At 60.8% G+C, this 106,216-nt stretch carries 89 protein-coding genes and 2 pseudogenes; 29 read left to right on the forward strand and 62 right to left on the reverse strand.

Annotated features, from left to right (window positions below; translation table 11 throughout):
- From GNZ12_RS09080 to GNZ12_RS09095, 4 genes are all read right to left on the reverse strand, one after another.
- Positions 1–252 (reverse strand): helix-turn-helix domain-containing protein (locus GNZ12_RS09080; protein WP_328805971.1); only part of this gene is annotated, 252 nt, incomplete at its 3' end.
- An 81-nt stretch (positions 253–333) separates the two neighbouring features.
- The gene (locus GNZ12_RS09085; protein WP_172310028.1) at positions 334–1,140 is read right to left on the reverse strand and encodes an NAD-dependent epimerase/dehydratase family protein; all 807 of its coding nucleotides are present in this window, start codon (positions 1,138–1,140) and stop codon (positions 334–336) included.
- A complete protein-coding gene (locus GNZ12_RS09090) occupies positions 1,137–1,814 on the reverse strand; it encodes a GntR family transcriptional regulator (protein ID WP_172310105.1) in 678 nt (225 codons plus the stop codon). Before GNZ12_RS09090 ends, GNZ12_RS09085 begins: the two co-directional genes overlap by 4 nt.
- Before the next feature lie 223 nt (positions 1,815–2,037).
- On the reverse strand, positions 2,038–3,786 hold the full coding sequence (locus tag GNZ12_RS09095) for an IlvD/Edd family dehydratase (RefSeq protein ID WP_172310029.1): 1,749 nt from the start codon (positions 3,784–3,786) through the stop codon (positions 2,038–2,040).
- A 141-nt stretch (positions 3,787–3,927) separates the two neighbouring features.
- On the opposite strand from GNZ12_RS09095, the gene GNZ12_RS09100 reads away from it, so the two are divergent.
- Complete coding sequence (locus tag GNZ12_RS09100) at positions 3,928–4,926, forward strand: 2-hydroxyacid dehydrogenase (RefSeq protein ID WP_172310030.1); 999 nt, start codon at positions 3,928–3,930, stop codon at positions 4,924–4,926.
- 35 nt (positions 4,927–4,961) lie between these two features.
- Positions 4,962–5,891, forward strand: a complete 930-nt coding sequence (locus GNZ12_RS09105) for a dihydrodipicolinate synthase family protein (protein WP_172310031.1) — start codon at positions 4,962–4,964, stop codon at positions 5,889–5,891.
- A gap of 179 nt (positions 5,892–6,070) precedes the next feature.
- Here GNZ12_RS09105 and GNZ12_RS09110 read toward each other — a convergent pair whose 3' ends face one another.
- The 3 genes from GNZ12_RS09110 to GNZ12_RS09120 form a co-directional block, all read right to left on the reverse strand.
- Complete coding sequence (locus GNZ12_RS09110; protein ID WP_172310032.1) at positions 6,071–7,363, reverse strand: MFS transporter; 1,293 nt, start codon at positions 7,361–7,363, stop codon at positions 6,071–6,073.
- Positions 7,364–7,489: 126 nt separating this feature from the next.
- The gene (locus GNZ12_RS09115; RefSeq protein ID WP_235993657.1) at positions 7,490–8,800 is read right to left on the reverse strand and encodes an MFS transporter; all 1,311 of its coding nucleotides are present in this window, start codon (positions 8,798–8,800) and stop codon (positions 7,490–7,492) included.
- Positions 8,801–8,938: 138 nt separating this feature from the next.
- On the reverse strand, positions 8,939–10,486 hold the full coding sequence (locus tag GNZ12_RS09120) for a UxaA family hydrolase (protein ID WP_172310033.1): 1,548 nt from the start codon (positions 10,484–10,486) through the stop codon (positions 8,939–8,941).
- Positions 10,487–10,724: 238 nt separating this feature from the next.
- Here GNZ12_RS09120 and GNZ12_RS09125 point away from each other — a divergent pair, with 238 nt between their 5' ends.
- Entirely contained in the window at positions 10,725–11,663 is a 939-nt protein-coding gene (locus GNZ12_RS09125) for an SMP-30/gluconolactonase/LRE family protein (protein ID WP_172310034.1), read from the forward strand.
- 57 nt (positions 11,664–11,720) lie between these two features.
- Here the strand turns inward: GNZ12_RS09125 and GNZ12_RS09130 are convergent, their stop codons facing one another.
- The 6 genes from GNZ12_RS09130 to GNZ12_RS09155 all read right to left on the reverse strand — a co-directional run bounded on the left by GNZ12_RS09130 (position 11,721) and on the right by GNZ12_RS09155 (position 22,262).
- On the reverse strand, positions 11,721–13,745 hold the full coding sequence (locus GNZ12_RS09130; protein ID WP_328805972.1) for a sigma-54-dependent Fis family transcriptional regulator: 2,025 nt from the start codon (positions 13,743–13,745) through the stop codon (positions 11,721–11,723).
- Between the two features lie 341 nt (positions 13,746–14,086).
- Positions 14,087–14,593: an acetone carboxylase subunit gamma gene (locus GNZ12_RS09135; RefSeq protein ID WP_172310035.1), complete on the reverse strand. Its 507-nt coding sequence runs from the start codon at positions 14,591–14,593 to the stop codon at positions 14,087–14,089.
- Between the two features lie 43 nt (positions 14,594–14,636).
- Complete coding sequence (locus GNZ12_RS09140) at positions 14,637–16,961, reverse strand: hydantoinase B/oxoprolinase family protein (RefSeq protein WP_172310036.1); 2,325 nt, start codon at positions 16,959–16,961, stop codon at positions 14,637–14,639.
- Positions 16,962–16,971: 10 nt separating this feature from the next.
- Positions 16,972–19,119 carry a hydantoinase/oxoprolinase family protein gene (locus GNZ12_RS09145; protein ID WP_172310037.1) on the reverse strand — a complete coding sequence of 716 codons (2,148 nt, stop codon included), beginning with the start codon at positions 19,117–19,119 and terminating at the stop codon, positions 16,972–16,974.
- Positions 19,120–19,417: 298 nt separating this feature from the next.
- Positions 19,418–21,457, reverse strand: a complete 2,040-nt coding sequence (locus GNZ12_RS09150; RefSeq protein ID WP_235993658.1) for a sigma-54-dependent Fis family transcriptional regulator — start codon at positions 21,455–21,457, stop codon at positions 19,418–19,420.
- A 595-nt stretch (positions 21,458–22,052) separates the two neighbouring features.
- Positions 22,053–22,262 (reverse strand): hypothetical protein, encoded by a 210-nt coding sequence (locus tag GNZ12_RS09155; RefSeq protein ID WP_172310038.1) that lies wholly within the window; start codon positions 22,260–22,262, stop codon positions 22,053–22,055.
- Between the two features lie 635 nt (positions 22,263–22,897).
- Here GNZ12_RS09155 and GNZ12_RS09160 point away from each other — a divergent pair.
- Positions 22,898–23,206: a hypothetical protein gene (locus tag GNZ12_RS09160; RefSeq protein ID WP_172310039.1), complete on the forward strand. Its 309-nt coding sequence runs from the start codon at positions 22,898–22,900 to the stop codon at positions 23,204–23,206.
- A gap of 46 nt (positions 23,207–23,252) precedes the next feature.
- Here the strand turns inward: GNZ12_RS09160 and GNZ12_RS09165 are convergent, their stop codons facing one another.
- The 3 genes from GNZ12_RS09165 to GNZ12_RS09175 form a co-directional block, all read right to left on the reverse strand.
- Positions 23,253–24,125: a type 2 periplasmic-binding domain-containing protein gene (locus GNZ12_RS09165; protein WP_172310040.1), complete on the reverse strand. Its 873-nt coding sequence runs from the start codon at positions 24,123–24,125 to the stop codon at positions 23,253–23,255.
- A gap of 155 nt (positions 24,126–24,280) precedes the next feature.
- The gene (locus GNZ12_RS09170; protein WP_172310041.1) at positions 24,281–25,228 is read right to left on the reverse strand and encodes a LysR family transcriptional regulator; all 948 of its coding nucleotides are present in this window, start codon (positions 25,226–25,228) and stop codon (positions 24,281–24,283) included.
- 455 nt (positions 25,229–25,683) lie between these two features.
- On the reverse strand, positions 25,684–26,466 hold the full coding sequence (locus GNZ12_RS09175; RefSeq protein WP_172310042.1) for an ABC transporter substrate-binding protein: 783 nt from the start codon (positions 26,464–26,466) through the stop codon (positions 25,684–25,686).
- 452 nt (positions 26,467–26,918) lie between these two features.
- Between GNZ12_RS09175 and GNZ12_RS09180 the strand changes: the two genes are divergently transcribed.
- Positions 26,919–28,067 carry a porin gene (locus GNZ12_RS09180; RefSeq protein ID WP_172310043.1) on the forward strand — a complete coding sequence of 383 codons (1,149 nt, stop codon included), beginning with the start codon at positions 26,919–26,921 and terminating at the stop codon, positions 28,065–28,067.
- 90 nt (positions 28,068–28,157) lie between these two features.
- On the opposite strand, the gene speB is transcribed toward GNZ12_RS09180, so the two are convergent.
- The 15 genes and pseudogenes from speB to GNZ12_RS09255 form a co-directional block, all read right to left on the reverse strand.
- Complete coding sequence (gene speB / locus GNZ12_RS09185) at positions 28,158–29,084, reverse strand: agmatinase (protein ID WP_172310109.1); 927 nt, start codon at positions 29,082–29,084, stop codon at positions 28,158–28,160.
- A 150-nt stretch (positions 29,085–29,234) separates the two neighbouring features.
- Entirely contained in the window at positions 29,235–30,110 is an 876-nt protein-coding gene (locus GNZ12_RS09190) for a LysR substrate-binding domain-containing protein (protein ID WP_172310044.1), read from the reverse strand.
- Positions 30,111–30,276: 166 nt separating this feature from the next.
- Positions 30,277–30,564, reverse strand: a pseudogene (locus tag GNZ12_RS45260) (Tar ligand binding domain-containing protein); the annotation flags it as partial.
- Complete coding sequence (locus GNZ12_RS09200; protein ID WP_172310045.1) at positions 30,540–31,265, reverse strand: amino acid ABC transporter ATP-binding protein; 726 nt, start codon at positions 31,263–31,265, stop codon at positions 30,540–30,542. The gene GNZ12_RS09200 and the pseudogene GNZ12_RS45260, both read right to left, overlap by 25 nt.
- A gap of 78 nt (positions 31,266–31,343) precedes the next feature.
- Positions 31,344–32,000, reverse strand: a complete 657-nt coding sequence (locus GNZ12_RS09205) for an amino acid ABC transporter permease (protein WP_172310046.1) — start codon at positions 31,998–32,000, stop codon at positions 31,344–31,346.
- A gap of 5 nt (positions 32,001–32,005) precedes the next feature.
- A pseudogene (locus tag GNZ12_RS09210) lies at positions 32,006–32,665 on the reverse strand (amino acid ABC transporter permease); the annotation flags it as partial.
- Between the two features lie 7 nt (positions 32,666–32,672).
- Positions 32,673–33,494, reverse strand: a complete 822-nt coding sequence (locus tag GNZ12_RS09215) for a transporter substrate-binding domain-containing protein (RefSeq protein ID WP_172310048.1) — start codon at positions 33,492–33,494, stop codon at positions 32,673–32,675.
- A 34-nt stretch (positions 33,495–33,528) separates the two neighbouring features.
- Positions 33,529–34,602: an ABC transporter ATP-binding protein gene (locus tag GNZ12_RS09220; protein ID WP_172310049.1), complete on the reverse strand. Its 1,074-nt coding sequence runs from the start codon at positions 34,600–34,602 to the stop codon at positions 33,529–33,531.
- A gap of 57 nt (positions 34,603–34,659) precedes the next feature.
- A complete protein-coding gene (locus GNZ12_RS09225) occupies positions 34,660–35,529 on the reverse strand; it encodes an ABC transporter permease (protein ID WP_172310050.1) in 870 nt (289 codons plus the stop codon).
- A complete protein-coding gene (locus GNZ12_RS09230) occupies positions 35,526–36,452 on the reverse strand; it encodes an ABC transporter permease (protein ID WP_172310051.1) in 927 nt (308 codons plus the stop codon). Before GNZ12_RS09230 ends, GNZ12_RS09225 begins: the two co-directional genes overlap by 4 nt.
- Entirely contained in the window at positions 36,449–37,543 is a 1,095-nt protein-coding gene (locus GNZ12_RS09235; protein WP_172310052.1) for an ABC transporter substrate-binding protein, read from the reverse strand. The genes GNZ12_RS09230 and GNZ12_RS09235 overlap by 4 nt, the downstream gene beginning before the upstream one ends.
- Before the next feature lie 140 nt (positions 37,544–37,683).
- Positions 37,684–39,174 carry an aldehyde dehydrogenase family protein gene (locus tag GNZ12_RS09240; RefSeq protein WP_172310053.1) on the reverse strand — a complete coding sequence of 497 codons (1,491 nt, stop codon included), beginning with the start codon at positions 39,172–39,174 and terminating at the stop codon, positions 37,684–37,686.
- Positions 39,171–40,865 (reverse strand): 5-guanidino-2-oxopentanoate decarboxylase, encoded by a 1,695-nt coding sequence (locus GNZ12_RS09245; protein ID WP_172310054.1) that lies wholly within the window; start codon positions 40,863–40,865, stop codon positions 39,171–39,173. The genes GNZ12_RS09240 and GNZ12_RS09245 overlap by 4 nt, the downstream gene beginning before the upstream one ends.
- 519 nt (positions 40,866–41,384) lie before the next feature.
- Positions 41,385–42,347: a substrate-binding domain-containing protein gene (locus tag GNZ12_RS09250; protein ID WP_172310055.1), complete on the reverse strand. Its 963-nt coding sequence runs from the start codon at positions 42,345–42,347 to the stop codon at positions 41,385–41,387.
- A gap of 61 nt (positions 42,348–42,408) precedes the next feature.
- Entirely contained in the window at positions 42,409–43,779 is a 1,371-nt protein-coding gene (locus tag GNZ12_RS09255; protein ID WP_172310056.1) for a leucine-rich repeat-containing protein kinase family protein, read from the reverse strand.
- Positions 43,780–43,992: 213 nt separating this feature from the next.
- On the opposite strand from GNZ12_RS09255, the gene GNZ12_RS09260 reads away from it, so the two are divergent.
- The 6 genes from GNZ12_RS09260 to GNZ12_RS09285 all read left to right on the forward strand — a co-directional run bounded on the left by GNZ12_RS09260 (position 43,993) and on the right by GNZ12_RS09285 (position 47,745).
- On the forward strand, positions 43,993–44,619 hold the full coding sequence (locus tag GNZ12_RS09260; protein WP_328805973.1) for a methylated-DNA--[protein]-cysteine S-methyltransferase: 627 nt from the start codon (positions 43,993–43,995) through the stop codon (positions 44,617–44,619).
- A 178-nt stretch (positions 44,620–44,797) separates the two neighbouring features.
- On the forward strand, positions 44,798–45,124 hold the full coding sequence (locus tag GNZ12_RS09265; protein ID WP_172310057.1) for an ArsR/SmtB family transcription factor: 327 nt from the start codon (positions 44,798–44,800) through the stop codon (positions 45,122–45,124).
- Entirely contained in the window at positions 45,121–46,215 is a 1,095-nt protein-coding gene (gene arsB, locus GNZ12_RS09270) for an ACR3 family arsenite efflux transporter (protein WP_172310058.1), read from the forward strand. The genes GNZ12_RS09265 and arsB overlap by 4 nt, the downstream gene beginning before the upstream one ends.
- Positions 46,212–46,634: an arsenate reductase (glutaredoxin) gene (gene arsC, locus GNZ12_RS09275; RefSeq protein WP_172310059.1), complete on the forward strand. Its 423-nt coding sequence runs from the start codon at positions 46,212–46,214 to the stop codon at positions 46,632–46,634. Before arsB ends, arsC begins: the two co-directional genes overlap by 4 nt.
- Positions 46,634–47,392, forward strand: a complete 759-nt coding sequence (gene arsH, locus GNZ12_RS09280; protein ID WP_172310060.1) for an arsenical resistance protein ArsH — start codon at positions 46,634–46,636, stop codon at positions 47,390–47,392. Before arsC ends, arsH begins: the two co-directional genes overlap by 1 nt.
- Positions 47,393–47,439: 47 nt before the next feature.
- A complete protein-coding gene (locus tag GNZ12_RS09285) occupies positions 47,440–47,745 on the forward strand; it encodes a panthothenate synthetase (RefSeq protein ID WP_172310111.1) in 306 nt (101 codons plus the stop codon).
- Positions 47,746–47,841: 96 nt separating this feature from the next.
- On the opposite strand, the gene GNZ12_RS09290 is transcribed toward GNZ12_RS09285, so the two are convergent.
- A complete protein-coding gene (locus tag GNZ12_RS09290; RefSeq protein ID WP_235993660.1) occupies positions 47,842–48,705 on the reverse strand; it encodes a GNAT family N-acetyltransferase in 864 nt (287 codons plus the stop codon).
- Between the two features lie 312 nt (positions 48,706–49,017).
- Between GNZ12_RS09290 and GNZ12_RS09295 the strand changes: the two genes are divergently transcribed.
- The gene (locus GNZ12_RS09295) at positions 49,018–49,620 is read left to right on the forward strand and encodes a phosphatase PAP2 family protein (RefSeq protein WP_172310061.1); all 603 of its coding nucleotides are present in this window, start codon (positions 49,018–49,020) and stop codon (positions 49,618–49,620) included.
- Positions 49,621–49,695: 75 nt separating this feature from the next.
- Here GNZ12_RS09295 and GNZ12_RS09300 read toward each other — a convergent pair whose 3' ends face one another.
- A complete protein-coding gene (locus GNZ12_RS09300) occupies positions 49,696–50,403 on the reverse strand; it encodes a dienelactone hydrolase family protein (RefSeq protein ID WP_172310062.1) in 708 nt (235 codons plus the stop codon).
- A gap of 260 nt (positions 50,404–50,663) precedes the next feature.
- Between GNZ12_RS09300 and GNZ12_RS09305 the strand changes: the two genes are divergently transcribed.
- From GNZ12_RS09305 to GNZ12_RS09325, 5 genes are all read left to right on the forward strand, one after another.
- Entirely contained in the window at positions 50,664–51,641 is a 978-nt protein-coding gene (locus GNZ12_RS09305) for a hypothetical protein (RefSeq protein ID WP_172310063.1), read from the forward strand.
- Positions 51,642–51,779: 138 nt separating this feature from the next.
- On the forward strand, positions 51,780–52,178 hold the full coding sequence (locus tag GNZ12_RS09310) for a hypothetical protein (RefSeq protein ID WP_172310064.1): 399 nt from the start codon (positions 51,780–51,782) through the stop codon (positions 52,176–52,178).
- Positions 52,179–52,296: 118 nt separating this feature from the next.
- Positions 52,297–54,399, forward strand: coding sequence for an ATP-binding protein (locus GNZ12_RS09315; RefSeq protein ID WP_328805974.1), 2,103 nt, complete (start codon positions 52,297–52,299; stop codon positions 54,397–54,399).
- Positions 54,396–56,408, forward strand: a complete 2,013-nt coding sequence (locus GNZ12_RS09320) for a hybrid sensor histidine kinase/response regulator (protein WP_172310066.1) — start codon at positions 54,396–54,398, stop codon at positions 56,406–56,408. The genes GNZ12_RS09315 and GNZ12_RS09320 overlap by 4 nt, the downstream gene beginning before the upstream one ends.
- Entirely contained in the window at positions 56,405–57,037 is a 633-nt protein-coding gene (locus GNZ12_RS09325) for a response regulator (RefSeq protein WP_172310067.1), read from the forward strand. The genes GNZ12_RS09320 and GNZ12_RS09325 overlap by 4 nt, the downstream gene beginning before the upstream one ends.
- A gap of 374 nt (positions 57,038–57,411) precedes the next feature.
- Here GNZ12_RS09325 and GNZ12_RS09330 read toward each other — a convergent pair whose 3' ends face one another.
- Complete coding sequence (locus GNZ12_RS09330) at positions 57,412–57,612, reverse strand: hypothetical protein (protein ID WP_172310026.1); 201 nt, start codon at positions 57,610–57,612, stop codon at positions 57,412–57,414.
- On the opposite strand from GNZ12_RS09330, the gene GNZ12_RS09335 reads away from it, so the two are divergent.
- Together GNZ12_RS09335 and GNZ12_RS09340 are read left to right on the forward strand one after the other, a co-directional pair.
- A complete protein-coding gene (locus GNZ12_RS09335) occupies positions 57,592–58,002 on the forward strand; it encodes a helix-turn-helix domain-containing protein (RefSeq protein WP_235993664.1) in 411 nt (136 codons plus the stop codon). The genes GNZ12_RS09330 and GNZ12_RS09335 overlap by 21 nt on opposite strands.
- Entirely contained in the window at positions 57,999–58,547 is a 549-nt protein-coding gene (locus GNZ12_RS09340; RefSeq protein ID WP_172310113.1) for an IS630 family transposase, read from the forward strand. The genes GNZ12_RS09335 and GNZ12_RS09340 overlap by 4 nt, the downstream gene beginning before the upstream one ends.
- Positions 58,548–58,609: 62 nt before the next feature.
- Here the strand turns inward: GNZ12_RS09340 and GNZ12_RS09345 are convergent, their stop codons facing one another.
- A complete protein-coding gene (locus GNZ12_RS09345; protein WP_172310069.1) occupies positions 58,610–59,497 on the reverse strand; it encodes a LysR family transcriptional regulator in 888 nt (295 codons plus the stop codon).
- Between the two features lie 138 nt (positions 59,498–59,635).
- Between GNZ12_RS09345 and GNZ12_RS09350 the strand changes: the two genes are divergently transcribed.
- Positions 59,636–60,133, forward strand: a complete 498-nt coding sequence (locus GNZ12_RS09350) for a cupin domain-containing protein (protein WP_172310070.1) — start codon at positions 59,636–59,638, stop codon at positions 60,131–60,133.
- 61 nt (positions 60,134–60,194) lie between these two features.
- Here GNZ12_RS09350 and GNZ12_RS09355 read toward each other — a convergent pair whose 3' ends face one another.
- Positions 60,195–61,436: an NAD(P)/FAD-dependent oxidoreductase gene (locus tag GNZ12_RS09355; protein ID WP_172310071.1), complete on the reverse strand. Its 1,242-nt coding sequence runs from the start codon at positions 61,434–61,436 to the stop codon at positions 60,195–60,197.
- A gap of 3 nt (positions 61,437–61,439) precedes the next feature.
- Positions 61,440–62,228 carry an ABC transporter substrate-binding protein gene (locus GNZ12_RS09360; RefSeq protein WP_172310072.1) on the reverse strand — a complete coding sequence of 263 codons (789 nt, stop codon included), beginning with the start codon at positions 62,226–62,228 and terminating at the stop codon, positions 61,440–61,442.
- Between the two features lie 242 nt (positions 62,229–62,470).
- Here GNZ12_RS09360 and GNZ12_RS09365 point away from each other — a divergent pair, with 242 nt between their 5' ends.
- The gene (locus GNZ12_RS09365) at positions 62,471–63,442 is read left to right on the forward strand and encodes an ornithine cyclodeaminase family protein (RefSeq protein ID WP_172310073.1); all 972 of its coding nucleotides are present in this window, start codon (positions 62,471–62,473) and stop codon (positions 63,440–63,442) included.
- 111 nt (positions 63,443–63,553) lie between these two features.
- Positions 63,554–64,198, forward strand: a complete 645-nt coding sequence (locus tag GNZ12_RS09370) for a helix-turn-helix transcriptional regulator (RefSeq protein WP_172310114.1) — start codon at positions 63,554–63,556, stop codon at positions 64,196–64,198.
- Between the two features lie 161 nt (positions 64,199–64,359).
- On the opposite strand, the gene GNZ12_RS09375 is transcribed toward GNZ12_RS09370, so the two are convergent.
- Positions 64,360–66,081: a hypothetical protein gene (locus tag GNZ12_RS09375; RefSeq protein ID WP_328805975.1), complete on the reverse strand. Its 1,722-nt coding sequence runs from the start codon at positions 66,079–66,081 to the stop codon at positions 64,360–64,362.
- Positions 66,082–66,122: 41 nt separating this feature from the next.
- Here GNZ12_RS09375 and GNZ12_RS44260 point away from each other — a divergent pair, with 41 nt between their 5' ends.
- The gene (locus tag GNZ12_RS44260) at positions 66,123–66,329 is read left to right on the forward strand and encodes a hypothetical protein (RefSeq protein ID WP_235993661.1); all 207 of its coding nucleotides are present in this window, start codon (positions 66,123–66,125) and stop codon (positions 66,327–66,329) included.
- Between the two features lie 1,429 nt (positions 66,330–67,758).
- Here GNZ12_RS44260 and GNZ12_RS09380 read toward each other — a convergent pair.
- Both GNZ12_RS09380 and GNZ12_RS09385 read right to left on the reverse strand, forming a co-directional pair.
- Entirely contained in the window at positions 67,759–69,675 is a 1,917-nt protein-coding gene (locus GNZ12_RS09380) for an NHL repeat-containing protein (RefSeq protein ID WP_172310075.1), read from the reverse strand.
- Positions 69,676–69,872: 197 nt separating this feature from the next.
- Entirely contained in the window at positions 69,873–70,754 is an 882-nt protein-coding gene (locus GNZ12_RS09385; protein WP_172310076.1) for a LysR family transcriptional regulator, read from the reverse strand.
- Positions 70,755–70,869: 115 nt separating this feature from the next.
- On the opposite strand from GNZ12_RS09385, the gene GNZ12_RS09390 reads away from it, so the two are divergent.
- Positions 70,870–71,748, forward strand: a complete 879-nt coding sequence (locus GNZ12_RS09390; protein WP_172310077.1) for an NmrA/HSCARG family protein — start codon at positions 70,870–70,872, stop codon at positions 71,746–71,748.
- A gap of 21 nt (positions 71,749–71,769) precedes the next feature.
- Here GNZ12_RS09390 and GNZ12_RS09395 read toward each other — a convergent pair whose 3' ends face one another.
- The 7 genes from GNZ12_RS09395 to GNZ12_RS09425 all read right to left on the reverse strand — a co-directional run bounded on the left by GNZ12_RS09395 (position 71,770) and on the right by GNZ12_RS09425 (position 80,102).
- Positions 71,770–73,116 carry a serine hydrolase domain-containing protein gene (locus GNZ12_RS09395; protein ID WP_172310078.1) on the reverse strand — a complete coding sequence of 449 codons (1,347 nt, stop codon included), beginning with the start codon at positions 73,114–73,116 and terminating at the stop codon, positions 71,770–71,772.
- A 104-nt stretch (positions 73,117–73,220) separates the two neighbouring features.
- Positions 73,221–73,592, reverse strand: coding sequence for a BON domain-containing protein (locus tag GNZ12_RS09400; protein WP_172310079.1), 372 nt, complete (start codon positions 73,590–73,592; stop codon positions 73,221–73,223).
- Between the two features lie 75 nt (positions 73,593–73,667).
- A complete protein-coding gene (locus tag GNZ12_RS09405) occupies positions 73,668–74,726 on the reverse strand; it encodes a porin (RefSeq protein ID WP_172310080.1) in 1,059 nt (352 codons plus the stop codon).
- 104 nt (positions 74,727–74,830) lie between these two features.
- Positions 74,831–76,135, reverse strand: a complete 1,305-nt coding sequence (locus tag GNZ12_RS09410) for an MFS transporter (protein ID WP_172310081.1) — start codon at positions 76,133–76,135, stop codon at positions 74,831–74,833.
- Between the two features lie 55 nt (positions 76,136–76,190).
- Positions 76,191–77,300: a CaiB/BaiF CoA transferase family protein gene (locus GNZ12_RS09415; RefSeq protein ID WP_172310082.1), complete on the reverse strand. Its 1,110-nt coding sequence runs from the start codon at positions 77,298–77,300 to the stop codon at positions 76,191–76,193.
- Positions 77,301–77,355: 55 nt separating this feature from the next.
- Positions 77,356–78,537 (reverse strand): acyl-CoA dehydrogenase family protein, encoded by a 1,182-nt coding sequence (locus tag GNZ12_RS09420; RefSeq protein ID WP_172310083.1) that lies wholly within the window; start codon positions 78,535–78,537, stop codon positions 77,356–77,358.
- Between the two features lie 11 nt (positions 78,538–78,548).
- On the reverse strand, positions 78,549–80,102 hold the full coding sequence (locus tag GNZ12_RS09425) for an AMP-binding protein (protein ID WP_172310084.1): 1,554 nt from the start codon (positions 80,100–80,102) through the stop codon (positions 78,549–78,551).
- Between the two features lie 98 nt (positions 80,103–80,200).
- Between GNZ12_RS09425 and GNZ12_RS09430 the strand changes: the two genes are divergently transcribed.
- Positions 80,201–81,091, forward strand: a complete 891-nt coding sequence (locus GNZ12_RS09430; protein ID WP_172310085.1) for a LysR family transcriptional regulator — start codon at positions 80,201–80,203, stop codon at positions 81,089–81,091.
- Between the two features lie 21 nt (positions 81,092–81,112).
- Here GNZ12_RS09430 and GNZ12_RS09435 read toward each other — a convergent pair whose 3' ends face one another.
- The 7 genes from GNZ12_RS09435 to GNZ12_RS09465 all read right to left on the reverse strand — a co-directional run bounded on the left by GNZ12_RS09435 (position 81,113) and on the right by GNZ12_RS09465 (position 90,149).
- Entirely contained in the window at positions 81,113–81,559 is a 447-nt protein-coding gene (locus GNZ12_RS09435) for a hypothetical protein (protein ID WP_172310086.1), read from the reverse strand.
- Between the two features lie 247 nt (positions 81,560–81,806).
- Positions 81,807–83,609 carry an NAD(P)/FAD-dependent oxidoreductase gene (locus GNZ12_RS09440; protein WP_172310087.1) on the reverse strand — a complete coding sequence of 601 codons (1,803 nt, stop codon included), beginning with the start codon at positions 83,607–83,609 and terminating at the stop codon, positions 81,807–81,809.
- A gap of 81 nt (positions 83,610–83,690) precedes the next feature.
- Complete coding sequence (locus tag GNZ12_RS09445; RefSeq protein ID WP_172310088.1) at positions 83,691–84,833, reverse strand: sigma-54-dependent Fis family transcriptional regulator; 1,143 nt, start codon at positions 84,831–84,833, stop codon at positions 83,691–83,693.
- Positions 84,834–85,061: 228 nt separating this feature from the next.
- A complete protein-coding gene (locus tag GNZ12_RS09450) occupies positions 85,062–86,300 on the reverse strand; it encodes an MFS transporter (RefSeq protein WP_172310089.1) in 1,239 nt (412 codons plus the stop codon).
- A 15-nt stretch (positions 86,301–86,315) separates the two neighbouring features.
- A complete protein-coding gene (locus GNZ12_RS09455; RefSeq protein WP_172310090.1) occupies positions 86,316–86,870 on the reverse strand; it encodes a GAF domain-containing protein in 555 nt (184 codons plus the stop codon).
- A 33-nt stretch (positions 86,871–86,903) separates the two neighbouring features.
- Positions 86,904–88,316, reverse strand: a complete 1,413-nt coding sequence (locus tag GNZ12_RS09460) for an MFS transporter (RefSeq protein ID WP_172310091.1) — start codon at positions 88,314–88,316, stop codon at positions 86,904–86,906.
- A gap of 48 nt (positions 88,317–88,364) precedes the next feature.
- Positions 88,365–90,149 carry a gamma-glutamyltransferase family protein gene (locus GNZ12_RS09465; protein WP_172310092.1) on the reverse strand — a complete coding sequence of 595 codons (1,785 nt, stop codon included), beginning with the start codon at positions 90,147–90,149 and terminating at the stop codon, positions 88,365–88,367.
- A gap of 225 nt (positions 90,150–90,374) precedes the next feature.
- Between GNZ12_RS09465 and GNZ12_RS09470 the strand changes: the two genes are divergently transcribed.
- Entirely contained in the window at positions 90,375–91,052 is a 678-nt protein-coding gene (locus tag GNZ12_RS09470; protein WP_172310093.1) for a FadR/GntR family transcriptional regulator, read from the forward strand.
- Between the two features lie 33 nt (positions 91,053–91,085).
- Here GNZ12_RS09470 and GNZ12_RS09475 read toward each other — a convergent pair whose 3' ends face one another.
- Together GNZ12_RS09475 and GNZ12_RS09480 are read right to left on the reverse strand one after the other, a co-directional pair.
- Positions 91,086–93,884, reverse strand: a complete 2,799-nt coding sequence (locus tag GNZ12_RS09475; protein ID WP_172310094.1) for a bifunctional diguanylate cyclase/phosphodiesterase — start codon at positions 93,882–93,884, stop codon at positions 91,086–91,088.
- A complete protein-coding gene (locus GNZ12_RS09480) occupies positions 93,881–94,675 on the reverse strand; it encodes a substrate-binding periplasmic protein (RefSeq protein ID WP_172310095.1) in 795 nt (264 codons plus the stop codon). The genes GNZ12_RS09475 and GNZ12_RS09480 overlap by 4 nt, the downstream gene beginning before the upstream one ends.
- A 428-nt stretch (positions 94,676–95,103) precedes the next feature.
- Between GNZ12_RS09480 and GNZ12_RS09485 the strand changes: the two genes are divergently transcribed.
- Positions 95,104–96,612, forward strand: coding sequence for an MFS transporter (locus GNZ12_RS09485; protein WP_172310096.1), 1,509 nt, complete (start codon positions 95,104–95,106; stop codon positions 96,610–96,612).
- Positions 96,613–96,752: 140 nt separating this feature from the next.
- Here GNZ12_RS09485 and kdgD read toward each other — a convergent pair whose 3' ends face one another.
- The 3 genes from kdgD to GNZ12_RS09500 all read right to left on the reverse strand — a co-directional run bounded on the left by kdgD (position 96,753) and on the right by GNZ12_RS09500 (position 100,555).
- Positions 96,753–97,670, reverse strand: coding sequence for a 5-dehydro-4-deoxyglucarate dehydratase (gene kdgD / locus GNZ12_RS09490; protein ID WP_172310097.1), 918 nt, complete (start codon positions 97,668–97,670; stop codon positions 96,753–96,755).
- Between the two features lie 78 nt (positions 97,671–97,748).
- The gene (gudD, locus tag GNZ12_RS09495; RefSeq protein ID WP_172310098.1) at positions 97,749–99,098 is read right to left on the reverse strand and encodes a glucarate dehydratase; all 1,350 of its coding nucleotides are present in this window, start codon (positions 99,096–99,098) and stop codon (positions 97,749–97,751) included.
- Positions 99,099–99,223: 125 nt separating this feature from the next.
- Entirely contained in the window at positions 99,224–100,555 is a 1,332-nt protein-coding gene (locus tag GNZ12_RS09500) for an MFS transporter (protein ID WP_172310099.1), read from the reverse strand.
- A gap of 439 nt (positions 100,556–100,994) precedes the next feature.
- Here GNZ12_RS09500 and GNZ12_RS09505 point away from each other — a divergent pair, with 439 nt between their 5' ends.
- Positions 100,995–101,705 carry a FadR/GntR family transcriptional regulator gene (locus GNZ12_RS09505; RefSeq protein WP_172310100.1) on the forward strand — a complete coding sequence of 237 codons (711 nt, stop codon included), beginning with the start codon at positions 100,995–100,997 and terminating at the stop codon, positions 101,703–101,705.
- 138 nt (positions 101,706–101,843) lie between these two features.
- On the opposite strand, the gene GNZ12_RS09510 is transcribed toward GNZ12_RS09505, so the two are convergent.
- The 3 genes from GNZ12_RS09510 to GNZ12_RS09520 are packed head-to-tail and all read right to left on the reverse strand — an operon-like array spanning position 101,844 to position 104,877.
- On the reverse strand, positions 101,844–102,179 hold the full coding sequence (locus GNZ12_RS09510; protein WP_172310101.1) for an AtuA-related protein: 336 nt from the start codon (positions 102,177–102,179) through the stop codon (positions 101,844–101,846).
- A 1-nt stretch (position 102,180) separates the two neighbouring features.
- The gene (locus GNZ12_RS09515) at positions 102,181–103,539 is read right to left on the reverse strand and encodes an acyclic terpene utilization AtuA family protein (RefSeq protein WP_172310102.1); all 1,359 of its coding nucleotides are present in this window, start codon (positions 103,537–103,539) and stop codon (positions 102,181–102,183) included.
- A gap of 33 nt (positions 103,540–103,572) precedes the next feature.
- Positions 103,573–104,877: a CitMHS family transporter gene (locus GNZ12_RS09520; RefSeq protein ID WP_172310103.1), complete on the reverse strand. Its 1,305-nt coding sequence runs from the start codon at positions 104,875–104,877 to the stop codon at positions 103,573–103,575.
- A 99-nt stretch (positions 104,878–104,976) separates the two neighbouring features.
- On the opposite strand from GNZ12_RS09520, the gene GNZ12_RS09525 reads away from it, so the two are divergent.
- Positions 104,977–105,882, forward strand: coding sequence for a LysR family transcriptional regulator (locus tag GNZ12_RS09525; protein ID WP_172310104.1), 906 nt, complete (start codon positions 104,977–104,979; stop codon positions 105,880–105,882).
- Positions 105,883–106,216: the final 334 nt, after the last annotated feature.

Genomic DNA, 106,216 nt, shown 5'->3' on the forward strand with positions numbered 1-106,216 from the left:
TTCCTGCGTGATGCGCGCCGGCCGGCCGCTACGCTCGCCCTCCCGGATACCTCGTGCACCATGCCGCGCAACGCGCTGGCGCCACAGGCTGACCGTTTGCACGGACACGCCCAGTTCCTGCGCGATTGCTGCGCTTAAGTAGCCCTCATGGGCCATTAGCGCGATGCGCGCCCGCGTCACATCACGCTGTGCCGCCGTCGTGCGCCTGATCAGCGCCTGCAGCTCCTCTCTGTCCTTCCTGGCCAGCTTCACTGGCGTTGCATGACGACCTCGGCTCATGCCGCCAGGATAAACCATGCAACCAATTATTAAAAGTAATTGCGGGATGTCGTACTAGTCGATGACTTCCGTGTTCCCGTCGAACTCCACGAGACAGCCGTAGCCGCCGTGAAAGAGCGCCTCGCGCGGGTCTTCTGTCTGCCCTGTCGCCACAATCTGCGCGGCATATCGTTCGGCGTCGTCCTCCGGCACATAGCCGAGCCACCGCACGTCGGCATTGTCCCAGCGGTTGCGCGCGTTGCCCGACACGCCATAGACGGTCACGAAGTGGTAGTCGGGATGATCGATGCAGCGCTGTGTCAGCTGCACCATGTCGCGATGGCTGATCCATGTGAAGAGGTGCCGCGGCGCCGTCGGCCTGTTGTCGGGACGAAAGGAGCCGATCCGCATACATGCGACCGACATGCCGTGCTTGTCCGCGTACATCCGTCCGAGCGCTTCGCCAAACACCTTCGATACGCCATAGCGGCTGTCCGGCCGCGGCGCGACGGTAGCGTCGATCATCCGGTCGCGTCGATGAAATCCCACCGCGTGATTGGAGCTCGCGAACACCACGCGTTTGACGCCGGCTTGCCGCGCGGCTTCGAAGACGTTGTAGCAACCTTCGATGTTCATGTCGCGGATCTTTTCCCAGCGGTCTTCGTCGGGGATACCGGCGAGATGCACGACCACGTCGACACCCTCCATCACCGCCAACAGATCCGCTAGCCGCGTAATGTCGGCCGTGACGATTTCTTCGCCCTCGCCTGCCTCGGCTTGCGGAGCGATGTCAGCGAGCCGCAACTGGTACTGGCCGCGCAAGCCGGCGCGCAATACCCTGCCGATATGGCCGGCCGCGCCGGTGACCAAAACCCGTTTCATTCGATGTCTCCATTCGATGTCGGTGAACCATACGCCGCGGCCGCCACCGAACGCTGGTGGTACGCATCGAGATAGGCGTCGCGCGACGGCACGAGATGCGCGCGGCACAATGCGATCAGACGGTCGCGGTCGCCACGCCGCAAAGCGTCGATCATCTGATGATGTTCGGCGCGCGCTTTCTCCAGGTACTGCGGGAATACGATCGATACGGAACGGATTGCGTGGGTGCGCCGTTCGTATTCGTGAATCGCGTCGACGAGCACCTGGTTGCCCGACAACGCGAAAAATGCGCGATGAAACGCCATGTTGACGCGAAACACGCGACGCAGATCGCCCGCGAACGCATAGGCGTCGTGTTCGGCCTGAATCCGTTCGAGTTCATCTAGCTTTGCGGCATCGACTGGAAAGACGATCCGATTCGCCGCATCGGTCTCCAGCAGTTCCCGCAACGCGTACAACTCCGTGACTTCGCGCGCGGTGAACGACTTCACCAGCGCGCCGAAGTGTCTGCGGCGTTCAACCAGACCGCGCCGCTCCACTTCCGCCAACACCTGCCGCGCAACGTGGCGCTTCAGGTTGAAACGCTCGCAGAGGTCGTCTTCGACCAGCCGCTCGCGCGGATGCAGCAAGCCGAGCACGATCTGCTCTTCGAGCTGATCCGCGACACGCCGCATCGTTTCGTCGGCGTTGCGGTCGCGCACCGCCGGGGCCGCCGGTGTCGAGCGTTGATTGGGAGCCGCTCGGCCAGCCGGCTCCACGCCGCCCCTTACTGCGCCCCCCGCGCTCGCGTTCGCAGCGCGTTTTTTGGTGTCAGCGTTGCTCATACCGAAAGGGTCCACGAAAATGGTGAAACGGCAGAGCGTAGCGCAAAATGCGCGTCGCGCACTGGCCCTTGCATCAGGATTTGTCCCCCGGCACGACGGCGACGGTTCGGGTTGCCTGCAGGAAATCGAAGTCGCAGCCTTCGTCGGCCTGAGTGATCGTCGTCAAAAAGAGCTTTCGATAACCCCGTACATCCGGCTCGGCTTCGCGCGGCGGTAATGCCGCGAGACGTGCGGCGATTTCGGCATCGCTTAGCAGCAGTTCGATCGACCGCTTCGCGACGCTCAGGCGAATCCGGTCGCCCGTGTGCACGATCGCGAGTGGCCCGCCGATCGCCGCTTCCGGTGTCACGTGCAGCACGACGGTGCCCGCCGCCGTCCCGCTCATCCGGCCGTCGGAGATGCGCACCATGTCCTTCACGCCTTGCCGTCCGAGCTTGCGCGGAATCGGTATGTAGCCCGCCTCGGGCATGCCCGGCGCACCCACCGGACCGATCTGCTTGAGCACCAGCACGTCGTGCGCCTCGACATCCAGGTCCGGATCGTCGATTCGCCGCGCGAGGTCTTCGGCATTCTCGAACACGACGGCGCGACCTTCGTGCTCCATCAATTCCGGATTCGCTGCGGACTGCTTGATGATCGCACCGCCCGGCGCCAGATTGCCATGCAGCACAGCGATGCCCCCTTGCGGGAAAACCGGCTGGCTGAATGGCCGCACGACGTCCTGCGCGAAGCTCGACGGTGCAGCATCGAGTTCTTCGCCCAGCGTGCGGCCAGTGACCGTCAACGCATCGAGATGCAGGAGCGCCTTCATTTCGCGCATAACGGTAGTCAGTCCGCCCGCGCGATGCAGATCTTCCATGTAGTGCCGCCCCGACGGTTTCAGATCGACCAGCACCGGTGTCTCGCGCGCCATCCGGTCGAGCGCATCGAGGTCGATCTTGATGCCCAGGCGCCCGGCGATGGCCGTCAGATGGATGATGCCGTTGGTCGAGCCGCCGATCGCCAGCAACACGCGCAGCGCATTCTCGATTGCCTTCGGCGTGAGGATTTTCGCAGGCGTCAGATTCGCACCGATCATTGCAACCGCCTGGGCGCCGGTGCGCTCGGCGATGCGGATGCGATCGGCGCTGACCGCCGGCGGCGATGCACCGCCCGGCAGCATGATGCCCATTGCCTCGGCGATGCAAGCCATCGTGCTCGCGGTGCCCATCACCGAACAGGTGCCGACGGTCGCCACCAGTTGGTTGTTCACCGCATCGATTTCATCTGCGTCGATCTGGTCGCCGCGGAAGCTCGCCCAGAAACGCCGGCAGTCCGTGCACGCGCCGACGCGCTCGCCGCGATGCGAACCTGTCAGCATCGCGCCGGTCACGAGCTGGATCGCCGGAACGCCGGCAGCCGCGGCGCCCATCAGTTGCGCCGGCACGGTCTTGTCGCAGCCGCCGATCAGCACGACCGCGTCCATCGGCTGCGCACGGATCATCTCCTCGGTGTCCATCGACATGAGGTTGCGCAGATACATGCTGGTGGGATGCGAAAAGCTTTCCGCGATCGAAATCGTCGGGAATTCGACCGGCAGGCCACCCGCCAGCATCACGCCGCGCTTGATGGCTTCGACGAGCTGCGGCGCGTTGCCGTGGCACGGGTTGTACGCGCTCCCCGTATTCGCGATGGCGACGATCGGACGCGACAGTGCGTCATCGGTATAGCCGGCGCCCTTGATGAACGCCTTGCGCAGAAACAGCGAAAAGCCCTCGTCACCGTAATTGGTCAATCCTTTGCGCAACCCGCGCGGCTGGCCGTCATCAAGCGTATCTGTCATCGAAATGTCCTCAAATAGATTATCGATAATCTTGACGATGATTCTATCGAGACTTATAGTGCAACGCAAGTAAGCGCTTTCTCAAAGTTGGAAAGCCCTGCGCCAAGTGACCACCTTTCCGCTCTTGAACCGGATGTCCCGATGAAACAACGCGTTGTTGCCTATCGCAAGCTGCCTGCCGCCGTTCTCCAACTCCTCGAAGCCCGGTGCGACGTTACGTTCGCGGACGCCGATTCCCAACGGGCCGCGTTCCTCGATGCGCTCGCGAGCGCCCACGGCGCGATCGGCAACAAGTTGAAGCTGAGCGCCGAACTGCTCGACGCCGCGCCGCTGCTCGAAGCGGTGTCGACCGTCTCTGCGGGATACGACGATTTCGATGTCCCTGAACTCACCCGCCGCGGCATCGTCCTGTGCAATACGCCCGATGAAGTGACCGAGACGACCGCTGACCTGGCGTTCGCGTTGATCCTCGCGGCAGCGCGCCGCATCGCGGAACTGGATGCGGCGACGCGGCGCGGCGAATGGCTCGCTTCGTCGGGCCCGGCGCAGTTCGGGGTCGATGTGCACAACAAGACACTCGGCATCGTCGGGTTGGGCCGCATCGGCGGTGCGCTGGCGCGCCGCGCGGCGCACGGCTTCGGGATGAACGTGCTGTATGCGAACCGCTCGCGCAACCCGGTGGCAGAAGAGGTTTACGGTGCGCAATGGCGGACGCTGCCGGACCTGCTGGCCGAAGCCGACTTCGTGTGCCTGCTGGTGCCGCTTTCCGCCGCGACCCATCAGCTGATCGGCGCGGCCGAGCTGCGTCTGATGAAGTCCAGTGCGATTCTCATCAACTGCGCGCGGGGTCAGGTGCTCGACGAAGCCGCGCTGATCGACGCGTTGCGAGAGGGCCGCATTCTGGGCGCGGGCCTCGACGTGTTCGAGCGCGAACCGCTTCCCGCCGGTTCGCCGCTTTTCGCGTTGCCGAACGTCGTGATCGCTCCGCACATCGGCTCAGCCACCGCGCAGACGCGCGAAGCGATGGCCCGCCGCGCCGCGCTGAATCTGCTCGATGCGCTCGAGGGCCGCTTTTCCGCGACCTGCGTCAATCCCGCCGCGCTCGAATCCCGTCAGTTGCCCCACCATCGCGCGCGCTGATGAGCCGCGCATGACCCGTTCAGGAGGATCATCAGATGAATCCAGCCAGCCGCCCGCGCGGCGTCTATTCGCCCGTCGTCACGCCGTTTAGCGACGACCTGCAGCCAGACCACAATCGCTTTCTACGCCATTGCCGATGGCTTATCGAACAGGACGTAGGGCTTGCCGTTTTCGGCACGAACTCCGAAGCAAACTCGCTTGCCGTTGACGAAAAAAAACGTCTGCTCGATACGCTCGTGTCCGCGGGTCTGCCGGTTGACCGGATGATGCCGGGCACCGGCTGCTCGGCGTTGACCGATACGGTCGAACTGACGCGGCACGCGATAGCGTCAGGCTGCCGTCACGTGCTGATGTTGCCGCCGTTCTACTACAAGGGTGTCAGCGACGAGGGCCTGTTTCGCAGCTACGCTGAGGTCATCGAACGGGTCGGCTCGGACGAATTGCGCATCTACGTCTATCACATCCCGCATGTGTCGCAAGTACCACTCGGGCTTGCACTGATCGAACGTCTGCTAACGGCCTATCCGGACATCATTGCCGGCGTGAAGGACAGTTCAGGGGACTGGAGTCATACGCAGGCCATGCTCGAACGCTTTCAGCCGCAGGGCTTCGATGTATTCGCCGGCAGCGAGACCTTCCTGCTCGCGACGTTGCGTGGCGGCGGCGCCGGTTGCATCACGGCGACCGGCAATGTGAATCCGGCCGCGATCGTCAATCTGTACCGGAACTGGCAATCCACCGACGCGGACGCGCGCCAACAGGCGCTCGACGATATCCGCGCAGTGTTCGCACGGTTTCCGATGATCCCGGCGCTGAAGTCGGCGATTGGCATCTATTCGCATGACGACGACTGGCGCACCGTCAGGCCGCCGCTCGTTGCCCTCACCATCGCGCAGCGCGCCGCACTGAAAGGGGTGCTTGCGCAAGCCCGCTTCGAGATGCCGGGGATCGAAGCGCTGGCTTGAGATGGCTTGAGATGGCTTGAGATGGCTTGAGATGGCCTGGTGGGCGAAAGCGAATCGGGCCTGTCATGCGCGGCCCGATTCGTGCCTATCGACGAGACGCCGGAAATTCAACACCTGCCCGTCGGGTAGAACTCGACATAGCGGGCATTCGTGGTCGACGCGAAAGGAACGTCGCCCGTTCAATTCGACGATTGCGCGGCCACCGGCGCCGTTACCGCCGGCCGGCTCTGGATGAACAGCAGCATCGCGAGCACGCCGGCAAAATCGATCATTGCGCCGAACATGAACGCGCTGTGATAACCGCCGAAGTACTGGATCAGGAAGCCAGTCAGCGCCGGTCCGATGATCCCTGACAGGTTGCTCAGGAAGTGGATGAAACCGCCCACGCCGCCTTGCCGGTGCAGCGGCAGGATCTCGTGCTGGATCGCCCAGATCGACTGGCACGAGCCGGTCAGGAACAGCAGCGCCGCAGCGATCAATGCGACAGCTGCCGTCAGCGAACCGGCTGACGTGATGCACAGCACTGCGACACCCGACAGCGCAAGCGGAATCGTCGCCACCAGCTTGCGCGCCTTGATCGGGTCGTCCAGGCGCTTGTACACGAAGTCGCCGAGCAGGCCGCCGCCGAAATAGCCGATCGCGCCGCAGATCCACGGAATCGACGTGATGATGCTCATGGACTTCAAGTCGAGGTGCATCACGTTGGTCAGATAGCTCGGCAGCCACGAAATGAACACGTATTGCGTGTAGTTCACGGCGAAGAGCCCGGCGCCGAGCGCGAGCGTGCTCGGGCGGCGCAGATACGCGCCGAGCGTCATGCCGTCGTCCTCGACATTGCGCGCTTCCGCCACCGCACGGCTGTCGTTGATCAGCTTCGTTTCACCCGCACCGACGCGGTGGTTCTCGCCAGGCTTATCGGTGACGAACATACGCCAGCACATCAGCCACAGAAAGCCCAGTACCGCGATCACGACAAACGACGCACGCCAGCCGAAGCCGACGGCAATCAGTCCGACGACCGGCCCCGCGATTGCGTTGCCGAGCGTCTGGCCGGAGAAGGTGAAGCCGATCATCGTCGCGGTTTCATGACGGGGAAACCAGTTCGAAATCGTGCGATTGGTGTTGGAGCTCATCGGCCCCTCGCCGATGCCGAAGAACACCCGGCACAGCAACAGCGATATGAAGCCAGTCGCTGCGGCAGTCAGCCCGCAAAACAGCGACCAGAACCCCATCGCCCACGTAAATACCCGCAGCGTGCCCCACTTGTCGGAAAAATAGCCGCCGAGGAACGAGAAGATCGAATAGCCGATAAAGAAGCTGCTGAAGATGAGGCCGAGTTGCGACGGCGACAACGCCAGCGTCTTGCCGACAATCGGCGCGACGATGCCGAGCGCTGCCCGGTCCATGTAATTGATCGCGCCAGCGGCGAATAACAGCCCGGCTACGACATAGCGATATTTTCCGGTGTTCATGTGTCTCCAACCATGGATGCATGCTGCTGCGATGAGAGGGCCGCGCCTCTTGCGGGTGCGTGCGTCGAAAGATCCGGTCCTGCGTTGCTGCCTGGTTACCTTGCTTGCTTGAACATGCTATTGCGCTTACTTGTTGACCAGCTTCGCTGGCATCTGCGTCAGAATCAGCAGCGCGGACACGATCAGCGATGCGGCGATCAGGAACAGGCTGGAGTCGAGCGAATGCGTCAGCGTCTTCAACCAGCCTACTAGCGCCGGGCTCACGAAACCGGCAAGGTTGCCGGTCGAGTTGATCAGCGCAATGCCAGCCGCGGCGCCGGCTCCGCCGAGAAACGACGTAGGCAGCGCCCAGAACATCGGCAGCGCGGTGATGACGCCGGAGGCGGCGAGCGTCAGACCGAGCAGCGCGAGCCATGTGTTGTGCCCCGCATACGCACACAGCACGAAGCCGCTTGCCGCCACAATCTGCGGCACAACGACGTGCCAGCGGCGCTCACGTGTCCTGTCGGCATGGCGACCGACGGCAATCATCGCAATGAGCGCGCTCGCATAAGGAACGACGGTGAGAAGACCGATCGTGAACGGATCGGTGATGCCCGAGCCTTTGATGATCGTCGGTTGCCAGAAGCCGACCGCGTACGAGCCCATGACGATGCCGAACAGGATCCCGCACAAGGTCCACACCTTCAGCGACGTAAACGTCTGCCGTACCGTCGCGTGGCTCTTCGTACGCGCTTCCGCATCGATTTCCGACTGGATGAAGTCTCGCTCGTGCTGCGGCAGCCACTTCGCGTCCTTCACTCTGTCATCGAGGAAGAAGTAGATCACCGCGCCGAGCGCCAGCGCGGGCAATGCTTCGAGAACGAACAGCCACTGCCAGCCGGCAAAGCCGCCGTGACCCGCCAGCCGTTCCATGATGAAACCCGACAGCGGTCCGCCGACGATGCCCGCAACCGGGTTGCCGGCCATCAGGAATGCGATCATCCTGCCGCGGCGCTGCGCCGGATACCAATAGGTCAGATACAACACGAGGCCCGGGAAAAAGCCGGCCTCGGCAATGCCGAGTACGAAGCGCAGCACGTAGAACATCGTTGGCGAGCTCACCCAGGCAGTCGCTGCGGAGATGACAGCCCACGTCACCATGATCCGCGCGATCCAGCGGCGCGCGCCAAGCCGGTGGAGCAGCAGGTTGCTCGGCACCTCGAAGAAGAAATAGCCGATAAAGAAAATGCCGGCCCCAAAGCCGTACATCGTCTCGCTGAAATGCAGATCGTTGAGCATCTGCAACTTCGCGAAGCCGACGTTCACGCGATCCAGATACGCGACCACGTAGGAAATGAACAGCAGCGGCATGAAGCGCCACGTTACCCGTGTATAGATCGAATCGACTGATGCCGCGCTTTCGCGCGCCGCTACCGCTACGCCATTGGTGATCAAAGCCGTCTCCGTATCTACGTATGGACCTTCTGCAACGGGCGGCGGCGCCACGGGCTCCCGTGACCGCGCCGCGCGCCCGGCAGGCGTTCGGTTGCTTCTGTGTTGCGATCCTGCGGTCCGCGCTTGAAGCGGTCTGGTTCAACTCATGATGCCGATTTGCCACGGTACGAATTCATGGTCGCCAAGCCCGAGCAGTTCGCTTTTCGTGCGCTCGCCCGATGCGACTCTCAGCAGCGCCTCGAATATCTCCTCGCCGGTGCTTTCGATCGATGCGACGCCGTCCAGAATGCCTCCGCAGTTCAGGTCCATGTCTTCGCTCAGACGCTGATACATCGGGGTGTTCGTCGCGAGCTTTAGTGACGGCACCGGCTTCGCGCCGAACATCGACCCGCGTCCGGTCGTGAAGGCGATCAGATTCGCGCCGCCGGCGATCTGACCGGTCGCGGAGACGGGATCGAAGCCGGGTGTATCCATGAACACGAGACCACTCGCACGCACCGGTTCGGCATACCGATAGACTTCCATCAGCGGACCGGTGCCGCCTTTCATGGAAGAACCGATCGACTTCTCGAAGATGTTTGCAAGGCCGCCCATCTGATTGCCAGGACTCACCTTGCCGTTGATCTGCACGTCCCGATTGCCGGAGTACTCGTCCTTCCACCAACGGATGCGCTCGATCAGCTTCTCGCCGACCAGGCGAGTCACCGCGCGACGCGTCAAGGTATGTTCCACGCCGTAGATTTCGGGCGTCTCCGACAGGATCGCTGTTCCGCCGTGCCGGACGAGCCGATCCATCGCCGCGCCAAGCGAAGGATTCGCCGTGATCGACGAGAACCCATCGGATCCGCCGCATTGCAGCCCGACCTTCAGATGACTCGCGTCCACCGTCGTGCGCTGTACGCGATTGGCCTCCGGCAGCAGCGCCTTGACGGCCTCGATGCCCGCCTCGATGGTTTTCCTCGTGCCGCCGCTCTGTTGCATCGTGAATGTATGTAGCCGCGCATTGGGCGCCAGACCTTCTTCGTCAAGCAGTTCTTGCAACTGATTGCGCTCGCAGCCGAGCCCGACGATCAGCGCCGCAGCCAGATTCGGATGCCGCGCGTAACCGGCCATCGTACGGCGCAGCAGCGCCATGGGTTCACCACTCATCTCCATGCCGCAGCCGATCGAATGGCTGAACGCGGCCACACCGTCCACGTTGGGATAGTCGGCAAGCCGTTCGGGTGTGAACCACTCGGCGATCTTGTGGACGACCGTGGCGGAACAGTTCACGGTCGACAGCACGCCGATGTAGTTGCGCGTGCCGACCTCGCCGTTGCTGCGCGCGATGCCGCGGAACGTCGCGCGTAGCGCCGGCGGCAACATCTCGACCGGTTTGTAGTCGGCGCCGAACGCATAGTCGCGGTCGAACTCGCGAAATTCGACGTTATGGTCGTGAACCAGCGTGCCCGCCGCAATGTCGGTCGCGGCAAAACCGATGACCACGTTGTATTTGCGGATCGCTTCACCCTGCACGATGCGGCGCGCCGCGATCTTGTAGCCCGCCGGCACCTGGCTGCGGCTGCGGACATCTTCCGAAGTAAGCGGCGTGCCGATCGGAATGTCGACGCGCGCAATGACCACGTTGTCGGCGGGATGCAGCCGGATTACCGGCCCACTCATGGTCTTGCTGGACAACTCAATCATGAATTCACAGCCTCGGAGATTTCGGGGCGCACCCAGCGAGCACTCGCTCAATCAGGCACTTTTTTAAGTAATCGCTTTCTTTTACGCATCAAAACGGGGATGTCACTCAGTCAACTCGGCCTTGTTTTGAGGCACTTTAGGGGAAAATCTTCGTGAATTCAAGAGAAAGCGCTTACTCATTTGATCTATACTTGGACCTCACAACACGTCCACGCACCCCGCAAACGGAGGCAAACCCATGTGGCAGCAGGCTGAGCGCTATCCCGACCCACGCGTCATTTCCCTCGATCCGTCGTTCGATCAATACCGGGTGGCCTTCTCGGCAGTCGAGCGGCTAGCGACCGGCTATCGCTGGACCGAAGGGCCTGTATGGTTCGGCGACGGCCGCTACCTGGTCTGGAGCGACATTCCGAACAATCAGATGCTGAAGTGGGATGAAGAGACCGGTATCGTCAGCGTGTTTCGCAAACCGTCCAACTTCGCGAACGGCAACACGCGCGACCGCCAGGGGCGCCTCGTCACCTGCGAACACGGCCGGCGCGTCACGCGCACCGAGTACGACGGCAGCATCACCGTGCTCATGGATTCGTTCGACGGCAAACGCCTCAACTCGCCGAACGACGTCGTCGTCAAGTCAGACGGCTCGATCTGGTTCACTGACCCGCCGATGGGCATTGCGGGACACTACGAAGGCATCAAGGCTGAACAGGAATTACCGCACTGTGTGTACCGGATCGACGGGGTCACGGGCGAAGCGTCGGTCGTGACGCGCGATCTGAAGGGGCCCAACGGCCTGTGCTTTTCACCGGATGAGCGGTTGCTGTACGTCATCGAGTCGCGCGCGGTGCCTGAGCGGCTCATCCATGTCTACGAGATGCAACCGGACGGCCGCCGCATCGGCGCGGGCCGGGTCTTCCTGAACGCGGGTGCAGGCACCATTGACGGGATGCGCGCCGATATCGACGGCAACCTTTGGTGCGGCTGGGGCATGGGGAGCGACGAACTGGACGGTGTCATGATTATTTCGCCGGCAGGCAAACTGATCGGCCGTATTGCACTGCCCGAACGCTGTGCGAACCTGTGTTTTGGCGGCCGCGCTCGTAACCGCCTTTTCATGGCCGCGTCGCAATCAATCTACGCGGTGCATGTGAACACCCAGGGCGCCGCAGGCGGATGAAGTTTCACAACCAGCAGGATTCGACAAGGGCTGACGAAGAAAACGTGGCCAGACCTCCTAACGGCCCTGGTCCCGGATTTCAACCAACGTTCGATCCAGGCCATATTTCCTGAGCTTCTGATAGAGCGTGCTCTTCGCAATACCCAGATGCCTTGCCGCCGAGGTCAGGTTCCCGCGAGAGATGGCGATCGCGCTGCGAATCGCTCCCTGCTCCGACGCTTCCATCGTGCCCCGGCCGTCGAGGGAAAATGGTTCGTCGCATCCGGCGCGGATCGGCTCATCGCTCGCGCGCAACTCCGGTGGCAGATCAGCGAGCGTAAGGATCTCTGAGCCTGCCGTAAGAAGCATACTTTCCACCACGTTATGAAGCTCCCGGACGTTCCCCGGCCATGAATACGCGCAGAGCGCCGCAACCACTTCGTCGTCCACCGTGGGGCAAGCCCCGCCAAGTTCCGTCGCAAACTTCTGGACCAGATATTCCGTGAGGCGGCGAATGTCCCCCGGCCGGTCGCGCAGCGGCGGAATACGGATACTGGTCACCGCGACGCGATAGAAGAAGTCCATTCGAAAGCGCCCTTCTGAGACCTCCTTTCTCAAGTCGCGATTGGTCGCCGCGACCAGACGAAAGGTCACCTTCCTCGGGACGTTTTCGCCGAGCCGATAGATTTCCCCCTGTTCCAGCACGCGCAGGAAATGCGGCTGCAGATCGACCGGCATTTCACCGATTTCGTCGAGAAACAAGGTCCCGCCATTGGCTGCTTCGATCTTGCCAAGCGCGCCCCCTCGGCGCGCACCGGTGAAGGCGCCATCTCCATAGCCGAATAGTTCGCTGGCGAGTAGTTCACGTGACAGGCCGCCGCAGTTGAGCGCAATAAAAGGCCCCTCCTTCGCCTGGCTCGCGTGGTGGATTCCCTTGGCAAACAATTCCTTACCCACGCCCGTCTCACCGAGCAACACAACTGGCGCACGTGAACGTGCGATCTGCCGGGCCTTGTCCACGGCATCGAGCAATGCCGGCGCTTCGCCCTGGATGCGTTCGAAGCCGGCCGTCGATCCACCCTCGGCGCCGCGACCGGACGCATTGCTGACCCTGCGCGAAGCGCTGTGACGTTGCGCGAACGGCACGATCAGCAAGCTACCGATGCGCCTGCCATCGTCGATCACCGGCTCGATCCAGTCAGGCTGGATCCAGTGGGGGAGATCCGTAGGGATCACACTGGCGAGCGCGGAATCGGTGGCGAGCGCCAGAATCCGTTTGGGCCGGGCGAGCGAAAGATCACCGCCGGCTGCCGCGATCGCGGCTTCGGCATGCTCATTGACCTTGATCGGATAGCCGCCATGGTCGAACACCACGGCGCCGTCGGACGCAAGCATCGCGAGGCGCGCCATGCAGCGATCCAGCAGCCGATAGCGAAGCTCCATAGTCCGCGCAGCAAGACGGCTCTCGATCCGGCTGGCTGCCGTGACGACCAGCGCCAGGCTGTGACGATTGTAGGACTCGGACAGGCCGGACACGTCGATGACACCGATAATCGAACCGTCGCGCGGGTCGCGGATCGCATTGGCGGAGCAGGTCCAGCGCTTGATGCCGGCGCAGAAGTGTTCGGCAGAATGGATCTGCACGGGCTGGCCGACCTCGATCGCCGTGCCGATCGCATTGGTACCGCAAATCATCTCGTTCCAGGACGCGCCAGGCAGGAGCTGAATCCCGTGCGCGGAAGCAATGGTTGCAGGGTCCCCCTCAAGATTCAGGATGGTGCCGGCCGGCTCGGCAAGCGCCATGACCGTTTCGGTTTGCGCAAGAAAGTCGCGTGCATGCGCCATCACTGGAGCACTCGCCTCGACCAGATCGCGGTGACTGCGTTGCAACGAATACAGAAGATGCTCATCGAGCGGCGCTGGCGCGTGGCCCAGCGTGGGATCCACCTGCCAATCGAGGCAGCGCTGCCACGATGTGTCAACGAGGTGCCGCACGACACTGTGCGGCGCTTCTCCGCCGCTCAGGAATCGTTCCCAGGCAGCCATGACGACCGCTTCATCGCCAGGGTTCGGGAACATCTGGGTGGCATCCGGCCTATCCATGACTTGTCTCCTTCTTTGTGCCGTCTTATACCGCACCGCAACATGACGGATGCAGCCGGCTCGTGCGAGAAGAGGGGCAAGATCGATGCCACCGCGAGGACGCTGGAAGCGGAAGCTCAGCGCACTATCGAACGTTTGATTTCCGGACGATGGCCGCACGGGCTGCGTCCGATTTTCGAACGGTCCGGATGCACGGCTCGCCGACGCGGACAACCCGCTCGTTGCGGCGCATCAAACGACGTGCAGGGCCGCGATTAAGCCGCACTGCGGCGGCGCCAACAACGGATTGGCGCCGCCGCGGGGAGAACCGGGCGCGAGACAACCGCGCCCTGAGCCATGCGTTAGTCGGCGCGCTCGGGCACCGGCAACTGCAACCATTCCTTGTAGAACGCTTCGATGTCCGGCTCGAAATCGTGAATCACCGGATACCACGGCGTCGGTGCTTCGACGTCGTGCATGGTCCCGCAATTCGGGCAGTAATACTCGCGGTAGACCTGCCACTGGGTGTCGGGCGCCATGAGCTTTGGATAGACCTCGAGCATGGCCTCTTCTGTGTCGCGCACATAGACGTTGGCGTACAGTTTCCAGTTTTCGCGGTAGTCGCAGAACTCATGGCCGCAGTCGCATTTGACGAGCCAGTGTTTGCTTTTCGCGGCCTGCACGATATGCAGGTGCGGTCCAAGCGGCAAGACTATCTTGTCGGGCCACGCGACTTTCCCCTGCAACACTTCGAGATACTGGCTAAAGCGTTCATGATCCTTCGGCATGGACAACATGCGTACGGTCGTATCCCAGTCGAGTCGTCCATCGACCAGATTGCCGACCTGTTCCTTCGTGTAAGCAGACATTTCGCTACTCCTTGATTCGCTTCGATATCGATATCGGGACGGATTACTCTTCGACCTGAACCACCGTGGTCACGTCGGGCAGCAACGAAAGATCCATCCTGTACTTCGAGCCGTAGGACGGCACGTCCAGTTCTGCCTCGGTCATGTTCCAGTCGGCAGGCAGGTCCCAGAACTTCCGGAAGTCGTTGAGGAATTTCTGCGACAGCCCGAAGCTGGTCGCGAACATGTGACGCACCGGGCGCGACGCGTGTTTGGTGAGGACGCGCTCGCGCTCCTCCTTCATCCATTCTCGCGTCGGCAACGAACGGGCAAGCCGTTCCTTGCGAATTTCGCCCCGACGCTTCACGGTCTTCTTCGCATCGACCGTCCAGATACCCGCAGCGTCCTGCGCCAACACCGCGCCATACACCTTCTCGGCAAACTCAGGGAGCAGAAACCCGTTGTTGAGATCCTTCGCAATCGCTTCCGTTTCCCGATCGAGCGGGTCACCAAAGCCCGGACCTCCGCGCAGGTAATTGAGGTACAGGTCATGGTTGTCGTAGCAATCCTCCGTCGTCATGCATTGCTTGTCGCGCTTGACCTTGGAAGTCGCATCGATGTGCCGCTCGTAGTCCGGCGCGTCGGGATTCGTGTCGCCACCGAGCGGCAACGAGAGCCCCTGCGCGATGCGCTCCTTCAGGCCCGTCTTGTGCGCTTCGAACCGGTAGCCAGTGGCAGACGGATAGCCGCCCATGAACCCCCAGTCGCTGTTCATATAGCCATTGCCCATGAAGAACATGGTCCAGTCCTGCGCTTTCCAGACCATGCGCAGGGTTTCGAACCCGCACCCGCCGCGATACTTGCCATAGCCGCCGGAATTGGCTTTGACGTTGCGCCCGAGATAGAGCAACGGCTCGGCCATCTCCCAGATCTCGATGTCCCCCATATCGCCTTCCGGGTTCCAGATCGCCGCGGCGTGATTGAGACCGTCCTTGATAGCGCCGGCACCCGTGCCGCAGGACGAGGCCTCGAAGCTGTTGACCGCGTGCACCTCGCCGTCCTGGTTGATGCCGCCGCCTTGCAGCCAGTTCGACGTATTGGCATTGCCCGCGTTGACTTCTTCCAGATAGCCACGGCTGAAGTACGCCTGGCCGAGCCCCCGCCACATGGCGCTCCACCCCGATACCAGGAAGTGCCATGCATAGGCGTGCCCGGTTCGGCGATCGTCCGGATTCATCCATGTGCCCTTGGGCAAGCGGAACTCCGTGCCGAAGTAGGCGCCGTCGTTGATGCGCTGGGTCGGCACCAGGGTCTGGGTCATCATGACCCAGATGCCGCTCGTAAAGGCGACATGGTGGGCGTTATAGGTGTGCCATCCCCAGCGGCTCGCGCCTTCGAAATCCAGCCGCCATGTGGCGTCGGGCCGGATCGTCATTTCCACCGGCGAGTGCATGATGGTGTCGATCTTGGCAAAGGCCGAGGGCGTCTGGATATCCTCGTGCGCATAGGGCACATCGACAAAGGCAACCTTGCGGTACTTGCCGGGCAGCGTCATTGCCTTGATGCGGCTTTGCAAACCACGACGGCCCTCTTCGATGACCTCATAGCTGAACTTCTCGTAGGCTTCCAGCCCCTCCGTGGCGATGATCTCTTCGACCATGTCGCGGATCATGTGGCAACCCGCGATCCGGGTGCGCTCGTCCAGAATCCAGTATTTCGGCGTGCGTACCGAGCGCTGGCTTTCATGAAGCCAGTCGCGCAGCGGCTGGTCGTTCACGCCGGTCTTGCGGCAGGTGATCTGATAGCCGTCGCCGAAGCGCTGGACCTGGCCCGTCGACATGGAGCCCGGCGTCACCGCACCGGTGTCGATCACGTGCGTCACGCCGCCCACCCAGCCGATCAGTTTTCCAGCCCAGAAGATCGGCACGATCGTCGCGATGTCGCAAGGGTGAACGTTGCCGATCGAGCAGTCGTTATTGGTGAACATGTCCCCAGGATTGATGCCGGGGTTGTCCTCCCAATTGTTCTCGATCATGTACTTGATCGCGGCGCCCATCGTGCCGACGTGAATGATGATGCCGGTGGAGGTCAGCACGCAGTCGCCCACCGCGTTATACAGCGTGAAGCACAGTTCCCCTTCCTGCTCCACGATCGGCGACGCGGCGATCTTCTTTGCGGTTTCGCGAGCGTGCACGAGACCGCCGCGTATCTTGGAGAACAGCTTCTCGTAGCCGATCGGATCCTTCTCGCGCAACTCGAGCCGGGCGAGCCCGTTGTAGTGACCCGTCTTGCTGGTGCGTTCCATGATCTCGGCGCGGAACGCTTTCAGGGTCTTGCCGTCGGCAAGCAGATCGGCCTGGCCCACTTCCTTGGATGACATGAGATTCATTTTCGTCTCCTTACTTCACTTCTTGCAGATGGAACAGACGATGCTTGTCGAGCGTGGTTTCGAAGCCATCGGGCACGACAAAGGTAGTGGATGCAGACTCGATGATGGCCGGCCCTACGATGTGGTTACCCGCCATGAGCGACTCCATCTGCCAGATATCGGCCTCGACCCAGGTCTTGTGGCGATAGAACGGGCGCTTGCCCAGATACGCGGACTTGGGCGGCGTTTCCCCCGCCTCCGGGTCCTCCGGCAGCACGGGCTTCTGCGTGGCGACAAGACCGCGCATGATCGCGCCCGTGGCGCTGAAACCCAGTTCCGGCGACCGGGCAGAACTCGCGTACACCCGTGAGTAGGTCTCCTCGAACGCATCGGTGATCTTCTTCCAGTCCGCCGCAGTGGCAGCGCCGCTGATCGGCGAAGTAATCTCCAGATCGTTCAGTTGTCCCATGTACTGCATCCGGTAGCCGGGCAGCAGCGTGATGTCTTCCAGCTTGAAGCCGTTGATGACGAACTCCTCGACGACCTTGTCGGCCAGTTCCTTCCACGCTTCCTGGACGACCGCGCAGGCCGCCGCTTTCTGTTCGTCGGGCGCGTCTGGCGCGACCGCGATATCCACGCTCTTGTCGTAGCGGTACTCGAAATCGGCGCAGGCGCAACCGAACGCAGAAAATCCGGCTGCCCATGCCGGGACGATTACGTCCTTGAAGCCGAGGCCTTCCGTATATCCGTAGGTATGCACCGGCCCTGCGCCGCCGTACGAGAAGCACACAAAGTCTGTGGGGTTGTAGCCCTTCGCGCTGATGTTGGCCCGAAGGTACTCGTGCAGACTCAGATCGAGCAGTTCGATCACGCCCGCCGCGGCATCTTCCACGGAGAGGCCAAGCGGATCGGCGATCTGAGCCTTGATGTGTTGCCGTGCACGTTCGACATCGAGCTTGATGGCGCCGCCGAGAAAGTTGTGGGGATTGAGATAACCCAGCACCACATGGCAATCGGACACTGACACCGTATCAAGGCCGCTTTCGGGCCAGCACGTACCGACGCGATAGCCCGCACTGTCCGGCCCGAGCTTGATGGAACCGCTATAGGGATCGAGCCGTACAAAGCTGCCGGCGCCCGCGCCTACCGAATCCATCGCCACTAGTGGCAGCGACAGCACGAGCCGGGCCATGTCCGGATCGGAGGCGATTGCAAAGTTGCCCTTGGTGATCAGCGCCATGTCGAAACTGGTGCCACCGATATCGCTGCATGCGATGTTCTCGTAGCCCAGTTTTTCGCCGAGCAACCGCGAACCGATGACGCCCCCGATCGGACCGGAGACGATCGTGCGAGCGAGTTCTTTGGCCTTCCAGCTGATCGTCCCACCGTGCGTGGCCATCACCCGCAGGTCGAACCGGGCACCGTGCTTCCTGAAGCGGTCGCTGACCTTCTGCAGCGTCTGCCGTGACGGTTCGGCCGCGTACGCTTCGAGAATGGTCGTATTCGTGCGATGGCTTTCCTTGCGCGACGGGTAGTAGTCGACTGAGGCAAAGACCGGGATGTCCGAGCCGATTTTCTTCAGTTCGTCACGACAGATATCGCGAGCGCGTTTTTCACTCGACTCATTCTTGTGTGACTGCAGCAGACAAATGGCAATCGCCTTCGATCCGGCGGTCACGAGTTCCCGTGTTGCCTTGCGCACTTCATCTTCGCGCAGGGGAATCACGATTTCGCCCTGAACATCGGTGCGTTCCGTCACGCCCCGGGTGCGCGAAAGCGGGACAAGCGGTTCGTCGTAGCGGTGCGTGTTGAGGTGGATGCGTTCTTCCAGCGCGTAGCCGAGATAACTCTGGATGGCCCGCCCCATCGAGTGAATCTGTTCGAAGCCGCGATTGCAGATAAGTCCCACATCCAGGCCCTTGCGCTGAACGACGCGATTGAGCATCGCCGTGCCGGAATAGACGCAGGTCACCAGTTCGGGATACACCTCATCGACCTCACGGTTCCACTGGGCCAGTGCATCATGCGACGACTCCAGAATCGCCAGCGATTCATCCGCCGGATTGCTTTGCGCTTTGCCGACAACGAAACGCCCATCCGAGCGCACGAAGAAGGTATCGGTCATCGTGCCGCCGGCATCGATGCCCAGTACCTGGACGTGTGAAAGTTGCTGTTCCATTAGTGTCTCCAGCTCTCCTTGATTGAACATCGCCTCAACGGGGAGGCGCGATGTGAAGCGAGTCTTGCGATTCGCTTCGGGAGAACTAAAGGCAAGGGATATGCCACTGACGGCCGAATCGGCGTCTTATCGGCAAACTACTGAATGGATTGGCTTTTCGGAGAACGACCGGCGCGTTCACGGTGAACGGGACGTTCGCGCATCGACCGGTTCCTGAACGGTCGGCCGTTTGGAGCACGGAATTCGAACGCAGGTCTGGCGGGGAGCATGACGTGCGGGACGTCGACCCGCTTCAACGTTACCGGCTGACACGCCGGGTGATCCCAAGGTCGTGCGCCAGCGCGTACTTCCTGATCTTCTGATAGAGCGTGCTTTTCGCTATGCCAAGCTGCGCAGCCGCCTGGGTCAGGTTGCCCTGGCTTTGCTGGATCGCAAAACGGATCGACTCTGCTTCTGCCATTTCCAGCGAGCGGACTTTTTGGCGCGCCAGTGCGGACAGCCCAGAGGACGCCGACTCTCGAACGCCCCCAGGCGAAACCGCCGAGGCGGCGATTTCTGGCGGCAGCTCGGCGACTGTCATGATTCCGTCGCGCGCCATGAGTACCGCGCCCTCGATCGCATTTCGCAGCTCGCGAACGTTACCGGGCCACGTGTAGTTCAGCAGGCACTCATACGCCACGTCGTCAAAAACGGCATGGCTTACGCCATACCGATCGCGCGAGACACTCAACCAGTGCTCGATCATCTCGGGCACATCCGTCTTGCGTTCGCGCAGCGGCGGTATCGAGATGTTCGTGACGGCCAGCCGGTAATACAGATCCATGCGGAATTTACCGTCAGCGACGTCCGCACGCAGGTCACGATGCGTGGCGGCGATCAGGCGCAAGCTGACCTTGCGAGGCGCATTCTCGCCCAACCGGTATATCTCTCCTTCTTCCAATACACGCAGTAAATGCGGCTGGATGTCGAGTGGCATTTCGCCGATCTCGTCGAGGAACAGCGTGCCGTGATTCGCCGCTTCGATTTTCCCTGTCATGCCTGACCTGCGTGCGCCGGTAAACGCGCCTTCGGCATAACCAAACAGCTCACTGCTCAACAAATCGCGGGGCAAGCCACCGCAGTTCAGCGCGACAAAGGGACCGTCTGCCCTCGCGCTGGCCTGGTGAATGCCTCGCGCGAACAACTCCTTGCCAACGCCGGTTTCGCCGAGCAGCAGTACCGGGACGGAGGCTTTGGCCAGCTGCTGCGCCTTCTGGATAGCCATCCGCAGTGCAGGGCTCGTGCCGACAATGCGAGAGAACGCCGCGGCAGGCGTGGGCTCGGCGACCGGCATCGCCTCAGGTACCGCATCAGACAACGAACCGGCGCGCCGACTGGCAGCCGGCGCAATCAACATGAAGCCGAGCGTGTCGGCGCCTTCGCCGACGCGCTCAATTCGTGCGAGGCGCAACCACGCCGGTGATTGCGGCGGCATGGAGCCACCGGCAATCCTGGCGATGTCGGGGATCGGAAAAGCGTTGTCCAGTGCGCCTGATACGCCAAGCCGCGCAAAGGCGGCTGACGCCTGCGGGTTGGCTCTGACGAGACGTCCGGACTCGTCCACCACGACGACGCCGTCCGTACGACCGGAACAGTAAGCCATGCAACGCTCCATCAGGCGCAGACGGCGCTCCATGGCGAACTTCCCGAGCCGGCTCTCGATACGTCCGGCCATCGAGACGATAAACGCCAGGCTATGCTGGCTGTAGGTTTGCGCAAGCCCCGAGACATCGAGTACGCCGAGTACGGTGCCGTCGAGCGGATCGCGGATCACCGTAGCGGAGCATGTCCACTGCTTGATACCCGCGCAGAAATGCTCCGAGCCATGGATCTGGACCGGTTGCTGTAAAGCGAGGGCGGTGCCGATCGCGTTGGTGCCGCAACTGAGCTCGGTCCAGTTACAACCCGGTATCAACCGGACCTCGCCGGCGGGTTCAACGATGCGCGAGTCGCCGGCCAGTTCGAGGATCATGCCGTCCGGATCCGCGAGCAGCAGAATGGTCCCCGTCTGCGAAAGGAACTCATGTGTCTGCTGGATAAGCGGCACGCTGGCATGCATCAGGCGGTCGTTCCTGACGCGCAAGTCGAACAGCGCCCCTTCTTCCAACGGCAGTGGGGCGCCTGGCGTATCGGGAGCCACCCGGCCATCAAGGCAGCGATGCCAGGAAGCGTCAACGACCCCACGCAGCGCACCAAAGGGCGGCTTGTCACCTTGAATCAAACGCTCCCACGCCGACATGACGCTGGCGTCCCGGTCGGGACTGGAAAACCAGTCCATTGGCGTACCTGTCTCTTTCATGCTGTCTCCGTGTGAGCAGGAGTACCTCACCCGATCAGCGGATTCGCCTTGCTCAGCGCGCTTGCCATAGAGGCGCGGACCTCCGTCTAAATTCTATGCCCGAAATAGAGCACCGTCCGGAAATCGAACGCTTTGCGCAACCGGCGCCCGTTCAGGCACCATAAAGCACACATAAATCTCCATAAAATCAACGACTTGATATCAGGGCAGCGAGGTTGGCATGACCCATGCATTTAACTGGGCGAAGGCGAGCCGCAAGATTGTTTCCGCGCTCGGTCTCGTAGCAGAAAAGCGCTCGCCATTGCGCGACAGGAAAGAGGTCAAAGGAGAAGACGATGAACACCGGTCAGCGGTCCCTGCGTTTGCTGGTCGAAAAGTGGCTGGCGCCCACTCCGGCGATGCCGGCTCACGTCACGCGGTTTAGTCGCATGGGTACGAATCAGAGGCGCTATGTGCGCGTCGAAGCGTTACATTCGACCGGCCTGCTGGCGATTTTTTTCTTCAGACACGATGACGGATCGTGGTGTGTATTCCCACCCGGCACTGAAAGGCCAACCATGAGAGTGTGATCGGCTTCAGGAATTCATGGCCGAAATCAATGCGCGACGCCAAAAAATGCTTCCGCGCCTTCGACGGGCGTAAGTCCCACTCTGAAATAGCCCTCGAGCCGTTCAGCCGTCACGTCGTTCAGAAGGAATGGCGGGCGGATGAAACCGACCGAAACGGCATGGTCGTACCATGCCAACATCCACGCATGCAGACCTGAATCGTCCTGCGAATGTTCATTCGACATGTCTTCAGCCATCCGCGGTCTCCTTCGCCATGATCTCGCCGTTCTGCGGCAATGCGGCGGAGCGCATCGAAGGGCGAGCGTCTCCGGGCGGAAACACATGCCAGACTCCATCGCCGTGGCGAAAGAAAAACAGGGCGAGCGAACCACCCGGCCGTTGCACTTCAAGGCATACGCGGCGAGTCCGGCCAGATCGCGAACGGTGTATCGACAGGACGCGGACCGAATGGCAGCTTTGCGTACCCAGCAGCTTTCCAACCATTCCACGCAATGATTTTTCGGCCACGATTTCCCGCCCTCCACGATGCAAGTGGAGCCATCGTAAGGCGCCCTTAGCGGCGGTTCCGTCGGGAGCAACGGATAGTTCCTTAAGGGAAAGCTGATTCTTATGTCAGGATTTCCCTAACCCAACCTCTACGCCGACCAATACAGCGTCAGATATTCGGCGGCGAGGCCCTGTCTGATCGCATAGCGGGTCAGTTCAGACTAGCTTGAGCCGAGCCAACAGAGAAAACACAAGCAGAACATAAGGATTTCCTGACATGAAGTTCAGCATCGACCGGCCTGTTTTTCTTGATGCCCTGACAGCGGCGCGATAACTGTCCACATAGCATGAACAGACTTAAATCGTCCTGTTCCTGAGCGTCGCCATGGTTCCGTATCTGTCTGAGCGAGAAAATGCGGTTGAGCATATCAACGCGATGTGCATGCACCTGTTCGATCTGTGGTGCGAAAGCAGAAGCGTTGTGCCACTGGCGTATTTGTTAAAAGGCTGGCCGCTGACGAACAGTGATCCCGAGGCCATCCGGCGCCTCGGCAACACGCTACGCGATCTCAGACGACATCATCTGCATGACGCCAACGGCGCGTCATTTCAGGAACTCTGCGAGTTATCGGATTGCGTCGAGGACCTCCTTGTCCTGTCGTCCATGGCAACCTGGGCGACGAACGGCAGGTAGATTCGCCATGGATGGGCCGAGATCATGCCAACAGTCCGTGACGGCGTCAGCTCATCCAGTACTCGCGCGGAATTCTGCGGTCCGTTTCGGAAAGGTAGGGATTGTCCAGCAGGAAGGTCTTCCGGGACGCGGGCTTTGTGCGAACCAAGGCATTCTGAATGTAGGGGTGGGAGTTGAACAGTTTCAGATAAGTACCATTGCGATACGCCTGCACGAATCCCTTCTCAATCGTCCCTGCCAAGGCTTCGTGCCCCGTCGCGACATAAAAAATAAAATCGGATCGATACTTCAGCATCAGACGGTTCTCGACCACCAGATCAGGCTCACGGTGCTGGCGCCCCTCGAGTTCGGCGAACGCTTCGACAACACCTCGCGGAAAATAGTCGACCCGCCCGCTTTGTGTCATCTCGAACATGGTCTCGTAAGTCGAGGTCTGAACATCCAGACCCGCTGCTTTCAGGATATCGACGTCGATCCACCCTAGCCCCTGACCGCACGTGAACGCCTTCAGATCGGAAAAGCGCTCGATCTTGTCGAAATCCCGTTGCCGGTCCTTTCTTATGACGAACACCCGGTAGCCAATCAGCCCACGGTGTATTGGAATCCGGACCACGTTCAGTCCGCGTTCGGCCGTCGCTTCCATGCTCGTCCAGTGCAGATTGATCGTATTGCGGCCGTTCGCAAGCTCGGCGAGCGCACGGCCACGCTCCATGACGTTTTCGGCCTGCCGCACCGTATAGGCGGCATTCGCCGTTTTCATCGCCAGATCGAGGACAGCGAGCGCAAATGCGGCATGCACATCACCACTCGGACTAATGCGCGGATAGACGATATCGAAGGGCTCTGCCAGTACAGCGCGCGCGCCGAGTGTCACGCCTGCAGCACCCAACGCAGCTAGTACAAAGCGCCTGCGATGCATGGATGGATGGCTTCCTGATACGGAATGATGCGCCCGGATCGGCGCCTGTTCGCACAGGTTCCCATCTGAACGATCTTCCATCGTGCCATGCGTTACGCGTGCTGGCAAACCGTGTTTTCCCGCTGGTGCAGCGCACGCGTGTTGCGCCTAACAGTTTAGTGAACCAGACCAAATTCGCGATGCCCACGAGCGTGACCATGCCCCAAGTCCATGTGTGCCCGCTTCAGGTCCTCGATAAATGCGTCGACAATCGGGCGGCGTCCAGTCTGCTTTTGCGTGACCATCAGAAACGTCACCTCGTAGCCGAGTTGCTGCGGATTAAGCGCGGCAAGCAAACCTTGCGCGACATAAGGCGCAGCAAAGTGTTCGGGAAGGTAGCCGAGGTGACAGCCTGACAGCACGAGCAATGAAACAGCCTCCATGTTGTCCGCCTGCGCAGTCATGTGGCCGGATGTTGCGGGCAATTGCGCCTCCGGCAACGGATAGCTACGCCAGGCCCAGTCGAAATCAGCGACCTCCGCCGGCTGCAGCCTACCGGCGCGTGCAAAAAGCGGATGACCGCGCCCGCAATAGGCAAGCTGGCGCTCGTTGAAAAGTGGCGTGTAGTCGAGCGTCGGTACACGATGCCAAAAATGGCCGATTGCGATTTCGATCGCACCGCTTAGTAAATGCTCCTCAAGTTCACCTGGCGGCTTGACCGATATTGAAAAGTGCACCGCTTCGTCGCGCTGCCGAAAAAGTGAAATCGCGTCGCTGATCCGTGCATTCTGGCTAATTGGTGTGTGACCGATCAGGCCGATTTTCAGCGTGCTTGCCAGCGCCTTCTCCATGTGCCGCGCTGCGGCACTGAACTCGTCGACGGTCGTGAGGAAGGTTCTGCACAGCGCGCGGAAGCGCTCGCCCTGGTCAGTCAGCCTGAAGCCGCTTCGGCCACGCTCACACAGTCGATAGCCAAGACGCGTCTCAAGCGTGGACAACTGCGAGCTAATGGTCGGCTGGCTGATGTTGAGCTTCGCTTGCGCGATAGTCACGCCACCCGCATCGGCAACCGCTAGAAAAATGCGAACGAGCCGCAGATCGAGATCAAACAATGATCGCAGCACAACTGCTCCCCTGTCGCAGCGTTCTATCCAGAGACATCAAAGTAAGCATTCAATCTCAACCGTTAAATCTCGCTATCCAGGCGCCTGTCACGCTCCGCTCAGGAACTCTGCCTTTCAACGAGTCCGTCCGCACCACATGTGCTACGACCTCGTATGGCGCCGCGAACGCGAAAGTATTCTTCTTCCGCGCAGATGTGCGGGTCGCAGGTCCGCCGTATTTCGTTGGCTTACCTGATCATCAACATCAGAACGCGACCGGATGGGATTTCCCGCATCGTCGCCGCGCAACGATCTAATGTCGAGGTCGATCCCGGACATCGCGACGAAAGACTTCTTCATGATAAAAATACCTACTGACATTTTCCGACCGGATTAACGCCTGTTTCTCGCGCAAAAAAACTCGACGGCATCCAGCCATTCGTCACGATCGCATCCACCTTCAGGCTGCCGGCGAATTATTTCGCCGACACGTCGACATTGCCGAAGTACTTCTGCGCCAGTCTCTTCACGGTACCGTCTTCCTGCACTTTCGTGATCGCGCCGTTCAACTCATTGAGAAGCGCCGCGTCGCCCTTACGGACACCAAAGGCGATACCACTACCCAGGATCTTGTCGTCACGCACTGGGGCACCAACGAACGCAAACCCATTGCCCTCCTGACGCGACAAAAATCCAGTCTGCCCTGCCGGTGCGAGCACGAGCGTCGCATCAAGTCGGCCCGCAACGAGGTCCGCGTAGATCTGGTTCTGATCCTGATACGACACGACGTTCACGCCCGCACCTTCCCAATGGGCCTTCGCGTAAGTTTCCTGAATCGATGCCTGCAGGACGCCTACGCGTCTCCCCTTCAGCGAGTCGGGTGTCGACTCCAGGCCACTGTTGCTCTTCGCGATCAATCGTGTCGGCACGCGGTAGATCACGGATGTGAAATCGATTGCCTGGCGGCGCTTCTCGGTAGCGTTCATCGCTGAATTGATCGCATCGAACTTGCGCCCCTGGAGAGCGGGGATCAGGCCATCAAACGAGGTCTCGACCCAATTGCACGTCAGATGTGCAGTCGTGCAGACAGCATTGCCAATGTCGATATCGAGGCCTTGCAACGTGCCGTTCGGCCCCTTCGATTCAAACGGAGGATATTGCGCTTCGAGGCCGAAGCGCAGCGTGCCCGCATCAGTGGCCATCGCAGACATGGACGCGAACGCACAAGCGAATACCAGCAAGCTTTTCAGCTGCTTCATGGATGATCTCCTTTACTTTATGTTTGGCTACGTGACGCGGATACCAAGCAGGTACGGTGATTCCACTGGGTGCGCCACATCTATCAGGATCTACGCCCTGCTTCCGCAAAACGTTTTCATGCGGTTTATCGATTAAACGTCAACTCTCCTCACGTCACCACCGAAAATTTTTCATGCGCCGCATGCGCCTGCATCATGGCTTTGGTTCGTCCTCGAAAACGCTCAAATTTCCGCTTAAATTCTGCGAGCAGAGTGACTTCATGTCCGAATACCTCGCGCTCCATCACGCGAACTATCTGTTGTTGGCGTATTCATTTGGCAACGCACCGCAACTTTCTCGGTTCTGCCAATAGACACCGTTTGATCGGTGTGACAGCATCACGTCCGTTGCATTTTTCGGAATGTAACTCTAATAAGATGATACGAATTACTAATGAAGTACGGAGATCTTAATGAAGAAGCAAGTCATCGCATTGGCGGTGTCCGCCGCATTCGCGGCACCCGTGTTCGCACAAAACACCGTCACGCTGTATGGACTCATCGACGAGGGTTTCGACTATACGAATAATGTCGGTGGGAAATCGCTCTCCGAACTGCAAAGCGGCTACGCGCAGGGCAGTCGCTGGGGCCTCAAGGGTTCGGAAGATCTGGGCGACGGTCTGAAGGCAGTCTTCCAGCTGGAGAACGGTTTTAACGTAAACAACGGCAAACTTGGCCAGGGTGGCCTCATGTTCGGCCGCCAGGCCTATATTGGTTTGAGCAATGACAAGTACGGTACGGTCACGCTGGGCCGCCAGTACGACTCGCTGGTCGACTACCTTGCACAAACAACCGCCAACGGCAACTGGGCCGGCTATCTGTTCTCGCATCCGTACGACAACGACAACACGGATAACTCGTTCCGTGTGAACAACACCGTCAAATACGCGAGCCCGAATTTCGCCGGATTCCAGGCAGGTGGTACGTATAGTTTCAGTAACGACACGAACTTCGCGAATAACCGTCAATACAGCGTCGGTGGCCAATATGCGAACGGCGGCTTGCTTGTCGCTGCAGCTTACTTGCAGGCGAACAATCCCTCGTCAAGCGCGAGCGGCGCGATCAACAACGGTGGAGATGAGAACTTCCTGGCCAAGCGGTTGCGCGTTTTCGGCGGCGGCGTCAACTATACGTTCGGGTCGGCGACCGCAGGTTTCGTGTATACGAACACCGACATCACCTCGCCGCTCTCAACGACTTACATCTCGGGGTCGATCCTTCCGGCTACCGGCACGCTCAACGCACTCAAGTTCCAGAACTTCGAAATCAACGGCAAGTATCAGATCACGCCGGCGTTCTTTGTTGGTGCGCAATATGTGTACACGATGGAAAGCTACGACGCGTCGTCGGGTAGCGCCAAGCCGAAGATCCACTCGGTTGGCCTGATGGCAGACTACAACATCTCGAAGCGCACAGACTTCTATCTTCAGGGTGCTTACCAGAAGGTCGCTGGCGACCAGACCGGCAGCGCTTTGGATCACGCGTATGTGCCGGGGGCAGCGGATGCTTCGTCGACGGCGAACCAGTTCGTGTTTCGCCTGGCAATCCGCCACAAGTTCTAACTGCCACACCGCATCACGCGACGCCACAAGCGTCGCGTGAGGATATGCGAGCGCCGTTCGAGCTCAGCTTCGCGGCGTCGCGCGGCAGGCTTAACGGCGCTTAACCTGCGGTAGGACGCAGAGCATCTCGTAGGCGAGATTCGCGCCAAGCAAAGCGGTCGTGCCAAACGGGTCGTACGGCGGCGCAACTTCGACCAGGTCAGCGCCCACGAGATTCAGGCCCCAGCTACCACGGATGATCTCGAGGGCTTGCGGCACAGTTAGACCCGCAATCTCCGGCGTGCCGGTGCCAGGCGCGTAGGCGGGGTCGATACCGTCGATGTCGAAAGTCAGATAAACCGGACCGTCGCCGATTTTTTCCCGCACTTCCTCCATCAGCGGTGCGAGAGAACGATTCCAGCATTCCTCGGCCTGCACGACGCGGAAGCCCTGGTCGCGACACCAGTCAAAATCTTCCGCCTCGTAGCCAGTGCCACGCAGGCCAATCTGCACGACGCGCTCACAGTCCAGCAAGCCCTCTTCAGCCGCCCGGCGGAACGGTGTGCCATGCGCAATCTTTTCGCCCATCATCGTGTCGTTGACGTCCGCGTGCGCGTCGACGTGAATCAGGCCAACCTTGCCGTGCTTCCTGTGGATCGCCCGCAGGATTGGCAGCGTGATCGTGTGGTCGCCGCCGAGCGTGATCGGCTTGGTGCCGTGCCGCAGAATCTCGTCATACGCCACTTCAATGCGCTTGATCGAATCAAGAAGATTGTAGGGATTGATCGCGACATCGCCGATGTCCGCGACCTGCAGCGAATCAAATGGCGCGGCGCGCGTCGCCATGTTGTAAGGCCGCAGCAGCACCGATTCGTTGCGAATCTGGCGCGGCCCGAAGCGCGCACCGGTGCGATTCGACGTACCCAGATCAAATGGCACACCGACGAAACATGCGTCAAGCCCTTCGGCCGACGCAACGTTCGGTAGACGCATCATTGTTGCGATGCCGCCGCAGCGTGGCATCTCATTGCCGCCCATTGGTTGAAAGTATTCCGCCACGATTGATTTCTCCACTTGAATTGTTCTGGTCGTCCCATCCGTTACGACTCTGATCGTATTTATACGTACTTCCAAGGAAAGTGAAATAACGATTTCTGGATGTTCACGTCAGCACTTATCGATGCGATCTCATTCGTCACGATGTTCCGCGATCCACTCGCTAAAGAGCTTTACCTTATGCTGATCCGCAAGGCACTCGGGATACACCAGGTAATAACGCGAGCCTGTCCCTATCACGGTATCGAACGGCATCGTCAGACGCTTCGCCGCAATGTCTTCGCCGACCAGAGTCAAGTCGGTGATCGCAACACCAAAGCCCTGCATAGCGGCATTGGTCGCCATATCGAGGGTGTCGAAGCTCGCGCCGAGGTTAGCGTCGACGGCCTGTGCGCCGACACGGTCGAGCCACAGTTTCCAGTCGCGATGATCGCGAGTCGGATGCAGCAGCGTGTGCTCTATTAAATCGGCCGCGCTCGCGAGTGGTTTGTCCTTCAGAAGATCAGGCGCGCATACGGGCGTCAGCCGTTCTTCAAAGAGCGCCACTGCGCGCACGTTAGCGCCCGGCGACGAACCATAAATGATCGCCGCATCGAACGGCTCGGACTCGAAATCGACGTCGTGCTGCCATGTCGTCGTGATTTGCACCTGGACCCCTGGATGGCCGCCTTGAAAACGCATGATCTTTGGCAACATCCAGCGCATGACGCAGGTCGGCACCTTCAGCGCGAGATCCGAGCGCTGACGGGTGAGGCGCAGCGAAATCTCCTCGATCCGCGCAAAGCTTTCCTTCACCGCCGGCAGCAGCAGTTCACCTTCTGCAGTCAGCGTGAGCCCCTTCGCATGCCGCTTAAAGAGCGGGAACTTGTAATATTCTTCAAGTGTGAGGATCTGCCGACTGACCGCGCCTTGCGTCAGACACAAATGCTCCGCCGCGCGCGTGAAGCTGCGGTGCCGCGCGACGGTCTCGAAGATCTGCAGCGCGTTCAAGGGTGGGAGTCGTCGCATGGTGTTCCAGGGGCGAAATTTGGACTCAGCCGTCGCGCAACGCCGGCCGCTCAGGCGAACGTAACGCATGCAGGCCATCAAGATACGCCGGTAAATAGGATTACGCGATGCGGACTTGCCCGCAAGCCATGCAATCCAATCCCGCCCGGCAATTGAGCATGTCGCCTCGTCTGGCGGCGAGACCCTGCGCGAGACGATCCTCCTCCGCATCACGCGGCATATCGAGATACTTTTTCCACCATTCGTCAGACAGCGCCCTCATGGAATGCGAGGATTTTTGTGCCTGTGCCTGTGCCTGTGCCTGTGCCTGTGCCTGTGCCTGTGCCTGTGCCTGTGCCTGTGCCTGTGCCTGTGCTCGAGGCCTTGGCTGTTGAACAGCTTTAACGCCCGCGACGCCCCCCGTTGTGGCGACGCAGTGACAGAGCCCGACTAGTGCAGAATCTTTGCCAGGAATTCCTTGGCCCGAGCGGACTTCGGATTGGCGAAGAAGTCTTCCTTGCGGTCGTCTTCCACAATCAGCCCTTTGTCCATGAAGATCACGCGATGCGCGACCTTCTTTGCGAACCCCATTTCGTGCGTGACGCACATCATCGTCATCCCTTCCTGCGCGAGTTCGACCATCACGTCGAGCACCTCGTTGATCATCTCGGGGTCGAGCGCCGAGGTCGGCTCGTCAAACAGCATCGCGATCGGGTCCATCGAGAGAGCACGTGCAATCGCCACACGTTGTTGCTGACCACCGGACAATTGCGCGGGAAACTTGTCCGCATGCGCACGCAGGCCGACTCGATCCAGCAGTTTCAGCGCCTTCCCGCCTGCTTCATCCTTTGAACGACCCAGCACCTTGATCTGGGCAAGCGTCAGGTTCTGGGTAATCGAGAGATGCGGGAACAACTCGAAATGTTGGAACACCATGCCGACTTTCGCGCGCAACTTCGACAGGTTGGTCTTCTTGTCACCGACTGACTGGCCGTTGATCGCAATCTCACCGTTCTGGAACGGTTCGAGGCCATTCACGGTCTTGATGAGGGTCGACTTGCCCGAACCCGACGGCCCGCATACCACCACCACCTCACCCTTCTTTACTTCGGTCGTGCAATTGGTCAAGACTTGAAACTGCCCGTACCACTTCGAAACATCATTGATGGAAATCATTTCTACACCTGTCAACGTTATGCCACTGCATCCACCGTTCTATTGAGCGCTGTGTGCCGATGGCGTCTGACGATCGCATCAGCGGTGCCGCGCCACCTGATACCTGTTTTCGAGCAAGCGGGCGTACCAGGTCAGTGGAAAGCACATCGCGAAGTACAGCACCGCGACCATTCCGTAGATTGGAAACGGGCGAAATGCGGTATTGGTGATCATCGACCCCGTCTTCGTCAGTTCGACAAAGCCAATAATCGACGTCAAGGAAGTGCTTTTAACGACTTGCACCAGGAACCCGACGGTCGGAGCCACTGCAATCTGGAGCGCCTGCGGCCAAATGATGTATCGCAGCTGCTGGCCATATGTCATGCCGAGACTGGCCCCGGCACCCCACTGCCCTCGCGGCACCGCATCGACGCAACCTCGCCAGATGTCGACCAGATAAGCGCTCGTGTAGAGCGTTAGCGTCACCGCCGCGGCGCTCCATGGAGACACATCGATGCCGAGCAAAGGCAGGCCAAAGAAACCAAGAAACAGTTGCAGCACCAGCGGGGTACCCTGGAAAAGTTCGACATACCACGCAACACCGTGCTGAAGCGCAGTGCTTTTCGATACGCGCATCGCCAGCAGCACCATGCCAACAGCCCCTCCGCCAACAAAGGCGATAAAGGAAAGCAGGACTGTCCAGCGCGCCCCGATAATCAGATTGCGCGCAATGTCCCATAGGGTGAAATCGCTCATCGCTTACGCCCCGCAAAGAGACCGGAGCCAAGCTGGTTCAACATGCGTCGCAACACAATTGCCAGGCCCAGATAGATCGCCGTGATCACCAGATAGATTTCAAACGACCGGAAGTTGCGCGACTGAATGAAGTTGGCCGCGTAAGTGAGATCCGGCACGGAGATTTGCGATACGACGGCTGATCCGAGCATAACGATCATGACCTGGCCGAGTAGCGCGGGGAACACGTTCGCGAGCGCCTGAGGCAGCACGATATAGCGAAACACCTGCCGCCCAGGCAAGCCAAGCGCGACTGCCGCCTGGACCTGCCCGCGCGGAATCGAGTCGATCCCCGCACGGACTATTTCAATCGCGTATGCGCCCAGGTTGACGGTCATGGCCAGCACCGCTGCCTGCATCTCGTCGATATGAATACCGAGACCTGGCAATCCGAAGAACACGAAGAACAACTGCACCAGAAACGGTGTATTCCGGATCAACTCGACATAGGTCCCGACGAGCGCGCGCGCCCATCGGGGGCCAGCCGCACCGACGGCGGCACCGGCCACGCCAACTACGCCGCCGAGCACCGTCGAAACAGCCGTGAGTCCCAGCGTCACCGCTACACCGCGCACAAGTATTCCTGTGTACGTGTGCAGATCGCTGAAATTGAACGCATAACTCATTACGTACTCACAGATTCGCTGGCAACGAAGTCTTCAGCCACTTTTGCGAGATTGCGTTCAGCGAGCCGTCCTTCTTTGCGTGGTCAATCGTCGCGTCAACCTTTTCCATGAGTCGCACTTCGTTTTTGTTCAGGCCAACGTGGTCAGGCGAGCTGAACAATTCGAACTTCTGCTCAGGCTCAATGGCCGGGTGACGCGCGAGAATGGTCGCTCCGACGTCGTTGCCCACCACCATCAGCTGCACCTGACCAGAAAGAAACGCCGAAATTGCGCCGTTCGGGTCGTCGAATCGTTTGATCGTCGCGCTCGCCGGCGCAACCTTCGAGATACTGAGGTCTTCAAGCGTGCCGCGCGCAACCGAGATGCTCTTGCCTGAAAGATCCGCTGCGCTCTTGACCGGCAGATTCTTCGGACCGAACACGGCCAGGTAGTACGGCGCGTAGGGCTGCGAGAAATCGATTACTTTCGCGCGCTCCGGCGTTTGGCCGACGGATAGCAGCATGTCCGCCTTGTGGTCAGCGAGGTACGCCATGCGGTTGTCGCCTGTCACCTGGACGAGTTCAACCTTCGCATTCAGCCCCTTGCCGATCAGGTTAGCCATTTCGATGTCGTATCCAACCGGTTTCATATCAGGACCGATCGAGCCGAACGGCGGATAGTCCTCGAAAACGCCGACCCGAACGACACCGGACTTGGCGATCGAATCGAGCGCATCAGCATGCGCGACAGGCGCCAGCATCGTCAGCACGGCACCACAGGTGACCGATAGCGTGAAGACCGTGTTGCCGAAAAGGCGATTCGTGACGCGGGAAAGGGATAAAGCGTTCATGGTGTGCTCCTCTATGGATAGTTTTGTGTTGAATTCAATGTGTCTGGCGCGCGGCAACAAGCTTGCACGCGTGAGCCGGCAATTCAGCCAGTACTGGCATGCCCAGGGCAAGACCCGGTGTCTCCCGGGACGTCGTTGCGACAGTCAGTGAGAAGCCGGAGCAATCGATCGTCGCTTCGAGCGAGGCGCCCACATCGCGGATGAACGTCACTGTGCCGCTTAGCCGGTTCGGGCCAGCGTCAGCCGACGCGGTCTTGACACAAACGTCTTCAGGACGGATCAGCAGACGGACGTCCGACGAGGCTTGCGCCCCCCGCTCCGGTTGGGTCACGACGATCTGCTGCCCGCCGGGCAAGCTCACGCCGCCGCGCCCATCGTGGGTGACCGGCAGAATGTTGCCCAAGCCGATAAAGTCCGCGACGAACTCGCTGACCGGATCGCGGTAGATATCGAGCGGCTTGCCCACTTGCGCAATACGACCCTTTTCCATGACAACGATTTCGTCGGCCATCGTCATCGCTTCGCGCTGGTCGTGCGTGACCATGATTGTCGTGATGCCCAGGCGTTGTTGCAGCAGGCGGATTTCCACATGCATCGCTTCGCGTAGCTTGGCATCGAGCGCGGAGAGCGGTTCGTCGAGTAAAAGCAGTTTCGGCGATGATGCGATCGCGCGGGCGATCGCGACGCGCTGGCGCTGGCCGCCGGATAGCTGGGTGACCGGCCGGTTCGCCATATGCGGCAACTGGATCAGCTCAAGCAGTTCCGTGACGCGGCGGCTTTGCGCCGCCTTGTCCGTTTTGCGCAAGCGCAGCGGATAAGCAACGTTCTCCGCCACCGTCATATGCGGAAACAACGCGAGCGACTGGAACACCATGCCGAAATCGCGCCGGTTGGCCGGTAGATGAGTGATGTCGCGGCCAGCAAAGTTCACACTACCGGAGCTTGGCGTTTCGAGCCCGGCGATCATGCGCAGCAAGGTGGTCTTGCCGCAGCCGGACGGGCCGAGGAAGCAAACCAGTTTGCCGTCCGGCACGCTAAGGTCGACGTGGTCGACGGCATACGCGGCATTAAAGCGCTTGGTCACGGCCTGCAATGTCAAATGAGTCATGAAGGTTTCCTGCTTGGGCCAAAATCGCCACGGAATCGAAGCGCAATCAAAACGGAATCAGAGAGCAACGCCTTCATCGCCGATCAGCTTCTCGAGCAACCAGATCAGCGCGAAGTCGATCGCGACGATAAAAACCGCGAACGAAAACACAGTCGGATCGAGCGACGACACGGTGCGGCTATAGAGCCATACCGGCAGCGTCATCGTGTTGATGCCGTAGAGAAAGAACGTCACCGTGAATTCGTTGAACGAGATAATGAACGCGAACAGCATGCCGGCGAGGATGCCTGGGCGCATGAGCGGCAACACGACGTCGAAGAGCGCTCTACGTGGGCTTGCACCCATCACGCAGGCGGCTTCCTCGAACTCCGGGCCGATCGAGGCCACCGAGGCCGCGCAGTTCTTCACCGTGAACGGCAGCGCGAGAATCACATGCGCGATGATCAAACGAAACACGCCGAGCTCGACTGGCAGGACGTTAAACACCAGTAGCAGCGACAGCCCGAGCATCACCAGCGGGTAGACGAGCGGCAATGCGACCAGTTGTTCGACCGCCGACTTGCCGCGAAATCGGTAACGGCTCAACGCATAGGCAGCCGGCACAGAGACGAGTGTGGCGATGATCATCGTCGAGACGGCGACGATCAGGCTGGTGCTAAGGGCACTGCCCATCGACAGTGCATCGCTCGCCTCAGGTGACACGAAGTTGTGCCACGCCGCGCGATACCACTGCAGGCTATAGCCGGACGGTGGAAATTCGAGCGTGTCCGATGCGCTGAACGACATCGTGATCATCGTCAGAATCGGCATCGCAGCGAGGAACAGGACGATCGCGGCGAGCAACGCGGCGGGCTTGCCAAGCTGGCCCGGCATCGCGGTGGGCAGACGTAGCGAGCGCAACCGAAGGGAGGCGGCGGGCGTGCTCATGCGGAAGTCTCCTCGAGATGTTGCGTGCGACGCACGAGCCGCTGCGAGATGGTCATCACGGTCAGCGTCGCAACCATGAGCACGACGCCGGAAGCCGACGCGGCGGGCCAGTTCAAAAGCGGCGCGACCTGGTCGTGCACCAGCACGGCGAGCATCGGCACACGGCGTCCGCCGAGCAGCAGCGGCACGGCAAACGCGCTGGCGTTATACGCAAACACGAGCAGCGCGCCGGACACGAGACCGGGCATCGCCAGCGGCAGCAACACGTGGCGCAGGGTTTGCCAGCGGGTCGCTCCGAGCGTCGCTGCGGCTTCTTCGTACGAACGCGACACCGCACGCATTGCGCTCGACAGCGGCAGCACAGCCAGCGGAAACGCAGTCTGGATCAAGCCGAGCAACACGCCGTGCTCGCGATACAGCCACAGCACCGGCCGGTCGATCAGCCGGGTTGCGAGCAGTGCGTGATTGAGCAATCCGGCCGGACCCAGGATCACCAGCCAGCCATAACCTTGCAGCAGCAGATTGACGAGCAGCGGCAAAAGCACGCCGGCCAGCAGCAGCCGCCGCGCGAGGCGCGATTCGGTGCGCGCCATCGCGAGCGCGACCGGAATCGCCAGCAGCACGGCGCAAACCATGCTTTGGAACGCGAGCTTTAGCGTGATCCAAAGCGACTTCATGAAGTAGCTGTCGGCCAGATCCGCATAGTTCTGCAAGGTGAAGCCGTGCCACTCGTTGCCGGTGGTTCCGAAACTCATCCGCAACACCACGAGCGCAGCCGCCGCGAGCACGGCAAGAAACACGAGGATCGGCGTCAGCAGCAACCACGGCCGCGCGTTTGCCAACGCGGCGCCGGGCGCGGCGGACGCCGGCTCGTCCGGCGCGCCGGAAGCGCGCCGCGAGGAGAGCGCGGGCATCGTGGTCATGCCGAGAAAATCTCGGTGTAGCGCTTGATCCACCCAGCTTGCACCGAGGCGAGCGACTTGTCGTCGTGCAGGACAGCCTTTTCGGCGATCTGCTTCGGACTCGGTACGAACGCGCGGCTCTCGGCCGGGATCACCGCCTTCGAATTAACCGGGCCGTTCAGCACGTCGGCAGCCATGCGGCCTTGCACGCCGGCATCGAGCGAATGGTTGATGAAGGCGTGGATCAGATCGCTGTCGGCCGGATGCGACTTCGGGATCACCGTGAACATGAGTTGCGTGGCGAAACCTTCCTTCATGCCGTAGGTCACGCCCATCTTGTACTCGGGCTTGCGGATCTGGTCCGGGAAAAAGGCCGGCGAATAGATGCCGCCGATATCGAGCGAACCGGTGCGGAACAGATCGGCCACCTGATTCGGGTTCTCGCCGAGCGTCATCACGCGGTCTTTCAACTGCATCAGCTTCTTGAAGCCGGGCTCGATGTTCTGTTGCGAGCCGCCAGACATTTTCGCAGCGATGATCGCGAGGTCCACGGCTTCAGCCCATTCGGGCGGCGGCAGGAACAGGCGTCCGGCGTACTTCGGATCCCACAATGCTTCGTACGTGGTCGGCGCGGTCTTGAGCGTCGACGTGTTGTAGATCAGCCCGTCCGACCACAGCAGATAACCGACGCCGAAACCGTTCGCGCCCGTGCGGTATTGCGGCGCGACGTCCTTCAGGTTCGGCAGCTTGTCGAGATCGGGCTTCATCAGAAGACCCGCGTCACCGAGACCCGCCGCGCCGACGCCGGCCAGCGTGATGACGTCGTAAGTCGGACGATCGCCCGCGGCCTTGACCTTGGCGACCATGCCGGACGTGCCGTCGGCGCGGTCGGCGATCACCTTCGCGCCGGTCTTCGCCGCGAACGTGGCGGCGATGTTGCGCAGCGCCGCAGCGCCGGTGTCATCAGACCACGTCAACAGACGCAGGGTCTTGCCGGAGAAGTTCTGTTCCTGCGCTCTCAGATTGACGAACGGCATGGGCAGCGCGGACGCCGCGAGTGCTGCACCCAGCGTCTTGATTGCCTGTCTTCTACCTTTTTTGATGTCCTGCATCATCGTCTCCCGTGTGAACTACGCTACTGCCTCTCCGCTCTCCTAACGCGCTTGCGTTGGCGGAACGGACTCTAGACTTCATAAATACAACTAATAAACCATATCTCTGCACGAGCACGATGACGAATGCTCATGCGCCGTCACCCTTCGTTTCGAACCGACAGAATCTGTTTGATTTCCTGAAATGCGGCGAGGCCGAACGGTCCAAGCTCACGACCGAGGCTGCTGCGCTTGTAGCCACCCCACGAGGTCTGGGGGAAAATCAGTTGCGGGGCGTTGATCCATACAACACCCGCATCCAGGGCATCCGCAACGCGCTTACCCCGCGCTTCGTCGCGCGTGACGACGGTGGCAACGAGACCAAACTCGCTGTCGTTAGCCGCGTCGATTGCGTCCTGCTCGCTGTCAAAGCTGCGTACGCACAGCACCGGCCCGAAAATTTCCTCGCGCCATACGCTGCTGTTAGCCGGCACATCGACGAAAATCGTGGGTCTGACGAAGTACCCGGAACCCGTCACCGGTTCGCCGCCAGTCACGAGGCGCGCGCCTCCCTCCTTGCCTCGCGCGATATAGCGCTGCACACGTTCGAACTGCGCACGGCTCGTCAACGGTCCCATCTGAACGCCAGGCATGAAGGGGTCGCCCACCACCGTCTGCGCAGCGCGATCGGCAAGACGCTCAACCAGGGCATCGGCGATCGATCGATCGACCAGCACACGGGAGGTTGCCGAGCACATTTGCCCGGCGTTGAAGAATGCGCCCCCCATCACGAGATCCACTGCGAGATCGAGGTCCGCATCGGCAAACACAACAATCGACGACTTGCCGCCCAGTTCGAGACTGACACCTTTGAGCGTGTCGGCTGCCGTCTTCATCACCGTCTGGCCAACCCCGGTACTACCGGTAAATGAGACTTTCGCGACAAGCGGATGAGCGGCGAGCGGCGCCCCCACTTCCGCGCCGGTACCGGTGACGACATTGAACACGCCGGGCGGTAGGCCGCATTCGGCCACGATCGAGGCCAACTCCAGTTCGGGCAACGGCGTGATTTCAGAAGGCTTGAGCACTACCGCGCAACCTGCAGCAAGTGCTGGCGCGAGTTTCCACGCAGTGGTGACCATCGGAAAATTCCACGGCACGATAAGCCCGACGACACCTGCCGGTTCACGGCGGATGAGCGCCCGATGGTCTGGACTCGGGATCGTCACCTCGGATTCGCCACTCACGTCAAGGCCTTCTGCCAGGCCGGCGTAGTACTCAAATGTTGCGATCACATCGCCGACGTCGATCCGTGCTTCCTCGAGGGGCTTACCATTGTTCTGCGACTGCAGCGTGGCGAGCCGCTCGCTGCGGGCTTCGACACCGCGAGCGATCGCTCGCAGATAGTGCGCTCGAGCGGAGCCGCTGGTATTCCGCCACGACTTGAATGCGCGCCCAGCGGCGCGGACCGCACGATCGACGTCGTCGGCGCTACCGGCGTCCACATGCGCGAGCACCGCCTCGGTCGATGGATTGATAATGACAAGCTGTGCGCCACCAGCAGCACTGCACCAGCGGCCATCAATGTACAGTTGTGTTTGCAACTGAATTCCGTCTGTTGAATCGACGTGCGATACCTGTAGTGAACTCATGCGGGCACCTGCTCAAACCAGTCGCTCTCGCGGATTTCGATCACCGTCGGAAAGTCGCATCGCGTGGCGCGTTGCAATTCGCTGACAAGCGCCTCCGGTGAATCTACGCGAACCGCGGCGCACCCGAACCCTCGCGCAAGTGCAATAAAGTCCGGCGTATAGATATCCACACCGACTGGCGTAATGTCCCGCTCGACCATGTACTTGCGGATCTCGCCGTAACCGAAGTTGTTCCACAACAGAACGATCAGGGGGACTTGCGCTTCGACAGCACTCGCGAGTTCCGGCAACGTGAATTGCAGACCACCGTCACCTATCAGGCAGACAACCGGACGATCCGGCGCCGCGAGCTTCGCGCCGATACCCGCAGGCAAACCATAGCCAAGCGTTCCATATCCGGTCGAAGAGTTGAACCATGACCGCGGCGCGGGCGCATCGTAAGTGAAGTTGCCTGCATAAGCGGGACGCGTCGAATCACCAACGATGATCACACCAGGAAGCGCGCTTGTGAGCGTGTCGATCAGACGCTTCTGTGACAGCGTCGGAGCGTCGTAGCCCGCCGTCACCGCAGCGCGTATGGCGGCGACGCGGCGCGCGCCCCATCCTTCCCGGACGGGCGTGGATGGTCGTTCGCGCAGCGTGGCGCACAGTGCCGCGAGCGCCTGTTGCGCATCGGCGGCGATCGCGAGATCCGGACGAAAATTGCGCATGAGTTGCTGCGCGTCGATGTCGATCCGCACGAGTCGTCCATTGATGGCGAAGCCGCCATCAAAGACGACGTCGTAGTCGGTTTCACCCAGCTCCGTGCCAACTGCAAGCACCACATCAGCCTCGGCAACCAATGCACGCGTCTCTGGAAGCGATTGAGTCGAACCCACCAGCAGCGGGTGGCCGCACGGCAACAATCCTTTGGCGTTGATCGTCAGCGTAACGGGTGCCTGCAGCCGCTCCGCCAACTCGCGCAACTCGTCAGCGGCGCCCACGGCACCGCCGCCGGCAAGAATCACCGGCCGCTGGGCGCCCGAAAGACAATTCGCGGCATCAGCGATAGCACGCGCACTGGCAGCGGGTCGGGCGGGCAGCGTTACCGGCGCAACTTGCATCCCACGCGCCGGCGCCACGATCACGTCCAGCGGAATTTCAATATGTACCGGTCGCGGCCGTGCGCTTTCGAAAACGGCGAATGCTCTGGCGAGCACCTGCGGCAGTTCGTCGGCGCTCAACAGCGTGTGGGAGAACGCGGCGAGTCCAGCGAACACACCTTGCTGGGACGGCAACTCGTGAAGACGGCCGTCTCCGCTACCGAGCTGCCGCCGCGCATTCACGCTAGAAATGACAAGCATGGAGATCGAATCGGCATACGCCTGAGCCATCGCGGTCGCGATGTTTGTCATGCCCGGCCCGGTGATGATGAAACACACCCCTGGCTTGCCGGTTACGCGGGCATAGCCGTCGGCCATGAAGCCCGCTCCCTGCTCGTGGCGCGGCGTGACGTGACGAATCGAAGAAGCATCCAGACCACGATAGAGTTCGACGGTATGCACACCCGGGATGCCGAACACGCACTGCACACCGTAACCTTCGAGCAGCGTGACAAGTGCCTCACCACAGGTCTTGCCTGACGTTGAGGACAAGCAAGTCGTTTTGGTTTCAATCTGGCCGAGGCTGGTGGTACTGTCCGGAAAGTTCATTGGTCGTCAGGCTCTTGATTGGTTTGAACCAGACGGTGGCTGGCTCCAATAAAACTGTTTTTCAACATTCGCAGAAGACGGGCTGCACAAACTGCTCGATCGCATCGCAACTCGCCGGTGCGCGGATCACGTTTTCATTGAGCGAATTCTTGCCGTTCGACGGGACGAGAACAATCGATCATTTTTCATGCGGCGCATGAACTCAATGCATGAGCAAGGGGAAACCCTGGCTGGGAAAGCGTTGTCGGGTATGGCGTTTGCGGCGGCCAAGTCAGCCCCAACCCATTCCGAACGCTCATTGCTCGGTACCGGAGGCGCGGCCAATCTTCCGCTCCACGGCGCCAGCATTCCAATGGTGGTCCGTGGCTAACCGGCCAATCTTAATATATAAGGATTACTTACTATAAGAAGAAGCAACGGCGGAATCACGGTCGGTGAACGCGTCTGTATTCGTTGTTCGTGCGGTTAGGGCCGTTGGGTATCGGATTTCTTGCAGGGTCCGGAATCGGCCTTTCTACTTCAGCGACTCACGCCCGTGACCAGCTGCAGGGGCGTTTCAATGACCCGCGACAATTCGTTCTGCTTTGTCTGTTCAGTGACAGCTTTCAACGCCACGTCGAGGCCGAACACGGCTTGCCGTTCGGCGAACTGATTCATTGTCGCGAGCACGCGGCCGTCGGCGAGCAACGGCTTGATCGCATCGCTGCCGTTATACCCGGTGACATACACACCGCCGGTTCTCCCCGCATCGCGAATGGCATCCACCGCCCCCATTGCCATATTGTCGTTACCGCACATCAACGCACGGATTTGTGGGTAGTCGGCTAACATCTTCGACGCAACGTCCCGTCCTTTCCCATAGTCCCAGTCGCCTGCTTGTATGGCGACGATCTGCATGCCGGCCGCGCTCATCGCGTCCTTGCTACCGGCCGTGCGTTGCTGCGCATTGCGGTCAGCGGAAATGCCTTCGATGATGCCAACCTGATCGCCCGCCTTGAGCCGCGCCGCAAGATAGTCGCCCACCTGCTTCGCACCCTTGCGGTTATTCGGGCCGACGAAGGGCACGGAGATGTGCGCGGCATCCTGCGACACGTCATCGAGCGGGTTATCGATGGTGACCATGATGATGCCGGCCTTGATCCCCCGTGCCACGATCACGGTCAGCGCCTTCGAGTCGGTCGGCGCGATGACGATCGCGTTCATCCTAGCCTTGATCAACTCGTCCACCATTCGGATCTGCGCGGCAGTATCGCTTTCCGTTGCCGTTCCGCGAACGGTCAAGCCGAACTGCGACGCATAGTGCTTCTGATAATTCAGCGCAGCGTTCGCCATCGCTACCGTGAACGGATCAGTCACCGACTTCAACACGAGGGCGATCTTCAGCGTGCCGCCCTGCATGGCATCGACACGAGCCGCACCTGTCAGGCCTGCCGCAGCTAGCGTGCCGGCAACCAGCACGCGGCGGCGCATCCTCTGCGTCATTGATTTTCTCTCCTTGGAGCACACGGACGAATCATTGCTTTGCGTCCCTGCATAAAACGGATCAAACCGCCGCCAACGCCGCTGCGTCCTGATCGCCGGTGCCCGTTAGCTGCCGCAAAACGGAAGCGATTTCATCGAACAACGGCCGGTTGCCAGTATCCCCGCTCAAGCAATGCTCTTTCAACGCCACCAGCTTCGCTGCGAGGTCCGCTTCCGCATCCAGCCAGTCGCATCGGTCGATCAACTCCTCGAGCAGACAACCATACGCCCTGACTTCGAGGCGCTGCAGCGCGGCGCCGAGGTCCCGATCATCATTGGTATAGAACGACGCCGCGCCAAAATCGCCCAGCAACGCGCGACCCTGCCCACAGTGCAGAACATTGTGTGCGTACAGATCGCCATGCATGACACCTTGCCGATGCAAATGACAAGCTGCCGACGCCATGCCGTAGGCAACGCGTAACGCCGAGGCCAACTCGAAGCGCGTACCGGCGTCGTAGACGTCACGTGTGCAGGACTCGAGGCTCGGTGGTCCGGCAAGGTTCGTGAATTGCGGATCGATCAGTTCCATCACGAGGCCATGTGCGCCCGCCGGATGGTCCTTCACCTTGCCCACCACCGGGATCAGGTTCGGATGATCGCCCGCACGAATGCAGGCCGCCATCTCGCAGTCCGGCAAGCCGTCGCTCGTTACCGCGCCTTTGAACAACTTGACGGCCACCGGTCGGCTCGCATCGTCATGATGAGCAAGAAGCGCCGCACGGTAAATGACACCGGACGCACCCTCGCCTAACTGCTGTTCGAGTTCCAACTCGTTCCATCGGATATCGGCAATCGGTGTCTCGACCAGTGCCGCCGTCTCCAGCGCTTCGCTGAACGGATTGCCGGCGAAAGCCAGCCAGGAAAGCCGTGGCAGGCGCAGCAACCACGCAGGCAGTCCGCTGAGTTGATTCGCCGCGAGACGCAGCAGTTCGAGCTGCGAGCAGGCAGCCAATTCCTCGGGAAGCGTGCGCAACCGGTTACCGGCAAGCATCAACTTCTGAAGTTGCGCGCAGGCGCCGATTTCCGGCGGCAGGGCCTCGATCTCGTTGTCGGTGAGGATCAGCCAACGCAGCAGCGGCGGCAGCGATTGACCCGAAACCTTGCGGATGCGGTTTGCCTTGAAGCCGACCATGCTCAGTTGCGAACACTGCCCGAGGACTTCCGGTAATTCCGTGAACGGGTTATCAGAAGCAAAGATGATGCGCAGCTTGCTTAACCGTGGCAGATCGTCCGGCAGCGTCGAGAGTGCATTGCCCGACAGATCGAGAATTTCCAGCGTGTCGGCCAGGTCGAAAATTTCGCGTGGAAATTCGCTCAGCCCGCACGACAGTTTGAGTCGGCGAGTACCCGACAGTTGTCCGGCCCGCAGTTGTTCAAGGGTGGTTGTCACAGTGGTAGAGAAGAGTTCCGGTTGCCGGTCGGCAACGTGCCGAGGGTATCAATTCTACTGAGTCGCGGGCCATGCGCGAAATTGGATAGCAAGATCCGGCGTGACCTCAGCGAGGACGACGGTTAAGCTGTCAGGTATCGGAGCCACGGCACAGCGAGATCGCAGCCTTGCATTGAGCCATTCCAGCCTCCAGCTAGCCAGGAACCACGCAACGTGACATACGCATACAAGTTAATGGATTCGCCCGTCGGCGAGCTCAAGCTCGTCGCAAACGGGAACCGGCTTGCCGCCATTCTGTGGGAGAACGACAAGTCGAACCGGGTGCGTCTTCCGGAAATCGTCGAAGCGGATGACCGCCCGATCCTGGTCGAAACGGAACGGCAGTTGAATGAATATTTCGCAGGCACGAGAGACCGGTTCGATCTTGAACTCGACTTCCAGGGAACGGACTTCCAGAAGAAGGTGTGGGTAGCGCTCTTGACGATCCCGTTCGGCGAAACGCGCAGCTACTCGGACATCGCGAGGCAAATCGGAAACATTAACGCGGTGCGGGCCGTGGGCGCGGCCAACGGTAGAAATCCGATCTCCATCGTGGCGCCGTGTCATCGCGTGATCGGCGCGTCCGGCGAGCTGACCGGCTTTGCAGGCGGATTGACGAACAAGATGTTGCTCCTCTCGCTCGAGGCTGGGCAGACTTCGCTGGAAGCGGCTGCGAATTCGACTGAGGCAGCGGCAGCGGCGTCGGGCGCCGCGCCGGCAACGGTGGGCCGGGAAACGCCGGTGAAACCGGCACGTCCGGCGCCAAGCCGCGGGACACAGACCTCGTTGTTCGGCAACTGAGCCGATTCGAGGTCCTACGGTGGCCTCAGGCGGTGGCGTTGAATGCCTCGTGACAGGTCACATCGCCCGCAGGCCACGCGCCGCCGAATGAAATAGCCTGAAAATACTCGGCAGGTACACCCGGCACATAATTTCAACAATACTTGAAATGTTAAAACGATCGGCGTATCGTTTGGCCATGGACTCGAACCTCGTTGTACGCGCCCTTGGCGCGCTCGCTCATGAATCGCGGCTGGCGATCTTCCGTTTGCTGGTCGTTGCCGGGCCGGATGGCATGGCCGCCGGTGAAATCGCGCAGCAGCTCGGGCTTTCTCCATCAAGCCTCTCGTTCCACCTCAAGGACCTGTCACATGCCGAACTGGTGAAACCGCGGCAGGACGGACGCTTCATCATCTATTCGGCGAATTTCGATGCGATGACGGGACTGGTCGCCTTCCTGACCGAAAACTGCTGCGCCGGCGCACCATGTGCCGCGAGCGATCTCCCCGGCTGCTGCGAAAAATGAGTACCGCCAACACCACGGCACGCAGCGCCCGGCCGGCGATTGGATTCTTCGAACGTTACCTGACTGTCTGGGTGGCGCTGTGCATCGTATGCGGCATCCTCCTCGGGCAGCTACTCCCGCAACTCTTTCAGGCGATCGGCCGCATGGAAGTGGCACAGGTCAATCTTCCGGTCGGCGTGCTGATCTGGGTCATGATCATTCCGATGCTGGTCAAGATCGATTTTGCCGCGATGACGCAGGTGAAAAGCCAGTGGCGCGGTATCGGCGTGACCTTGTTCGTGAACTGGTTCGTCAAACCGTTTTCGATGGCGTTGCTCGGCTGGATTTTCATTCGGCATGTGTTCGCGCCATGGCTTCCCGCGGATCAGCTCGACAGCTATATCGCCGGTCTCATTCTGCTTGCCGCCGCGCCGTGCACGGCGATGGTGTTCGTCTGGTCGCAACTCTGCAAGGGCGACCCGTATTTCACGCTATCGCAAGTGGCGCTCAACGACGCCATCATGATCGTGGCGTTCGCGCCGCTCGTCGCTCTTCTGCTGGGTTTGTCGGCGATTACAGTGCCATGGGACACGCTGATCACGTCGGTCGGCTTGTACATCGTCATCCCCGTCATCCTCGCGCAGTGGCTGCGCCGCCATCTGCTCGCCAAGGGCGATGCGCATTTCCAGCGGGCGGTCGCCCATCTCGCGCCCTATTCGATCAGCGCGTTACTCGCAACCCTCGTACTGCTGTTCGCCTTCCAGGGGCAGGCAATCGTCAAGGAACCGCTCATCATCGCGATGCTCGCGGTACCGATTCTGATTCAGGTGTTCTTCAATTCCGGCCTCGCCTATCTGCTCAATCGCCGGCTTGGCGTCGCGCATTGCGTCGCGGGTCCGTCGAGTCTGATCGGCGCAAGCAATTTCTTCGAGCTTGCGGTGGCCACGGCGATCAGCCTGTTTGGCTTTCATTCGGGCGCGGCGCTTGCCACGGTGGTCGGTGTACTGATCGAAGTGCCGGTAATGCTGCTGGTGGTCGGCGTCGTCAATCGTTCGCAGCACTGGTACGAGGCGAAACACAGCGTTAAAGGACAACGAGGACAGCAAGCATGAGCGTCACGATCTATCACAACCCGGATTGCGGCACCTCGCGCAATACGCTGGCCATGATTCGCAATGCCGGCATCGAGCCGGAGATCATCGAGTATCTGAAGAACCCGCCTGATCGAGCCACGCTGAAGGACCTGATCGCCCGCGCCGGCCTCACCGTGCGCGCCACGCTGCGCGAGAAGGGTACGCCGTATGCCGAACTCGGCCTCGCGGAGGCGTCCTTGAGCGATGAGCAATTGCTCGATGCGATGCTGGCACATCCGATCCTCATCAATCGCCCGATTGTGGTCACCCCGCTCCGCGTGCGTCTATGCCGCCCCTCCGAAGTCGTTCTCGATATCCTGCCTGCGGCGCAACAAGGGGCTTTTACAAAAGAGGACGGCGAGCAGGTGATCGACAACGCAGGACGGAGGATTCGTTAATGTCCGGGAATCTGCCCAACATCAGCGGCCCACATTTCCACGCGCCGGATCTGCAAAAACTCGAACCGCACACGATTTCGCAACACGCCCCGCGAATTCTGCTGCTGTATGGGTCGTTGCGTCCCACGTCGTTCAGCAAGCTGCTCACACTCGAAGCCGAACGCATCCTGCGCCAATTCGGCGCTGAAACCCGGGTCTTCGATCCGCACGGCCTGCCGATCACGGACAGCGTAGCGGCCGATCATCCGAAGGTCGTCGAACTGCGCAAGCTATCGGCGTGGTCGGAAGGACAGGTGTGGTGCAGCCCGGAGCGTCACGGTACGCTCACGGCCGTGTTCAAGAATCAGATCGACTGGCTGCCGCTCGAAAGCGGCGGCGTGCGTCCCACGCAAGGACGCACGCTCGCGGCGATGCAGGTATGCGGCGGTTCGCAATCGTTCAATGCTGTCAACGCGCTACGCGTGCTGGGCCGCTGGATGCGGATGGTGACGATCCCCAATCAGTCGTCGGTGGCGAAGGCCTACCAGGAATTCGACGCCGACGGCAGGATGAAACCCTCTGCCTACTACGATCGCCTCGTCGACGTGATGGAGGAGTTGTACAAGTTCACGTTGCTGGTACGCGACCGTTCGGACTACCTGACCGATCGCTACAGCGAACGCAAGGAAGCGCAGCCGGAACTGGCGAGCGCGTTGGCGGCCGCCGCAATGGATCATGAGGCGGTCAACGCCGACAACAATGCCGACATCGGCGCATAAAGCTCCTATCCTTAAGAGGCCCTTTGGGCATCAACCAGGAGGATGACATGCGAATGCTTCTCAACGTACGGATACCGCACGAACCGTTCAACACGCTGGTGCGCGAAGGCACCGCCGGCGAAGTGATAGGAAGAATACTTGAAGAAATAAAACCGGAAGCCGCCTACTTCACCGAGCAGAACGGAACACGCGGCGCGGTACTCATCGTGAACCTCGACGATCCATCGGGAATTCCCGCACTCGCAGAACCATTTTTTCTGAAATTCAACGCCGACTGCGAATTCCGCGTCGTCATGTTGCCACAGGACCTCATGAAAGCCGGACTGGAGAATCTCGGCTCAAAATGGAAGTAGCACATACGCATGTATCAAACGATGTGTCTGCCGCCTGCGGTTCATGAGACGCACCGCAGACGGCAACCCGCGCAAAGGCGCGAACCTGTGCTCCGATCATCCGAGTTCAAATGATGTCACGCCAAACACGCGTTCGATCTGGATAGCGGGCGGTTCCTGCGTGTACATCCGCGCGGTTTCAAAGACGCTCGTCATGCCATGCCGCTCAGCCAGCGCGACAGCAGCGGGATGGGTCTCCGGCGCATCGAGGACAATGACCTCGCCCGGCATGCGCGCAGCCAACGCATCGAACAGATCGTCCGCGATCTCTTCACTATCGGCGAAGAGCGGGCCGATCTTGCATCCCGCTCTGCAACGGCGCAGTACGCCGTAGCCGGCAACCTGACCGTCGCGAACCGCGGCCAGCGCGATGGCGCCAGGTTGTCCGAGCCATGCGGCGAGAAAACGCTCACGCGCGGCGGGAAAGCACCGGCGATCGTAGTCAAACAGCAGTTCGAACGGCAGCGCCGACGCATCCAGAATATTCGACCGCGCAGCGCCTTGGGCGGAGGCTTGAACGACACCCTGAAAGCGAATGTTTCGATATGCAAGCCGAAAACCGGACTTCCTGTAATTCGCCTGCTGAGCGACGACGCCGTCCAATCCGACATTGCGGTTGCACAGATAGTCCATCCCGTGCTGCCAGACGCGCATGCCGAAGCCTCTGCCGCGAAACGCCGGCTTCACGATATACAGACCGATAAAGCCGAAATGCTCGCCGTAGGCGACCGCGGAAATGCAGGCAGCCGGTTCGCCGCGCCACGCTCCGACAAAAAACCCGTTAGGGTCGCCGGCACGAAAACATTCTGCATCGTGCAGGCCGGGGTTCCATCCTTCCGCCGCAGCCCATTCGACCGATAACGCTACGTCGTCAGCCGACATGGTGCGCACGACAAAATCATCATGCTCGTCCAGGTTCATCACGATCGCCTCGCCCACTGCTCCTGAAGAATAGCGGCCGCCGCCCTTGCCGCCACCTCGCAGCCGAGGGCGATAGGCTCCTCAGCCGTATCCTCGATGAAGTGGTGGCTCACGCCAGGCACCAACTTCAATCGCTGCGGTCTAAGCGTTCCCTAAGGTTCGCCCGCTAAGATCGGCACGCGATAGTCCGGCGTGCCGCATGGCCTGCACGGATCGAATCCGGCTATTGCGGGACCTCGCGAAGCGCTCTCTGCCATGGCATCGGTCTGGCAACACGTCACCATTGATAACACGTCTCAAAAATCTCACTGCATGAATACACTCGAAGCATACAATCACGCGCTCTTTCTGATGATCAACGCCACGCCAGCGACGCCCGCCTGGCAAATCGACGTGGCACGCTCGATCGCTATTTACGTCGTTTATCTCGTGCCGCTGGCACTCATCGCGATATGGCTCTTCGGCGACGAGCGTCAGCGCGAAGTCGCCGTGCGCGCGTTTTGCGTGACCCTGCTCGCCCTCGGACTGAGTCAGATTATCGGTGTGATTTGGCCACATCCCCGGCCTTTCGTGATCGGCATCGGCCATACGTATCTGGAGCACGCGCCCGACTCGTCGTTCCCTAGCGACCACGGAACCTTCTTCGCCAGCATCGCGTTGACCTTGTTGCTAGGTGGCGTGACACGTTACGGTGTGGCGATCCTGTTGTCCGGTCTCGCGGTGGCGTGGGCGCGTGTGTTTGTCGGCGTTCACTTCCCGCTCGACATGGTCGGCGCCGTCGCCGTGGCATGCCTGGCGTTCCTGCTGATCGAGCCACTGTGGCGGCTGGGCGGCGCCACAGTCACACGCGGCCTTATCGCCGTGTACCGCAAGCTGCTGGCGTGGCCAATCGGGCGCGGCTGGTTGTCCTCATAGGCCAGGTGACCACGCGGGCAGCGGTTCGCGCGGCGTTCTCAGAACGCCGCTAGCGCCCTGCTCGCAGCTTGCCGCTTACTTCCAAAGGGTGCGGCCGAAGAAGGTCAGCGTGCGGTCCCAGGCCTGCTGCGACCAGACCGGATCGAACTGGGTTCTGGAGATACGGCCCGGCCCGACGGCCGTTTCGTTCGCAAACGCGTGGTACGCGAGATAGCGATGAAACTCGACGTCGACATTGGCCGCAGTGAGCTTGGCCTCCAATGCGTCGACCGTTTCAGCCGGGAAGAACTCGTCCTGGGTCGCCCAGTGACCGAGAACGGGAACCTTGATTTTCGATGCGTCGATGTACTCGAGCGGAGGGAAGCCGTACCACACCACCCCGGCCGACACTTCAGGAATATTGCATAGCGCGAGCAACGTGAGCGCGCCACCCATGCAAAAGCCGGTCACGCCGACGTTCGCCGCATGCTGCTTCAGATACTGGACGGCGCCCCGCACGTCCTGAGTCGCTGCGTCGCCGAAGTCGAGCCCGCTCAGCAAATGGTTCGCTTCCGCCTCTTCAACCGTCGACTTGCCGCGAAAGAGATCGGGCACCAGCGCCAGATAGCCGGCCTGCGCGAGCCGGTCCGCCACGCCGCGAATCTGGTCGTTCAAACCCCACCATTCCTGAATCACGACAATGGCGGGTGCGCCCTCCGGCTTCTCCGGCTTGGCCAGATAACCTTGGACATCCTTGCCGTCAGGGCGGCTAAACGTGATCATCGATCCCGCAGTCTGTTTCATCAGTTGCTCCTCGAGGTAGGCGAAGCTACTAGCATAGCGCCAGTGTGGCAGGTTCTGCTGGACCCCGGCCAGGCAGATCGACACGGCGTAACCATCCTGACCGGGTCAGGAAAAACCGGCTGGCGCACCGCGTGCGCCTCCACTCAGGCAATCTGGACGACCGGCAGAATCCGTCTCCCCCCGGCAACGATTGAAGTTGGCCAAATCGGCCACGCGAACTCATACTGCCGCTTACACGTCGCTCCCGGTTCAGGCCACTCATGTTCGTCCTCAATCACATTAATGGCACCCGCCGATCCGGATCACGTGGCCGCATCAAGCTGTCCGTCGTGCTCGCCGTGATTGCCGGCGCGCTGTTGAGCCCGGCCTTCGGCAGCGCCACCGCGCCCGATCCGTCGACCGTTGCCGCGCACACCGCCCCGACCCACGTCCGTATTCTTCGCGTATCCGGGGACGTGGTGAGAGACGGCCGGTGGGCCTTTCTTATCGCCGCGCTGAACCACACCGTACCCGCCTACGGCCCCTACGTCATCGACGCCTATTTTTCACCGATGTCGGCCCAGCGCGAGATCGACGAGGTGATATCGGGCCGCCTGATCAACGTCATAGCGAGCGAGCCGGGACACGCGGAGCTCGACACCGCGGCGATTCCGGTGCCGATTCCCATCGACCGTGGCCTGCTCGGCTATCGGGTGGGTCTGATCAATCAAGGCGAGCAGGCGAAGCTCGACACGATCCACGACCTCCAGGGTCTTCGCACACTTAGCGTTGGCCAGGGGCAGGATTGGGGCGACGTTCCTGTATTTCGCCTGGCCGACGTGCCACTTGTTACCGCAGTCCGTTATGACCTTCTCTTTGCGATGCTGGCTGACCACCGCTTCGATATCTTCCCGCGCGGCGTGGTTGAGATCACGCATGAACTGGCGGCCTTTCAGCCGCGCTACCCCAATATGAGGATCGACTCTCACCTGCTGATCCGATACCCGTATGCGCAGTTCTTCTACGTCAGCCAATCCGACCCGCTGCTAGCGAAGCGGCTTAGAGACGGCCTCGAAGCCATGCTGAAGGACGGGAGTTTTGAAGCGTTATTCCGTGAACACTTCGCGCAGGGCATCGCCGATCTGCACCTCGAGCGCCGCGTGGTGATCGATTTGAAGAATCCCTTGCTCCCGGCCTGGGTGCCATTGGATCGCAAAGAGCTCTGGCTCGATCCGTTCGACGGAAAGAAACAGAATTGATTCGAGGGACGATGGACGGTAAGGATTTCCTGACCAAAAAATCAGGAAACCAGCCGCCGATAGTCCGGACTGCCTGACGGCAACACGTGGGCCGAGCGTTTAAAGTGGTCCATCGCAACCCATCGCCTGGCCACCGTCATGACCAACTATATTTTGCCGCGCGAGCAAACAGTTGAACGCATCGACAAGCTGTGCGGTCGTCTGTTCGAGCTTTGGTGTGAAGAAAGAAAATTGGTACCGCTCGCCTATCTTTTGCACTGCTGGCCGTTGACCGGTCACGATGCGGCTGCGATCAAGCGTCTGGCCGACACCATGTCGGATCTGTCCCGGTTCCAGCCGGGGAAACTCAGTACGCGTGAGTCGATCGTGGTCCGCGAAGTCATCGGCAGCGCCCGCGAAGTCGTTGGAACCCCATTGCCACGCGGCGCCGCTGCCGCGCACGGCGCGAGCGCCCTGTGGACGCGAGTGTGGCGCGCAAATGCAGCGGGGCAAGCGCCGGCCGTTGCAGTAGCGGATTTCCTCGACGGCCCCTTATAGACCGCGATTCGGCCACGAGTGCAAAATACCTGGACAAGCATCACAGCACTCGCGGGGAAATATGGTGGCGAATAGCGTTGGTTCACTCGTTGCCCCGCCCGGCCGATTCCGGCACAGCGTGGTTCTCCGGCTGCTGGCCACTGTGCTGCTGTTCAGTTGCGCGGTAACGTTATTGCTGACCGCGCTACAGCTCTATCGCGACTATAGCCGCGGCGTCGAGCTGATCGAAACACGCCTATCGGACATCGACAGAAGCAATCGCGACAGCCTCGGCGAGGGTCTGTGGCAGCTCAACCGCACCGAGCTTCAGCTTCAACTGAACGGCATCTTGCGCCTTGCTGACCTGTGCGCCGCCGAGGTTCGCGAGACCGGATCGAGCGCGACGCCGATGGTGGTGACGGCTGGCACGCGCATGACGGGCGCCGTGATATCCCGCGAATTTCCGATCTTTTATCGCATCCACGGGGCACAGCAGCAGATCGGCACGCTCTATGTGCAGGCGACGCTGACCAATCTCTATCAAGCGCTGACGCAAACCGCGCTTGTCATTCTGGTCAGTCAGGCCACCTATACGTTCATCGTTGCGCTGTTCACCATCTACATCTTCTCGCGCCTCGTGACCCGGCATCTCGCCACGATTGCCCGGCTGGTCGGCGAATACGATTTCCGTGCAGCGCCGAAGCCGTTCGTCCTGCCGCGCCGTCAGCCGCGCTGGCCGGATGAGCTCGATCGCGTAGCGACCGCGTTCAACAACATGGGCGCGCGGTTGCACGACGCCTATCTGGCCGAGCGCGACGCCGCTCAGCAGCGGGAGGCGCGGCACCTGGCCGAAGCCGCCAACCGGGCCAAGAGCGAATTCCTCGCGAACATGAGCCATGAACTGCGCACGCCGCTGAACGGCATCCTCGGCTATGCGCAGGTTTTGCTGCGCGACGGCAGCCAGAACGAGCGGCAGCGCAACGCGGTCGAAGTGATCCACCGTAGCGGCGAGCATCTGCTGACGCTGATCGACGATACGCTCGATTTCGCGCGTATCGAAGCCGGCAAGCTGCGCATCGAGATGGCCGATGTATCGCTGCCCGGCGTTCTCGATGCGATCCGCGACATCATCGGGATGAAGGCGGAGCAAAAGCGCCTGCAATTCCTATGCGAGCTGCCCCCCGACCTGGGCTGCGCGGTGCGGGCAGACGAGCGCCGTCTACGCCAGGTGCTGCTCAATTTGCTGGCGAATGCGGTCAGATTCACGGACGCAGGCTGGGTCGTCCTGCAAGTCACCCGTGCGCCTTCAGGCGCGGTGCGCTTCTGTGTACGGGACTCAGGCATCGGCATCCCGGCCGACAAGCTCGGCGCGATTTTCCAGCCTTTCGAGCAGGCCGGCAGCACAGAACGGCGCGCGGGTGGCGCGGGGCTCGGCCTCGCGATAAGCCAGCAATTCGTGCGCGCAATGGGCGGCGAAATCCGCGTGGAAAGCGTGGTCGCACACGGGAGCACCTTCTGGTTCGATCTCGCGCCGGCCGCTGCCGATGCGTCCGCGGCGCCCAGCGCTTCGGCAACGTCGGCCGCGCGGCGCGCGACGGGCTACACCGGCCCGCGCCGCACCGTGCTGGTGATCGACGACGAGCCCGTCAATCGAGCCGTCGTGGTCGAGTTTCTCGATCAACTCGGCTTCGACACCCTGGAGGCCGCCGGCGGGCACGAAGGACTCGTGCAGGCGCAAAGCGGGGCGCCGTCGCTCATCATGACCGACATTTTGATGCCGGACATGGATGGGCTCGAGACGACGCGCAGATTGCGTCGATTACCGGGACTTGGCGATACGCCGATCATCGTCTTATCGGCGAATCCTTCCTGGAGCGACGAGAAACGAAGCGCCGATGCAGGCGCGAACGCTTTCCTTTCCAAGCCAGTCGACTTCGACTGGCTGCAAGCCCATCTGGCGGACTTGCTGGTACTGGAATGGACTTACTCGCCGGTGACCCGCTCGCCCCCACCTGACCCATCGCGCGCTCCCGTGCTGCCCGATGACGAGCTCGACACGCTGCATCGTCTCGCCCGTCTAGGCGACATGCGTGCCATCGCCGAATGGGCCGACAGGATGGCGGCGCTCGATGAACGCAATCTGGCATTGGCAACGGAGTTACGCGCGCTTGTGAAAGGCTATCAGTCCAAGGCCATCCTGCTGCTCGTGGAGGACTATCTCGAGAGGAGGCACAAGCCATGACTGACACCACGATCATGGCGGAGCCGGCCACTATTCTGGTTGTGGATGACGCGCCGATCAACCTCGGCGTCGTGGTCGACAGTCTCGAGAATAGGGGCTTTCGCGTGTTCGTTGCGCTCGACGGCGAGGAGGCGCTCGAACGTGCGCAATTTTCGCAGCCCGACCTGATCCTGCTCGACGTGAAAATGCCGGGTATAGACGGCTTCGAAACCTGTCGCCGGCTCAAGCGCAACGAACAGACCCGCGAGATTCCGGTGATATTCATGACGTCGCTGGCCGATACGGACGACCTCGTCGAAGGATTCTCAGCGGGTGGCATCGACTACGTCACCAAACCGTTCCAGATTGCCGAAATGTTGGCGCGCATTCGCACCCATCTCGCGTTGCGCGCCAAGCACAAGGCACTCCGTTCGCAGAACGACAGCCTCTCGAGCGAGGTGGCCGTTCGGCAGCAGGCGCAAGAAGCGCTCTCCCGCGTGCGCGACGAACTCGAAATCCGCGTCGCCGAGCGGACCGACCAGCTCGCGCGCGCGAACGCCAGCCTGCACGTCGAGATCGACGAGCGCAAACGAACCGAAACAAAACTCGTGTCGAGTGAAGCGCGCTTTCGCACGATCGTCGAAACGAGCCCGGTGCCGTTGTGCATTACGTCCATGCCGGATGGGCGGGTTCTTTACATGAACGCGCCGTTTCGCTGGCTGTTCGGTTTCGGCTCGGGCGATTACAGCGCCACCCACATGGGCGATTTCTATGTCGATCCGACCGAGCGCGACAGGACAGTCGAACTGCTGCGCGCCGAAGGCGGATTCACCAACGCCGAAATCCACTTCAAGAATGCGCAGGGTGAGCGCTTCTGGGCGGTGGCGACCGCTCGCATTGCGACGTTCGCCGACGCCCCGGCGATCTATGTCGGCCTCAACGACGTCACTGCGCGCAAACAGGCAGAAGAGAAATTGCGCGCCAGCGAAGCCAGTCTGGCGAACGCCCAGCGGCTGGCCAAACTGGGCGACTGGGAATGGAATGCGGCCGCCGGCGTGACGCATTGGTCGTATGAGATGTACCGGATCCTCGGTCTCGAGCCGACCGGTGTGAAGCCGAGTTATCGAACCCTGCGTGCGGCCATTCACCCCGAGGACCGGGCCGCTGTACGACAGGCCGTGCGTGCGGTGATCAACGACCGGCAGCCGCATTTCCTCGATTGCCGCCTGACCGGCGCTGACGGCGAGCCGCGCATCGTGCAGCTTCACGTCGAAGCCTCGCACGAAGGGCCGGGCTACCCGCTCAAGCTGGTCGGCACGATTCAGGACATGACGGAACGCAAGCGTGTCGAACAGGAGCTGCTCGAATCGCGCGAGCGGCTGCGCGAGTTATCCGCGTACATGGAGGCGGTTCGCGAAGAAGAAAGAAAACGGATCGCCATGGAAATCCACGACGAACTCGGGCAGTTGCTGACCGCGTTGAAAATGGATGTGTCGTTGTTGCGGATGCGGCTCGACAGCGACTCGGAAGCCGCCAGAAAAACCGAAGACATGCGTGAACTGGTCGAGAAGACGATCTGGATGGTGCGCAATGTGGCCAGCCACCTCAGACCGGCTGCGCTAAACTTCGGCATCCTGTCGGCGCTCGAGTGGCTCGTGGACGACTTCGTTCGACGTAATCGCATGCCATGCCAGTTGTCGATTCATGGCAGCGAACCGGTTCTGCCGGATGCGCATGCAACCGCCGTGTTCCGTATCGCGCAGGCCTCGCTCACCAATGTTGCGCGCCACGCTGACGCTTCACGAGTCGACGTCACGCTGACTGGCGGCAACGGTGAATTGGCGCTTCATATCAGCGACAACGGACGCGGCTTCGATCTGCCCACGGCGCGCCGGCGCTATTCCTATGGCCTGCTCGGGATGAGCGAACGCGCGCGGCTGATTGGCGGCACACTGCATATCGAGAGCGCACCCGGCGCGGGCACGATCGTCTCCATTCACGTCCCGCTCAGGACAGAGAAAAGACCATGATAAAAATCCTCATTGCAGACGACCATGCGATTGTACGAGGTGGCCTGAAGCAGATCATCGCGACCACGACCGACATGGTCGTCGCCGACGAGGCGGCCGAAGGCGCCGAAGTGCTCGACATCCTACGCGCCCGTCGTCCGGACCTGTTGCTACTCGATATGACGATGCCGGGCATTAGCGGCATCGACCTGATCCGGCGCATCAGGGCCGAGTACGCCAGCCTGCCGGTGCTCGTGCTGAGCATTCACAACGAGGCCCAGGTCGTCTCTCGCGCCCTGCGCGCCGGCGCAACCGGCTACCTCACCAAAGACAGCGACCCGGAGATCCTGCTCACCGCGATTCGCAAGCTGGCCGAAGGCGGAAGATTCATCGATCCGAAGCTGGTGGACTCGATGATCTTCGGCACGCACTCCGGCGACACCCCACCGCACGACATTCTGTCGGATCGCGAGTTCCAGGTGCTGCAAGCCCTGGCCGCGGGAAAGAGCATCAACGATATCGCTGAAGCGTTCGCGCTCAGCGCGAAGACGATCAGCACTCATAAAATGCGCCTCATGCAAAAACTGGGGCTCAGCAATAATTCGGAATTGATTCGCTACGCGATCCGACATCACATTAGTATGGAATAGCGTTCAATTAAGGAAATCCCTATGCGGATATCAGGATTCTCTGACTGCAGATGCGGCGACGTCCGAGCGAGATATTTTTTTGCATCTTTATGCTCAATTGAAGCTTTTGGTTTATGATCTCTCCCCAGTGAAGTCCGCCCACTCAAGAGCAAGCCTGTCCGGTGGCGCCTCACCGCCAGATTGTTAAATTTTAGTACGCGGCAAGAATTCCCGCAGCTCGTACCGCTGCCCGTAAAATTGACTGATTAACGTCTCTCAGGTTCTGGCATGCATTCCTCGGACGCCAGAGTCTTTCCGGCCGACACACTGTGTCGGCTTTTTTTTGCCGATTATTTACCGGAATAAAAACTTCATCCGGTTGATTGTCGAAGCCATTAATTAAATAGAGAAATTAAATCTCCCGCAAGCCTTTGCAGGGTTAAATCGTTTTCAGATAAGTGTTCCGGGTAAACGGTTTTGAAGTTGGTGCGTTTGAATAAGGAGTCCAACTCAAACGCCGTCAGATGAAATGCACCATCAAGCTGAGCGAAGCAGAGAGGCATACCTTGCAGCAAATGTCCGTGAATCATCAACATCGAGACATCCGCACGCGTGCGGCGGGACTCCTGCTGCTGGGCGACGGATTGAGTGCTCCCAAGGCCGCCGCAAGGCTGAATGTAAGCGCGCAGTCGATCTACAACTGGTCTCGCCTGTGGGCGGAGCAAGGCTTGTGTGGCCTGCTGTCCGGCCATGGCGGTGGTCGTCCTCGTGCGTTGTCCGAAGCCATGCTGGCCACGGCAATGGAGGTTGCGCGCACGGAGTCCATGACGCTCGGACAAATCGCGAAGCGCATCGAAGCCGTGCATGGCGAGCCGATGCCGTGCGCGCTGGAAACCTTGTCGATTGCCCTTCGGCGGGAAGGCTTCTCGTTCAAGCGCAACCGGTTCTCGCTCAAAAAAAGCGGAATCAGGAAGACTTCGAGATGAAATCAGCCACCCTCGACAAACTGCAATGTGCCGTACGCGCCAACGCCGTGCGTCTGGTCTATCTCGATGAAGCGGGCTTTGCCGCGTCACCTCCGGTGCAAAGAGCGTGGTCACCGCGTGGTCTTCCTCATTGCGTCGAACCTCGCTTCCATTGCAGGCGTTCGGTGCTTGGCGCACTCGACTTCGGCGCAAACACACTGGCTTACCATGTCGCGAATTCGTCGATCAAAGGCGACGCTGTCATCGAATTCATCGAGCAAATCGCCCTGCAGGGCGATGAACGTCCGACCGTAGTGGTACTCGACAACGCCTCGATCCATCATGCCATTGATCCCGAAGTGCATGAGCGCTGGCTACGCGAGCATCGCATGCAACTGTTCTATCTGCCGCCATACAGTCCCGAACTCAATCTCATTGAGATCGTTTGGAAGCAGGCCAAATACCACTGGCGAAACTTCGTCACCTGGACGAAGGAAACCATCGATGACGAAGTTCGCAACCTGCTCGGCGCATACGGCACCAAATTTCAAATCAATTTCGCCTGAACACTTAAGCGCGTGATACGGCGCCAGGTGGCGGGCCGCGAGCGCCATCTTTCCGATGCGTTTTATCGCGCCTGGAACTCGCGCATGAAATCGACAAAGCGTCGAACTTTCGCGGGCACGTGGATCGCGTCCGGAAACACTGCGTAGACCCCCTGTTGCGGCAGCGAATAGTCCGGCACAAGCTGGATCAGGCGGCGCTCACGCAAGTCGTCGGCGACAAGCCAGTCAGGCAGGATTGCCGCACCGCATCCTGCGAGCACCAGGGTCTGCACGGCGACCGCGGTATCTGCCTCGAGCGTCCCTTTGAAATGCGGTGTTTGCGTCGTCTTGCCGGATCGCGACTCGGTCCATGACAGGGGCGCCGTGAACCCGGCATGCCCCACCCAGTCGAGTACTGCCAGGTCACGTGGCGTGACGACCGCCTCTCGTGCCGCAAGATACGCGGGCGTCGCCACGGGCAATGCACAGAAACGCTGGATCGGCACCGCGCGCAGTGTGGAATCACGTAGCACACCAAGACGAATCGCAAGATCGAAACGCTCAGCGATGAGGTCGGCATGATGCTGAGATGTCGAATATTCGATCCTCAACGCCGGATGAATCCTGCTGAATTCGGCAATCGCGGGAACGACATAACGCAGGCCGTATTCTGCCGTCGATGTCACGCGCAAAGTCCCGGTCAGCGCATCCTGTCCGGCTCGGGCCTGCTGAACCGCCGCGTCCGCCTCGCCGATTAGCCGAACACAGTCGCTATGAAAGCGCGCCCCGACCTCGGTCAAGGCGAGGCGGCGTGTCGTCCTCACAACGAGCGACACACCCAGTTCGGCTTCAAGCCGCTTCAGGTCCGCACTCACCATCGCTTTGGTTATCCCGAGCGTCTGCGCCGCACGCGTGAACGATCCGGCATTGATGATCGCCACAAAGCTGACGAGACGATTGAAGTTGATCATTGAGCGCGTTGTGCATTGTCAAATATTGATTGACAGTATATCTGGGCAACGCACGATATTCGATCCCAATGAGGCACCCTATAATGGCCCGGCCCTTAACGGCATTGCCATCAATCCACGCTTGAGACCGAGGCCTTCATGAGCAGTCGCATCATCAATATTGATTCCGTCGACTTGCATCCGCTACCGCCCGACTACGCACCGACCGGCGACGCCGCGACGCGTTTCGCACCCCGCATCGGCATGTTGGGACGCCGCCTGGAGGCGCTTAAACTCGGCTATAACGTCATCGCATTGGCGCCAGGAAAGCGTGCGTTCCCGTTCCACAATCACCGCGTGAACGAAGAAATGTTTTTCGTGTTGAGTGGACAGGGCGAGGTGCGGATCGGTGACACGCTTCATCCAATCCGTGCCGGGGATGTGATCGCCTGCCCAGCCGGCGACACAACGACAGCCCACCAGATCGTGAATTCGAGCGATCAGGAACTGCGCTACCTCGCGATCAGCACGCAGCAGTCGCCGGAGATCTGCGAGTACCCGGATTCGCACAAATATTCGGCGATGCTCGATGGCCCTGACGGCTTCAACGCGACCGGCTCGCTCGGCAACAGCGTGGGCTACTGGGACGGCGAATAAAGGCGGGATTCGTCTGGCCGGCTCACATTCACCCCGGCCAACTCAGCGGCGGGTTGGTCACTTACCGGAACCGCACAGGACGAAACGGATAGGGATCGGCGCAAGGCGCGGCGCCCGTCATCATCTCCGCCAGCAGACGGCCCGTCACGGGACCGAGCGTCAATCCGTGGTGGTTGTGGCCAAACGCGAACCAGAGTCCTCGATGGCGAGGCGCTCGTCCAATGACGGGCCGCATGTCTGGCGTACAAGGACGCAACCCGAGCCATGGCGCGTCGTCCAGCCGGCGGCCCAGACCGAATAGCGGCCGGGCGATGTTTTCCGCGCGCGCGAGTTGAATACCCGTCGGTGGCGCATCGCGGCGGGCGATTTCAACGCCAGTCGTCAAACGCAAGCGGCCTTCCATTGGCGCCACGACGTACCCTCTCTCCGTGTCCACGAGCGGTACCGAGAGCATCGGCTTCGTGGCCTCGTAGTGCATGTGATAGCCGCGTTTCGCGCGCAGCGGTATGCGATATCCGAGCGGCGCAAAAACCTTGTCGGACCACGGGCCGAGTGCCGCGACCACCTCTTTGGCACTGATCCTGCCTTGCGACGTCTGCACGGTCCATGCGTCGGCTTCCAGACGTACCGTGGTCGCCTCTCCGGTCAGAAACGTGCCGCCGCCATTCTCGAACAGGCGCGCATATCCCTTCGTCAACGCCCCCGGATTGGAAATACTCTTCGGGTCCTGCCAGTGCAAGGCGCCGCAAAAGCCCGCGCCTAAACCAGGTTCGCGTGCCAGAAGTCGCGCGGCATCGAGCGGGGCCACGCGCAGTCCGTATGTCCTCGCCGTGACTTCGGCGGCTGATGCCTGCCGTTCATATTCCGAGCGCGTGCGGAATGCCTCGAGCCAACCGCCGTCGTGCGCAAGGCTTTGGAGGCCCGCACGCTCGATCAGCACATTGTGTTCATCGACGCTTTGCCGGATCAGCGGCAGCATGTCGCGCGCGGCAGCCGCTAGCCGTTCCGGAGACGACTCCCACCAGAACCGCGCGAGCCACGTGGCGAAAGACGGCAAGGCCTTGTAATCCCAGTAAAGGTCCGTCGACTGATTGCGCATGTAGCGCAGCAGCGTACCGAGATCGCGTGGAAAGCCGTAAGGGACCACCGACGACCGCTCGATCAAGCCTGCATTGCCGAAACTGGTCTCCTCACCGGGGCCGCGCCGATCGACGAGCGCCACGCGGCGCCCTCGATCCTGCAGATGCAGCGCCGACGACACGCCGACAATCCCGGCGCCCAACACGATCACATCGAAATCCATAAGTTACTTCGCGATGATGTCGCGCTTGAAATACTTCTGCGACAGATTGCTGAGCGTACCGTTTTTCTTCAAAGCGTCGAGCGCGGCATCGATCTTTCCGGCCAACCCCTTGTCGCCTTTACGCAAGCCGAAACCCGTCCCTTCGCCAAGCGTTGCCGGATCGCTGAGCGGCTGGCCGACAATCGCATAGTCGTGGCCTGCGGGCTTGTTCAGGAAACCATCCTCAACAGTCTGCGCTTCCTGGACGGCAGCATCCAGGCGTCCGGCCACGAGGTCGGCATACACCTGATCCTGGTCCTGATACGAGACGATCGATACGCCCGCATTCGCCCAATGGGCCTTGAGGAAATCCTCTTGCGACGATCCCTGCAGGACGCCGACGCGTTTGCCCTGCAGGCTCTTCACATCTGGCAGCAACGGGGAACCACGCTTGGCCACCATCACGATCGGCACCACGTAGATCGGCGGCGTGAAATCGATGGACTGTTTGCGCTTGTCCGTGATGTTCATCGCGGAATTGACGACGTCGAACTTGCGCGCCTGCAAGGCGGGAATCAGGCCGTCGAACGAATTCTCCACCCACTCGCACTTCACGGCCATCTTTGCGCAAACCGCGTTGCCGACGTCGACGTCGAATCCCTGCAACTGCCCCGTCGGCGACTTGCTCTCGAACGGCGGATACGCTGCTTCGATGCCGAAACGCAAGGTGCTTTGAGTCTCCGCGCTAACGGTGTCGACCGAACCGATTAACGCAGCCGCGACGAAAAGTGACAGTGAAAGCTTCAGAGGCATGATGGTTCCCAGTGTGGTTGAAGGGTCGCAAATTCAGGGCGCGAACTGACGCAAACGGCGCAACGTCGAGAAGCCGCGTGAAAGGCAAAAGAGATCGGCCTCTCACACGCGCTCTGGAACAACAGTCTATTCTGGACATTGGCAATTGCAAGCGATTTTCAAAAATAAAAGTCCAAATTGGACTTTTTGACTTTAGAATCGTGCTGACGCCGCAAGCCGGCAACGATCTGGAGAGCAGGCCCATGAACAACACAGACAAAGTATTCCCGTTGATCGTCCAGCAGGACGCAGTGCGCAACGCACTGCCCCATCTCGATGTGCGCGGTGCGTTGACACGCATGTTTCTCGCGCTGGCCAACGACGCCGCGGTGCAGCCGCCTCAGACCTTCACCCCCTTTCCGCAAGGGGCCGGCGATTTCATTACGTACCTCGGGGTCATGGCGGACGCCAAGGTGTTCGGCGCCAAGTTGTCGCCGTACATCGTGACCGAATCGAAGCCGGTCATTACGGCGTGGACGGCACTGATGTCGATGGAAACGGGTCAGCCTTTGATGTGGTGCGATGCGGGTCTGCTCACCATCGAGCGCACTGCCGGCGCGACCGCACTCGCCGTGGATCACCTTGCGGCGGCCGACGCGCGCCGGCTCGCCATCGTCGGCGCGGGCGCGGTGGGACAGGCTCATGTGCGCCACCTCGCGGCACTCCGGCCATGGGACTCGATCAACGTGTTTTCACCCGGGCTAGCAGGGAACGAATCGAAGCGTGCAGCGGTGCATGCCCTTCATGAACGTGTACGGGTTTGCGCCACGCTTGAAGATTGCTTGCGCGATGCCGATGTGGTGGCGTTGTGCACATCCTCGGGCACGCCGGTACTAGCGGAGAAAATGCTGACGAAGCCGGCGCTCATTACGTCGATCAGCACGAATGTAGCGAATGCTCACGAAATTCCGCCCGCGTGGCTTCCGGACATGGACGTCTATTGCGACTACCGGCAAACCACGCCTGCCAGCGCGGGGGAAATGAAATTGGCGGCGCAGTTGCATGACTGGTCGCCGGAAAGCGTGCTCGGCGACCTGCCTAAGCTGGTAGCCGGCACAGCCAGAAAATCCTCCGGGCGACAGCACGCGTTTTTCCGCTCAATTGGGCTCGGACTGGAAGACGTCGCGATCGCCAACGAACTATTCAGACACATAGCCGGGCAGCACAGCGGTTAAGACAAAGGCCGGTGCGCCGCTCATGGCAAAATGGCGCGCAACATCCGGATTCGCAGCATCGTGGCGCAACACGGTGCAGACTTTCCGAAAACTGGAATTTCACTCACCTCTATGCGCAAAACAAAGACAACGGCTGCACGCAGGCTTCTTCTGGATCGATACGGCCGTGTCGCCGACGGTATCGCGCTGCTGTTTTTTCCGTACGTTGAAATCGTCCTTCATGACCTGCAAAGCCAGACGATTGCCTACATAGCCAATAACCTGTCGAAGCGCGAACTGGGCGACGAATCGGCACTGGAAGAAATCGACCATTCGGCGGAGTCAGGCACGATCGGTCCATACGAAAAAATCAATTGGGATGGCAGGCGGATGCGCTGCGTCAGCACGGTACTCTTTGACGACGCTGGCGTGGCCGTTGGTGTGATGTGCGTGAACTACAACATTGCGGTCTTCGAGGACATGAAACATGTCATCGACCGCGTGATCTCCGGCGCCGGCGTGATCAAGCAGCCAGAGGAGTTATTCAAGGACGACTGGCAAGAACGCATCAACACGTTTCTTCACGCGTGGCTTCAGGAGCGCCAGTTGGCGCTGAACTCGCTGACCCGCGACCACCGTCGCGAATTGGTCGAAGCGCTTTGGGCCGAAGGCGCATTCAAGGGGAAAAGTGCCGCAAACTATGTGGCAAACGTGCTAGGGATGGGACGCGCGACCGTGTATCAACACATAAGAGATCTGCGAGACGCGGAAGCGTGAGAGCGCCCGGATAGGGGCGCCCAATTTCTGATTGTGGTGACGACGCCGCTGCGCTGTCTGATCGTTGCGTTAGCGGCGGGCCGGGTGATCGCTTCTCAGTCGGAACGGGTTGATCGACGCGCCGCCGCTCTAACCAGCGGCGCGTCGATACAAGTCAAGCCTTATTGGCCCGTATACCCGAGCGGAACAGTCGCATTGGCCTTGGCGACCGTCGCGTTGTTCGAGACGATGTACTGCGGCGCCTCGGTGAGGGTCAGCGTGACCTGGCCGTTGGTATAGGCAAGCGTACTGGTATTGCCGTAACCATCGATCTTCGTCACGTTGCCCGACGTACCGGCGCTGTCAACCTGCAGCGTATAGCTCGTCGAGTAGGTCTGGCTATAAAGGCCACTGCCCGCAGGCCACTGCGCATTGCTGTGCGCCCATGCAGCCGTCACCACCTTGCCGTTGCCGAGTTGCTGGAACGCATACACATAGTCTCCCGCCGGCGCACCCGTGACCCGGCCCAATGTATTCGTGCCGTCAAGCACACGCGTCATCGTGGCGAAGGCCATCGCTTCGGGTTTCGGCGAGAGGTTCGAGGCACCGTACGCGCCTTGCGCATCATTCAGGTCGAAGAACGTGCCGTATCCCACTTCGCCGGGATAGTCAGCACCATAGAAGAGCGTCGTCAACTGTGCCCCACCGCCAAGCGTAATAATGTGCGACCGCACGCCAACCGCGGCCTGGGCAAACAACTGATTCTGCGACGGCACCGTGGGACCGTAGTTAAGACCCGGATCGTAGCTCGTGCCTGCTTCGGTGACGAAGAGCTTCATGTTCGGCTTGCCCGCCTGCATCACCGAACGCAACTGCGTCATCAGGTTGTCGAGTGCGTTCGCCTGGTTCGCCGGATCCGGATCGGAGTCCTGCAATTCAGGCGGATGAGCCGGATAGGTGCCCGCATTCCAGTAGCCATGCGTTGAGACTGCATCAATGTAATTCCACAGGCCCAGCGCACCGAACGTCTGCAGATAGCCGGTTGTGCAGGTGTCGCAATTCGCGGGGAACGGGTTGGTGGGACCCATCACGACGGCATTCGGATCGGTCGAGTGAATGCCCTGGTACGCGGCCTTGTACATGGCGACGAAGTTCGCATTACTATCCGCCCAGCCGAGGCTCGGCTCCCACGTCACCTGATAATAGTTGCTTTGCTGGTTCGGGTAGTTTGCAGCGCGAATCAGGCTCGTATCGGTACCGACCTTGGCCATGAAGCTCTGGAACTCAGGCATGTTCAACGGCGCGTAGTAGCTGTCGTTGAACTGGCCCGTCTTCGAGTCCCAGGCAGGCAGTCCGTCCAGACGCACGATGCGCATCTGGTCAGGATTGGCCGCGTAGAACGGATCGAGGTCATTCACGCTCGGCGTGTACGTGTTGGGGCCATTGGGTTCCATGGCCGACACCTCACGGTCGTCGATGGTCCACGAGACGCCCATATCATGCAGCGCGGCGATGTTATCGTTGAAGCCCTGCATGCCGAAGCGGTGCTGATCCTGATGTGCATACGTGACGGTGCCCAGTACCGGCGTCAGGTTCGGCAACACGCCGAACGTCGCGATACCCACCGGACGCGTTCCGGTGTTGGGCAACGTGCCGCCGTTCGAGCGCAGCGTCGCGGTCAGCGCGCCATAGCCTGACCATGTGGACGTACACGGAATCGAGTTGGTTTGCACGCCGGCGCTAACCGCAAAACTGCCCTGCGTCTTGATCGCGCCATTCGAGTCCGCTACCGACCAGACGACCGTATCCGCGCTCGGCGCGTTCGTCGTAATCGCGAGCGTGAACGGTGCGTTGTTCTGGAAAATGCGCATGCCGTCGGTGGTGGGCGTGTCGGCGCTGATCACGCCGTTGGCGGTTCCGCCAGCTGAGTGTGTCGGCGTGCCACATGAAAGGGTCGAACTGCCCGGACTCGGAGTGGGCGCCGGAGTCGGAGTCGGAGTCGGAGTCGGAGTCGGAGTCGGCGTCGGCGTCGGCGTCGGCGTCGGCGTCGGCGTCGGCGTCGGTGCCGGTGCCGGTGCCGGTGCCGGAGTCGGAGTCGGTGCTGGCGTCGGAGTGGGCGCGGGAGCCGGAGCTGGCGTCGGTGCCGGAGTAGCGGCAGCCGCTCTCATCCAGCATGACTTGCCGTAGCCGTATGCGGGATCTGTCTGCGAAACCGCACCGACATAACATCCAACGCCGTTGCTAAAGGTAGCAGGGGCCGTCAACATGACCGACGGCGCGTTGGGCGGCACTGCACCGAACACCACTGAGGCTGTTCCGAGGAATTTGCAGGTGCCGTTCTCTTGTGCACACAACTTGTATTGCAGTCCTGCGACAGTGATGGTGCTCGTTGCGGCCTGCGCGTTTTCTGCGCCAAACCATGCAAACACTGTTGCTGCCGCAACCCCCAAAATTTTGAAGTTTCTCGTCATTGCCGTATGTATCGCTTAAAAGCAGGTTATCCCCGAGAATTGAGCAAGATCGATCTAAGCCGTCCCGCTTTGGCGTTCTTTTGAGTACAGAGAGAGGTGACGCGGCGAACGCGATGATTGCGTTCATTGCTGATGAAGCGGGTACTTCCGATGTGCCGTTATCCGCTAGCAGATTCCGTTAGGCATTCGCACGCATGCAGACCGCCTCCGCGGCGACAACGCGCTCACCATTTCGATCTGCCATCAGTCAACGGATAAATATTACGTATTCCTTACTATCAACCTGAAAGATTCACTCGCCGAAGTTCTCTCAGTGATTACACCCTTGGATCTACCACGCCGGGCATCCAGATCGGCATGCAGCTGCGACTCGCGCTGTACACACCCATAGCGTGACAAGTTCTGCCAACGTCCCGGCTAGCGTCACAATCGATTCGATTGGCGCACGGACAAAAAACATACGCAAATGATTTATAGCGTGCAGACGACGTGGCCAATAACATCTGACCCGTTTCGCGCTGACCGTCCAGCGCATCGTCCATGTGACAAACAATTTTCCGCTCAGCGCGGACAATCCTTAAATTTAGGACATCTGAGAGTTTTATCAGACCATTTCGCTTTCAGTCTTGATGGTCCATACCGTTGCGAGCCCGGAGGGCCGCCGTCAACCGCTTCTGAAACCCGAAACTAATTAGGTTGCGGGCCTAATTCCGCCTGCGCCGCGAAAACGCATACCCACGCAACCTTTACTGGATCGATGAGACTTCGGCGCAAGCTCGGTATGACTTACGGCAAAATTTTCGGCAGACGAATTATAAACGTTTCATCCGTGTAACGTGGCAATGACCATAGGTGATAAGTAGTAGTTCAAAGAATCTGCCGGGAAACGCTTCCGACGGTTTTCCAAAGGTGGGGAAACGGAAAATCTCTGCCTCACCGGAGCGCGGAAAACGCAAGTCTTTGACTCTTGCCGAAGGACGGAGCGCGGCCGGAACAACGAATAGCTTCGTTGATTTTCATATTATTAATATCAAACCGCGCGAGAAATCTATTTACGTGTCGCGATGAATAGAAAACACGTGCTCCTGATGCCACCCCAAAATGAACCCATCAAGGCGTCCAGCGATAAACAACCATGCTGGAGCTGTTGTAGTTGTCTTTCGTGATCACGTACTCACCAGCCGATCTAAGGTATGCCCTGAGGCCATACATCGAATCCACGTCGTTGCCCACGTCCACCGTACCCGCACTCGAGTTGATCAGCGTCGTATCGAGGTTACCCGTAGTGAGATTGAAGGCGTCGATGTTGGGCACCGTATGCACGTAGCCGACGAAAAGATAATTCCCGGCGGCCGTGATCGACTTGGGATTGGCGCTGGTGAGGTTGATCACAGGCTTGGGCTTCGTCGTGTTGCCCGCACTCCAGCCGTGATAGACCTCGATCCTCGATTGCATTGCCGTCCAGTCCCAGCTCCCGGCGATGCCTTGAGCGAGAATCATGGTGTCGCTCTCCGGGAGGTAGATGATGCGCGTCAATGGTCGGATGCTCTGCGGAATGGAGATCGTGACTGCGGGTCCCCATGTTGGCTTGCCGTTGCCGTCGAAACCCGCCAGCGGGTAATGATAGATGTGGTTCGTTCTGTCCAGACCGGCCCACACGTCTCCCCTGCTATCGATGCAGAATCCTCCCGTAACCTGTAGCGTCGTATTGAACGCAGGACCTGGGATCGACGCATCCGGAATGGCGATGTAGCCGCTCGCCGCGTTGAAATGGAAGAAGTAAAAAATGCCAGGATTCTGGCCGGAGGCGGCGAGGATCCGGTTTCCGCCGACGCTGACGAGCTGACCGAAATGCTCGTCGCGCTGGGTATCGTTCATGTTGAGGCGTGGATCGGACGGATAGGTGAATGGGTCAACGGTGTTCGCGACGAAGGTGCCACCCGCGGTGCCGGTGTAAATGTTGGAGCCACCGTAAAAATAAACGCCGTCCGTCACCGGGTCCGGAGCGGCGACCGCCTCGAAGTTGAGGGACTGAAGCTGCCATTGCAGGTTGCCGGAATTGTCGTACGCGTGGATGTCGGTACCACCATTACGGCCCAGGTCCCAGCCTCCGCCCCATGGATTGTTGAGCACATACAGGTTGCCGGCCGCGTCTTTACCGATGCCGGCAACACGCGTGAAGCGCTTGTCGCCAACCTGGCCTTTAATGCCCGTGGTGTTGTCGAGATAACCGCCCTGAATGCCAAACGTGCCGACCAGCGTCGGCGCGGCCGACACGTTGTAGAGCTTGATATTCATGTCGGGTCCTTCGTCTCCGACCATGAGCTGTCCTGATGATGCATCGAAATACAGCGCGGACGGTCGCGAGGCCGCGGACATCTGGATGGTGTTCAGCGGCGCGCCGGCTGGACTAAACTCGACGATCGCGGCTGCGCTCTTCTGCGCGACCCAGAGATTGCCCGCGCCATCCAAAGCAAGTGCACCGGGACTCGATACGCTGATGTCCTGCTGCCACACACCGTCGGTGGTGAAGACCCGAACGCGATTGCCAAAAAAATCGCTCGCATAAAGGAGAGAGCCGGTTGTTGCGAGTCCGGTGATGACATCGCCCCGCTTGACGGCGTTCCAGGCGCTCACGGGGATAAGGAGATCGCGTTTCTGAGTCGTGCGGTTGTATCGTCCTACCGCCCCGCTGCCATACGATCTGCTGTACTGCAAGGCAGCGAAGATCGACGTGGCATTCCCCGTGATGGCGCTACCCTGAAACTCGCTGTTGATTCCAATGGAACCGATGCTCTTGCCGTTCTGGTAGATCGCGACGCCACCCTCGTTTTCATCCCATAGGGAAGCCGTATAGATCACGCCTTCGGGCGCGACCCACATCGAGCGCGCGGTATTGCCCACGTGAGTGGCGAGCGTGCCGAATGTGTTCGCCAGCCAGTCGGTGGTGTATTGCGCCTGACACACTGACGCGATCACGGCGATCACGGCGCCAAACAGCGCAATACGAATTCCCTTCCTGATCATGAGTGATGCTCTCCTGGTAACTGTCCTTTGTTAACATAAGTCACCGTAAGTCACCGGGTCAAACGTGGGTAATTCAGCAAGCATATTTTTGCCGGCCATTCGCAAGCTCGCGTGCATCGCTCAGTGTGTTGCCATTGCGTGTCGCATACTTTTCTGACACCCATGCCCTGTTCAAGGCAAAGGCAAAGAGCAGCCTGTCAGAACCTGCCGGAGTCCTGTTTCAACATGTCCATAAACGCCCGCACCTTGGCGCTCAGCAAACGGCGCGAACTATAAAGCGCCCAGATTTCCACGGGCGAGCCCGCCTCCGCACCCCAACAAACGAGCCGCCCCGCCCGCACATCCTGTTCGACCAGCAAGCGAGGCAGGAGCGCCGCGCCCACGCCCTGAAGCACCGCCTCGCGCACCATCAACAGCGATGACATTCGCAGCACCGGCATCGGTTTGATGACCCTCACACCACCGCCTTCCTCCTGCATGTTCCAGAGCACGCCGGACGGCGCCGCTATCGACATGACCGCCGGCACCTGCAATTCGTCTGCTTCGCTTGCAGGCATCGGCGGGATCGACATGCTCGGCGAAGCGACTACGAGACGCTCGTCACCGAGAATGCGCCGCCCTACGAGTTGTTCGTCATGCGGTGGATCGATACGGATCACCAGGTCGTAGCCGTCCTCTACCGGATCCGCGACGCGGTCTTCCGCAATGATTTCGAGTTCGACTTGCGGATAGGCCAGCGCAAAGCGTGCAGCGATCTGGCACAGCGCGACATGCGCGAAAACGACGGGCGCGCTGATGCGTAACCGCCCGCGCGGCACGGGCGCACGCGATGCGACCGCTTCACCTGCCTCCTGAATCTCCGTCATGAGCCCCCGCGTGCGCTCATGGAGTGCAAGCCCTTCCTCGGTCAGACGCAGCCGGCGTGCGCCCCGCTCGATCAGCCGCACACCGAGGTCTTCCTCCAACTCGGCCACGCGCCGCGACAGGGTGGCCTTGGGACGGTCGAGCGCACGACTGGCCGGCCCGAAGCCGCCGTGCAGCGCGACGGCATTGAAATCTGCCAGCGACGTCAAATCCATGATCGTTCCATATACGAGACGAGACGTCTCGATTCTGGCACTTTCGCCTTCCAAATGGAACGCATATTGTTCGTCTCACGGACTAACCCAGTCCATCCAACCCCAGGAGAAAATCATGGCAATCCTCGTAACGGGCAGCACGGGCGTGATCGGCACGCAGGTTCTCGACCATCTGAACGGCAGCGGCGCCGACGTGCGGGCGCTGACCCGCTCGCCGGACAAAGCTCAATTTCCCGATGGCGTCACCGCGGTCAAAGGCGACCTGGCCGATATCGACGCCGTACGGCGCGCAATGAACGGAGTCAGCACGCTGTTCCTGCTGGCCCCCAACGCCGCGGACGAACTGACACAGGCATTGCAGACTCTGAGCGTCGCGCGGGAAGCCGGCGTGAAAGGCATTGTTTATCTGTCGGTTTTCAAGGGCGCGGAGTATGTCGATGTCCCTCACTTCACCGGCAAGCACACGGTCGAGCGCATGATCGAGCACTGCGACCTGCCGGCGACGGTGCTGCGCCCCGCCTACTTCATCCAGAACGACGTCAGGCAGAAAGACTCGCTGCTGACGCACGGCGTCTACGGCATGCCGATTGGCGGCAAGGGCATTTCCATGGTCGATGTTCGCGATATCGGCGAAGCCGCGGCACGCGAACTCCTGCGTCGCGAGCGCGCCGCCCACCCGCTGCCGCGTGAAACGTATGAACTCGTGGGACCTGACGCGCTGACGTCGGACACGATCGCTGCGATATGGGCCGAGGCGCTGGGACGTCCGGTTCGCTACGGCGGCAACGATCTCGACACGCTCGAACAGCGTCTCAAGGCGGTCGCGCCGGGCTGGCTCGCCTACGACATGCGCCTGATGATGTGCCGGTATCAGCAGGACGGCGCAGTCGCATCGAAAGCGGAGGTCGATCGCCTGACTACGCTGCTCGGGCGGCAGCCGCGGTCCTACCGGGATTTTGCGGCAGCGACTGCCGCTGCATGGGCGAAGGGCTGATTGAGAAGGCAAGCCCCGCGTTCAAGATCCAAGGGCGGATTTGATCGCACGGGCCGCCGCGTCCAATGCTTCGGCAGTGGCAAGTGGCGCGCGAGGGATGGCGTTGCCTGCCGCGGCGCTCGTCGGGCGTGCGGCCTGGTCCGGATATGAGGAGAACTTGACGATCGTGATGCCGGCTTTCGGATTCACGAGAATCGACTGGCCAAATCGTCCGCCGGCCGCGAATGACCGGTCACCGTCGTTCACCTGGTACCAGTAGTCATGATACGAATACCCGGGATGCCCCGCGGCAAGATTGCCCTTCGCGAATGCGCCAGCGTTGTCAGTGGGTCTTAAGGCAAGACGAATCGACGAAACCGGGAAGAGCGTCGAAGCGCCAGCCGCCCCCTTGCGCATCAATTCGCCGAAGCGAGCGGCGTCGCGTAACGTCGTATTGAAGCCGCCGCTTGCCATTTCCGTCCCTGTGCGATCCACGACGACATCACCGTCATCTTCAGCAACCTTTTGCCAAATCGAACGCGATACCATCCCGCTCCACGATAAGCCGGTAATGCGCCGGAGCGCCCAGGCGACCGCTTCCGGCGAGCCATTCTGGTAGTACCACATCGCACCCGCGGTCGCATTCGGCGTTGGGTGCGTCACCTTAAGAAATTCGTAGATGCTGTCCGGTGCATCGCTGCGCCGGGGGATGAATCCTACCGCGCCAAAGAGGCCAAGATCCGGTGGTAGATCCGCCGGATAACTGACTGGCACTTCCATGTCGAGGTTCTGCTGCACGGTGGCGTCCCCAAATGGGGTGCCCGCCAATTCAGATACGTACGTGGACAGTTTCGCTTCCGGGTTGAGCTTCCCCTCGTCGATCAATTGCGTGGCAATCAGTCCCGTCGCCGATTTGGTCATGGAGGCCCACGCGTGAGTCTGATGCGGCGTGTAGGAATTGAAATAGCCTTCGTAGACGATCTTTCCATCGTGAATGACGATGAAACCATCGGTATAGGTTCGCCGCAGATAATCGCTGAGACTCAACGTCGTTCCATCCACGGTGAACAGCACTTTGTCGGGATCGAGCGTGGACGCTACCGGCAAAGGCATCGGCACACGCGCATGCTCGACATTGGCCGTCGGCATCATCATGCGCGTGTTGCGCAGCGCCCAGCCAAGGTTGGGAAAGCGCAGGGAGTTCGCCTTCGTTACCAGCTTGTCCGTCGGCGGAGGAAAACCTTGCATGACGCCGAGTTCAACGGGATCCGCGACGGGCGCGGCCATTTGCGCATGCGCGGCTGTCGGCAATACTGTGCCGATGAGCACGGCGGACACGGCAACGCGCAAGCGAATTGTCGATGCCGCCGAAAGTGTCCTGAGGTTCATACGTTTTCTCTTGGTGAACGGTCTTGCAGGTTCATCGTTATCGTTGCCGCCTTCGCAGCAGCAACAAGGCTCGACGCAGCACGATACGAGGTTTCTCAAAGCCATTAGAGCGAGGGCCCGGCAACGCGGACGAAATTCTCCACCGTCTTGACGCCGTCGACTTGCTTTGCGGCATCAGCAGCCAACGAGACTTGCTCGTTGTCGGTTACCGAGCCGTTTAGCGTGACATGCCCGTCGCGAACCTTGACGAGAATGCGGGCCGGGTTCAGTCCACGGGTCCTTTCGAGCGCGGTAGCAACGCGATGGGCAAGCTTCCTGTCCGCTGCTTTCGACGCCTTCGTGGTGGTTACGGTAGAGGCGCTGGAGAACGACGTCCCTTCTGCCGGGGCAGGCGTGGACTGCGCCATTGCATGGCCAGCGAATGCGAGAAGCGTCGCGGCAAACAGGGTATGCAGGCTTACGTGTGGGTTAATCATGCCGTTCCTTCGGTCAAGGTGAACACATAGGGAATACAAGCGGAATACAAACGCTCATCACGTCGCCCCGAATGCCTAAAAGCGGGTCATCAGGCCGACTGAAACGCCGGTCAATCCGTGGCCGCCAGGATTGAGACCAAGGGCTGTGATGTTCGCAGGGTCATAGCGATAGGCGCCCGAGAAGCCATTGCGATCCACCTCCGCATACAACTCGGTCTGCTTGGAAAGGAAATATTCGGCGATCGCAAAGGACGTGATCTTATGGCCGCTGGCAGACTGAACGTTGCCGAGATCGCTGGCGATGTCGTCGATGAAAGCCGCCGTGACCTGGAATGACGGCGTGACCACCCACACCAGGCCACCGCCCGGAATCTTGTCACGGCGCCTGGGCGCGCTGGGTGTCGTCCCGGTGACCGTGAGGTCGGCATAGTTCAGATAAAGGCGCGCCGGCCCAATCTGCAGCGTACCACCGGTCTGGAACGTTTGCGCCCACTGCATCGTGGTTGCGCTCCAGGTCTTCTGATAGGACACACCACTGAGCGCGGGTCCCCATTGATACATGGCAGCGCCCGAGAAGTTGGTACCGGCGTGCGAGTCACCGGCCACGCCGCCTGGCGAATAGCTGGCGCCGAAGCGCAATCCACCGAGCTGACCGAGATACTTGATGGTGTTGTTGAAGCGAGAATCGAGTGTGAAATAGTTCGCGCTGTACACCACGCCGGGTTCGATTGCGATGGACTGCCCTCGCCCACCCGCAGGGTCGATGAGAATGCCAAAGTCTTCGTTGGCGTTGAGTTGCCGGCCCAATGTCAGGCGCCCGAAATCGCCGGTCAAACCGACAAATGCCGCCTGAGAAAACAGCGTACTCGAGGTCTTTAGCGCGCCGGTGCCACTATTGAATGCGCCCTCGAGTTTGAAGATTGCCTTGAGACCGCCGCCCAGGTCCTCTTTGCCGCTGAACCCAAACTGATTGCCGGCGATGATATTGTTGTTGAAACCGACTGCGCTTCCGCCCTTGGCACCGTTCGTCCATCGGACACCTCCGCCAATGTCTCCGTACAGCGTGACGCTCGATTGCGCGTAGGCCGCACCGGAAAGCACGCTCATGAGCGTCGCATACAAGACCTTCTTCATACGTCTCCTTGGTTTTTCTATCTATATTTATATGGATAACTAATTAAACATAAAACTACCGCGTATCCAGAGATACGCGGCGAGAAACAGTCTTGCTGGTGCCGTCAGCCCCGTTCGACCAGGTTGAGTTCCCCCGGCGCACGTGTTGTGCCGCGGGCCAGGCGGCGTTGTGAGCGCTGCGGGTCGAGACAGAAAGCGCAGAGCACGCCACATCCGAGCAGCACCACACCGCTCGCGACGCTCGCCTGTTCGAACCCGACGGCGGTCGAGCGCCCCGCGCCTTCGATCAACAAGCCGGTCACGATGGGCGCGGCGAGTCCGGCGAGTGAAGAAAAGCCGTTGCTTAACGCGAGAATGCCGCCCCGCTGTGAATCAGGCGTCACTTCGCCGAGCATGGCCGGTCCAATCGAGTACGTCACGAGCGTCATGCCGCTGCCGAGTGTCAGCAAGATGAACCGAAGCATTGGCGGGAGACCCGGCCACGCCAGTGAGGCAAGCAGCGCACCCGCCACGATGAGCGTTACCGTCAGGAAGCCGCCGCGCCCAGCCCGCGACGGCATGCCGCGCGCCAGCAGTCGCTGGGACAGCCAGGCCAGGCCCAGACTCAGCGGCGCGGTAATCGCCACGAACAACGCGAACATTCTGCCCGCCGTCTGCGGTGCGTAGCCCATCCCAAGCTGCAGCCAGGTCGGCGTCCAGGTGAGCGTCATCGCGAGAATCCAGTTCGCTGCGAAATGCCCCGCGAAAATGCCCAGGACCGTTCGGTCCGTCAGCAGCAGCACATACGGAACCCGCGCGGTGTGGCCCGGTCGCGCCGGACTCGACAGTTTCCCCTCGGCGCCGAACACGAGCCACGCGACGCACCAGAGGCCGCCAAGCGCGGACAGCACCAGAAAATTGGCTCGCCAACCCCAATGGGCGGTAATAGCCGGAATCGTGAGACCTGCCACCAGCAGGCCGAGCGCGCTGCCTTGGTGAAGTACCGCGACAGGCAGGTTGCGCTTTGCGTCGGGAAACCACTTGTAGAGCGCATGCACGGCAACCGGCGACGCGGGCCCCTCTCCCGCGCCGAGCAGGACGCGGCACGCGATCACGCTCCAGATCGAGCCAGCAACGAGCATCGGCAATTGCAGCGCGGTCCAGGTGCCGGCCATCAGCAGCAACAGCCATTTTGTCGACGCGCGATTCGCCGCTAGGCCGCCGAGCACTGCGGAGATCGAGAACAGCCAGTTGAGGCTGCCACCGATCAGCCCGAACTGCGTGGGCGACAGATGAAGCTCACGCATCATCGGTACGGAGACGAGGCCGAGCACGACCTTGTCCAGAAAGTTCACGAGCATCATCAAGGCCAGCATGATCGCGATGGACCACGCCCGCCAGGGCCGATAGCGGCTTTGTTCAGTTGCCATTCGGTTAGTCTCCATGATTGTCGGAACGTCTTTGCGTCCCTGGTATTGCGTTGCCTCAGCCGTCGTGCTGACCGAGCAGCGGGACGGTGTCGTCTGCGTCGGGCAGACCTGCGGAGAACTTCACGGGAAAGCGCATCGCCATGGATCCGTCGTGAGCGAATTCGCGGACCATGCCGCGTGCGTGCACGTGCGGATCGAGAAACAGCTCGTGTGCGTCAAGCAGCGGCGAAACCGGTAGATCGAAACGCCCTAGCGTTTCAAGCCATTCGGCAAGCGCGCGTTCCGAGAACATGTGCGCGAGCAGCGCGTTGACCTCGCGCTTGAACTGCTGCCTGCCAGGGCGCGACGAGAACCGATCGTCCATCAGCGCGGGGTAGTCGGCGCCGAGTGCTTCGCGCAAGGTCAGCCAGAACTTGTTTTCCAGAATGCCGAGCGCGAGGTAACGTCCGTCCTGGGTTTCGAAAATGTCGTTCTCGGGCATGACCGTCGGCGATGCCAGAGGATCCTCCACATAGTCGCGCGACGTCCATGCGGCGGGCGCCGTCCACGCCATCACGCAGTCGTGGATCGACACGTCGAGATGCTGGCCACAGCCGTTCTGGCGTGCGCTGAGAACCGCCACGGCCAGCGCTAGTGCGGCATGACTCGACGCGGCATAGTCCGCGAGGCGAACCCGTGGACGCGCGACGCGGTCGTTGACTTGAACCGGTATCGACCAGAATCCACCGAGCGCCAGATAGTTGAGATCGTGGCCGGGCAACGCCGAATACGGCCCTGTCTGCCCGAACCCGGATATCGAGCACATGACGATGCGCGGGTTCACCTCCGCGAGCGCGGCGTAGTCAAGCCCGAGCCGCTGCATGACACCTGGCCGGAAGCCTTCCACGACCGCATCCGCGTCCCGTATCAGATCGAGAAACGTTGCCTTGCCCGCGGCACTCTTCAGATCGAGCGCGACAGAGCGCTTGCCGCGGTTGAGTTGCGCGAACACCGCGCTTCCAACCGCGCTTCCAAGTTGTCGCACCGGATCGCCCGTGCGCGGCGGTTCGACCTTGACGACGTCCGCACCCAATTGCATCAGCAGTGACGTGGCGTGCGGCCCGGGCAACAACTGACTCAGATCGACAATCTTGACGCCGTTCAGGCATGACCAGTCCGGTTTCATCCGCATGGCTTCCTCGCAAAAGATGCGACGTGTGTCAGCGTACTGTGCTGGCCTGTCATGCCGCTGTGCCGGCAGGATCGAGAATCACGCGGGCGATCGTATTGCGCTGGATTTCGCTCGTGCCGGTGAAGACTCGAAACATGCGCAGTTTGCGGAACGTCTGCTCGATCGGATGATGGCGCGTCACCCCGACGTTGCCGTGAATCTGCACGGCCTTGTCCGCGATTTCAAAGCAGCGTTCCGACACAAACAGCTTGCAGGCTGCCGCCTTCATGCGCAGATCGGCACCTGCATCGGCGAGCGCGGCCGTCTGCGCGATCATGCTTTCGCATGCCCACAGCGCCGCAGCCATATCGGCGAGCATGTGCTGGATCGCCTGAAACCGTGCGATCGGACCGCCGAACTGCCGGCGTGTGCGCGCGTAATCGAGCGACGCTTCATACGCAGCGGTGGCGAGGCCGAGCATCGTCGGACAGTGCAATAGCCGGTTGACGTTGATGCGCGACATGCCGAGCTTGAACCCGTTGCCCGCGCCGCCGAACACGTTCGCGCGCGGCACGCGGACGTCGACAAAGCGAATGTCCGCATCGATGTGCTGCCCCGACATCGGCACGTATTGCTGTTCCACCGTCACACCCGGCAGATCGAGATCGATGAGCACCGCCGTGATGGCGGGCGGCGTGGTCGATGCATCCGTCACGCACATGACGATGGCAAAGTCGGCGAACGGTGCGCCGCTGATGTAATGCTTGACGCCGTTGATCACCAGTTCGTCGCCATCCACGACCGCCGTGGTGGAAATGCTCTGCGCATCCGAACCTGAGTGCGGTTCGGTCAGCGCGAAGCAGGTCGACTTCTCGCCGCGAATCACCGGTTCGAAATAGCGTGCAAGCTGATCCGCGCTCGCATACTTGAGCATGTTGCCGACACGCGGTGGACCACCCAGGTCGCCGAGCACATGCGGCGCGAGCGCGGAACCGGACGCGGCGAGGTCCGCCTTGAGCGCGCACTGTTCGAGAATCGAGAGCCCCTTACCGCCCAGTGCGACGGGCAGGCATGCAGCGTAGAAACCGAGTGCGGCAGAGCGGCGCCATACGCGGCGCAGCGTCTCGCGCGGCCAGACGTCTTCGCTGCCGAGACCAAGTTCCTGCTCCATCGGCCGCAGTTCTTCTGCGACGAAGCGTCGAATGCCCGCGCGGGTTTCGACGAACGCCGGACTATTCAGATAATCGAACATAACCTTCCTCTTCAATTGACTCGACGCGAGACGCCCTGCCAGTACTGCTCGCGAACCAGCTTGCGGGCGATCTTTCCGCTCGCGTTCTTGGGCAGATCGGCAACGAAGTTCACGGTACGGGGGAGCTTGTAGTCAGCGAGCCGCGCGCGGCAATGGGTGATGATCTCGTCCGCAACCGTGTTGCGTCCGCTCTTCAGCACGACGACAGCCTTGACGCTTTCGCCCCACTTCTCATCGGGAACGCCGATCACGCACGCTTCCATGACATCGGGATGCTGATAAAGCGAAGCCTCGACTTCAGCCGGATAGACGTTGAAGCCGCCGGAAATGATCATGTCTTTCTGACGGTCGACGAGGTAGATGTACCCTTCCTCGTCGACGCGCGCGAGATCGCCGGTCCGCAGCCAGCCGTCGACGAGCACTTCACGCGTGAGTTCCGGCGCGCCCCAGTAGCCATGAAACACGTCGGCGCCGCGAATGACGATTTCGCCGAGCGCATCTCCGCTGACCTCGCGGCCGTGTTCGTCGACCACGAGCACTTCAGTCTCGCCCGTGGGCCGGCCGCACGACGCGAGCCGCTCGGGGCGATGGGCAATCGCGTCAGCATGATCGGCGATGGAAAGACGCGTGACGCCCGAGGTCGATTCGCTCGCGCCGTATCCTTGCGAGAGCACCGGACCGATACGCGTCCACGCTTCCTGAATGCGCGCCGGCGCCATCGGCGCGGCACCGTAGCCGAGCATCTTCAGGCTCGTCAGATTGGCCGTATCCAGCGAGGGATCGTTGAGCAGCATGTTGATCATCGCGGGCACCATGAACACGTGCGTGATCTTCAGCCGCTCGACTTCCCGCAGAAAGTCCGCGGGCTCGAACGTGTCGAATAGGACGAGCGTGGCGCCCGAATACAGGTACGGCTGCATCAACATGCCGGACGCGTGCGTGACCGGACCGATCAGCGCGAGCCGGTCGCCGGGTTTCGCCGGACAATCCATGCCCAGCAAGATCTTGCGCAGCGACGCGAGACGGTTGCCGTAGGTCTGCATGGCGGCCTTGATCTTGCCGGTCGAGCCCGAAGAGAAGTGCAGCACGGCGAGATCGTCGGACGACAACGCGACATCGGGCAGATGGGGGCTGGCGCTCGAAATCAGTGTTTCGTAATCGGCGTAGCCGGTCGCAGGCGTGCCGAGCGAAATGAACGACTCGACCGAGCCAAACCCAGGCGAGGCACGATCGTAAGCCGTGAATCCGTCGCCTGCGATCATGACGCGCGGCGCGCAATTCTCGACGACATCAGCCGCTTCGTGCGCCGTGAAGCGCGGATTCAGCGCGGCCTTGACGAGCCCAGCCTTGTACAGCGCACATTCGATTTCCACCAGCCCCGTGCAGTTGCGGGCCTGAACCGCAACCCGGTCGCCTTTCGCAAGGCCGAGCCCGAGGAGCGCATTCGCCAGCAAGGTCGAGCGTTCGTCAAGCTGACGGTACGTCAGCTCGCGGTCGCGATGAATGACCGCAACGTTGTCGCCCCAATGACGCGCGGCGCGGCGCAGAAAGTAAGCAAAGCCCAATCGGTGTCTCCTTTATCAATGCTGGCGTTAGTCTGTAAGATGCACGCCATCACCACAATGCGGCATTGGCTATAAAGCCATAGCCAACAGGAATGCCCATGGAGACCCGGGATCTGGATTACCTGCTTGCGGTAGAGGAGCACGGCGGCATCGGTAAGGCCGCGGAGGCGCTGGGCATGAGCCAGCCGGCGCTCACCAAAGCCATCCAGCGTGTCGAGGCGCAGACCGGCCTCGCGTTGTTCCAGCGCACGGCGAACGGGGTCGCGCCCACTCAGGCGGGTTCGCTATTCCTCGCGCGTGCACGGCGGATTGCACTGGAATACGAGGACACGCTGAAGGAAATGCACGCGATCCGCAGCGGAGAACAGGGCGTGCTGAGTCTTGGCTATTCTCCGACCGTGCCGGCTGCGCTCGTTCTGGGCGCCTGTCGCCAGTTGCTGAAGGAGCGCCCTGCTGCGCGCCTGCGACTGCGGCGCCGTCTGGCGCGCGATCTAGTCGATTTACTCGTGGCGGGTGAACTCGACCTGATCCTGGCGCCCGAGCCGACACCGGATGCGAACGGACTGTCGTTCGTCGAACTCTTTCGCGATAGCCTGTCCGTGCTCGCCGATGAGTCGCATCCGCTGCACCTCAAGCGCAATCTGCGGCTGGCCGACCTGGCGGATCAGGAATGGCTGCTACCGGGGCCGACCATCCCCCTTCGTCAGCAAGTGGACGCGGCCTTCGCGAGACTTGGTCTCGACGCACCAAAGCTGCGCGTAGAAACCGATTTCGGCAGCACCTCGCTGCTGCATCTGCTACGCGGCACGGCGATGCTCTGCGTCGCGGGCACGGAATCGTTTGACGCGCTCGAGGGATTGCGCGCGCTCAACCTCGACACCAACGAGCTCGACTTGCGCCGGCACATCGGCGTGGTGTTTCGAAAGGAGGCTTATCTTTCCCCGCTCGCACAGCGCGCGATGGCGCTGCTGCAGGAATGGACGAGCTGAATGAAGGCGCGAGGACCGGCCTCAACGCCCGTCGCAGAAAACGGCTGTGAGAAAAAATGGAATCACTTCATGAACCACAGCACTGCTGCCTGCCTTGCGTACGCTCGCCTCAACGGATACGGCAGAGCCGGTCACTACCACACCGTACGTTGAAGACTTAACCGGCTGGCCGCTGCCTTGTATGAAGAGGGGATCGTTTTGCTCATACCCGAAGACGCTATACACATGAAAACCGAATGCCGTCAGGTTGCTGCCGCTGGTGGGTCTAAATGCGTTGACTGAATTAGCTTCAATGCGCATTGGTTTTGAATCAATCGACTGCTGATCCAGAAGCGGAGCAATGAAATCATGCGGGCTCGACTGGCAGTCCAGTTGTGGATCGAGCGCATTCGCATTGCACACGGCTGGAAGGAATCCCACGCCCAGCGACGTAAGCGAAGTCAGCATGCGGAGAACGGACATTTTCATCGTCGTAGCGCGATCGTTCTGCTGGCTTGCGCGAAAAATTCGAGGAGATGCATCAGCAGATCGTTGAGCCCCCAGAATCGTATGACTAAACCGGCGAGTCTGTACGGTGACGCTCAGATCGGCCCAGACAGCCCGCGCATGGCCAATGACACGCGCGACTATCGTGGTCGCGAACGGGGAGAAGCTGCGGAATGACGAGGCGTTGCCGGTCCCAACCTGGTGGAGGGCCCGGCAACGAACGATGACGTCAGGAAAGATGATGCACTTCCTGCAGACCATAAACCGGCGTCGCAATGCCCTCCATGCGCGCCTTCAGTTGCAGAGATAGATACTGGGAGTAGTGGCGTGACTGATGCAGGTTACCGCCATGGAACCACAAGGCCGGCTGCTGCGTCGGCTTCCACATGTTCCGTTGCTCGCCTTCCCAGGGCCCCGGGTCTTTCGTCGTATTCGAACCCAGCCCCCACACCTTGCCCACTTTATCCGCCACTTCACGCGAGATGAGATCGGCGGCCCAGCCGTTCATTGATCCGTAGCCGGTTGCATAGACGACGAGATCCGCCTCGAGCTCGGTGCCGTCGCTCAGCAAGACCGAATGCTCTTTGAGTTCGGCCACATCCACGCCGCTCTTCAGCTTGATCTTGCCGTCCGCGACCAGGTCGGCTGCACCGACATCAATGTAGTAACCCGACCCGCGCCGCAGATATTTCATGAAGAGACCCGAGTCGTCATCCCCGAAGTCGAGCATGAAACCCCGCTTTTCCAGACGGCCGTAGAACGCTGCGTCGCGCTCTCTGATCGCATCGAATACGGGCTTCTGAAACGTGTGCAGGATCTTGTACGGGATCGACGCAAACGTCAGGTCCGCTTTGGACGTCGTCATGCCTGACGCCACCGCGCGCTCGGAGTACAGATCGCCGAGCGCGAGCTCCATCAGCGAATCCGACTTGACGATATGCGTGGACGAACGCTGAACCATCGTGACGTCGACGCCCGCTTCCCACAGCGCCGCGCAGATATCATGCGACGAGTTGTTCGCGCCGATCACCACCACCTTCTTACCCTTGTACGCGTCGGGCCCCGGATGTTTCGACGAATGATGCTGCTCGCCCTTGAACACATCCATGCCTTTAAATGAGGGGGTATTCGGCTTACCCGACATGCCCGTAGCCAGCACAAGCTGCTTTGGCCGCAGCGTCAGCGTCTCACCGTCGCGCTCAACCTCGACCACCCATTCAGCCTTCGCCTCGTCGTATTTCGCGGACTTGCAAATCGTCGATCCCCAATAGTTCAACTCCATGACTTTGGTGTACATCTCAAGCCAGTCACCAATCTTGTCTTTGGGTGTAAACACCGGCCAGTTATCCGGGAACGGCAAATAGGGCATATGGTCGTACCAGACCGGGTCATGCAGACACAGTGACTTGTAGCGGTTACGCCACTGGTCTCCAGGACGGGGATTTTTATCGACGATGATCGTCGGCACACCCAGTTGGCGCAGACGCGCGCCGAGTCCAATCCCACCCTGCCCTCCACCCACGATCAAACAGTAGGGTTGCTCCGCGCGACCCAGCGCTTGCGCTTCGGCTTCGCGACGTTCCTTCCAGCTCGTTCGATCCATGCGTGCGCCATGTTCCGCGCCCATCGGGCGCCGGTTGCCTTTGGGTTCCTCATGGCCTTTCAGTTCACCCATGGTGGTCAGCAGGGTCCAGATCAGGCCATCCTTCACGCGGATAAAACCGCTGCCGCGGGCGACATCCGTTTCGAACGTGATCCATGCTTGTGCTATGCCACCGGCTTCGCTCGGCACTTCATTCTCGGCAACCTTCAGTCTGGCCGGCTTGATGGCGTCGAGCTGTGCGTCGAGCATGGCGCCGATCTGGTCCCGGCCCTCCATGGTTTTGATATTCCAGGTGAAAGCGACCAGATCGCGCCAGTAGCACTCCGGTTGAAACAACGCCACGGCCGCCACAGTATCACGGCGCTTCAGCGCTGACTCCAGGGACTCCAGAACATGTGTAATAGTCTCGCTTGCATTATTTTCAGGCATGGTTGCTCCTCCATTCGATACGGATTAATGAAACGTCGAAGTAATGCGCGGGTTCTTTGCCCGCTGGATAACCGTGGACCGCTATCGCCGGTGAGGCGGGACAATGCCGAACTTCGCGATCCGTCTGTAAAGCGTCGCGCGCGAGATGCCCAAGGTTTTGGCAGTCTCGTCCGGATGCCATTTCGCCTCCGTCAGGGCGGCGACGATGCGGTCACGCTCAAGGGCGTCGATGTCGGTGAGCGTGGGTTGCGCCTCGCGGGCGGGATCGCGGGGCTTCGGCGCCATTTGCCGCGGCGCGCGAATAACGGGTGGACGAACACGCGCATAAAGCGGCGAGCCGTTGCCCACAAATTTCATTGAGACCATGTCGCGCCCGGGCCTGACGTCCAGAAGACGTTCGGCGCGAACATCGAATAGCTCGGAGACAGGCCGGGGCAGCCGGTCAAGACCCGGCACACATTCTTTGGCCCGGCGATTTGCCGCGACCGCATTACCGCGCGCATCGAAGGCGATCAGAATCTCCGGCTGGGCTTCCACGTAGTGGCGATTCCGGTGCGCCAGTAAAACCCAGCAATGCGTGGTCGCGTTGAGAAAAAAACTGTCCTCGATCAACAGCGCGCTATGGCGCACGATATGGTTGATTAGACGCTGGCTTTCGCGTTCATCGGGCGAGCGAATCGCCGATGCATCCAGTACGCCGATCAGTTCGCCTTCCAGCCCGAAGATGGGCGAAGCGCTGCAGGTCAGGGTCGTAAAGGCGGCACGGAAATGATCGGTCTTGTGAACCGTGATCGGTTGGGCGTCGAGCAGCACCGCCGCGACACCGCAGGTTCCCTCTTCCTGCTCCGACCAGCAGGAGCCTAAATAAAGTCCCGCTCGTTTGAAGTCGTGGCGCCGATCCCGGTCAACGCGATAGTCGATCGTCACGCCCTGCGCGTCGGTGAGCATGACGCAGTAGTCCGCTTCGCGCACCGTCTCATGCAGACGCGACAGACACTCTCCTGACGCCCGTAGAACCGATTCTTCCCGGTGTTGTACGTCGCGTAATTCCGGCGTGGTCAGAATGCGCGGCCCCGTCGTCAGGCCAGGATCGAGATGATATTGCTCGAGCGAGCGCCAATACGACGAAGCCAGTCGCGTAGCGTCACCGCCGCGATCAGGCATCCGGCCTTCGATCAACCTGCGGATCCGGTCGATGTGTCTCACTTGCGGAACATAGGGCATGCATGTCTCCGGTCGGCTCGGCGCGTGTCGCTAAGTGACGCGCTCAGGATGACTTTTAGCATGCAGGTTCCGCGGAAGCACATTGCAGTGCAGCATCGGACCGGATGAGACGTTTGTCTCAGCTTGTTTCGATATGCGCTTCTATTGCCGCAGTTTTCTGCAGTCGCCTTGCATCAAGGCTTACCGGCGTTCGTACGAGTCGCCGGTTAGTCCGTCCCTTTGCATGGACTAACGCTGCGTGTCATACAACCGGTCCGGAATAAAAAACGCGGTTACACCACTTAGAAAGAACACGCCGCCGACCACGAGAAATCCAATGCCGATGGAGAACTGGGTGGCAATGTAGCCGATAAGGATGGGCGCCGCGCCCGAGCAAAAGCGGCCGATGTTATAGGAGCCGCCCACGGCTGTCCCGCGGACAGCCGTAGCGAAACTCTCGGACATGAAGGTGCCGATCGTTCCCAGCGGCACACCATACAAAAACCCGAAGACAAGCATCAGGTACGCAATGTTGTCGCGCGTATGCCAGAAAATGATCACCGGCAGAAAGAGCGCGGCGCCCACACAGCCAAGCACATAAACACCACGCCGGCTCCAGCGGTCACCCAGCCATCCCGCAAAGATCTTGCCGATGAAGGCAACCACATAAGCGCCAATCATGTACCCGGCCATTGCACCGAATTTGATGTGCAGTTCTTTTTCCAGGTAAGTCGGCAACCAGTTGTTCAGACCGTAAAATCCGGACAGTGCGAATAACGAGGCTAAGGTCCACAGAATAAATAAGGTTCGCGACTGCCGATTACTGAAAATCTGATAGTAGCGGTTGGTGCGATGCCCGCGTTCGCCCTTGCGGTTGGCTGCGCGGCTCGCCTGCCATGCTGCCGGCTCCGGCACGGCAAACTTGATCGCCAGCGCCAGCAGTACAGGAAGTGCCGACACGTAGTAGAGCGTACGCCAGCCGTAGTGCGGCAAAATCCAGTTGCTGAGCGAGATGACAACGATATAGCCCGCGGAAATGCCGGTTTGCAACACGCCAAGAATCAGTGAGCGCCGCTCCGTGGGTACGTATTCGGCAACCAGCGTGGAGACCAGCACCATGCAACCGATGCCCAACGAACCGATAAACCGCACGACCGCAAACTCCAGAAAACTGTGGGTCAGTCCCAGCAATCCCGCTCCCAGCGAAAAGAGCGCCAATGCCCAGACCACGACCCGCACCCGCCCCAGGCGATCACTGGCCCAGCCGCCGAGAATGCCGCCAATGGCCATGCCAGCCAGGGTCAAGCTGCCCAACGCCCCCGCTTCGACATTGCTCAAACCGAATTCGTCCTTGATTCGCGTGAGCGTCAGGCCGTACATCATCACGTCCGCGCCATCGGCCAGTAATGCAAGGTAGCCCAGGACGAAGACAAGCACCCAGGTGTTTTGGGATTCAGCGGATCGGGTCAAGCTTGTTCTTGTCTGCATTTGATCGTAGTGACGTCAGAGACGCGCGACGCTATCGGCGTGCATCATGTTGCACTGAATTAGCGCGGGCGCAAGGAAGGCGCCAATCAGCACGCCCATTTCCTCGTGCCTGCCCGTGTACCACCCTTCCTTGTGTGTCATGTTCATCGTGCCGACGCATACCCCGTCGTATGCGACCGGAATGTTCAGTATCGATCCGAGTCCCATGCCGGTCATCACCGCGTGGTCGTCGAACGCCTCCCGGATGCCTTGCGTCGTCTCCGCGCGAAATGGCTTGAGATCCTGCAATACCTGGTTCGCCCACGCGGTGCCACGTTTTCGCTTACGGCCTCCTATTGGGTACACGTCCGGCATGTTGGTATAAACGCGCTCGACCTCCTCGCGTTGCGCGTCATAAGACATGATCGTGAAAAGGCTGAGACCTATCGCGCTCGCAGCCAACGCGTGAACCGCACGGAAAATCTCCATGGGTTGGTTTCTCAGCCGCATGACTATTGCTAGTCGTTCGAGGTCTGAAATATCCAGCGTTTGCACGACTGGCGAGACTGGATCGATCGGAATGCCTGGCATGATCTGTCTGTGTAGTTGAGAAATCACGCACACTCAGCCGCGCAATTCGGTCGAGCTGAGCGGGACGTGCAAATCCTGGGGCTGGCCGGCGCCACCCTCCTCGATATCTTCGAGCGACCGGTTGCGGGTCTCGATACCCAGGAAGAACACGACACAGGCGCCCACTAGCAAGACCGTGGTGGTCATCGCGAACACGCCCAGAAATCCGAGCACCGGATAGACAAGGCCAACCAGAATGGGCGCGCTCACGGAGCCGATTCGGCCGAAAGATGAGGACGATCCAGTGCCGGTCGCTCGCACAGCGGTCGGAAAAACTTCAGGGGTGTACGCATACACGCCTGCAAACGCGCCATTCATGAAGAACGACAGGAAAATGCCTGCAGCCATGATCTGCAAACCGGTATGGGAAAACGCCAGCGTGATCGCCGCAATTCCGCCCAACAGCATGTAAGACGCCACCACGCCCTTTCGACCAAGCCGTTCATTGAGCCATGCTGCCGAGAAATAGCCAGGAATCTGCGCCCCGTAAATCGCGATCGAATAACCAAAGCTTTTCGTCATGGTGAGTCCCTCCTTGAGGAGCAGGCTCGGAATCCAGGAGAAAAACGAGTAATACGCGAACGCGACCGAGAACCACATCAGCCAGCTCACTGCGGTCGTACGCGCCAGTCGCGGCGACCACAGCGTCAGCACATTCTGTAACGCGTTGCCTTTCGCAGGCGCCGATGCAGGCATAGTGCCGAGGGATGCAACGGGTACCAGACTGATACCCTTACCTGCGAACCACGACTCGATTGCGCTCACGATGCTGTCCGCCTCAGCGGCCCGCCCCTGGCTTTCAAGCCAGCGCGGGGATTCGGGCAAAGTTCTTCGCCACCAGAGGAGCATGACGACGGGCAGCGAAGTCGCCACCGCCAGATATCGCCAGCCTTCGGCAAAGTTACGCACGACGGTGAAGCCGAGAATGGACGAACCCAGATAGCCGAACGACATGAAGCCGACCAGTGCGCCGCAAAAGATGCCCCGGTAACGCCGTGGCACGAACTCGGCCAGAAACGGTGCGATCACCACGGTCTCCGCGCCGGATCCGAAACCCGCGACGATACGCAACGCGAAAAAGGTGTGCCAGTCGGTGGCGGTCGCGCTCGCGAGCGACGCACAGCAATAGATTGCAAGCGCGCTCATCATGATGCGACGACGCCCGATCACATCCGCAAGCACACCCGACAAAAAGGCCCCAAAAAAATAGCCGATGTAGGTGCTGCTCGCCACGAGGCCCGTCTCGGCACTCGTCAGGTGCCATAGCTTGCTCACGACGGGGAGCAGGAAAGCAAGCGATGACGAATCGAGTCCGTCAAACATGTACCCCAACCCACCGATCAGCAAGAGCTTGCGATGAAAACCTGATAACGGCAGTCGCTCGAGTCGGGCGGCAATAGCAGACACGGCATGTTCTCCCTGACGGAAATGGATACGATTTCTGGGCCGCGAAACTTATCGCCCGATTGCGTATGCCTGCATTTGACGAGGTGTAGCTGCGCCACGCATCAGACCATTTCTGATCCCGACCGCGCACACGCGGCCCAGCGACCAGGGCTCGGCCACGGTCAGGTCATGTCCACGCGCACGTAATCCGGCAAGCGTATGCTCCGGAAAATTAGACTCGGCGGACATCTTGCCCAGTTGCATCGAACGCGGATAAAACGAGCCGGGGAAATGCGCCGTCTGGAACGATGGCGAATCCACCGCGGCCTGGAAGTTCATGCCGGCATGCACGTGCCGGAGGAACAACTGGATCGACCACTGATCCTGCTGGTCGCCGCCCGGCGTGCCGAATGCCGCATAGGGCCTGCCCTCGCGGGTAACAAGCGTGGGCGAGAGCGTCGTGCGGGGGCGGCGCCCCGGGCCGAGCGAGGACGGCAGTCCGTCCTCCATCCAGAACATCTGCGCGCGCGTGGTCACGTTAAAGCCGAGACCGGGCACGGCCGGCGAGGCCTGCAGCCAGCCGCCCGACGGTGTTGCCGAGACCATGTTGCCCCAGCGATCGACCACGTCGAGATGAACCGTATCGCCCCGTAGTTCAGGCAAAGGGGCAAAGGTCGGTTCGCCCTGGCCGAAGCCGCCGGACTGCTGCCTTCCCGCATTGGCCATAATCAGTGCGGCACGCTGTTCGCTGTCGCCCAGCATGCCGGGGCGGAATTCGAACGACGCATGGCCGGGATCGATCAACCGGCGGCGTTCGTCGTTGTAGGCGTCGCTTAGAAGCACATCCATGGGCACATGCGCAAACGCGGGGTCGCCGTAAAAGACCTCGCGATCGGCGAACGCTAGCTTCGAGCATTCGATTATCGTGTGCACGAAATCGGGTCCCATCGGGTCCATCGCACTGAGATCGAATCCCTTAAGGAGCGCGAGCTGCTGCAGGAACATCGGTCCCTGGCCCCAAGGGCCAGTCTTGTGAACGCGGAAGCCCTCATAGTCGTATGAAACCGCATCTTCATAGGACGGCTCCCAACGCGCGAGATCATCCGCGTTGAGCAGACCATGATTGCGCTGACCGGACGTATCGAGAACAGCAGTTGACCGGAAGTAGTGGTCAATAGCTTCGGCCACGAATCCGCGATAAAAAACCTTGCGGGCGACTTCGCACTGCTCCGCACGATCACTGCGGGTATTCGCCTCCTCGAGGATGCGCCTGTACGACTGCGCAATCGCCGGATTGGCGAACAGTTGGTTCGGCATCGGTGCGTCACCGTTGCGCAGCCATTGCTCAGCCGAAGTGGGCCATTCAGTCTGGAAGAAATCCTTGATTGCCAGGATCGACGACGTCATGCGTGGGAGAACCGGATAGCCGTTCTCCGCATAACCGATTGCGTAGCTCAGGACGTCCTCGAGCGGCAGTTGGCCATAGTCGCGCAGCATGACCATCCAGGCGCCAAATGCGCCTGGCACTACGGCAGGCAGCAACCCCGTACCGGGAACGACTTCGAGACCCAACTCACGCATGCGCGCTATCGTCATTCCCGCCGGCGTCACGCCCTGCCCGCACAGAACGCGAACACGTTCTTCGCGCGCACTGTAGAACACAACCGGCAGCTCGCCGCCCGGACCATTCAGATGCGGCTCAACGATCTGCAGGACAAAGCCGGCAGCGGCTGCCGCATCGAACGCATTGCCCCCCTTCTCCAGAATGGCCATCGCTGATGCGCTCGCCAGCCAGTGCGTGGAGGCCACCATGCCGAACGTGCCAATCAGCTCCGGGCGGGTTGTAAACGACATGTGTGACTCCTTTTGCGATGACCAACGATTGGTTGTTTGTGAACCAATCACTATTGGTACGAATCTGATAAGCTAAGAGATTACGGCGAACGTTGTCCGGTTGCACCAAGCGTTAACCCGAAATCACGCACACAATAGCAGATCAAAAAAATCGGCGGATCTCACCCCAGTTGGTTTGACTATGGTAAATTTTGAACCAATGAATATTGGTTCGCGCAAAGGACAATGGAAAATTCGATACTGGACAGGCTGCTGGACTATATTGCCGACCATCAACTCAAGGACGGCGATGCACTGCCTCCTGAACGAAAGCTCGCTGAAGCCCTCAATGTCAGCCGGAGGGAACTGCGTACGTCGCTTGCTTCGCTGGAGGCATCAGGGCGTGTATGGCGCGGCGTCGGTCGCGGCACCTATCTGGGTGCGAGACCGTTGAAGTTCGCCCCGACGCTGCGCGGACTTCGGGCGGGCGCCAGTCCGGCAGACATCGCAGAAATGCGCCTGTTGTTCGAGCCGGCACTCGCACAGCTAGCCGCGACGAAAGCCAGTCGGGACGATTTGCTGGAACTTGAAAAATGCGCGCGGAAAAACGCCGCAGCAAAAAATGATGACGAGTGGCAACAATGGGATCATCGATTCCATTTGCTGATCGGACAGGCCACACGCAATCCCGCGCTCATCTCCTTGATGGAGGTGATCAACGGGATGCGCGTCAAACCCGACGTACGCGAGAAGACGTCAGCGCAGGAAACACGCAGCTATTTCGCCGAGCAGCACCAGGAGATCGTCAGTGCCATGAAGGCGCGTGATGGCGAAGCCGCGGCTCGATGTATGCGCGAGCACCTGCTCAGCGTTCAGTGGCGCGCGTCCGCCAAAGGCGACGAAGCGGCCCTTCGCCACGACTGAGGGGCCTGCACGCCTGTCTTCGATACCGATTGATCAGGTGACCCGACCTGAACCCACGTTTCTCTCATCACGCCCCGTCGACCGCTCTTCCGTCCGGTCATGGGAAATGAAGCGGCTCACAAACTGTTCAAAGACCTGAATCGGAAGCGGCTTGCAAAAGAGGAAACCTTGATAGGCATGACATCCGGCTACTGCAAGAAAATCTCTTTGCGCTTCAGTTTCGACGCCCTCGGCGATGACACCCAGGTTAAAACTTCGGGCTAGCGCCACGATGGTTCTCGCGATGTCGGCGTCGTTGGGGTCGACCAGAATGTCGCGCACGAACGACCGGTCAATCTTTAACTGGTCCAACGGCAATCGTTTCAGGTAAGCCAGCGAAGAGTATCCCGTCCCGAAGTCATCCAGTGAGAAAGTCACCCCTTGCGCTCGCAGGGTGCTCATCTTTTCGATAATGTCCTGCACGTTATCAACAAGCACACTCTCGGTCAGCTCGAGCTTCAGCCGGTCCGCCCTCGCCCCAGTCCGCTTGATGACCGCGAGCACACCATCTACGAAGTCAGGTTCGCGAAATTGCCGGGCGCTGACGTTCACAGCGATAGACATATGCGCCATCGATGGCCGCGCTGCCCACAGGGCCAGTTGAGTGCAGGCGGACGCCAATACGGTGCGCCCCATCTCGAGAATCAGCCCCGACTCCTCGGCGAGCGGAATAAACTCACCCGGGGGTATCAGGCCGCGCTCAGGATGCTCCCAGCGCGCCAGCGCTTCCGCACCGGTGATGTAATCGCCATCAACAACCTGCGCCTGATAGTGAAGAACAATCCGGTTCTGCTCAATGGCGTGGCGCAATCCCACCTCCAGTTCGGCGCGTCTCAGCACGGCCGTCTGCATCGCAGGGTCGAAGAAGCACATGACATTGCGGCCACGTTCCTTCGATTTATACATGGCGAGATCGGCCTGCTTGAACAGCTCGTCGGTGGAGGTCTGCTCGCCATTGAACACGGTGACGCCGATGCTGGCGGTACTCCGAAACTGAACGCCATTGAGCTCGTAGGCGCGCCCCAGCACGGCGAGAATGCGTTCCCCCACCGCCTCGGTTTCCACTGTCGCCGCCGCCTTGTCCAGACTCAGATTGCCCAGCACCACAACGAACTCGTCACCGCCGACCCGAGCGACCGTGTCTCCCTCATTGACACTGCTCGACAGGCGATTCGCAACCTGCCGCAGGAGCAAATCGCCTTTGTCATGCCCAAGCGTATCGTTCAGCGTTTTGAAGTGGTCGAGGTCGATGAACATCAAGGCGCCGCAGACCCGGTCCATCTGACTGGCCACCATTGACTGCCTCAGGCGATCCAGAAGAAGCGCGCGATTGGGCAGGCGGGTCAACGTATCGTAGAAGGCCAGTTCGCGGATTTTCTCCTCCGACTTCTTACGCTCGGTAATATCGCGGCCGCTTGTCCGAAAACCAATGAAGTCTCCCCGCTGATTGCTGATCGGAACCCAGGAGATCGACAACCAGAGCAGCGATCCATCCTTGCGCACGCAACGAAACTCGAGATCGTCGCCGCGGGAGCCCTGAAGCCCCTTTTTAAATTCCGGCGCAACGCGCGAAAAATCCTCCGGATGGATGAGCGTGCGGGCGAAGTCGGGCATCGCCATACATTCCGCTACCGTGTAGCCCGTGTAGTAGTCAACCGACGGATTGATCCAGCGTGGTTTGCCGTCCGGTCCCCACCAGATCTCCAGGTTCACCGTGCAGTCGGCAATGGCGCGAAATTTCTCTTCGTTTTCGCGCAACTCCCGCGTCATCGCCGAGGCGAGTCGCATGGCACGTTCCCGCCCTGTCATCATGAGCCAGGTCAGAAGCGCCAGCAGCAGACTCAACCCCGTGCCGGCGCCGGCAATTGTCGCCTCCGCATTGCGTCCCAACCGGGATCGAAACGCGTCGGAGGCGCTCATCGTGAGCATCCAGTCGTGCCCGTCCACCACCAGGTATTCGTTTGCGGAGATGAGCGCAGGCGCACGCCGGTTGTTTGCATCAGAAGTGCGATGCAGCAGCGCGGCCTCCAATGGCTCGACGCCATCGTAAATGGCCAGCGAGACGCCGGGTGGCTGTTCGCCGTAAAGACTGGCCATCACATCGTGCATACGGAACGACGCATAGACCCAGCCAATAATGTTCGCCCGACGCTGCACCAGGTTGTCCTGCGCCTGGCCATAAGCGTAGATCGGCAGGTACATGATGAACCCTGGCCGAGGGTCGGCTTCCGCGCCGATCGCAAGGCGCACCTTTCCTGAGAGGGCCGCCATGCCGGAGTCGCGGGCCTTCTCCATCGCAGAGCGCCGCACCGGTTCGCTCCAGGCGTCAAGGCCTGGCGAACTGCGTGCAAGGCCAATAAAGGGCTCGCGCTGAATGATCGGGGCATAATCCTGGCGCAGCCCGTCGGGATGAATCGTGTAGTCCGGAATGCCACTCTGGCGCATGCCCGCTAGATGGGCCGCTTTACGCGCCGCGGGCACCCATTCGATCACACCGACGGCGTGGACCCCGGAAAAGTTCGCGTCAAGATTCAGCGCGCTCACATAGCGCCGGAACCTGTCGCGGTCGATCGTTCCGTTCGCGGCAAACAGGCTCTGCACGCCTCGCAACATCAGCTCGTAGGTCGCGATGCGCTGTTCGACGCGGCCTACCGCATCACTCATGGTGTAATTGAACTGGGTGCGCAGCTCGTTGCGCGTCGCTTGCCGTTCGTGATTCCAGACTATCCAGGTCACGCAGAGCGATGCGGATAAAACCAGCAACGGCAACAGGACAGTGCGTACCCGGATCACGGCGACGCCTTGAAGTTGACCATGGAATCGGCCAGATCCGGCCTGAAGTACTTTTCGAAGATACGGCGCACCGTTCCGTCAGCACGCATTTCATCGACCAACGCCTGCCACTTCTCCCGTTCGGCGGCCGGGAGCGCTTTCTTCGACATGATCAGACCGTGCGGCACCGATGGATCGTTGAACTCAACGATCGTCGTCACGTCGCGTATCTTTTTCTCGTCCAGCGCGGGGTAATCGAAGGGCTCGATAATCATGCCCTGGATCTGCCGGAGAATGAGTGCCTGGTAGAGCGGCTCGAGCCCGCCCGCCAGGCTTACCCGGTTTTCCGACGTCAGTCTGTCGACCAGTTCGTTGGCCGTTGCGCTGTAGCGAAAACTGCGGATCACGCCGAGCTGGGCGTGTTGATCGTGTTCGAAATCCGCGACGTTATGGATGCCGGCATCTTTGCGCACGAGCAGATAGTATTTATTGCTGAAGTACCACGCAAACGAAGCGTATTGATTGCGTTCGTCATTCGCAATGCCAGAAAGACTAAAGTCGAGCCCGCCCGACTCGATCAGTTTCCAGATCCGTGCGCGTGACATCAGACTGACCTTGATCTGGCAACCGCTACGCCGGATCAACTCCTCTGCAAAGTCTTTGTCGATACCGCTATCGGTGTCGAGCGAATAGAGCAGGCCGTGGTCGTGCAATCCGAGCGTAAACGGCCGGGAACAATCCGGTCCGCCTGCGAATGCACGACTGACAAAACACGCTGCAAACAACACCCCGCCAAGCCAGTTTCGAATCACAACGCCTCCGTAGCGGAACGACGCCCAGTTAAATTCTTATCCGTGATCACAACGCGACGGTAGGTTCAGTCAGGCTTATCTACAAGCACCCGATTTTTATCACAGATTTCGGGACGTTTTACTGACTCAATGCGTCTTCGATCGGCGGCGAGCGTTCCAGATTTTCTTCCACAAAACCTCTATACGCATTATCGACACGACCCGGTCGTTCTTGAGGGCTCCCCTGACGACTTCTTGCCGTGAAAACAACTACCAATAAGGGAAAACCCGTATAATCAGGATCGAGATGTCAGACAACCATAAGACATAATGGTCGTCGAGACCGGAGCCGCGTCCTGCCGCGCAGCGCCTACCTTGAAAAGCCCCTTTCTCCCCGCCCCGTGAATCCGACTGCGACTGCCCTGCCTTTCCGAAACGCCCTGCTAGCCATGCTCGGCATCGGCCTCGTCAACATGCTGGTCGCCCTCGACCAGACCGTCGTCAGCACCGCCTTGCCTTCCATCGTCGCCGAACTGCATGGCTTCGAGTACTACGCATGGATTGCCAGCGCGTACTTGCTGGCGTCAGTGGTGACCGTTCCCGTGTTCGGCCGTCTCGGCGACTATTTCGGCCGCAAGCGCTTCGTGATCGCCGCGGTCATCACGTTTACCGTGGCGTCGGTGCTCTGTGGCGTCGCGAACGACATGCTGTTCCTCGTAATCGCGCGCGGTTTGCAAGGGGTCGGCGGCGGGATGATGGTGGGCACGGCGTTCGCATCGATCCCAGACCTCTTCCCCGATCCGCGCGCACGGGTGCGCTGGCAAGTGGTCATGGCGGCCGCGTACGGGATCGGCACCGCGGCGGGGCCGTCGCTGGGTGGCTGGATGAGCGAGCATTGGGGTTGGCGCTCCACCTTCCTGATCAACCTGCCGGTCGGCGCCGCGGCGCTCTATTTCATCTGGGCGCATCTGCCCAACTTCCGGCGTCCGCACGAAGGCGAGGTCAAGATCGACTGGCTCGGCGCAGCGCTGGTCGCCGCCGTGTTGGGCGGCCTGCAGGCTTTCATCGAAGCAGTGCCGAAAGACGGTTTGACAGCCGGCAACCTGGCGCTGGCGGCCTTCGTGATCGTGGGCGCCATCGCCTTGCTGGTGTGCGAGAAACGCGCCACGCATCCGATCATTCCGCTCGACCTATTCAGGGATCCGCAACTCGTCACGCTGTTCATACTCGGATTCCTGTCCGGCTTCGTGATGTTCTCGCTGATCTTCTTCGCGCCGCTGCTGTTGCAAGGCGGCTTCGGATTGTCGCCGCAACAGGCCGGTCTGCTCGCTACGCCGATTGCCGCCTGCATCGCACTCGGCAGCCTGCTGAATACGCGCATCGTCATTCATATGAAGAAACCCACGCGAATTCTGTCGATCGGTTTCGCGCTGCTGCTGTTCGCCTCGATCGCGCTGGCGTTTGCCAATCCGGAAACACCGCATATATGGATCGAATTGCCGATGGCGGCCGTCGGCACCGGTCTGGGTTTCATCCTGAACAATCTGAATGTGTTCGGCCAGGAGATTGCCGGGCGTGAACGCTTCGGCATCACGACGGCACTGCTGCAGTCCACGCGGATGGTGGGTGGGATGCTGGGCACGAGCATTGTGGCAACCGTCGTGCAACATCACTACCGCGACGTGGTCACGCGCACGATGAGCGTGCTCGGCGAGCCGGCCGTATCGCAATGGCAGTCGCGCTTCGTCGATCTGCGCATCCTGATCGACGAAGCGTTGCGCCTGAAACTGATTGCGGATATGAAGCCGTCAGGACTCAATGCGCTGGCACTGATCGACACGGCACGCGATGCACTGGTGCAGTCGATTCATATCGGCGTGTGGCTGACGGCGGTGGCGGCACTTGCGGCCGCGTTGCTCGTGCAGCGCATCTCGCACGTTGTGTTTCGCCGGAGTTGAGGGAGGCAGAACCGCGATAGTTTATCGCGGTAGTTGATCGCAGCAGGCTTGCGGCGGCAGTGACAAACGCAAGGCGTTCGTCACTGCATGGTAGCAGCGGATTCGAGCGGGCCGCCTGGTCTTGCCGCTTGTTTTGCCGCTTATTGCGCGCCGAGCTTCTTGATCAGCACGTCGAGTTGCGCCATTTCATCTTCGGTCAGATCGGTCAGCGGTGCGCGCACCGGACCTGCGCTGTGGCCAACCAGCTTCGCGCCGGCCTTCACGATACTCACCGCATAACCCTGGCGGCGGTTGCGGATCGCCAGATACGGCAGGAAGAATTCGTCGATGAGCTTGCCGACAGTCGCATGATCATCGGCTGAAATCGCGCGATAGAAATCCATCGCGGTCTTCGGAATGAAGTTGAACACGGCCGACGAATACACCGGCACGCCCAGCGCCTTATAAGCCGCGGCGTAGACCTCCGCGGTCGGCAAGCCGCCGAGATACGAGAAGCGGTCACCAAGGCGGCGACGAATCGTCACCATCGCCTCGATTTCACCGACGCCGTCCTTGAAGCCGATCAGGTTCGGGCACCGGTCCGCGAGACGTTCGAGCATATCCGCATTCAACTTCGAATTTGCGCGGTTGTAGACGATCACACCGATGTTCTTCACCGCCTTGCAGACCTGCTCGACGTGCGCGGCAATCCCTTCCTGCGATGCCTCGGTCAGATAGTGCGGCATCAGCAGCACGCCGCTTGCGCCGAGACGCTCGGCTTCCTGTGCGTATTCGATCGCCACGCGCGTCGGGCCGCCCGCGCCGGCAAGAATCGGCACCTTGCCTCTGCAAGTCTCGGTCGCCGTGCGGATCACGTTCGTGTAGTCGCTTTTGGTCAGCGAAAAAAATTCGCCCGTGCCGCCGGCGGCAAACAGCGCGGTCGCGCCGTACGGTGCGAGCCATTCGAGGCGCTCGGCATAGGTATCGGCGCGGAAATCGCCTTGTTCGTCGAAGTCGGTTACCGGAAAGGACAGCAGGCCTTCGGAAACGATCGCTTTGAGTTCTTGAGGTGAGGTCATAGCGTGAATAGCGTCAATTGCGTGAATTGTGGGTTAGAGCGAGCGGCCGCACGGGCCGCGGTTCAGATCATGGGAGACTCAGCGCACCAGACACGGGCGTTTGTTATCGAACTTCCAGTTCGGAATCAGGTACTGCATGGCTACGCCGTCGTCGCGTGCGCCGAGGCCATGTTGCTGATACAGCGCGTGAGCCTTCTCGATCTCGTCCATATCCAGCTCGATACCGAGACCGGCAGCCTGAGGCACCTTGACCTTGCCGCCGACGATCTGCAGCGGCTCACGCGTCAGGCGCTGACCGTCCTGCCAGATCCAGTGCGTGTCGATCGCCGTGATCTTGCCGGGTGCCGCGGCCGCGACATGCGTGAACATCGCGAGCGAAATGTCGAAGTGGTTGTTCGAGTGCGAACCCCAGGTGAGGCCCCACTCGTTGCAGATCTGCGCTACACGCACCGAGCCCTGCATGGTCCAGAAGTGCGGGTCGGCAAGCGGAATATCCACGGACTGCAACTGAATGGCGTGCCCCATCTGACGCCAGTCGGTGGCGATCATGTTGGTCGCCGTCGGCAAACCGGTCGCGCGGCGGAATTCGGCCATCACCTCGCGGCCCGAGTAGCCGTTTTCCGCGCCGCACGGATCTTCCGCATAAGCCAGCACGTCGTGCTGGTCGCGGCACAGGCGCACCGCTTCCGCGAGCGACCATGCGCCATTCGGGTCGAGCGTGACGCGGGCGTGGGGGAAGCGTTCAGCCAGCGCCGTGACCGCTTCGATTTCGGCGTCGCCGGGCAGCACGCCGCCCTTGAGCTTGAAATCGTTGAAGCCATAGCGCGCTTGCGCGGCCTCGGCAAGCCGCACCACCGCTTCGGGTGTCATCGCTTCTTCGGTACGCACGCGCTCCCAATCGTCGCGCCCTTCCGCGCCACTGGCGTAGGGCAGATCGGTTTTATTGCGGTCGCCGATATAGAACAGGTAACCGAGCATTTCCACTTCGTCGCGTTGCTGGCCTTCGCCGAGCAGGGCCGCGACGGGCACGCCCAGATGCTGACCCAGCAGATCGAGCAGCGCGGCTTCGAGCGCGGTCACCGCGTGAATGGTGGTACGCAGATCGAAAGTCTGCAAACCGCGCCCGCCGGCGTCGCGGTCGGCGAACTGCGTGCGTGCCTTGTTCAGGATAGCTTGCAAATTACCGATCGACTGGCCGACGACGAACGGACGCGCGTCGTCGATGGTCTTGCGGATGCTCTCGCCGCCCGGCACTTCGCCGACGCCGGTGTGTCCCGCACTGTCGCGCAGAATGACGATGTTGCGCGTGAAGAACGGGCCATGCGCGCCGCTCAGATTCATCAGCATGCTGTCACGGCCGGCGACGGGCACGACGCGCAGTTCGGTCACGATCGGCGTAGCGTTCGATTGGGATGAGTTCGTGGACATGGTATTGGGCCCAGTTGAGTTAGTGAGCCAGCGAGTGGGAGTTCACGCATTGCATAAGCGCGCTCGGAACTCGTGCCGGACAGAAAGTGGGAAGTGCGCTATTCATAGTCGACGATTTTCGCCAGTCAGTGGGCTTTGCTATGCAAAGACGCCGGCAGCGCGTCGCGGTTCACGCGGCGATTGCGGGTCAGGAAGCCGGCCGCCGCCGCGATCAGCGAAGCCACGCCCAAGGCATACAGACCACCGGTGATAGAGCCGGTGTGCTGCTGCAGATAACCGAAGGCAGCCGGTGCGAAGAATCCGCCGAGGTTGCCGACCGAGTTGATCAGCGCGATGACCGCGGCGGCCACGCGGGCGTCCAGATAACCCTGCGGGATTGGCCAGAAGAGCGAAGACGCTGCCTTGAAACCGATCGCCGAGAAGCAGATGGCCACAAACGACAGTACCGGATTACCCGAAGTCGAGGCGAACAGCCCGCACGCCGCGATGACGAGCGCCACCGCCAGCCACGCCTGCTGGAAACGCCATTTCGCCGACAACACCGCGAAGCAGTACATCGCGACCATGGCGATGAGCCACGGGATGGTATTGAACATGCCGACTTCGAAGTCCGAGAGTCCACCCATCTTGCGGATGATCGTCGGGAGCCAGAAGGTGGCCGCGTAAATGGTCAATTGAATCGCGAAGTACAGGAAGCAAAATAGAAGAATCTGCGGGTCTTTCAGCAGTTTCATCGCGGGCAGATGCGCGCCGCCGTGCGTCTCGCGTTCAGCCTGCTCCGCGGCGATCGAGCTTTCGAGCACGGTCTGCTCTTCAGTTGTCAGCCACGACGCATCGCGAATCCGCGACTTCAGCAGCATCCAGCTGACGCCGCACAGCACGATCGAAAAACCGCCTTCGATGAGAAACATCCATTGCCAGCCGTGCAGGCCAAAGCCGCGAATGGACAGCAGGCTGCCAGTGATCGGCCCGGACAGCACCGACGCAAGTGCGGAGCCCGAGAGAAAAACCGCCACAGCCTTGCCGCGGTCTTTCTGCGGCAGCCATTGGGTGAAGTAAAACACCACACCCGGGAAGAAGCCGGCTTCTGCGATGCCGAGCAGGAATCGCAGCACGTAGAAGGACGTATCGTTCCAGACGAACGCCATGGCGGCCGCGACCAGCCCCCAGGTGCCCATGATGCGGGTCAGCCAGGCGCGCGCGCCGTACTTCTGCATCAACACGTTCGACGGCACCTCGAACAGCGCGTAGCCGACAAAGAACAAACCGCTGCCCAGACCGTAGGCGGCCGCGCCGATGCCCAGATCCGTCTGCATGTGGGAATTGACGAAGCCGATGTTCACGCGATCGATATAGTTCGCGATGAACATGATCAGAAAGAGCGGCAGCACGTGCCGCTTGACCTTCGAGACCGCGGACTCGAGCGTGTCGGCGGCTGGGGTGAGAGCAGATGTCAAGGTTGTCTCCTGTTCCGGTCACTCCGGCGGCCTGACCGAACGCATCGCGGCGCATTCGAGCAGGCCGGCAATCCGGTTTCGAAGTGGTGCCAAAACGCGTGATACGTTGTCTGACGACAGTCTACCCTCTTCTTTCCACCGATTCCAACAAGGTGTTTACCCTGCCGTTCGAGGCACACTCGAGCTATATTCAGGCCACATAGACCGGCAAGAAGCGATCAGCTTGACGTTTCCCAATTAAAAATAGCCACTCAAAATAAGACGTCCGACAACATAATGAATGTGACCCCGGTCGCGCCACCTCAACCCGCCCGGGAGCGCGAGATTCGAGTCGTGATCACTCGGACTGACGCTATGATGGCTATGTCGAACCGTCACATGACGTCATTCGCACACGCAACGTGTGTATTTCCAGCCGATTAGTCAATAAGCCCCAGAAATGAGCAGCCTAACTGAGAAGGTGGTGGCCACCCTTTCCGATGAAATCCGCCGCGGCACCCTGAGGCCGGGCGATCGCATTCCGACAGAAGTCGCCATGATGAAGCAGCTCTCGGTGAGCCGCTCCGTGGTTCGCGAGGCGATCTCGCGCCTGCAAGCGGCTAAAGTGGTCGAGACGCGTCATGGCATCGGCACGTTCGTTCTGGAGCCGGCCACGGATCAGTCGATGCAACTGCCCGCGGCCGACCTGTCCAGCATGCTGGACGTCATGGCGATCATCGAATTTCGTATCGACGTAGAAGCCGCCTCGGCCGCGCTCGCCGCGGCGCGGCGCACCGAGCAGAATCTCAAGCAGATTCGTGCCGCGCTGGAGCGTTTCGAGTCCGAACTCGAGCGAGGAAGTACCGATACGTTAGCGCATGACATCGAGTTTCATCTGCAGATCGCACGCGCGAGCGGTAACCGCTACTTTTTCGATGTGCTCAGTCAGCTCGGCCGCTCGGTGAGCCCGCGCACGCGGCTCGGCTCAGCCGAGATCGCGGCACTCGACCATATTGAAACCCTGCGCAACGTGCTCAGCGAGCATCAGATGATCTATCGGGCCATCGAACGCCAGGACGCCGACGACGCGCGCGCCGCGATGCGCATGCATTTAAGCAATAGCCGCGAGCGACTTCGGCGTGCGCATGAGTTAAGCAAGGCGAGCGGCTGAGCCGAAGGCCCGGCGACACGGCAGCGAACAGGGAGAACGCCGCTGTCGCCGCGCACGGGCGAGACATGGCCGTCGCGGCGCTTGAACGCGGGGCTTCAGATCGGGCTAGCGGTGCGCAGAAGCGACCGCGCTAGCGAACTAATGGGCCGGCGCATGTCCAACCGCAACCGGCTCCTCCACCTCCAACCCCATCAACGCCGAACTCAACGATTTGCCGTGCGCATCAAGCGCAAGCGAGCGCGTCACACCACCGCCGAGCGCATGGCCGAGTACGAAGTTGAACGCGGCGATGTGAGGCAATTCATAACGCACGACCTCGCCACGCACCACGTCGCCCAGATGCGCCTTGACCCGCTCCGGCGTCAACACCGCTCGCAGATGCTCGTAGTGCTTTGCGTCGTAGCAGATGACAGAGATATTCAGCGTATTGCCCTTGTCGCCGGTCCGCGAATGAGCAAGCTCACGTAGTTTCATGTCACGCCTCCACTAGCGAGAATGTCGGCCTGGCATGCTCGCGCGGCAGCAGGACCGATTGCACCGCGACGACTTCGCGCGCTGACTTGGTGACGCCGCCACCGCCCGCCGGGCCGTTCGTGTAAAGCGTCTCCACCTCGTTGCCGATCCGCACGGCTTGCGCCAGCGATTCGGTGCGCCCCGCGACCCGCGCGCGCACCTCATAAGGCTCGGCGTAACCGCCAGCCAGCGTTTCGCCATGCAACGCATTCACGCCGATCAGATCGAAGCGCAATTCACGCGTTTCGACACCGGTCAAGGCAAGCCTCTCCCGCACGATATCGAGTGCAAGCCGGGCCCGCGCCAGCGCACCGGGCCCCCCGTATGAAATCTGCCCTTCGCCGATATAGCCGTCGAAGTAAGCGACCGACACCTTCAGCGTATCGGTACGCGGCGTACCGCGTCCGCCGCTCACGCGAATGCGATCCGGTGCTTCCTGCGCGACACGCACCTGGGTGAAATCGGCCACCACGTCCGGTTGCAGATAGCGCCGCGGATCGTGAATCTCGTAGAGCAGTTGCTCTTTGCAGGTTGCCTCGGTCACCCGCCCGCCGGCCTGCGCGAGCTTGGTGATGACCACCGCGCCGTCCGGCGCGACTTCGGCGAGGGGAAAGCCGAGCCTCGCGAGATCGGGGACGTCCTTGAAGCCCGGATCGGCAAAATAGCCACCGGTGATTTGTCCCGCGCATTCGAGCAGGTGGCCGATCACGGTCGCCTGACCGAGCGTCTGCCAGTCGTCCATCTGCCAGCCGAATTCGTGGATCAGCGGCGCGACGAACAACGACGGATCGGCGACACGTCCGGTCAGGACGATTTGCGCGCCGGCCGCCAGCGCCTCGACAATCGCCGCCGCGCCGAGATACGCATTCGCGGACACGAGGCGCTCCTTGTACGAAGCGACGCTTTCCCCGGACTCCTCGAAGCGGAAATTCCCTTGCCGCACGACGTCGAGTACATCGTCGCCAGTGACGGCGGCAATCTTCACGTCGCCGAGACCGAGCGAGCGCGCGACCTCGGCCGTCTTGCGCGCCGCCGCGAGCGGATTGGCCGCGCCCATGTTCGTGATGATCCGCACGCCGTTGCGTAGTGCAGCGGGGAGCACGGCCCTCATGCGCGTTTCGAGCAACGGGTCGTAGCCGAGTTCAGTATCTTTGCTGCGCGCCTGCTGCGCGATCGCGATGGTGCGTTCGGCGAGGCACTCGAATACGAGGTAGTCGAGCGCGCCGTGTTCCGCCAGTTCGACCGCGGGTTCGATGCGGTCACCGGAATATCCCGCGCCCGCGCCGATTCGTACTGGTCGTCTATGTGGAATGACAATCATGGTGGTCACATCCGTTCAGTCAAGCGGTGCAGTTCACAGTGGGAATATCCCCAGCACGACGCAGGCAATCGTCATCACGATCGAGGCGCCGAACAGCAGAGGGAACGTGAATTTCTGATGGTCGGCGAGATCGATACCGCACAGGCCGACCACGAGGAACGTCGCCGGCGTCAGCGGGCTGACCGGAAAGCCGGTCGTCATCTGGCCGAGTAGCGCGGCCTGGCCAACATGCACAGCGGGCACACCGAGTTGGCCGGCCACTTCGGCAATCACCGGCAGTACGCCGAAGTAAAACGAGTCCGGGTCGAACAGCATGCTCAGCGGCATCGACATCAACCCGAGCGCGACGGGGATATGGCCAGCCATCGCGGGCGGCACGAAGCCGACCGCTGCCTGCGCCATCGCTTTCAGCATGCCGCTGCCTTGCATCACGCCGGTGAACACGCCGGCCGCAAGCAGAATGCCGGCCATCATCAACGCGGCCCGTGCGTGAGCGTCGATCCGCTTACGCTGCATGTCGACGTTCGGATAGTTCACCATCAGCGCAATGCACAACCCGACCATGAACATGATCGCCGGCGGAATCTTCTCGCCCATCACGACCATCGTGCCGAGTACGACCAGCGTCAAGACAATGTTGAACCAGAAGTTTTTCGGCCGGCGCAAGGCTTGCTCCTCGGGCGTCAGCTCGCGTTGCGGCATCGGCACGGAAGCGCTCGCGGCGGTGAGGCCGAGCCGCTTTTCCTCGCGCCGCCCGAGCCAGAACGCCATGCCGAAGACGAACACGAGGCCGATCAACTGCACGGGGATCAGTGGGTTGAACAAGGCCGAAATCGGCAGATGCAACGACGCCGATGCGCGGATCATCGGCCCCGTCCACGGCAGAAAATTGATGCCGGCGGCCATCGACACGGCCGCGGCCAGCACGCGCCGGTCCATCTTCAGGCGATCGTAGAGCGGCAGCATCGCGGGAATCGTGACGAGAAAGCACACCGCGCCGGAACCGTCCAGGTGAATCAGCAGCGCCAGCAACGTGGTGCCCATCACGATCCGCGTGGGCCGCGTACCGACGGCCCGCAGAATGCGGTCGATGATCGGATCGAGCGTGCCGGCGTCGGTGATGGTGCCAAAGTAAAGAATCGCGAACACGAACATTCCGACCACGGGCGCGAGACTCTTGAGCCCGTCGATCACGAACTTGCTTGTCTGAAAGCCGAAACCGCCGATAAGCGACGCCGCAATCGGCACGATGATGAGCGCCACGAGCGGCGACATCCGTTTCGACAGAATCGCGCCGAGCAGCACGACGATGGTAGCCAGCCCCAGCAATGGCAGCATGTGCTTGTCTCCAAGGTTGTTTTTTACTGCGATCCAGCGTAAGTTCGAGGCAACAATAAATCAATTGAAATGAATTGATCGCAGCAATTACAAACCATTATGGATCTGAATCTTCGGGACATCCGCGCCTTCATCGCCGTCGCGCAAACGGGCAGCTTCACGCGTGCGGCGACACGGTTGCACCTGTCACAACCGGCCTTGACGGTACAGATTCGCCGCCTCGAGGAAACGGTGGGCATGCGTCTGTTCGATCGCAACAGCCGCAATGTCGCGCTGACGCCGACCGGCCGCGAACTGCTGCCGCTGTTGCAGAAGTCGCTGCACGATATGGAACATGTGCTGATCGACGCGCGTGCGCTCGGCGACGGAACCAGCGGCACGGTGCGGATCGCGTGCCTGCCGACTTTCGCGGCCAGCGTCTTGCCCGAACTCGTGCAGGAGATGAAGAAGGCGGTGCCGCGTGTGAGCTTCCATGTGCGCGACGTGGTCGCCAGCATGGTCAACACGCTGGTCCGCAATGAGGAGGTCGATCTCGGGCTGACCGGTGGCGAACTGGACGATCCAAGCTTCGAGGTGCTGCACGCGGGCATCGACCGCCTGGTGGCAGTGTTTCCGAAGCGCCACGCGCTGGCACGGCGCCGCCGCATTACGCTGGCCGACCTCGCCGCCGTGCCGCTCGTGTTGACCGCACAAGGCACGAGCGTGCGGGCCGTGGTCGATAGCGCCTTTGCCAACGCCCACTGCGCACCGGAGATCGCCTGTGAGCCGACCTACATGATGAGTGCCGTCGCCATGGTGCGCGCCGGGCTCGGCGTGACCATCCTGCCGGCGTCGGCTCGCGAGGTCAGAGCGGAACCTGAGCTGGTGGTCCGCCCTGTCGACGATCCCGCGTTCACTCGCCCTATCGCCCTCATCAAGAAGCGCGGCAGGACCCTGCCGCCCGTCACGGAAACCTTCGTTGCGGTGTTGATCGACAAGCTCGGCAAGATTTCAGCGTCCGATTGACCTCTATGCGTATTCAATAATTCAATCGACAACTCAACCGGACACCAACAAAGTCTCGTGCAGCATGCCGGGTGAACCGGCTACCCAAGGGAGTCAGGCACGTGTCGAAAGGACAGGTTCTAACCTTGCGCCATCGGCTGTCCCGAGAGTTCCCACTTGCGTTCCTTACTCCATTCGCACGCCCACCGTTTAGTCCCAGCTTTAGCGTCTGAAATTGCTGGAACCCGCATCAGTTGTAGGGTTCGGCAATTTTTTAGTAGTCCTATGTAGCCATGTAATTCACATTATCACCTTGATTTTTCGCGCATGCTTTGCTTTTATTCGTGTTCATGTA

The organism is Paraburkholderia solitsugae, from assembly GCF_013177695.1.
Classification (GTDB): Bacteria; Pseudomonadota; Gammaproteobacteria; order Burkholderiales; family Burkholderiaceae; genus Paraburkholderia; species Paraburkholderia solitsugae.

Excerpts from the sequence above, each read along its gene's own strand:
- GNZ12_RS09085 (WP_172310028.1), bottom strand. The coding sequence starts at position 1,140 with ATGAAACGGGTTTTGGTCACCGGCGCGGCCGGCCATATCGGCAGGGTA.
- GNZ12_RS09090 (WP_172310105.1), bottom strand. The coding sequence starts at position 1,814 with ATGCGGCGTGTCGCGGATCAGCTCGAAGAGCAGATCGTGCTCGGCTTG.
- GNZ12_RS09095 (WP_172310029.1), bottom strand. The coding sequence starts at position 3,786 with ATGACAGATACGCTTGATGACGGCCAGCCGCGCGGGTTGCGCAAAGGA.
- GNZ12_RS09100 (WP_172310030.1), top strand. The coding sequence starts at position 3,928 with ATGAAACAACGCGTTGTTGCCTATCGCAAGCTGCCTGCCGCCGTTCTC.
- GNZ12_RS09105 (WP_172310031.1), top strand. The coding sequence starts at position 4,962 with ATGAATCCAGCCAGCCGCCCGCGCGGCGTCTATTCGCCCGTCGTCACG.
- GNZ12_RS09110 (WP_172310032.1), bottom strand. The coding sequence starts at position 7,363 with ATGAACACCGGAAAATATCGCTATGTCGTAGCCGGGCTGTTATTCGCC.
- GNZ12_RS09120 (WP_172310033.1), bottom strand. The coding sequence starts at position 10,486 with ATGATTGAGTTGTCCAGCAAGACCATGAGTGGGCCGGTAATCCGGCTG.
- GNZ12_RS09125 (WP_172310034.1), top strand. The coding sequence starts at position 10,725 with ATGTGGCAGCAGGCTGAGCGCTATCCCGACCCACGCGTCATTTCCCTC.
- GNZ12_RS09130 (WP_328805972.1), bottom strand. The coding sequence starts at position 13,745 with ATGGATAGGCCGGATGCCACCCAGATGTTCCCGAACCCTGGCGATGAA.
- GNZ12_RS09135 (WP_172310035.1), bottom strand. The coding sequence starts at position 14,593 with ATGTCTGCTTACACGAAGGAACAGGTCGGCAATCTGGTCGATGGACGA.
- GNZ12_RS09140 (WP_172310036.1), bottom strand. The coding sequence starts at position 16,961 with ATGAATCTCATGTCATCCAAGGAAGTGGGCCAGGCCGATCTGCTTGCC.
- GNZ12_RS09145 (WP_172310037.1), bottom strand. The coding sequence starts at position 19,119 with ATGGAACAGCAACTTTCACACGTCCAGGTACTGGGCATCGATGCCGGC.
- GNZ12_RS09150 (WP_235993658.1), bottom strand. The coding sequence starts at position 21,457 with ATGAAAGAGACAGGTACGCCAATGGACTGGTTTTCCAGTCCCGACCGG.
- GNZ12_RS09155 (WP_172310038.1), bottom strand. The coding sequence starts at position 22,262 with ATGGCTGAAGACATGTCGAATGAACATTCGCAGGACGATTCAGGTCTG.
- GNZ12_RS09160 (WP_172310039.1), top strand. The coding sequence starts at position 22,898 with ATGGTTCCGTATCTGTCTGAGCGAGAAAATGCGGTTGAGCATATCAAC.
- GNZ12_RS09165 (WP_172310040.1), bottom strand. The coding sequence starts at position 24,125 with ATGCATCGCAGGCGCTTTGTACTAGCTGCGTTGGGTGCTGCAGGCGTG.
- GNZ12_RS09175 (WP_172310042.1), bottom strand. The coding sequence starts at position 26,466 with ATGAAGCAGCTGAAAAGCTTGCTGGTATTCGCTTGTGCGTTCGCGTCC.
- GNZ12_RS09180 (WP_172310043.1), top strand. The coding sequence starts at position 26,919 with ATGAAGAAGCAAGTCATCGCATTGGCGGTGTCCGCCGCATTCGCGGCA.
- speB (WP_172310109.1), bottom strand. The coding sequence starts at position 29,084 with ATGGGCGGCAATGAGATGCCACGCTGCGGCGGCATCGCAACAATGATG.
- GNZ12_RS09190 (WP_172310044.1), bottom strand. The coding sequence starts at position 30,110 with ATGCGACGACTCCCACCCTTGAACGCGCTGCAGATCTTCGAGACCGTC.
- GNZ12_RS09200 (WP_172310045.1), bottom strand. The coding sequence starts at position 31,265 with ATGATTTCCATCAATGATGTTTCGAAGTGGTACGGGCAGTTTCAAGTC.
- GNZ12_RS09205 (WP_172310046.1), bottom strand. The coding sequence starts at position 32,000 with ATGAGCGATTTCACCCTATGGGACATTGCGCGCAATCTGATTATCGGG.
- GNZ12_RS09215 (WP_172310048.1), bottom strand. The coding sequence starts at position 33,494 with ATGAACGCTTTATCCCTTTCCCGCGTCACGAATCGCCTTTTCGGCAAC.
- GNZ12_RS09220 (WP_172310049.1), bottom strand. The coding sequence starts at position 34,602 with ATGACTCATTTGACATTGCAGGCCGTGACCAAGCGCTTTAATGCCGCG.
- GNZ12_RS09225 (WP_172310050.1), bottom strand. The coding sequence starts at position 35,529 with ATGAGCACGCCCGCCGCCTCCCTTCGGTTGCGCTCGCTACGTCTGCCC.
- GNZ12_RS09230 (WP_172310051.1), bottom strand. The coding sequence starts at position 36,452 with ATGACCACGATGCCCGCGCTCTCCTCGCGGCGCGCTTCCGGCGCGCCG.
- GNZ12_RS09235 (WP_172310052.1), bottom strand. The coding sequence starts at position 37,543 with ATGCAGGACATCAAAAAAGGTAGAAGACAGGCAATCAAGACGCTGGGT.
- GNZ12_RS09240 (WP_172310053.1), bottom strand. The coding sequence starts at position 39,174 with ATGAGTTCACTACAGGTATCGCACGTCGATTCAACAGACGGAATTCAG.
- GNZ12_RS09245 (WP_172310054.1), bottom strand. The coding sequence starts at position 40,865 with ATGAACTTTCCGGACAGTACCACCAGCCTCGGCCAGATTGAAACCAAA.
- GNZ12_RS09250 (WP_172310055.1), bottom strand. The coding sequence starts at position 42,347 with ATGACGCAGAGGATGCGCCGCCGCGTGCTGGTTGCCGGCACGCTAGCT.
- GNZ12_RS09265 (WP_172310057.1), top strand. The coding sequence starts at position 44,798 with ATGGACTCGAACCTCGTTGTACGCGCCCTTGGCGCGCTCGCTCATGAA.
- arsB (WP_172310058.1), top strand. The coding sequence starts at position 45,121 with ATGAGTACCGCCAACACCACGGCACGCAGCGCCCGGCCGGCGATTGGA.
- arsC (WP_172310059.1), top strand. The coding sequence starts at position 46,212 with ATGAGCGTCACGATCTATCACAACCCGGATTGCGGCACCTCGCGCAAT.
- arsH (WP_172310060.1), top strand. The coding sequence starts at position 46,634 with ATGTCCGGGAATCTGCCCAACATCAGCGGCCCACATTTCCACGCGCCG.
- GNZ12_RS09285 (WP_172310111.1), top strand. The coding sequence starts at position 47,440 with ATGCGAATGCTTCTCAACGTACGGATACCGCACGAACCGTTCAACACG.
- GNZ12_RS09290 (WP_235993660.1), bottom strand. The coding sequence starts at position 48,705 with ATGAACCTGGACGAGCATGATGATTTTGTCGTGCGCACCATGTCGGCT.
- GNZ12_RS09295 (WP_172310061.1), top strand. The coding sequence starts at position 49,018 with ATGAATACACTCGAAGCATACAATCACGCGCTCTTTCTGATGATCAAC.
- GNZ12_RS09300 (WP_172310062.1), bottom strand. The coding sequence starts at position 50,403 with ATGAAACAGACTGCGGGATCGATGATCACGTTTAGCCGCCCTGACGGC.
- GNZ12_RS09305 (WP_172310063.1), top strand. The coding sequence starts at position 50,664 with ATGTTCGTCCTCAATCACATTAATGGCACCCGCCGATCCGGATCACGT.
- GNZ12_RS09310 (WP_172310064.1), top strand. The coding sequence starts at position 51,780 with ATGACCAACTATATTTTGCCGCGCGAGCAAACAGTTGAACGCATCGAC.
- GNZ12_RS09320 (WP_172310066.1), top strand. The coding sequence starts at position 54,396 with ATGACTGACACCACGATCATGGCGGAGCCGGCCACTATTCTGGTTGTG.
- GNZ12_RS09325 (WP_172310067.1), top strand. The coding sequence starts at position 56,405 with ATGATAAAAATCCTCATTGCAGACGACCATGCGATTGTACGAGGTGGC.
- GNZ12_RS09335 (WP_235993664.1), top strand. The coding sequence starts at position 57,592 with ATGTCCGTGAATCATCAACATCGAGACATCCGCACGCGTGCGGCGGGA.
- GNZ12_RS09330 (WP_172310026.1), bottom strand. The coding sequence starts at position 57,612 with ATGTTGATGATTCACGGACATTTGCTGCAAGGTATGCCTCTCTGCTTC.
- GNZ12_RS09340 (WP_172310113.1), top strand. The coding sequence starts at position 57,999 with ATGAAATCAGCCACCCTCGACAAACTGCAATGTGCCGTACGCGCCAAC.
- GNZ12_RS09345 (WP_172310069.1), bottom strand. The coding sequence starts at position 59,497 with ATGATCAACTTCAATCGTCTCGTCAGCTTTGTGGCGATCATCAATGCC.
- GNZ12_RS09350 (WP_172310070.1), top strand. The coding sequence starts at position 59,636 with ATGAGCAGTCGCATCATCAATATTGATTCCGTCGACTTGCATCCGCTA.
- GNZ12_RS09355 (WP_172310071.1), bottom strand. The coding sequence starts at position 61,436 with ATGGATTTCGATGTGATCGTGTTGGGCGCCGGGATTGTCGGCGTGTCG.
- GNZ12_RS09360 (WP_172310072.1), bottom strand. The coding sequence starts at position 62,228 with ATGCCTCTGAAGCTTTCACTGTCACTTTTCGTCGCGGCTGCGTTAATC.
- GNZ12_RS09365 (WP_172310073.1), top strand. The coding sequence starts at position 62,471 with ATGAACAACACAGACAAAGTATTCCCGTTGATCGTCCAGCAGGACGCA.
- GNZ12_RS09370 (WP_172310114.1), top strand. The coding sequence starts at position 63,554 with ATGCGCAAAACAAAGACAACGGCTGCACGCAGGCTTCTTCTGGATCGA.
- GNZ12_RS44260 (WP_235993661.1), top strand. The coding sequence starts at position 66,123 with ATGAAAGGGTCGAACTGCCCGGACTCGGAGTGGGCGCCGGAGTCGGAG.
- GNZ12_RS09380 (WP_172310075.1), bottom strand. The coding sequence starts at position 69,675 with ATGATCAGGAAGGGAATTCGTATTGCGCTGTTTGGCGCCGTGATCGCC.
- GNZ12_RS09385 (WP_172310076.1), bottom strand. The coding sequence starts at position 70,754 with ATGGATTTGACGTCGCTGGCAGATTTCAATGCCGTCGCGCTGCACGGC.
- GNZ12_RS09390 (WP_172310077.1), top strand. The coding sequence starts at position 70,870 with ATGGCAATCCTCGTAACGGGCAGCACGGGCGTGATCGGCACGCAGGTT.
- GNZ12_RS09395 (WP_172310078.1), bottom strand. The coding sequence starts at position 73,116 with ATGAACCTCAGGACACTTTCGGCGGCATCGACAATTCGCTTGCGCGTT.
- GNZ12_RS09400 (WP_172310079.1), bottom strand. The coding sequence starts at position 73,592 with ATGATTAACCCACACGTAAGCCTGCATACCCTGTTTGCCGCGACGCTT.
- GNZ12_RS09405 (WP_172310080.1), bottom strand. The coding sequence starts at position 74,726 with ATGAAGAAGGTCTTGTATGCGACGCTCATGAGCGTGCTTTCCGGTGCG.
- GNZ12_RS09410 (WP_172310081.1), bottom strand. The coding sequence starts at position 76,135 with ATGGCAACTGAACAAAGCCGCTATCGGCCCTGGCGGGCGTGGTCCATC.
- GNZ12_RS09415 (WP_172310082.1), bottom strand. The coding sequence starts at position 77,300 with ATGAAACCGGACTGGTCATGCCTGAACGGCGTCAAGATTGTCGATCTG.
- GNZ12_RS09420 (WP_172310083.1), bottom strand. The coding sequence starts at position 78,537 with ATGTTCGATTATCTGAATAGTCCGGCGTTCGTCGAAACCCGCGCGGGC.
- GNZ12_RS09430 (WP_172310085.1), top strand. The coding sequence starts at position 80,201 with ATGGAGACCCGGGATCTGGATTACCTGCTTGCGGTAGAGGAGCACGGC.
- GNZ12_RS09435 (WP_172310086.1), bottom strand. The coding sequence starts at position 81,559 with ATGAAAATGTCCGTTCTCCGCATGCTGACTTCGCTTACGTCGCTGGGC.
- GNZ12_RS09440 (WP_172310087.1), bottom strand. The coding sequence starts at position 83,609 with ATGCCTGAAAATAATGCAAGCGAGACTATTACACATGTTCTGGAGTCC.
- GNZ12_RS09445 (WP_172310088.1), bottom strand. The coding sequence starts at position 84,833 with ATGCCCTATGTTCCGCAAGTGAGACACATCGACCGGATCCGCAGGTTG.
- GNZ12_RS09450 (WP_172310089.1), bottom strand. The coding sequence starts at position 86,300 with ATGCAGACAAGAACAAGCTTGACCCGATCCGCTGAATCCCAAAACACC.
- GNZ12_RS09455 (WP_172310090.1), bottom strand. The coding sequence starts at position 86,870 with ATGCCAGGCATTCCGATCGATCCAGTCTCGCCAGTCGTGCAAACGCTG.
- GNZ12_RS09465 (WP_172310092.1), bottom strand. The coding sequence starts at position 90,149 with ATGTCGTTTACAACCCGCCCGGAGCTGATTGGCACGTTCGGCATGGTG.
- GNZ12_RS09470 (WP_172310093.1), top strand. The coding sequence starts at position 90,375 with ATGGAAAATTCGATACTGGACAGGCTGCTGGACTATATTGCCGACCAT.
- GNZ12_RS09485 (WP_172310096.1), top strand. The coding sequence starts at position 95,104 with ATGCTCGGCATCGGCCTCGTCAACATGCTGGTCGCCCTCGACCAGACC.
- kdgD (WP_172310097.1), bottom strand. The coding sequence starts at position 97,670 with ATGACCTCACCTCAAGAACTCAAAGCGATCGTTTCCGAAGGCCTGCTG.
- gudD (WP_172310098.1), bottom strand. The coding sequence starts at position 99,098 with ATGTCCACGAACTCATCCCAATCGAACGCTACGCCGATCGTGACCGAA.
- GNZ12_RS09505 (WP_172310100.1), top strand. The coding sequence starts at position 100,995 with ATGAGCAGCCTAACTGAGAAGGTGGTGGCCACCCTTTCCGATGAAATC.
- GNZ12_RS09510 (WP_172310101.1), bottom strand. The coding sequence starts at position 102,179 with ATGAAACTACGTGAGCTTGCTCATTCGCGGACCGGCGACAAGGGCAAT.
- GNZ12_RS09515 (WP_172310102.1), bottom strand. The coding sequence starts at position 103,539 with ATGATTGTCATTCCACATAGACGACCAGTACGAATCGGCGCGGGCGCG.
- GNZ12_RS09520 (WP_172310103.1), bottom strand. The coding sequence starts at position 104,877 with ATGCTGCCATTGCTGGGGCTGGCTACCATCGTCGTGCTGCTCGGCGCG.
- GNZ12_RS09525 (WP_172310104.1), top strand. The coding sequence starts at position 104,977 with ATGGATCTGAATCTTCGGGACATCCGCGCCTTCATCGCCGTCGCGCAA.